A 115,343-nucleotide genomic window follows, 5' to 3' on the forward strand; every position below is an offset into this window, starting at 1 on the left:
GAAAGCACTTGTTTCGACAAAGGTGGGCGTTCATAGAAAATCTGATGCTCGTTCGACACCACGTGAATTTCGCCAAGATAACCTTCCTGACGCAAAGTGCTAACGGCCCAACCCGCCGCCTGACCTGCACCCACCACTACGATTTTTTGCATGACCTGATCTCCTTGCGCTTAAATCACTTAGCCTTGAACCGGCTTAATCTGACGACGAGTACCATGATCTAAACCACCCTCAATCGCCCACTCGGTAAACAACTCCAGACTGTGTTCTTCAACACGTGGCTGCCATGCTTCAGTCAAATAGTCGTCATTGGTGTAATATTCAAATGCACCGCCAAGTGGTGAATGCACGTACCAGAAATAAGCAGAAGAAATTGGATGGCGACCCGGTCCAATAAAGGTTGACCAATCGGAGCGGTTCATATTCAAGCCTCCCCCAATCACCTCATGAATATCACGCACCACAAAGGCGACATGGTTTAAACCAGCAGGCTTATTGGGAACCGACAGCAGGAATAAATCATGATGGAAACCTTCACCACGACAACGCAGGAATGCACCACGATTTAAATAGGCATCTGATAAATGGAAACCTAATTTTTCTTTATAAAAATTTTCCGTGGTCGCTAAATCTGGGGTGAAGAACACCACATGTCCAATCGCAACAGGTTCACCTTTGTCATAGACAGGACTGGCTGCATTAACCCGCTGGATGTTGCCATACTGGTTAATCCCTTCTGTTTTCTGTTCAGGTAAATCTCGTGTAATTGAACGCTGGAAAACAATGGTCATACCATTAGGATCACGACATTGCACTTGTGTGGCACTTTGTTCAAAGCCATCGACATCTTTTAGGTTTTCAGCAAACTGTTTTAAATCCTGATCATTATCCACGCCCCACGTCACTTCACGTAGTGTTGAACCTTGTTCAATCGCTGGTGGTAAACGTGAATCAGCAATATCAAATAGATAAAGTTTGCTGCCATTTTGAGTTTGAAATAGCTCAGTATGTTCAATATCACTTGGATGTTTTGACAAACCAAAGTCAGATAAAAACTTGATGGCTTTAGCTTTGTCTTCAACTCCAAACTTTAAAATTTCGATTCCTGTAATCATTTGATTTGCTCCTAATTAAAGACAAAGCCACCGTTGACGGGGATATTCTGACCTGTGACAAAAGATGCCAAATCAGACAGCAGATACAAGGCTGTACCATTTAAATCTTGTGGATGTTGTTGGCGCTGAATGGCTCGACCCGTGACGTAAAGGTCGTGACGTTCCTGTGGCACATACTCCGTTGCTTCGACTAAAGTGAGCCCTGGAGAAATTGTATTCACACAAATGTTAAACTCACCGAGTTCACGTGCCATGGAACGCGTCATGGAAATAATTGCGCCTTTACTGGCCACATACGCCATGAGTTTGGGTGCACCCCAAAGTGCGGTATCTGAAGCGACATTAATAATTTTTGCAGCATCAGATTGTTTTAAATAAGGAGCACAGGCCTGAACCATCAACCATGTGCCTTTGACATTGACCGTCATCACACGATCCCAAAGATCAGGATCATATTGCATAAGATCTTTACCACCGACGCCAGTTGCCAATGCTGCACAGTTCACTAGACCATCCAGACCACCGAGCGTATCCACGGCAAATTGAACAGCCAATCGAATCGATTCAGGTTGAGATAAATCCAGTCCAACCGCATGAACATTCAAGCCCTGTTGTTGTAACTGCTGTGCTTCTTGCTCAACCAATTCGTTCAGAATATCGGCCATGACTACAGTTGCACCCGCTTCGGCAATCGCCTGAGCAAAACCCAGACCCAAGCCCCGAGCTGCACCCGTCACCATAATTTTTTTGCCTTGCAATAATGTGTGAGTGGTCATTGTCAACATCCTTATGGGGTTTCAGTCAAAGAGGAAGTATCTAGCACTGCAATTTTCTTCAGTTGCTTCTCTGCTTCTTTTTTCATAAGACGACGCAAACGTGATAAACCAACATCATGCTGATACAGAAACTCTTTAGAACGTGCATTCGGTGCTAGATTTTCAAGAATAATTCGATCCTGCTCCAACACATCCCAATGTAATTTTTCTAAATGATTACGGTATAAGAAACGCCAAACATTTCGCTGCCAACCACTGACCTTACGACAACGCCAGAAAAATACACGGGTGTTATCAGCATCAATCGGTGTGGCAAAACCTACGATCCAGAACACACCTCCTGGACCAAATTCTTTACGATAGGGAATCGAAAGACGTAGCCAGCTTGCGCCTGTATTGCCATATTCCACCCAGTCAAAATTGACGCCTGTTTGACCTTCTTTTTCAAAAATGAATCCATGCTCAGTACTGCGATGTTTCATTTCTGCGGTACGCTCACCCTCTGCCATAGAGTGCGAAGTACAATGCAAATAGGTGCCATGCATGGGGTCCATCACATTATCAATGGCATATTGATGATTGACTTTCCAATCTGCCTGACACAAAAATGAACTCCAGTCTTCGCTGGCGAGCTGCTCAGGGAATTCGAGTTCCGCAGGTGCTTCATGTGTATCTAGTCCAAACCAGATAAAAATGGCATCGTGCTTTTCAACGATTGGGTAGCTTTTAACACATTCCGTCCCTTTCATTGGACATTCATGCACGGCTGGTACATCCACCACTACACCATCACCGCCCACTTCAACCCCGTGATACCAGCACGCCACACGATTTCCCAGATTCCAGCCTAAGGATAAACGTGCACCACGATGCGGACAGCGATCTTCAAGGGCATGCAGTTGACCATCTTGATCACGCCACACCACAATATTTTCACCTAGACGGGTAATTCCAACAGGATTGGCATTGACTTCCCAACTGGCGAGTACTGGATACCATTGATCACGTAAACCTAAATCAAGATATTCTTCAGTGCTTGGAGCTTGTTGATAAATTGCATTCATAGTTGTCTTCCCTGAACTTAATAACCCAAACGCTGCATTTCTTCAGTAAAGCTCTGCATGGTCCAGACTTCACCTGACTCACGACGAAAACCCTGCTGGTTTAATGCGCTAACCAAATCATTTAACTCAGTCACACCTGCTGCAAAAGCCTGTATCAGATGCTGGACAAAATCCTGCTCATAAACGGTAGGTTCTTTATAACGGGTCTGCCAGACTAGATGCTCGACCTGACCTGGGATCTGAATGTTATTAATACCCGCATCTTTTGCAGGTGTTGCATTAATCCAATTGGCCAGTTTTTCGTTAAATTGTTTCATGGTGAATTCCTTCTATCCATTACAGTTGAATCTGGATGTCCTGACCTTCCACACGTACGGGGTAGGTACATAAATCACGACATCCCGGCCCACTTTTCAGTTCACCCGTCTGGATATCGAAAATAGCTTCATGCAAAGGACATTCAACGGTCTGATCTTCAATAAACCCTTCTGTCAATAAGGCAAAGGCATGTGGACAGACGTTTTCGATTGCAAAATAATTTTCATCAATGACAAATACACCAATCTTTTTATCATTGACCTCCACTGCTTTTGGTTCATCTTCCGAGACATCATCAATGCCGCAAACTGAAATCCAACTCATTGTTTGAACCCTCGATTGTGTTTTATATGCAAAACTTTATTTGATTTTCAAAACATATACACAGAATAATCCCCATATACTTTTTATGTCAATAAATTAAAATTTATAATTTTCAATGTTTTGATAAATTATTAATATTTTATTACGTTTTATTGTGAAAAATTAGTTTTATATATAAACATTGTTTTATGAATTTAATATCATTACAATAGTTCCAAAATAAAGCAGTTTGCACCAATATTATCCCCTTTCTTTTTTTAGGAATTTTTATCAAATGAGCTTAGTCATTGAAGAAGATGTACAAGAAGTTGAAAGCACAAGAAACGACGACCGTTATTTAGTTCCAGGGCTTGTAAGAGGTTTAGCGATTTTGCAGGCTTTTAATCAGGAAGCGCAAGAAATGACCATTTCTGAAATTGCTGAAATTTTGGATGTGAACCGTTCTAGTGCATTTCGTCTGATTTATACGCTGGAATCTTGTGGTTATTTACGTAAAGCTTCACAAAAAACTTATGCGCTAGATTCAAAAGTGATGGAACTTGGATTTAACAGTTTATCCAAGCTTTCTTTACTGGATTTATCGACCCCTCTCATGAAAGAACTTCGTGATCAAACTAAAATCGCAGTTCATCTTTCAATTTTGGAAGGTACTCACATTGTATTTGTAAATAACATTCAATCGAGCGGACCATTTACCAGTACCATTAATTTAGGAACACGCTGGCCAGCGCATGCAACCGTGATTGGTCAATTGTTGTTATCTAATTTACCTGAAACTGAAATTCGTCAGCGTTATCGCAAATTTAATGAATGGGATACCTTTTCTGATCTCACACCAAAAAATCTCAAGGAATTGCTGCTACGTTTAAATTATGTCAAAACTCAGTCTTCAATGATCAGTTGGGGTCATTACAATAATGACATGGCAGCTTGTGCAGCTCCTATTTATCGTCAATCATCTAAAGATATGGTGGCTGTGTTGTCAGTGAGTTGCCCAATCACCACCTATGATGAACATACATTTAAACATATTATTTCAAATCAAGTTATTGATACTGCAAATAAAATTTCAAAATTTATTTATTAACACAATAGGCAAAGGATTGCCATTTTAATATAAAAACAAAAGATCACTAATTTAAATGCTTGATGATTTTGTCTTGCAAGCCCCTTTCTTTTTAAAAAATCTCAAAAACAAACAAAATAGTTGACTTGTGTTCAAATCAGCATAATGATAGTTCATGTTTTACATATACAACTTTGTTTTATTAATAAAACATATATTTTAAATTATCGTATTTCAATCAAACAAATAGTAGGTTCAGGTATGAGTGCTTTAAAAATTGCAATAATCGGTGGTGGGGTCGGTGGTTTAGCTGCTGCAATTGCGTTAAGAAAATATGGGCACGAGGTCACCGTGTTTGAACAGGCATCTGGTTTCTCCAGAGTAGGTGCCGATATCAACCTCACTCCCAATGTGGTTCGAGCGATTGATGGTTTAGGTGCGGGTGAAGCTATCCGAAAATTGGGAGCCATGCCAACCTATCGGATCAGCCGCGATTGGGATACAAGCTTAGAGACCTCTCGACTTGGCATGAGTCAGGATGCCGAACAGCGTTATGGCGCGCCACAAGTCACCATTCACCGTGCCGATATTATTAATGCCCTTGCTGCCTTGTTTCCAATTGAAAATATTGAGTTTTCCAAAAAATTAAAAACTTTGAAGCAACATGAAAATGGTGTACAACTTCATTTTGAAGATGGTTCAACGCAAGAATTTGACATTGTTGTCGGTGCTGATGGTATACATTCTCGAGTTCGTACCGCACTATTTGGTGAGGAATCTCCTCGTTTTACCGGAATTGTATCATTCCGCTCTGTCGTCCCGACTGAAAAAGTCAAACATGTCCCCGAAATAGAAGCGTTTACTAAATGGTGGGGGCCAGTTCCAGAACAGCAAATTGTAACTTTTCCACTGAATCAGGGTAAAGATACCTTTATTTTTGCGACAACAGGTCAGGAAAGCTGGACAGAAGAGTCATGGACCAGTGCTGGTGATGTCAATGAACTACGTGAATTTTACAAAGACTTCCACCCTGATGCTAAAGCACTTTTGGATGCCTGTGAAAGCACTTTAAAAAGTGCCTTGTATGAACGTGATCCACTTCCTGCGTGGTCAATCGGAACCGTGACCTTATTGGGAGATGCCTGTCATCCCATGCTTCCTTTTATGGCGCAAGGTGCAGGGATGGCAATTGAAGATGCCGTAGTTCTTGGTCGCAGTTTACAAAATGCAAAAAACCAGCAGCAAGCTCAACAAGCGCTTAAAATCTATGAAAAAACTCGTCAGCAACGCACTGCACAAATTCAGTTGGGTTCACGTGGTAATCAATGGATGAAACAACAAGGAAATGCAGATTGGGTCTATCAATATGACGCATGGAATACTCCATTAGAAATGGAATAATCCACAATGAAAAGATAAGATCTAAATGATCTTATCTTTTTAGAGTTAGGCTCAACAGTTTCTTAAATCAATTAAAACTTAAAGCTATAATCGACATTTATGCGTGTTTCATTGGCTGAATGAAAAGTCATATTGGTAGGCATATCATTACGATAGTGAGAAAAACGTGCCCTCAGTCCAAGCCCTTTAAACCTCCCATCTGGAATACGATAACCCAAATCAAACTCTAACGAGTCCTCTTTAAAACGCTGATCTGCATAGTTTAGCAAGTCAATATCTTCGCCTTGAGCATAACGTGTCATAAAACGTAGACCATTCAATGACATATCACCCATTCGAACATCTTTAAAGTCATATTCATAACGGACGGAATACACTTTCTCGTCTTTATTGGAATAATCTGAACTCATAAAATCCAGCACCACGGGGCTTTCTGTTCCAGACAAAAATGGTAAGCCTGTTGAGCCAAATGCCTGCATATAACCCAAAGAAAGCGTATGGTTTTGATAGTTCAATCCAAATAAACCACTTAAATGACGGTTATCGACGTTGCCAACTTTACGCGACCCCGTATCTTCACTATTAAAAAAACGCACATCACTTAAAAAATTGAGCAGATCATTGAGTGGTTGTTTTCCATTGAATCCTAAAAATTGTTGCTGATAAATGTCTTGAAGTTCTGACTGATAAGCACGTACCCGATAGTTTTTAAAATGGTAGGCTCCCCCAATACTATAGAAATAATCTGCGGTTGCGACCTTTTCAAAACGACGATTAATATTGTCAATACCGACATCGGTATAACGGTTTGAATCACGTTGCCTTACTTCATCAACATAAAATCCTTCCAACTGTAAATTTGGAATTTCCGTCGAAAGAAGTCGCACCCCACGATAAGTCTGAGGAAAAAGCCGTGCGGGCGATGAAAAAATGGTCGGCAATAAAGGAACCAAATCTCCCACAAACAGTTCATTCTGGCGATACTTTGCCTTTCCAGTGATACCTATTTTCCCATAATAGTCATCACGTGTATTATCCGAATTGACCTGCAACAAACCACTTCGTGCGTAATCATCCGCATGATCACCCAACAAATTAAAGCCTGCCATGGCCAAGACATCAACACCAAAACCTAGCGCGCCTTCGGTATAACCTGACTGTCCTTTAAAAATAAGACCTTGCGCCCAGTCCCGAGCAGCTGTGTATGGATATGGATCTTTTTTATATTCACGATCAAAATAATAATTTCTTAAGGTTAACTCGGCTTGACTATCCGCAATAAACTCAGCATGTGCTAGTGGGGCAAATAATGGACACAAGCAGATCCCCACCCATATGGATGTCTTTTTCATTTTTTGTCTCTACAATTAAGTTTATATAAGATTAAGGTGTTGTTTTTAATAAATAAGCTTGATCTGACTGTTGACGATAAAAGGCTTTAGCCAAGCTTAGAATCAGAAAAATTGCGAGAATAAAAACAATGCCGTAATACGCATACAACGTTGCAGGTGATATTCCCTGATCCAGAAAAATACCCGCAACCGTTGGAGATAAAATCGCACCGATACGACCGAAACCAATCGCATAGCCCACTCCACGACTACGAATTTCTGCATCGTAAATTGTGGGTGAAATTGAATATAAACCTGCGACACAACCATTAATCAGTGTGCCAAGTAACAGTCCTACAATAAGTGCAATACTGACTTGCGAAGAAACCGCCACAAATAACCAGACACACACGGCAGTTAATCCCAAAAATATACTCAGGGCATAAAAGATTTTAATACGTGATGCCAAAAGACCAATAATTGCAGCACCAAAAATACCGCCGATACTAATTAAAATACCTGTGCTCACACCTTGCTCTGGTGACATTCCCATTGAAATTAAAATCTTAGGTGTCCAGCTCATAACAAAATAGAAACCAAACATCACCATAAAAAAAGCAAACCATAAGCACAAAGTTTGAAATCCAAGTTGACCTTTAAAGAGCTTGGCAATTTCTGATCCTTTATGTTGATGATTTTTTTCATAGTGTGGTAACGCCGACAGCAGATTGAATTGCATCCGTTGCATGACCGCGTTGACTTTTTCTAATGCTTGTTTTGGTTTTTTGGCAAACAAATAATCAAGTGATTCAGGCAATACCCATAGACTAATCAATAACATCAAGATAGTGGTCATACCACCTGCCAAAAATATCGAACGCCACCCCAAGTGTTCAATCAAAACCAGTGATAAAACGCCTCCCAACGTTGCACCAATACCGTAGCCTGTTGACATTAAACTTACCGCAAGACTTCTCCAGCGCGCATTGGCATATTCACTGGCAAGGACATTACTACTTGCCAAAATACCACCCACCCCTACACCTGTAATAAAACGTAGTACTGCCAGCATCTCATGACTATGTACAAAGGCACATGCCATCATGCTCAATCCTGCAATGCTTAGACAAACTAAAATGAGCAATCGTCGACCAATTTTATCGGCAAGTGGTGCTAAAAAAATGGAACCGGCGGCCATACCAAACAAACCTGAACTCAACAGCAATCCAATTTGTGCCCCTGAAAGAGACCATTCGGCTGAAACAGAAGGTGCGGTAAATGCCATAACCATGACATCAAAGCCATCAATAATATTAAGACAAAGACAAATCGTAATGACAAACCATTGATAACGGCTCATTTGATTTTGATTGATTTCACGAAGGACATCTCTTTCCATTTGCATATCTCCCAATCTGGAAAAGAGATACACACGACACTCCATCATGAGATGTTGGGTGATTATGCATATCCGTATCCATAATTGCCTGAAGGAATAATTTAATTGCAAAAAATAGCTGGATCTATTTTTTGGAGCTTCCTGCTCAATAGCAATACCAATACAATACTGGATCCATAAAATCAATTTTTTAGAAAAATTTTTGTGCGATTATCGTATTAGAAATACTTTATCTATAAAAAATCTTACTTAAATAATTGTTAATTATGATAAATAAAAAAAGTAAAAATGACCTCAAGACAAGCAACAAAAATCATAGCTAAGCACTTCTGATTTAATCATAAAGTTTTATAAAAAATAATTTATTTTAAATTACAAGCATATAATTATGATTAGACAAAAATCCTCCTAAATCATGACTTGACGTGAATTTTCAAAACACATAAATTGGATCCAATAAGTGATAAGGAGTCGTCACACATGTTTATAAAAAATGCCTGGTATGTTGCCTGCCGTCCTGAGGAAATTCAGGATAAGCCTCTTGGTCGTACCATTTGTGGAGAAAAAATTGTTTTCTATCGTGGTAAAGAAAATAAAGTCGCAGCAGTTGAAGATTTTTGTCCACATCGCGGTGCGCCATTGTCTTTAGGTTATGTTGAAGATGGCAATCTGGTCTGCGGTTATCATGGTCTAGTCATGGGCTGCGAAGGCAAAACCATCTCTATGCCAGCACAACGTGTCGCAGGTTTCCCTTGTAATAAATCTTACGCTGTCGTAGAAAAAATGGGGTTTATCTGGGTCTGGCCAGGTGAAAAAGCCTTAGCCAACGAAGCCGATTTGCCTGTTTTAGAATGGGCAGATAACCCCGAATGGCGTTATGGAGGCGGTCTGTTTCATATCCAATGTGATTATCGCCTCATGATCGATAACCTTATGGATTTAACTCATGAAACCTATGTGCATTCGAGCAGCATTGGTCAAAAGGAAATTGACGAATCATTACCAACAACTAAAGTAGAAGGTGATCATGTCATTACTGAACGTTATATGGACCATGTATCTGCCCCACCATTTTGGCAAATGGCATTACGTGGCAATCACTTAGCCGATGATGTGGCCGTGGATCGATGGCAGCGGTGTCATTTTTTCGCACCCAGTAACGTCCATATCGAAGTAGGTGTCGCACATGCAGGTCATGGCGGTTATCACGCGCCCAAAGATAAAAAAGTATCTTCGATCGTTGTCGATTTTATTACCCCAGAAACAGAAACATCCCATTGGTATTTTTGGGGCATGGCACGTAATTTCCAGCCAGACAATACTGCACTGACCGATCAAATTCGTGAAGGTCAAGGCAAAATCTTTACCGAAGATTTAGAAATGCTGGAGCAACAACAGCAAAATATTTTACGTAATCCACAACGTCAGTTACTGATGCTGAATATTGATGCAGGTGGCGTACAGTCCCGTAAAGTGATTGAACGCTTACTTGCTCAGGAAAATACTCCCTCTCCTGAAAAACAAAACCGTAAATTTCCCAATATTCGTGTAATTTAAGGAATTCCTCACATGGACGTGATCATCAATAAAATTCATCAACTGACTGCAAATATTCGTGCTTTTGAATTGATATCCGCAACTCCAGTTGCGTTACCCTCGTTTGAGGCAGGTGCGCATATTGATGTTCATCTTAAAAATGGCTTGATACGACAATACTCGCTCTCCAATTGTTGCAGTGAAACGCATCGTTATGTGATTGGAGTTTTGCATGATGACAACTCAAGAGGTGGTTCACGCTGTATCCATACTGAATATCAAGAAGGCGATCGATTGACCATTGGAGAACCACGTAATTTATTTGAGCTTCATCCAAATACCAAACAGGCTGTTTTATTTGCTGGGGGAATTGGCATCACGCCAATTTTAGCGATGGCCTATCGTTTAAAACATCAGCAGATTCCTTTTGAATTGCATTATTTTGTACGCAGTCATGAAATGATCGCATTCTATGGCAATTTGACTGAACATTTTGCCGAGCAAATTCATTTTCATATTCAAGATCAACCCGAAACACAATGTGATATGAAACAAGTGCTAAAAAATATTTCAACACAACGACATTTATATGTCTGCGGTCCAACGGGTTTTATGCAATTTGTTATGGATTCTGCCCAGCAAGCAGGTTGGTCGCCTGAGCAGTTACATCAGGAACATTTTGTCGCGCAACAAATTAATGAAAGTGAAAATAAAGCATTTACCATCGAAGTGCTTGGCTCAGATCTTAAAATCGAAGTTCATCCACATCAAACCGCAACTCAGGCTTTACTGGAAAATGGTTTTGATGTGCCAGTTTCCTGTGAGCAAGGAATTTGCGGAACCTGTATGATACGTGTGGTTGCAGGGATACCTGATCATCGTGATGTATTTATGACCGATGATGAACATGCCTTAAACAATCAATTTACCCCATGTTGCTCACGCGCAAAAACCAAGAATTTAGTCATCGACCTGACTTAACTTTTAAATTTTTACTCCTATACATTTGATCAGAAGCATGTGTAGGAGTTTTTCTAGTTTATAGCGACAAAATATGTTTGACTGTTTCGCCAAGCATGACCACAGAACTATGCTCTCGCATCAAATTTTCTGCACGTCCTGCCTGCCGTTGGACTAAGGCATCATAAATAGAACAATGCTGCAAATGAGCGTAATGTAAACGGCGATATTCTGATAAAGCACGAGATTGATCATAGGTCAGTGCTTGTGCAGAGGCCATTGGCAATTGATTATTTTTCGCTAATGCCTGCATTAAAGCAACATTACCTGCGCCTTGAATAATGATATCGTGAAAAATCACATTGTAATGATGATATTGTTCTAGCTCGTCATCGCCAAATTCAGTTTTACCTTCAAATAACTTTTCAGTTTGCTCAATACAGTGCTTTAAAGTCTTTTTCTGTTCTTCATTGATGCCCTTTTCCGCCAAAGTTTTCGCAGCCAAACCTTCAAGTACACCACGAACTTCGAGTGCATCTTGTATCAAGTCATCCGAAATTTCACGGATAATATAGCCCCGTGTCGGATTCTTAATGAGTAATCCTTCCTGTTCGAGTAGGCGAAAAGCCATCCTTATCGGTTGACGAGATACTCCCAGCATTTCAGCGGTAGGAATTTCTGCTATACGACTGCCTCCCTCAAGCTCACCTGCAATAATCATTTTTCTAAGCTTAATTAGAACTTGTTGTCCCGAAGACATAGCACCCACTTCTATTAAAAACCTCAATTGATGCTAGCAAGTTCAACTTACTTATGACAATGTTTTTCTTTTTGTTTTTCTCGCAAATAAATCATAAAAAAAGCAGCCCTAGAGCCGCTCATTCAGATCGAAAATTAAAGCTAAACTTAATACTTACCAGAGAAATTTGCACTGATGCGCTGTGCCAAATAATCTTTTGCAGTAATGTCTGGATATTTACCTTTTGGACTTTGAATCAATACATCCTCATTGGCTTGACAGAAAAATGCCAAACTATAACGTGCACCTTGGTATTCATGATCTGCTGGATTTTTTACACGATGGAAATTGGATGGTAAAACATCATCGCTCCAACGCATCAACATATCACCAATGTTACACGTGATTAAATCTTCGCGCGGCTCAATTGAAGTCCAGGCACGATTCTCCATTTCTTTGCCTGGACAAACCTGCAAACCGCCCTGTCCTTTTTGCTGGAACAATAAGGTTAAACAATCAAAATCGGTATGTGCACCTGCACGCCATAAACCTAGCTCATCTTTAAGTGCTGGATCGACTGCAAAATAATGCAACATCCGCAAGGTACTTTGATAAGTTTCTTTTGACGGGTCATGTGCCAAGGTAAAGAAATCTTCAGAAAAGCCCATTTTATAAGCAAAACAAGACAGAATTTTCATACCTACAGACCAGCATTGGCTTTCAAAATTCAATACTTGCGCTTTAAAATCAGGCAACTCTTGTTGGGTTGGCCAGAGATTAGTCATACGTGGACGCGTAATCTGATACGATTCTTTTTGATCCGGTGTTTTAGTCGATGGGCGAATTTGTGCTTTGCTTTCCCAACCCGCATTACGATTTAATGGATACTGAGCTTTGACATCACGAGGTAAGGCAAAAAATTGTTCAGCTAAACCAAATGCATGCTGGATTTCTGCTTGGGGAATACCATGATTAGAAACTTGAAAGAAACCGATTTCAACTGCGGCATCCCAAAGTTGATCTGCAATTTCATGTTTGCGCTGTTCAAAATCACTCAGATCAATAATCCGTACTTCGCGTTGGGTTTCGGTTCCCATCACGCCCATTACAGATTCTTTTTTTAATTCTTCTAAGGAAAATTCGGTATTACTGGTATTTAAACTGTTCATGCTTGTTACTCACATTAAAAAATCAACTTTAATGATGTAACTCAATTTCATGAAATGGGTCGAACATTCAATTGAGTCACGCTAAACGTTACTGCCCTGTTTGATAAAAATCTGGTATCTACAGTATCGTCTAGAGCAATGACCCACATAATGAATAGCTCAATATGTTGACAGCTTATACTCTCAATAAATATTAAAGCAATGTTTATGCCATGTTGTCAATTTTTTTAAATTTACACGTCTTTTGATGGACTTAAATTTTTCTAATTTAATTTTTTAACTTTTATAGAGAATAAATTTGTATCAAATGCCCCTCTTTTGAGCACAAGTTGCACTATTTTTGTGAAATAAATTTTTAAATGCTCCATCAATATCAACTGAATAAAAAAACACCAATCCAATGCTTCAATTGTTGAGTAGAGAAATATTCTTAAACTTTCCATTTCAGATTAACCTCAAATCAATCAGCTATAACTCATTGTCAAATTAATATAAATCTGACTTGGCACGTTGCAATGCACGGCGCCACAGCTCAAGATGATGAGAGCGTTCGTCTTCATTCATTTGTGGTTCAAAAGCACGATCAAGCTGCCAAGATTCTGCTATTTCATCCAGATTTGAAAAAACACCAGATTTTAAACCCGCCATTGCCGCCGCGCCCCATGCGGTAGACTCCAGCATCTTGGGACGTAATACAGGAACATTTAAAATATCAGCTTGAAATTGCATCAACATATCATTCTGACTGGCACCACCATCAACTCTTAACTCTTTTAAGGGTTTGGATAAATCCGATTGCATGGCACAAAGCACATCGGATACCTGAAAAGCGATAGATTCAAGCGCTGCTCGTGCAATGTGAGCCTTATTCGTTCCGCGTGACATCCCACAGAGTAGTGCGCGTGCCTCACTGTCCCAATGAGGCGCACCCAAGCCTGTAAAAGCAGGAACCAATACGACACCATCACTACTTTTAACCTGATTGGCTAATTGTTCAACCTGAACACTACTTTGGATAATCCCCAATCCATCACGGAGCCATTGCACAATTGCCCCAGCCATGAATACACTGCCTTCGAGCGCATAACGGGTTTGATCTTGACATTGCCATGCCAGTGTCGTCAGCAGTTGATTTTGGCTAAATTGTAGTTCCTCACCTGTGTTAAACAACATAAAACAACCAGTTCCATAGGTATTTTTTGCTGTTCCTGTTTCAAAACAGGATTGTCCAAACAAGGCTGCTTGCTGATCACCTAAAACCCCAGCAATTGGAATGGTACTTCCGAGCAAGCCTTGCGCGGTGTCTGCAATGTACGCATCAGATGAAATAATGGTGGGAAGTACCGCAGCTGGAATATGAAATAACTCAAGTAATTCTTCATCCCAGCTTTGGCTTTGAAGGTTCATCAGCATCGTTCTTGAAGCATTGCTCACTTCAATTACATGTTCTGCTCCTTGCGTTAAATTCCAGATTAACCAGCTGTCAATTGTTCCAAAAGCAACATGACCTTGCTCTGCCAATACCCTTAAACCTTCGACATGCTCAAGTAACCAGACTAATTTACCTGCACTAAAGTAAGGGTCAATTCTCAGCCCTGTTTTGTGATGAACTTTATCTTGTAGCTCTTGATGGATTAAAGCATTACACCACTCTGTGGCACGGCGGTCTTGCCAGATAATTGCAGGTGCGAGTGCCTTACCTGTACGTTTATCCCATACGACTGTCGTTTCACGCTGGTTGGTCAATCCAATTGCTTTAATATCTTTTGCCAAAATATGTGCAGAAGCAAATGCTTGCTGTACCACTGCTATCTGGCTTGACCAGATTTCGTCAGCATCTTGTTCGACCCAGCCTGAGTATGGGGTTTTTATTTTTGTTTCACGTTGAGCTGTTGCATGAACGCGTCCCTGTTCATCAAAAATAATCGCGCGGCTAGAAGTCGTTCCCTGATCGAGTGCAAGTAAATAGCTCATATTTGTTATAAATGGACTTGAAAAATAAAATATTAGCGCAATTATAAATTTAAATACATTGGTAGAATCTAGTTGCTTATAAATTGAATAGCAATTTTTTATGCCTGTGTTATGATGTACGAACTCGTCTGGGGATGTTATTGGCTTCGACGCTGGTGATGAAGCTCATAGATGCATGCCGAGAGCGCATTTCCTCTCGTAAATAAAATTTGCATTTTAAATAGTCGCAAACGACGAAACTTACGCTCTAGCTGCCTAAGGGCCGCTTGTCCGCTTCCTAGAATACTTGTGGTCTGGGAACCCGACCGAAGCGCACGCACACAAGTCCGTATAGAGTCAAGCCTCGGGGCTTTATACCAAACTTAGAGGATCGCAACTTGTACCCTGTTCGTCGGGTCACTTGGTGTTAAAACAATAGACGATATCTAAGCATGTAGTATTCTCGAGTGTAGTGCTGGCGGACGCGGGTTCAACTCCCGCCATCTCCACCAAATTCTTAAATTTATATACCGACACATGATGGTATATAAGACCAAAAGCCTTAATCTTCAATGATTAGGGCTTTTTTATTATCAATTTAGTGATTATTCTTTATCTGTCTGGATCATTGATAATGAGACTTATCAGGATAAGCCGTTATATATCTGTTATACGGTATAACATTAAGCTTTATGATTCCCCAATTCGGTCTTTAAAGCTCAAAGATTTACGTGATTCACTTGGTGAGGGTTAATACACCCGCTTTACAGAGTAAAAGTGGTTTGTTGGCCAATTGGATTTAACGAAATGGATATCACACGTAATTCAGGTGCGATATAAAAGAGTGGCACGTGTTTTGCCAACGCTGACGGCTATTCCATAAACTAAATCCCATAGTAATTTTATCTTATTTCAGATTAGGCATCCTATAAATGCAAAAAAAGGAAGCCTCGGCTTCCTCTTTTAATTTGTTGTATTTATGTGATTTTATTGCTTTTTACGATATGCTTCCTGACATTCAGTTGCATCACAATAACCATATAAATTTAAGGAATGGCCAGTTAAAGTAAAACCATGCTTTTCAGCCACGACATGTTGTTCATGTTCAATAATTTCATTTGTAAATTCAACCACTTTCCCGCAATTTAAACATACAAGATGATCGTGATGATCTTCTTGCATAATTTCAAACACAGAATGATTATTTTCAAAATGATGACGCTGGATAATACCCGCAGCTTCAAATTGTGTTAATACACGGTAAACAGTCGCGAGACCTACATCTTCACCTTGCTCAAGCAAAGTCTTATAAATATCTTCTGCACTCAGATGATGTTGTTTTGAATTTTCTAATAATTCCAAAATCTTAATTCGTGGCAGGGTGACTTTGAGTCCAGCTTTACGTAAATCTTGATTGGAAATCGGCATAAAAAAAGGTCTCTCAACAAATTTAAAGTTGGAATAGGCAATCTTAGTGAGATGCAGTATGATCTATCCCTAAGTCAAATGCATCATAATTTATCGGGATAGTGTAGCAAAATGCAAAAACTTATGTTGGCGTTATTCGTCACCTCACTACTTGCTGGTTGTTCAACTTTAGGTGTCTACAAAGTTGACATCCCTCAAGGAACGCCATTAACCAAAGCTCAAGCATCCAAAGTTCAAGTGGGTATGAATTTTCAACAAGTCCGCTTTTTGCTCGGTAGCCCAACCGTTACAGATCCTTTAAATCCATTCCGCTGGGACTATATCTACAACTATATTCCAGGAACTTATGCTAAAAAAGCAAAAATTCCAGCTGCACATGGTCAGCATTTAAAAATTTACTTTGATCAATCCGGGATTGTCAAAAGTATCGAAGGCTTAGATACGATTCCAGAAACTCAGCCTGGCTTACCTGCATCTAAAGAAGCAATCTTAACAGCCCCACCACTATAATGATTTTTAAATAAAAAGATACCCCTCGCTTGAGGGGTTCTTTCTATGAGTCAGATTGTTTAAAACGATTACCACGCTGAAAACGACCCACTGGATTTTTCTGGGCACGCTTACGCCGAATATCTTGCGGATGAATCGTGAGGGGACGATAAATTTCAACACGATCGCCTGCTTTTAACACTTTATCTCGATCAATTTTTACACCAAAAATACCCAGTTGCATGGGTTCTTCAATCTTAATCTGTTGTCTAATGTGACTCTGATCAATTGCCTCTGCCGCAGTCATCCCCTCGATAAAGGGGATCGCAATTAAGAACTGTTGATCCGGTGTGGCATAAGCCACCCAGACTTGAGCCTGACTCACGAGAACAACTGCCCAATAATCGACAACATTGCTAAAACAATCGACAATGGTAATACAATACGAACCGCAATCCGCCAAAGATTGTAAAAAAGCTCGTTACTAAAATTCATTGATTTACGTAAATGGCTGATTTTCATAATCCAGCCCGCAAAGACCGAATAAATCAAACAAATCAACAAGCCCCATAACATCAGTAAAATATTAAATTCAAATTGAATGTTAGGAAGAAGCCAGATCAAGAGCGTAATTAGCAATACCGCCCAGTGAATCAGCAATGGCACCTGACGCTGTTGTAATTGCTCTCTTGCCAATTGTAAAAGCAAAGCCGCAGCCATCACACCTGCAACAGCAAGAGTTAAAACTGATAGGTGGTATTGTGTCGAATAGAATCCAAATGCAAGCACTGCAACAAATTGAGCAATCCAGATTGGGAAAGCAGTTTTACTGGCTTGTGCTGTATTTTGAATCTGTAGCAAGCTATTTTGCCAGTACAATCCCATGCCTAAACCAGTCGCCACCAATGCCAGAACAGTCGCATTGCCCCATTCTTTAAACTCGATTGGTGTCCAGTGCCAATGAACTGAAGGAGCTATTGCGAAAGAGCTGAGCAATGAGACAGCAACGCCTAACATCATCAGTATCACTAAAATCTGACGTGGAACAAATGACAGTACCAACGCAATTATGGCCAGCACTACAAAAATCACTTGTGCATTCAGATCAAGCCCTACGCTTGCAGATGCAGCCAGCCCGAGATGAGACAAAATAGCCCCAGCCAGAAAAGGAATAAAAACAACCGCGAGCCACCCGACAATACGCCATTTGGGCGATGCATCGGCATCCCGGGTTAAACTGGATAATGCATTCAGTGCAGTTGTCTTGGCACGTTTAGCTAGTGCAATTTCCATATAACATACAGGTAATGCCAAAATTACCATAGTAACCAACCATAGCAACCAGAAATCCAGTTGACGGTCGATCTGAATCCCCACAGCCGATGCTAAAGCTGCAATAATAATAAAAGTAAAGCAAAACGCCATAAGTGGTGACAACCACCGCGCGAAAGCTGAATCCTGCATCATTCATTCCTAATATGAAGTCTGGGGATATTTTGCCTTTGTCGAGTATGAAAATCAAAGTTTGAAAATAAAAAATGCAAATCATCGTGTGATCGATGATTTGCAGCGCTGAGTCTTGTTATTATTATCTTTTGTCGAGATCTTGCCGAGTCACTCCGCTTTTCAAGAAAGCTTAGGAAAAGAATCGTGCAAACCATCCCTTCCCTTTTTTTTGCTCTTTTTCTTTAATAATTCCCATCATGTTTTCTTTTACCGCTCCAACATAATCTGCATCATCATGTTGAATATGGTTAATCAGCCATTTTGAAAGGACTTCATATAGTTCTTCTTCAACATTATGTCCCATTTCAAATCGTTCACGATAATGTTCAATTTTTTTTATAAATAAATCATGAACTCTTTTATGAGGTACACGGTACTTATAATTTGCCTCTTCCTGTAAGCTTTCTTCAAAAGCGAAGTGAGACTGGGTATAATCAATTAAGTTTAATAAGACATCTTTAGTTTGTGCCCTGTCATGGGTTTTTCTGACTTCTTCAAGTTCATTAATATATTCAAGGATGCGTTTATGTTGATCATCGATGACTTCAATCCCCGTATTATATTCAGGAAGCCACTTCATACCCACCTCAACTTCTAAAACAATGATTAGATATCAACATCATATATGTTATTTTTTGAAATAAAAATAAAGCAAATTAGTCAAGATTATGCCAAAAACTTAATTAGGCCATTAATCACTTGATTTAAAAATAATAATTAAATAATCCAGAGCAAAAAGATAAGTTATTTTTTAACCAATTTTATTATTAATACATAATTTTTATTATTTTCTAAAATTTAAAATATATAAAATTCATCATTTAAAACTATTATTTTAGCATTTTAAACATTAAATGAAAAAATTAGGCTTTGTATTAATATCAATTTAAACATTTAATCTTAAAATAAACTGAAGTTAGTATTGATCAGCACGTGTGATACGTTTCAATTCAGGATTTTTTTGTTCACGTTGTAATCGCTCAACCTGTGTTTGAGCATGTTTAATCGGTTTTCCATCTTGAAATAAGATCATTTCACCTGCTTGGTAAGAGATCCATTGTTCATTTTTTGTCAGAGGTTCGGTGGTAATGACCGCAACGCGATCATGGGGAGTTGTAACCTGACTAAAATCGACTTCAACATCCAAATCAATCAATCTTGCTGCTTTAAAAGGATATTCACGCACTAGCCAGTGTAATTTGGTGGTCGCATAACTAAATAATGCCTGACCATTAGACAAACAATAATTAAACGTCCCAAACTCCGCAACTTTCGGTGAAATCTGCTCTAATACCTCAAAAACTTGCATGACGCTGGGTTCAATATAGCCAAAATGTTCAACCAATTGATCCAGCAAATAGCAAAATGCACGTTCACTATCTGTGTTGCCAATTGGAATAAAACGACCTGTTAAATGCGGATCAAAATCATGTAAATCGCCATTATGTGCAAAAATCCACTGTCTGCCCCACAGTTCACGAATAAACGGATGCGAGTTTTCCAGTGTAATTTTACCTTGTGTGGCTTTACGAATATGTGCAATCACATTGCGAGATTTGATTGGATAGTTACGCACCAACTCTGCAATAGGTGATTCCACCGCAGATTGATTATCGACAAATAAACGACAGGCTTTATCTTCAAAAAATGCGATTCCAAAACCATCTGAATGATCAGAGGTAATCCCTGCCCGCTGCGAAAACCCCTTAAAAGAAAAGGTAATATCGGTAGGTGTTGCACAGTTCATTCCGAGCAATTGGCACATAGCAGACAGAGTTCAAACGCAAAGGGCTGAGTTGTATTGTGCATGACTGTGAAATCGCTTGCAAATCTGATTATAACCAGCCTGATATAAAATTAGTCATCTGCTTTATTTTTGTACACGTTTATTCAGGACAAATGACTTTGCCACCTGATTCACTTCCAGAAAAACCAGATAATCTAGACAGTTAAAATGCACATCATAAAACGCTTGCCGAGACAGTTTTGACTGCATATCCAGATACATTTTAAATAATTTAGGCATACGTTCATCTTGTGGAAAACTAAATTCAGGTCGGGGGATTTCAATCATATTTTTGGATGCAATCTGAATCGTCTGATTTGTATGAAGACCTTGAATCTGTTGATGGGTATGATAAACGCGAGCCAGATTGTCTTGCAGATGGATACTGACACAGCCCATCAAATATTTAGCGCGCATCGACCACAATACTTTAGGTACTAAATTTAGCCACAGCATCGACAACGCTTTGCCAGAGCGAAATCTAGGATGTACACAAGTTCTTCCAATCTCCAGAACATTGGGCAAATGTGAAAAATGCGGCAGAATTTCAAACTCTGTGGCACTATAACTGTGTGCCAGTTCATGTCCCTGAAAGAGTTTAAGGCGCGTATAGGCCACAATCTCACCAGTCCATTTCTCTCTGAGTACTGCATGTTCACAGCCAAAATCATAAATATCTTGATCCAGTCCATCTTCAAAGCTTACACCAAATTGTTGACTAAATTGAACTGCACGAAATCGTTGTACTTCTTGTAATTCTTTGAGGTTATCCACCCAGTCAAAGCGAAACTGAGTTTGGTTGGTTTTTTGACGAGTTAAAGGCAGACTAAAATTTTGGCGATAGTGATTGAGTTTTTCTAGCATAATGTCACCCTGTTTTTATCATTATGCTTACACTAGGATAAGATCATGACAGGAAAATGACGTTTTATACCCAATAAAAAAGTCATCCGAAGATGACTTTATAAAACACAATACAAAAATTTAATACGTAACTTTATGTGCAAGTCGGTTGGTAATCAATGTCCCGACACCATGATCTGTAAAGATTTCCAGTAACGTTGCATGCGGTACACGACCATCGACAATATGCGCACTCCCCACGCCGCCTTTCACCGCATCAAGGGCACAGCCGACCTTAGGAATCATACCGCCATAAATCACACCGGTTTCGATTAAACGATCGACTTCCTGTGTGCTTAAGCCAGTCAGCAGATTTTTATTTTCATCCAGTACACCCGTGATGTTGGTGAGCAAAATCAGTTTTTCAGCGCCTAAGGCTTCAGCGACTTTACCTGCGACCAAATCTGCATTGATATTGTAAGTATTTCCCTCTTCATCGACACCTAAAGGTGCGATCACAGGAATGAAATCACTTTGGGTAAACATTTCCAACACATCGGTTTTTACCCCAACCACTTCACCGACCATGCCCAGATCAATATGCTGCACCTGACCTTGCTCATCTTGTTTTTCCATGAGCAATTTACGTGCACGCAACAAGTTGCCATCCTTACCTGTTAAACCAATGGCACGGCCACCGTGTTTATTGATCAGGTTGACAATGGATTTGTTGACACTCCCACCAAGCACCATTTCCACAACTTCCATGGTCGCTTCATCGGTAACACGCATTCCATCAATACGGTCAGACTCCTGCCCCAAACGTTTGAGGAGCGAATCAACTTGTGGACCACCACCATGTACTACGATTGGATTTAAACCCACAGTTTTTAATAACACAATATCGCGTGCAAATGAGCTTTCCAGTTCAGGATCGGTCATTGCATTGCCACCATATTTCACAACTAGCGTTTTACCCGAAAAACGTTGAATGTACGGCAAAGCTTCGGTCAATATTTTCGCTTTGTCGATGCCAGTATGCTGATGTGGCATTCGCCTCTCCTTAATGGATGTTTGAAATATCTTGCGCTATTTTAGGATATTTATCCTGCAACATGCGAACAAACTGATGTCGAATCTGTGCCAATTGCAATGGACTGGCGGCATCAAATCTGACTGTAAAGTATTCGCCCGTGTTAGATGCTCGAATAATGCCAAAACCATCGTCAAAATCAAGTCGTATGCCATCAATTTTACTCAGTTGGGCTTTAGAATGATGACTTAAGGTTTCAATATCCTGTAACACGGTCTTGGGTTCTGACCGATGCGTACTAATGTAAGTATCCTCAGTCGAATAACGCTCAGGAAAAGCGGACAAGAGTTGCGACAGGGATTGCTCTGGAAATTGGCTTAAATATTCCATGACTCGCAGTGCAGCATATAAGCCATCATCGTAACCAAAACCTCGGCCATCATTAAATACATAATGACCTGCGTATTCTCCACCAAAAACCGCTTTTCCCTGAGATTGGGATAAATAACGTCGCAGAAAACTACTGCCTGTGCGGATCATGGTTGCAATGCCGCCTAAGTCATTAACAGTTTGTGTCACCATACTTGAGCATTTAACATCAAAAACAATTTCAGCTTGCGGATGCTGCTCTAGGCACATTTGTGCGAATAGAGAAATCAAACGATCCGCGGTAATAATATGTGCCTGTTCATCCATAATGACTAAGCGATCACCATCCCCATCTAGCGCAATCCCAATATCCGCTTGATGATTAAGCACTGCGTGTTGTAATTTTTCTAAATGAATGGCTTGAGAGGGATCAGGTGCATGATCTGGAAATTCACTATTGGCTTCACAGCGTAAAGCAACGACTTCACAACCTAATTTTTTCAAGACAATTTCAGCACAATGTCCTGCCGAACCATGCAATCCATCTAAAACGACTTTAAAAGGTCGTTCAAGCAGAATATCATCCAGCAAACCTTGCTGGTAGCGCAGACAATAGTCCGTATTTATCTGGTGAGTGAGTCCTCGAATTCGTGGAAATTCAATCGCACGAACATGCTGATGTGCTGCTACATTGCCAATATGTTCAATCTGCGCAGGTGTGGGCGGTTCACCCTGTAAAATCCATTTAATACCATTGTCCGATTTTGGATTATGACTTGCCGTGACCATCACCCCATTTCCTTGAGTTTCACGCGCCATAAAATACATCATAGGACTCGAGCAACAACCGAGCTGTATTACCTCTAACCCTTGTTTTTCAAATATTGTGGTGAGAATGGCTGCATATTGGGGACTACTGAGCCGTGCATCATAACCGATCACGACTTTGTTTTGACCAGCAGTTTGGTATTGATCTGCCAATGCATACGCAATTGCTGCAACAACTTGTGGCGTAAAGACCGTAAGCTTGCCGCGAATATCATAAGCACGAAAAATATGTAAGGGGAAATTAAGCATTGCATCCATAGGCATCTTCTTTTAATTCAAAGCCTACTTTGAAAAATAAAAATAGCAGTGTTTGGCATAAAATAAATATACCGCATTTTTGTCAATCATTTAGACAAACGAAGAATGATGTTTTAATCTAATTTTTTGAAACATTCAATATAAAAAAAGAAACGCCTGTTTAAACAGGCGCTTAAATTATTGTTTTCCAGTATGACCAAAGCCACCCGCACCACGATCTGTAGCCACAAATTCGTCCACTTGTTCAAATTCAGCCTGCACCACTGGAACCAGAACGTACTGCGCCAAACGCTCACCCGGTTCTAAAGTAAAACTGTGCTGACCACGATTCCAGACTGAAACCATCAGTTCGCCTTGATAATCTGAATCAATTAAGCCCACCAGATTCCCCAATACAATGCCATGCTTATGACCCAAGCCTGAACGTGGCAAAATCAGTCCGGCAAAAGCAGTGTCGTGAATATAAATGGCCATACCCGTTTTAACCAAAACAGTTTGACCCGGTTCAATCTGAATCGCTTCATCGATACAGGCGCGTAAGTCCAAACCTGCCGAACCTGTGGTTGCATAAGATGGTAACGGCCATTCATTGCCTAAACGTTGATCTAAAATTTTAACTTGGACTTTCATGATATTTCCTAATCGTTCAATCAATTATTTTTTCAATAATGCTTTTAAATTCGCCAGATATTGTTGTGCCTGTTCTTTCGGATCTACATTGCCTGCCAACTTTTTCTTGCGTCCGAGCCATTCCAGCTCATCCTGTGGCAACTCATCCAAAAAGCGACTTGGCGTCATCTGTTTCATTTGCCCGCCATTTTTACGTTGTTCAGCGAGCGTTAAAGTTAAGCCCTGACGCGCACGGGTGATTCCCACATACATTAAACGGCGCTCTTCTTCAATGGTTTCAGCCGCAATCGAATTTTTATGAGGCAATAATTCTTCTTCCAATCCCATAATATAAACATAAGGAAATTCAAGACCTTTAGCGGCATGCAAGGTTAGAAGATTGACCTTATCGGTGTCTTCTTCTTCCTGCTGTTGCTCCAACATATCGAGCAAAACCAACTTGCGAATCACACTTTCAATATTCTTCTCATCAACATCTTCGGTACGATTGAGCAAACTTTGAATGCTGCTAAATAAGCTTTCGATATTATCCAGCTTGGTTTTTTCCTGCGCAGGAGTCGCCGCAGTTTCCCGAATATAATCGATATAACCTGCTTCATTCATCATCTGGCGAACCTTGGGCACAGGTTCATCATCATCCATCAACTCACGCGTAAAATTACTAATAAAATCGGCAAACTCATGTAATTGTGTTGCTGCTTTTTTCGGTATTACCATGCTTAAACGCTGATCGGATGCCGCGCCGAGTAATGACAAATGATTTTCCTGAGAAAATAAACCTAACTTTTCTAAAGTTACTGGCCCAATCGCACGTTTCGGCGTATTGATAATGCGTAGAAATGCACTGTCATCTTCTGGATTAATAATCAGACGCAAATAACTCATGACGTCTTTGATTTCAGCACGGGCAAAGAAAGACTGTCCACCTGAAAGCTTGTACGGAATCTGCATTTGGCGCAGTTGGGTTTCTAACACACGTGCCTGAAAGTTACCGCGATACAACACCGCATAATCTTTCCAATTTTTACCATTCATGAGTTTGTGGGTCATCATATCCTTGACCACACGTTCTGCTTCGTCATCATCATTACGACATGTAATAATCCGAATGACTTCACCATGCCCTTTATCACTCCACAATTTTTTATCAAAAATGTGCGGATTATTTTCAATCACGGCATTGGCAGCTTTTAAAATACGGCTGGTTGAACGATAGTTTTGTTCTAGCTTAATCACTTTTAAATTTGGAAAATCTTCTTTAAGCAATGCCATATTTTCAGGTTTTGCACCACGCCAAGCGTAAATGGATTGGTCATCATCACCTACCGCAGTGAACTGTCCCATCACCCCGACCAATAGTTTCACCAAAATATATTGGGCGGTGTTGGTATCCTGATACTCATCGACCAACAGATAGCGTGTACGATTTTGCCATTTATCACGAACTTCAGCATTTTCCTGTAGAAGTCGTGTCGGCAGCACAATCAAATCATCAAAATCAACGGCGTTATAGGCACGTAAATTCCGTTCATAAAGTTGATACAGATGGGCAAATTGAACATCCTCGACCGTTTCACAAGTGGAATGCGCTTGCTCAGGTACAATCAGATCATTTTTCCAGTCTGAGATTTTTTTCATGGCTTTGGCAATCAGTTCTTTGCTTTCAGCACCCGAAAGATTATCACGCTGCATTAAATCCATCAGGATGCGTTTACAGTCATCTGCATCCAAAATCGAAAAATTATTTTTTAGTGGGGTATGTTTCAGTTCCAAACGCAATAAGTTCAGACCAAAGGTATGAAAAGTGGAAACCGAAAGCCCTTTGCCTTCTTCACGTGAAAGGAGTTTTCCTACACGCTCTTTCATTTCACGCGCAGCCTTATTGGTAAAGGTCATTGCGGTAATACGATGCGCAGGAATACGACAATTTTTTACCAGATAAGCAATTTTCTGGGTAATCACCGAGGTTTTACCTGAACCAGCCCCTGCAAGTACTAACAAGGGTCCTTGAGTATATTTCATGGCTTCAAGTTGCTTGTCATTCAAATGACTTGCTGCTGACATAGGCTAACCTCTTTTCAATTCGAGCATGATTATAGACATCTAATTAGCAGATGACTAATCGATTAGGATGGATTTTACCCATAAAAAAACCACCCGAAGGTGGTTTCTAAAAACTGAACGACTAAGATTGACGCTCATAGATGCTAATTTCAACACGACGGTTTTGTTCTTTACCTTCAGCAGTTGCATTTGATGCAATTGGATTAGCCGAACCGTAACCTTGCGCATTAATACGTGCAGATGAAACACCTTGACCGCTCAAATAGTTTGCAACAGATTGCGCACGAGCTTGAGAAAGTGGAATGTTGATTGAGTCATTACCTGTACTGTCGGTATAACCTGTCACCAAAATCGCACTCTTGTTATCTTCAGCAAGCGTTTGCGCTACTTTGTTCAAAGTCGAATAGAAGTTTGGTTTGATGTTTGATTTGTTGGTATCAAAGGTAATGTTACCTGGCATCACCAGACCCACTGAACCATCTGGATTACGGTTGACTTCTACACCAGTACCCGCCATTTGTTGACGTAATTTTTTCTCTTTTTGGTCAAGGTACAAACCACCTGAACCACCAAGTACTGCACCAATCGCTGCTGCACGGTTGTTTTGACGACTAGAGTTGGCGTTTGATTTAGAAACACCATAACCTGCTGCGGCACCAATCAATGTACCTAACGCTGCTTTATCGTATTCAACCCCGCCAAGGTTTTGCCCTGTCGATTGGCAACCTGAAAGTGCTACTGCTGCCCCAACCACTGTCGTAATTAATAGTGCACGCATCGCATGCCTCCTGTTGTGTCTTTGTTGTCTAGGAAAATGATGAAAGAAAAAAATGACTTAGACCATTGATTTTTTGTTAATAATACGCCGTTTTTTTACATTTTGTAATATTTTAGATGCTTTTACTTTCATTCTTTACTACATTTTATCCATTGTTTCATACTATGACTTTTTAATTCATTAAGCACAGTCTATATTGTGCTCAGGATTTTCAATAACGGGATGCGATGAGAAAATAGCCTTTATGTTCTTTTCTCCCCTCAGGATTCATTCTATGTCTAAGCAAAATAATCATCAGTCGATACTGAAAAAAATTAGCAAAGGTGTCACGGTTGGTAGTGTCATTACAGGAAGTACCTTTTTACATGGTCCTCCAGTATTGGCACTCGGTTTAACTAAATTATTTAAACAGTCATCTAAAGTCGATCAAACCAATATTCAGATTACCAATAGCTGGTTAGGTGTCAATAATTGGCTGATTGACCATGTTTTGCCGCATTTAAAATGGGATATCAGTATTGATCCGCAGCTTGAACTGAGTATGCAAGGTCGTTATTTGATGATGTGTAATCACCAAAGCTGGGTGGATACGACCGTCAATCAATATTTTGGTGTCAGTCGCATGCCATTAACACGCTTTTTTACCAAATGGGAGCTAATTTTTATCCCATTTGTCGGGCAAGCCTTTAAAATTTTAGGCTTTCCGATGATGAAGCGACATAGCAAAGAGCAAATTGCCAAAAATCCAGAACTCAAGACCCGCGATATGCTCGAAGCACGTAAATCCTGTGAGCAGCTTTTATCGCAACCGTTTACCTTATTGAATTATCTGGAAGGCACCCGTTTCACCCAAGCCAAACATGATCAACAAAACTCGCCTTATAAGAACTTGCTTAAACCTAAAGCTGGTGGTCTGGCACTGGCTCTGAATATTTTAGGCAATCAAATTGATGCTCTGGTCGATATGACCATTGTCTACCCTGACGGTGCACCTGAATACAGTGATTTCTGGTTAGGTGATGTCTCTCGAATTGCAGTAAATTTGCGTAAAATCGAGATTCCAGATTGGGTGCTTGGTGGAAACTACGAAGAAGATGAAGATTATCGTAAACGCTTTCAGGAATGGGTTGACAAACTCTGGATTGAGAAAGATCAATTGATTGATCAAATGAAAGCTCAGTATGTCAGCACCTCAACCACATCGCCATAAAGATTAGGCAAAAGATATTCGTACCATGCAAAACAAAACGAAAGAAAAGTCCAAATATCATCAAGTGGATCCCACCAGTTTATCCTTCAAGATTTTTCTGGTGTACGACATCTTTATGGTGTTTATCATTATTTTTAATTTGTTTTGCCTGTGTACCAATTTCTTTTTAATGAGCAGTATCGGCACATGGTTTTTCGATCATATTCATTTGCCACAAGTACTGGATTTTTATCGGACACATTTACATCCGTGGGTAATCACCACGGAGGCTTGGTTTATTGGCTTTTTAATTATAGAGTTGCTGGTACGCTGGGCTATTGCAATCATCAATAAACATCACTCCCGCTGGTTCTTTTTTCCATTTATCCACTGGTACGAAATTTTAGCCATTATTCCGCATTTACGTTTTTTGCGTTTGTTCCGTGCCGGTATTATTGCGTATCGGCTATACGAAATGGGTTATCAAATCATTCCTGAAAGCTGGTTAAAACAAGGGACTTTTTATTATCATGTGGTCATGGAAGAACTGTCAGATCGCGTTGTTTTAACTGTCATTCATGGCATTAAGCGTGAACTGGAAACCAGCTCTACGCATAAACGCATTATTCATGATCTGGTCGATCATCATCGACAATTATTTGCGATGACAGTAGCAGAGGTTTTACAGGAAACTCTAGCAACAGAACTCAGATCACAACAAAATTCGATTTCCAAAGGTGTAGGGCAAATTGTGAATCAGGCTATTGAAGATACCCCTGAACTCACTCAATTACTGCGACTCATTCCGATTGTAGGTGGACGTATCGAACAACAAATTCAAAGTATTGGCCAACGTCTAGGGGAAAATATTACACATGGGCTGGTCGAGTCTTTCGCTCATGGCTCAAGTCACAACCTCAACCCAAACTATGAACTGATTGCACAGCGTATGAGTGAAATTAACATTGATAATAAACACTTGGAACAATTGGTCGAGTCAGTTGTGTTTGAAAGTCTGGAAGCTATTCGTCAACAAGTTAAAGTGAAACAATGGCAGCAAATTTTAAAACAACGTGAGACAGTTAAAGATTAAACAGTCTGTCATTTTTTTTAAGTCAATGCCTAGAGAAATCAGTGAATTTGTTCTAGGATTTGGACTATTTACAACATGTCTTCGGCGTACCAGCTCGCCAGAAGTGCTTAAGGAATAATTATGGCTGATATACGGATTGCAGGCAGAATGGTTAACTTTACCCGGTTAACCTTTGATACAAATGATCATGATGCCATCCGCCAGCAATTATCTAACACCCTCAATGAAAGTGCATATCAAGGCACTTTGGTCATTATTGATAGTACAGTTGAGCAAGAACTGATTGCCCTGATTCAGCTTTTAATTGGTCTGGGTTTACAACCGATGGCAGTGATTGATGGAATTTTGGGCGATGAAGCCCGTGCAATTCAGTTTCCTGTACTGCCTGCTGATCAACCTTTACAACGGATTAAGCCTTCACGCGAAGAAGTTGCAGTGGCGGTAATTGAAGACAACAAAACTGTCTCTTCAAACTCTGAAACAAAAAGCACACCAACGAAAACAGCGATTGCGCACAAGACCTCTTACCATGATGAAATTTTGCGAACAGGACAAAGTCTGGTACAGGATCATGGTGACATTATTTTAAATGCCAGTATGAATAGCGGCTCCGAAGTCATTGCATCGGGAAATATTCATATTTATGGCAATGTTCGTGGTAGAGTCATCGCAGGTGCAGGTGGAAATTCCGCAGCACGTATTTTTTGTCATTCATTAGAAGCTGAATTGGTCTCTATTGCAGGAACTTACTGTGTAGCGGATGATATTCCCAAAGATGTGCTCAAAAAAGCGGTACATATTTATTTAAATGACAAGCAAGAACTTGTATTTCAGGCTCTGGAATTTTAAGGTATAAATTAAACACCAATAAAAGCCCTTTTCTAAAGGGCTATGACCATAACAGGAGTGGATTCGGTGGCCAAAATTGTTGTCGTAACATCAGGCAAAGGTGGTGTAGGTAAAACTACAACGAGTGCATCTTTTGCAACAGGTTTAGCCCAACGTGGTCATAAAACTGTTGTGATTGATTTTGACGTGGGCTTACGTAACCTCGATTTGATCATGGGATGTGAACGTCGCGTGGTATATGACTTTGTCAATGTCATTAACAATGAAGCCCGTTTACAACAGGCCCTTATTCGCGATAAAGATATTGAAAATTTGTATATTCTGCCTGCTTCACAAACACGTGATAAAGACGCTTTAAGTGACGAAGGTGTTGCGCGTGTTATTGATGAATTATCACAGGAATTTGATTACATTATTTGTGACTCACCTGCTGGAATTGAACGCGGCGCGATTTTAGCGATGTATCATGCAGATGAGGCTATTATTGTCACCAATCCTGAGATTTCATCTGTTCGTGATTCAGATCGTATTATTGGAATGCTCGATAGTAAAACCAAGAAAGTAGAACAAAACGAAGGACGGATACGTAAACACTTATGTATTACCCGTTTTAATCCAGAACGTGCCGATCGTCAGGAAATGTTGACGATTGACGATATATCCAAAGACATTTTACGAATTCCAACTTTAGGCGTAATTCCAGAATGTCCAATCGTTTTACAAGCTTCAAATGAAGGTAAGCCTGTGATTTTGTATAGCGACTCTAAATCAGGTCAGGCTTACGATGATCTGGTGGCACGTTTTCTAGGAGAAGAACGTCCATATCGTTACATTACAGTACAGCCGAAGAGCTGGTTGGCGCGGTTATTTGGAGCATAAGTATGGCGGGATTTTGGAGTAAAATTTTTAGCGGTGAGGACAAACCATCAAGTGCACAAACAGCCAAAGATCGTTTAAAAGTCATTGTCGCTTCCGAGCAGGGGTTAGGTCGTCGTTTGAGTCAAGATAAAATTGACCAGATGAAAAAGGAAATCATGCAAGTTGTAAATCGTTATGTACGCGGTGTCGATGAAGGCCATATTCAGATGCAGGTACGTTCTGAGGCCAATATTGAAATGCTGGAAATGAATATCAACTTACCCGAAGAGCGATAAGCGGTTTTATTGATATTTAAATTATAAAATTCTTATTAGCGCTTTTCGGCAAATAAGGGCAAAATGTGAGGCTCGCAAGGCGCGAAGCTATGCTTCGAGTCAAAACATTTTGCCCTTAATTATTTTAAGACTGAGGAACGTGTAATGGCATTATCACAGCCAGCAACTTTCAATGAAGAATGGTCAGACGAGCGTGTTTTTGCCTATCTTAATCAACTTCCACCCGAAGGTGTAAACGCTGACTTTCACGTGTTATACCATGCCTTCAAACACATGCGTCCAAACGATTATGAACGTTTATTGACTCAATTTGTTGCAGGTGGTCGTGATGTCAATGCCACTAATCCTCAAGGCCAACGTATTCATGATGTGATTGCTGAATTTCCGCGTCAGCGTGAACCATTCTTAGAAGTTTTGGCAAAATTTGCCTAATTCAAATTAATAATAGATTTCTTTCATTGCAGTTTAGATGCTCTTTTTTTCCAAAAAAGAAGTAGTAAAAAGGACTAATGAAATAAATCTAATAAAAAACCTGCTGATGCAGGTTTTTTTATTTATCCTTATTTTAGCGATGGCTAATCAAATAAATGCCAAACGCCGTAAAGATACCACCAGAAACACCATCGATCCATTTTGCAACATTTTGATAAGCAGATTTAAAACTTGGTAAAGAAAATACAAATACCACAAATAAAAACCAGACCAGAGTTTCTACCGCAATAATAATAAACAGCAATGAATGCACATGATCTAATGCAGGATTTGCCAAGAACAAAGAAAATACACTACCAAAATAAATCACGGCTTTAGGATTGGATAAATTGGTCAACAAGCCTTTTAGGAAAAACTTGGTCTCAGTTTTAGGTAAATCAATTGGCGTATTAGTATTTTGAACTTTCTGTTTGGAAAAAGCAGAACGTAGCATTTGAAAGCCGAGCCAACACAAATAAATCCCACCAATCACCAGTAGAATCTGCTTTAACCATGCCATTTTTTCAAAAATGATATTTAAGCCCATCAAGGCTAAGATTGCCCAAAACATGACCCCGACTGTAATTCCTAGAACGACAAATACGGCCTCACGACGCGAACGGCTAATTGCCGTTTGAGAAACTAGAAAAAAATCTGGACCTGGGGTAATCAGAGCGCAAAACTGAATGAACATCAGTGTGATCAAGGCAATAAACATTCATCCCCCAAATAAAGCGCATCTAGAGTTTAAATTTAACATTTTTTTGCATAATTCCCCAGCCATTTTTATGTCTGAACAGCTAATAAAAGTTTATTATTTTTTGATTGACTCAATGATATTGTTAAATTAGATAAATTAATGATGTCTGATAAAAAGTCAGATCATTGATTTTAGCGTTAATATTTTTTTGTTTCAGTTCATTGTTATAGCGAGAAAAAAATGGATAAAGATCACCAACCTAATCCTAATGAAGACATTGAAGTGATTGATCAAGAGCAACTCAAGAACTTGCCTGTCTTTAAAAAATCGGTGCTTGAATATAAAGGATTGGTGACAGCAGAAGAATCTAGCTCCGCCGCTTTACCGGAAAGTTATCCTTATCGTACACGTATGTCACGCAAGACGTATGAAGCCGAAAAGAAACTCCTTCAAATTGAATTACTCAAAGTTCAATCTTGGGTGAAGGATACGGGACAACGTATTGTGTGTTTATTTGAAGGGCGTGATGCAGCAGGTAAAGGCGGCACGATTAAACGTTTTATGGAGCATTTAAATCCACGTGGCGCGCGTGTAGTCGCTCTTGAAAAACCAAACCCTCAGGAAAGTGGTCAATGGTATTTCCAGCGCTATATTGAGCGTTTACCCACTAAAGGTGAAATGGTATTTTTTGATCGGTCATGGTACAACCGTGCAGGTGTGGAACGGGTCATGGGCTTTTGTGAGCCACAAGAATATTTGCAGTTTATGCGCCAGACACCTGAGCTTGAACGTATGTTGGTGAATAGTGGTATTCATTTATTTAAATTTTGGTTTTCGGTCAGTCGTGAAGAACAATTACGTCGCTTTATCTCGCGCCGTGATGATCCTTTAAAGCATTGGAAGCTCTCACCGATTGATATTCAGTCTCTTGATCGCTGGGATGATTATACTGAAGCCAAGAATCAAATGTTTTTCCACACACATACAGGCGACGCGCCGTGGACGATTATTAAATCTGATGATAAAAAACGTGCACGTTTAAATTGTATTCGCCATTTCTTATCTCAATTAGATTATCCAAATAAGGATCTTAAAGTGACGAATCGTGTGGATGACAAAATTGTTCTGATTCCCAATCCACAATTTAAACAAGTGATGGATACGGATTCTGACTGATCATCACTTAAAATTAATCCGTTAAATTCCAATCAAAAAAACACCATAGTGAAGACTATGGTGTTTTTAAACAAATACTAAACTAAAATTTCACGTTTACCGTTTGCACCCATCGCGCTCACTATTCCGTTTTCTTCCATCTGATCAATGATTCTTGCAGCACGGTTATAACCCAAACTAAATTTGCGCTGCAACGAAGAAGTCGACGCTTTACGGGTTTCCAAAACAAAGGCGACACATTGGTCATATAACATGTCACGATCTGAACCACCTTCTCCGCTGTCTTCAAAACCACGTGAAGTAGGTTCTTCATCATAAGGCGTCAGGATTTCATCAACATAGTCTGGATCACCACGCTCACGCCATGCATCACAGATTCGGTTAACTTCATCATCACTGATAAATGCGCCATGTACACGCTCAGGCTCAATTTTACCCGGCCCAAGAAATAGCATATCACCATGACCCAATAAGTCTTCTGCCCCACCCGCATCTAAAATAGTACGTGAGTCAATTTTTGAGTTCACACGTAAGGCCACACGTGTCGGAATATTGGCTTTGATCAACCCTGTAATCACGTCAACCGAAGGCCGCTGTGTGGCAAGCAATAGATGAATGCCCGCAGCACGTGATTTTTGTGCCAAACGGGTAATCATTTCTTCGGCTTTTTTACCGACCTGCATAATCATATCGGCAAATTCATCTGCCACAATGACAATAGAAGGTAAGGGTTGTAAACGTGGTGCACGCTCCTGCGTTGCCGAATCACTTGGCTTCCACGTCGGGTCAATTAAGTCTTCACCATTCGCAATCGCTTCTTCAACCTTACGATTGTAATCCGCAAGTTTACGAATTTTTAAGAACGACATCAGTTTATAGCGACGCTCCATTTCATTGACACACCAGTTTAAAGCACTGACCGCATCTTTCATGTCAGTCACAACAGGCGTCAGCAAATGCGGAATATCGTTGTAGTTGGCAAGTTCTAGCTGTTTAGGATCGATCAAAATCAGACGTAACTGATCTGGCGTATATTTTAATAACATCGATAAAATCATCGAGTTTACCGCCACAGATTTACCAGAACCTGTGGTTCCTGCGACCAACATGTGGGGTGCTTTACCCAAATCAGTAATGACAGGATTACCTGAAATGTCTTTCCCCATGGCCATGGAGAGTAAACCCTCAGGATCTTTAAAAGAAGGCGTTTCTAGCAGCTCAATCAGACGTACCATTTCACGAGTACTGTTCGGAACTTCAATCCCGATATAAGGTTTCCCCGGAATCACCTCCACTACACGAACCGATGCCATTGACATCGAACGTGCTAAATCTCGTGAAATATTGGTGACTTTAGAAGCTTTAACACCGGGTGCCAAATCCAGCTCAAAACGGGTCACTACAGGTCCAGGTTGCGCTTCGATCACTTTGGCTTTGACATTAAATTCCTGAAGCTTAATTTCCAGTAATTCCGACAAACGTTCCAATTGCTCTGCGGTAAAGTTGACTTTTTTATTTGGATCCACTTTATCGAGCAACTCAAAACCCGGTAAGGTCGGCAAATCACGACGTTTTTGTGCCACTTGCATAGCACGTGACATCGGTCGACCTGAAATATCTGTTAATGGTGCATCAAAGTCAAATTCATCGAGCTCATCATCAGGTTTACCTGCGGTTTCCTGCCAAGCCTCAATAAATTCTTCTTTAGACAACTTGTGTTGTAAGTCAGTTTGAATCGCAGCTTTCACAAACGGTGTTGATTGTGCGTAGCTGCTGGTCTGTGGCTGTTTAGCTTGCTCATCATCAACCAGTAAATCTGTTAAATCATCCAGCTCTTCAGCAGCATGCTGCATATTTTTAGGAGACTGCGGCGTTAGTGAAGATTGTTGAATAGTTTGCTCAACTTGCTCAATTAATCCTTCAGTATCGTACTGGACATGTGCACGTGTGTTTTCACTATCCCGATCGACAAATGGCGTATGAATATGGGTTTCTTGACGATCTGGCACAGCAGCAAGTAATTCATCAAAGATCTCATCATCATTCCAATCCAGCGATGATTTATTTTGTACGCTTTGAGAATAATCTGTGGTTTCAGCTTCAGTTTGTGTTACTTGTTGCAAATGATCATAGGGCGAACGTTGTGCGGCTTGTTCTTCGTCCGCCGCACGCAGCAAGGCATCAATTTCCTGTTTATGACTTAAATCATCAGATTGCAGTGCACGCCAAACTTCACCTGTCGCCACCAGACGCTGACTGTCTTTTTCTAATTGATGTGCTTTTTCAATAGTTTTTTCAAACTCTTCTGTGTCAATCTCATCAATAGGCAACGACTGCGCATGTTGCTCTTTAGCCACCATATCATTAAATAGACGTTCTGCCGCCGCATCGCTCATATAACCATTGCCGTGCAGTGTCGGTGTGGCAATATCTGCTTGAGGTTGAATGTCAGAAGCCAGTACTTGTTGTTGCTCAGATACAACCTGTCGTTTAAGTGGTGTATTTGAAGCTACCACTTTTTTAGGTTGATCTGTTAAATCAAAATCGGATTCATTTGGAGAAACATTTTTATAAAATAAATCCTGTAAATATGCAGGTGTTGCCTTTAAGGTCGCCCATGTTTTGTTCCACTGGATACCAAATGCCAGCGTAATCAGCACACCCCAAAGCAACAATAAGAATAGGGTCGCACCATAAATAGTCAGGAGCTGACTCAGACTTTGCCCAATTTCATAACCAATGATTCCGCCAGAGGCATTGTCCAGCGTATCCGCAGGTAAATTCCAGTGCAGATACAACAGACTAGAACTTGCCAGAATAATAAAAAACTGTGCAGCATAACGAAATGGACGATTTAAAAAGCTTCGAGGCCACCAGACCTGAATCGCTTCAATAAACAAAAATAATGGAATGAGCAAACAAGCCCAGCCCAAAAAACCAAAAAGTAAATCGGCAATCCACGCCCCTGCTACGCCACTTGCATTAGACACTTGTTGAGTATCACTTGAAATATGCATCCAGCCGGGGTCAAAGGGTGTATATGTTACTGTTGCCAAGAACATATAGATCCCAAAAGAAACCAAAAATAATGTAATTAATAAGCGCTGTGCATAAACACTTGACACCGCAGTCATATACTGTCCTGTAACCCAGTTATAGATTGATCTTGTTATGTCGCAGTACTCGAAAGTGACCACGATTAAACCTTATATTATGCACCTGTTCTTACAAAAAAGATGCATGATTATTTACGCTTGTTGTTAAGCTAATGATCAGGGTCGGTTGACACGTGATGATTCCACATTAAAGGATTTTTGGAAATTGTCTATCCATGACATGCTATTTGTATTTTCTATATAGCTCAATTCGATTTAGATGATCAATATTATCGACATCGAATCAGCCCCTTTCTGATCGACTTTCACGTATAATTTTCTCAATTTTAGTATAAATAAGGAAGCTTAGATGAGCGCTCGACACTCGCGGTTAATTATTTTAGGTTCTGGCCCAGCAGGTTATAGTGCGGCCGTCTATGCCGCACGTGCAAATTTAAAACCTGTTTTGATTGCAGGCTTACAATTAGGTGGTCAACTGACCACGACCACCGAAGTTGATAACTGGCCTGGCGATCCTGAAGGTTTAACAGGGCCTGCCCTGATGGAGCGTATGCAGGCGCATGCTGAGCGTTTCGGAACTGAAATTTTATATGATCACATCAATGAAGTTGATTTGCAGACCCGTCCGTTTGTATTAAAAGGCGATATGGGCGAATATACCTGTGATGCTTTAATTGTGGCGACAGGTGCAACTGCACAATATTTGGGACTTGAATCTGAAGCTGCATTTATGGGTCAGGGTGTAAGTGCCTGTGCCACTTGTGACGGTTTTTTCTATAAAAACCAAAAAGTCATGGTCGTCGGTGGTGGTAATACTGCGGTCGAAGAGGCACTTTATCTTTCAAATATCGCTTCTCATGTGACACTGGTACACCGTCGTGACAGTTTGCGATCTGAAAAAATTCTACAAGACCATCTTTTTGCCAAAGAAAAAGAAGGAAAAATCAGTATTGTCTGGAATCATCAGGTCGATGAAGTATTAGGTGACAATACAGGTGTTACCTCTGTACGCCTTAAATCTACTCAAGATGATTCAACTCAAACCATCGATGTACAAGGGCTGTTTGTTGCCATCGGTCATAAGCCCAATACGGGGATGTTTGAAGGACAACTTGAGCTACGTGATGGCTATATTCAGGTTCAAAGTGGAACTAAGGGCAATGCAACGGCAACTTCTGTCGCAGGGGTTTTTGCAGCAGGTGATGTCGCCGATAATATTTACCGCCAAGCCATTACTTCAGCAGGTTCGGGCTGTATGGCTGCGCTGGATGCCGATTTTTATCTGGATAGCGTTTAAACCTTAAATGACTACAAAAAACCACCAATAAAGGTGGTTTTTTTATTTGAAGACACGTTATAACTATCATAGCTTGCTATTTTTTATAAGAATATTTGAAATTACTAGGATGAGCTATGACTATAAACTGGACCAATGGCTACCAAACTGAAGTGAATTATACCTATGGCTATTACCGTGACCTCAGCCCCAACTATCAGCGTTTTTGTCTATTATTAAATGGCGTTGACTGTCCAAGTTCCAGTGAAACCCATCAACATTGTGAATTGGGTTTTGGTCAAGGGGTCAGTATTAATATTCATGCAGCCTCAAATGAAGGTACTTTTTTTGGGACAGATTTCAATCCTGCGCATGCTGCACATGCCAATCAAATGGCAGAACACAGTCAAACTGAACATTATTTTTATGATGATAGCTTTGAAGAATTACTGAATAAACCTGACTTACCGATGTTTGATTCGATCAGCTTACATGGGATCTGGAGCTGGATCAGCTATGAAAATCAGCTGATTATTCTCAAATTTATTCGAAAATATCTAAAACCAAATGGTATTGTCTATATCAGCTATAACTGTGTCACAGGTTGGGCCGCCAACATGCCGATCCGCGAGTTATTTCATAGCCATTTTAAATTTAACAGCAAAAGTACCAACCCCCTTCAAAAAGTCAAAGATGCACTCGATTTTAGTGAATCGTTATTGTCTCAAGATCCGATGTTCGTTAAACGCCATCCACATGCTTTAGCCAAAGTGAACGAACTAAAAGAGCAAAATCCCAATTATCTGATTCATGAATACTTAAATCAGGATTGGCAATGTTTTTCCTTTCAGCAAATCGTGCGCTTACTTGAAGAAATTAAACTCACTTACGCAGGTTCGAGTGATTTAAATACGCATCTGGATAACATCAATTTTTCAGAAGAACATCAAGCCTTTATGAATGCAATTGAGCATCCTATTTTCAAGGAACAATGCCGCGATTATTTTGCCAGCACCCAGTTCCGCCGTGATTTATTTATTCGCGGAAAAAATGCCCTGACAGCGCTACAAACACAAGAACGACTTAGAAATACCGCTTTTGTTCTGCTCAGTTCACCTGAATTTTTACCTAAAGATATTACTGGTTATTTAGGTACATTTAATTTGATTGCAGACATTTATCAACCCATTAGCCAACACTTTGTCAATGCTCAATATCGTCCACAAACCATTCAAGAATTAGAACAGGCGTTACCCGAACTGAATTATGCCCAAATCTTAAATGCATTAGTCATTCTGTGCCATTTAGGCTTCGCTCAGCCCTGCCAAAATATCGCACCAAGCGAAAAAGTGATTCAACAGTGCCAGCAACTGAATCATTATTTACTGGAGCAAGCCAGCTTTCATCAACATTATCAGGCTTTAATCAGTCCACTGACAGGTATTGGTATTCCAACAGAACATTTCCATCAATTGTTCTATCGTGCTCATTTTATAGATGGTTTAAATACGGCTTCTGAATTTGCTCATTATGTCCAGACTGTTCTCAATCGATTAAACTGGTATGTTTTGGATGCCAATAAAAATACCGTCACAGATGCTGCGCAAAGTCTTGCAATTATTGAACAAAAAGCCCGCGATTTTCTGGCAGCAGATAAATTAACTATTGCCAGACAACTCCAGCTATTTGCTTAATTTATCTGATTTATCACACTGGATCGGCTAAAATAAAGTCGATCCGTTTTTATTTTTTATATACGCATGCTGCTTCCTTCAATGTACGTTTTTCCAGATCCAATTGAATCCGACCCTGAAGGTCAGGGCTTAATTTGTATTGGTGCAGATCTGGAGCCATCTACGCTTTATGAAGCATATACACATGGTTTATTTCCGTGGTTCAATGAAGGTGACCCTATTTGCTGGTGGTGCCCAGAACCCCGTTGTGTGATTTACCCAGCACAATACAAACCCAGCAAAACTTTGCTGCGAAGCATGAAAAAATATAACTATCGCATCACCATTAATCAGGCTTTTGAACGTGTGATGCGTTCTTGTGCCCTACCGCGTAATTACACCAACGAGACATGGATTTCAGAGGATATTGTACAGGGTTATGTCGAGCTATTTCGTGAAGGCTATGCCTATAGTATTGAAGTTTGGGATGGTCAGGAACTTATTGGTGGTTTATATGGCGTCTGTATTGGACGTGGCTGTTTTGGAGAATCCATGTTTAGCACACGCACTGATGCCTCAAAAATGGCTTTTTATAGCTTAATGCTATTGGGTCAGGAAAATCAATTGCCGTGGGTCGACTGTCAATTGGTCAATGACCATTTACTGAGCTTAGGAGCCTGTACACTTTCTCGCCAAAGTTATTTAAAATCGTTACAAGATGTAATTATTCAGCCCCCTATCAATTGGAAAAGCTATCAAGAACGTGTATTTTCAAGTAAAACAATTGCAGAATCTGCAAAACTCATCAAATGACAATAACGAGGGACGCATTCATGAAATCATATCATCCCAAGTCCCTATTGAATGATTTACAGTATTATATTACCCCTCCACATGATTGTAGTTATCTGGAAAATAAATCTGCACGAATGGTGTTTTTAGATCCGATTCACCGGATTGATGTCGTAACCTTGTCTGAATTATCACGTGTAGGATTTCGTCGAAGCGGTGACTTTGTTTATCGTCCAGAATGCCATTTATGTCGTCAATGCTTGTCCTGCCGTGTGCCTGCAAAAGATTTTCAAATGAATCATATGCAGAAAAAAGCATGGAAACGTAATCAGGACTTACAGGTTCGAATTACCCCGACTCAATACGCTACTCAGTTACACTACAACCTCTATGAACGCTATATTTCCGAACGCCACGCCGATGGCGATATGTATCCACCGAGTCTGGATCAATTTGAAAAATTTTTGGTACATAGTTGTACCGACAGCTTCTTTTTAGAACTTTGGAAAGAAGATCAGCTCATTAGCGTATCAACTTGCGATAAGATGGATGATGGTTTGTCCGCAGTTTATACTTTTTTCGATCCGAATGAGAGTCGTCGTTCATTAGGCGTTTTTGCCATTTTAAAACAGCTGGAATATGTTCAACAATTGCAACTCGATTATTTATATCTGGGTTATTGGGTACCACATTCTGCAAAAATGAATTACAAGTCACAATACATTCCGCTTGAACTGCTGCTCGATGGACAATGGCGTCGACTCAATCGTCGCTTAACTCAAGAAGAAATACTGCGTTTAGGTCATTCATTGATGACCACGTTACCTTCTGAATGGAATAACCTGATTGTTGAATAATCGTTCATCAAATCAAAGATATCCGATAATCGTTTGACGGTTTAAATCATAATCATGAAAAGAAACTTATTTAAATAGTGCAGCAAAATCATCGCTACAGCTTTTGACCATAATCACGGCATGTTCACGTGATCCGTCGGGTTGAGGATAATAATGACGACGTAAATCAATCTGATGAAAACCTGTTTTTTCATAGAGCTTAATAGCACTAACATTGCTTTCACGCACTTCCAGAAAAATCTGCACAGGATGATTGCTCAGCAATTGTATCGATTGATCCAATAAACGATAGCCAAGTCCCTGCCCCTGAAATTTTGGCTGAATCGCCATCAATAATAAATTCGCTTCATCCAGCACAGGCTGCAAAATACAAAAACCAATCACCTCATCCTTATACTGCATCACTGTGCATTGATACGACTCTACAGATTCACGAAACTGTTGCTCTGACCATGGATGGCTTTGTACTTGTCGTTCAATCTGGGTCACGGCAAGTATATCTTGTTGCTGCATCAAACGAATTAGAGTTTGCATCTCATTAATTTAAAAAATATTTTGACGAAACTCAATATATAGAATCTTTCACTACAAAAAAAGGGCAAATTGATTGCCCTTGGAGTAAAGTGTCAAAAGTCCAAAATCTTTATAATCCCAGTTTGGCTTTCCATGATTTCAGTAACGCCACCGTATCCAAATCATTCGGATGAAAACCTGGTTTAAAATAAACCAGCATTTCCTTGCTCATGCCTGTAATAATTCCTTTCGATGGACTATAGGCATATTTATAAATCATGGCTAATTCTTTGAAATTTAATTTATTGTCTTCTCGCAATAAACGTAGTACAAACGATGACTGCGTCAGAAAAATTAACACCATTGCCACCACTAAAGCAGTATTACGAAGCGCATAGGCTTTTACACCTCGCCCAAAAATGCCTTCATACACGTCATAGGCGACTGCTTTATGTTCATTTTCCTCAATCGCATGCCATAACCACATATATTTCATCGTTTCATCAGTCATAAGTTCCTGAATATGTGGATTACGTAATAATTCAGAGGCAATGGTTGCAGTGAAATGTTCAAGCGCAGTGGTTGCAGTCAAATCCACCATTTCCTGTGTCATCCCAAACGGTCTAACAAATTTGGCAAAAATTTTACGACCTGTCTGAATCACCAGATTGGTTTGCTTTTCTAATCGAGCAACATCATGCCCATATTTTTGAGCAGAAGCATTAAAACCGACATGCTCCTGAGTATGCATAGCTTCCTGACCAATAAAAGCACTAATTTCTTTTTGCAATGCTTCGTCATTTTTAATGGCTGGGTGATAACGAACCGCACGAACCGAATCGATAAAGAGTTTCTCACCATCTGGAAATAATGCTGACAGTGCTGTCATAAAATGTGTAAGCCCAGCTGAACCATTTACCCAATATTCAGGAACTTGGTCAAAATCAAAATTCATGCGACGGACTGGAAAACTTGCGCCCGAACGGTTAGAAATATTTACCTTAGCATTCATGCCCATTACTCCTGATCAGCAATAACAGCAAAGCTATTGCCACATCTTTTTTTGTTTGTCTTGTTGATTGTTATCATACTGAATTGTTGTATAGGCTTAAGTGCAGTTTAGGACACTGAACTATCAGTTAAGGACAGTTTGTTGCGCATTGTTAAACAAACCGACATTTCTCATGGCATAAAAAAACGCCCCATTCGGAGCGTTTTTTCACTATAAAGTGATTATGCAGTTACTTTCGCAACAACACCAGCACCTACAGTACGACCACCTTCACGGATCGCAAAACGTAGACCTGGGTCCATTGCGATTGGGTGGATCAATTCTACTGACATTTCTACATTGTCACCTGGCATTACCATTTCTACGCCTTCTTTCAACTGGATCGCACCAGTTACGTCAGTTGTACGGAAATAGAATTGTGGACGGTAACCATTTAGGAATGGAGTATGACGACCACCTTCTTCTTTAGAAAGTACGTATACTTCTGCGTCAAATTTAGTGTGTGGCTTGATCGCACCTGGTTTAGTCAATACTTGACCACGTTGTACGTCTTCACGCTTTGTACCACGAAGAAGAACACCACAGTTCTCGCCCGCACGACCTTCGTCAAGCAATTTACGGAACATTTCAACGCCAGTTACTGTCGTAGTTTGTGTATCACGGATACCCACGATTTCAACTGATTCACCAACTTTCACAATACCTGATTCTACACGGCCAGTTACTACTGTACCACGACCAGAAATTGAGAATACGTCTTCGATTGGCATCAAGAATGCTTTGTCAATTGCACGCTCTGGCTCTGGGATATAAGAGTCAAGTGCAGCAACTAGATCAAGAACTGATTTCTCGCCGTATTCGCCAGCATCGCCTTCCAACGCTTTAAGCGCAGAACCACGGATCACTGGAGTGTCGTCGCCTGGGAAGTCATAAGTAGATAGAAGTTCACGAACTTCCATTTCAACAAGCTCAAGAAGCTCTTCGTCGTCAACTAGGTCGCATTTGTTTAAGAATACGATGATGTAAGGTACACCAACCTGACGTGAAAGAAGGATGTGTTCACGAGTTTGTGGCATTGGACCATCAGTCGCAGCACATACAAGGATCGCGCCGTCCATCTGAGCAGCACCAGTAATCATGTTTTTAACATAATCGGCGTGACCCGGGCAATCTACGTGTGCGTAGTGACGAATTGGAGAATCGTATTCTACGTGTGAAGTATTAATGGTAATACCACGTGCTTTTTCTTCAGGAGCTGAGTCGATTTGTGAGTAATCTTTCGCTTCACCGCCGTAAGTTTTCGCACAGATTGTTGCGATAGCAGCAGTAAGAGTTGTTTTACCATGGTCAACGTGACCAATTGTGCCCACGTTTACGTGTGGTTTATTACGTTCAAACTTAGCCTTAGCCATGAGTTTTTCCTTTATAAACTGCTCATGAGGGTCGCTCATGAGCGCTTGGTTTTTTAACTAAAAATTAGTTTGGGCTTATAGTAATCGAAAGATTACTCGTCGTCACCTTTTTTACCGCCTGACTGGAATTTAGCGATGATGCCTTCTGCCACGTTACGTGGAGTTTCAGCATATTTAGCAAATTCCATTGAGTATGTTGCACGACCTTGAGACATAGAACGCATTTGAGTCGCGTAACCAAACATCTCAGCCAATGGAACTTCTGCTTTAATTGCTTTTGTTCCACCAGGAAGATCGTCCATACCCTGAACCATACCACGACGACGGTTTAAGTCACCCATGATATCGCCCATGTAGTCTTCTGGAGTTTCTACTTCAACTTTCATGATTGGCTCAAGAAGAACAGGGTCTGCTTTCATGAAACCATCACGGAAGGCATAAGAACCTGCCATTTTGAACGATAATTCGTCAGAGTCGACATCATGGTAAGAACCGTCGAACAATGTCGCTTTGATACCCACAACAGGGTAACCAGCCAAGACACCATTCTTCATACGTTCTTGAATACCTTTATCAACTGCACCAAAGAATTCTTTAGGTACTACACCACCTACAACTTCTTCAGCGAATTCGTATTCTTTACCAGATTCATCAACATCAAGCGGTTCAAGACGGACATAGACGTGACCGAATTTACCTTTACCACCTGTTTGGCGTACGAACTTACCTTCTTGTTCAATCGACTTTTTGATCGTTTCACGGTAAGCAACCATTGGTTTACCAATGTTCGCTTCAACACCGAATTCACGCTTCATACGGTCAACAATAATGTCAAGGTGAAGCTCACCCATACCCGCAATAATCGTTTGACCAGATTCTTCATCTGTACGAACACGGAACGATGGATCTTCTTTCGCCAAACGACCTAAAGCAATTGACATTTTTTCTTGGTCAGCTTTAGTTTTTGGTTCAACAGCCAATGAAATTACTGGCTCTGGGAATTCCATACGCTCAAGGGTAATGATGTTTTTCTCATCACACAATGTATCGCCAGTAGTTACGTCTTTAAGACCTACACACGCTGCGATATCACCTGCACGGATTTCATCAAGATCTTGACGTTCGTTCGCATGCATTTGCACGATACGACCAATACGTTCACGCTTAGACTTCACAGGGTTATATACTGGGTCACCTTGTTTAAGAACACCAGAATAGACACGTACGAAAGTCAAGTTACCTACGAATTTGTCGTTCATGATTTTGAACGCAAGCGCAGAGAACGGTGCTTCGTCAGATGCTTCACGAGATGCTTTAGTTTCAGCTTTGTCGTCAAGAATACCTTCGATTGCTTTTACTTCTGTCGGAGACGGAAGGAATTCAATCACAGCATCCAACATACGTTGAACACCTTTGTTCTTGAACGCAGAACCACAAAGCATCACTTGAATTTCAGATGCCAATGTACGCGCACGAAGACCAGCGATGATGTCTTCTTTAGAAAGATCACCCTCTTCTAGGTATTTGTCCATCAAGTCTTCAGAAGCTTCAGCAGCTGCTTCAACCATGTTGGTACGCCATTCGTTTGCAGTATCAACAAGATCAGCAGGGATTTCGCCGTATTCAAACTTCATACCTTGAGAAGCTTCATCCCAGATGATTGCTTTCATTTCGATCAGGTCAACAACACCTTGGAACGTATCTTCTGCACCAATTGGCACAACGATAGGCACAGGATTACCGCCCAAACGGGTTTTTACTTGTTCAACTGCACGGAAGAAGTTGGCACCAGTACGGTCCATCTTGTTCACAAATGCCAAACGAGGCACTTTATATTTGTTCGCTTGACGCCATACAGTCTCAGACTGAGGTTGTACACCACCAACTGCACAGTAAACCATGCACGCACCATCAAGAACACGCATAGAACGTTCAACTTCGATGGTGAAGTCTACGTGTCCCGGGGTATCAATCACGTTGATACGATGTTGCTCAAATTGGTTACCCATGCCAGACCAGAAACAAGTGGTTGCAGCAGAAGTAATGGTAATACCACGCTCTTGCTCTTGTTCCATCCAGTCCATTGTTGCTGCACCGTCGTGTACTTCACCAATTTTGTGAGATACACCTGTGTAGAACAAAATACGTTCAGTTGTTGTAGTTTTACCTGCATCAATGTGAGCAGAAATACCGATGTTACGGTAACGAGTAATCGGGGTTTGACGAGCCATGATGACTTACATTCCTAAATATGATGTTTAAAACAGGACGCACCAATATGAAATTGATGCGCGCGAATACTCACGGTGGGGCAACTTAAATACCCGCAAATCCCCCGCTAGGGTAAAGTGCGATGTTAAATCGAGATGCAGTACGCATGAATATTCTCCTGATAAGGGACTGTTTTATCCGCTTAGAAACGGTAATGAGAGAAGGCTTTGTTCGCTTCAGCCATACGGTGCACGTCTTCACGTTTTTTAATTGCAGCACCTTTGCCTTCAGCTGCATCAAGCAACTCGCCAGCAAGACGTAAAGCCATAGTTTTTTCAGAACGCTTTGCAGCAGCATCTACTAACCAACGCATTGCTAGGGCAGTACGACGGGATGGGCGTACTTCCATAGGTACTTGATAAGTAGCACCACCAACACGGCGTGCTTTTACTTCGACCATAGGACGAACTTTTTCAAGCGTAGCTTCAAAAAATTCAACTGGATCTACTTTGTTTTTTTCTTGAACACGTTCTAAAGCACCGTAAACGATACCTTCTGCGACAGATTTTTTACCATCTTGCATAACGTGGTTCATGAATTTAGCGATTGTTTGGCTGCTAAATTTTGGATCTGGAAGGATCTCACGAGCAGCGACTACGCGACGTCTTGGCATTTTAAACTACCTATAAATATGACACTTCAGGGTGATCCAGCAGATTGTGCAAGTGTCATGCACGCTACGCTGGCCTTACTATACGTCGCTTGAATTTCAAATCTTTTAAGAATTCAAACAAGCGAAACGCTAAAGGATTGCAGCTTTGAACGGCTAAGAATTATTTCTTAGGACGTTTCGCACCGTATTTAGAACGAGACTGGTTACGATCTTTCACACCAGCACAGTCTAAAGAACCACGAACGGTATGGTAACGTACACCTGGTAAGTCTTTAACACGACCACCACGGATAAGAACAACACTGTGCTCTTGTAGGTTATGACCTTCACCACCGATGTAGCTAGATACTTCAAAACCAGAAGTCAAGCGAACACGGCAAACCTTACGCATTGCTGAGTTAGGTTTTTTAGGGGTAGTGGTATAAACACGTGTACATACACCACGACGTTGTGGACAAGCCTTCAACGCAGGAACTTTGGATTTTTCAACCAAAGTTGTGCGACCCTTACGGATCAACTGATTTGTTGTTGCCATATGGCAATTCTCCCGTTAATAAAAAACCTCAAAAAGAAAACACCTCTTTTTGAGGGCATACAATTGTAAGCCAAGATATAAAAATGGTCAACATTGGCAGTAGGTGCAAATGTTGACCATTTCTTGCATTGCTATGCTTTTTATTCAACAGCACGCTAGCAGATTTTGTTTAAATTTTGATGACAACACTCGTTCAGTTTATTCAGCTTTAGGCTTGGTGGTACGTTTACGCTTTGGTTTTTCAGGTGCAACTTCGGCTTCTTCAGATTGCAAGGCGGGTGCTGGCTCTGATTTTTCAGTCAATGCAGGTTGCTGTTCGGTTTGTTCATGCGGCTCAACGTATTGTTCAGCCAGTGAATGAATGCCCTGCTCTACTTTTTCTGTCGAATCCTGTTGCGTTTTTGCAGTGCGTGGTTTTCTTGGCTTTACGGTCACTTTGGCAATGCCATCAGAACTCACTGGAACGTTGATTTCCTGCTTTAAACTTTGGGTAGGTTCAGTTAGATCAGAACTTTCTGATGTCTTTTCTGCTGCCTTTGAAGCTGCAAGTAAAGTTTTCGGTTGCCCAATTTGTTTTTCCAAAGCCAGATAGGCATTTAAAGGAGATAACTGTTCATCTGGATGCTCAAGCAGATAGTGACGTGCTCCACCAAAAATCGCTTGCGCTTTTTGACCGGCATCTTCAACCAAACGCCAGCTATAAATCGCACTGACTGTTGCACCAGCAATCGGGGTCAATTTACCAATCAAGGACACTTTAGAGAAATGATTTAACCATGGGTATTTAAATTGCCCCTGCTCATCCAACAGCCATTGTTTTAGGACATCTGCATCATTAGAAGAACCTAATAACTGCTGGAACTGCGACAAATTATGTGTTTCAAGCATGTTTTTTAAGGTTTTTATCCCCAAAAGCAAAGTCTGCTTTTCAGCAACTAAACTTAAATCCACTTCTTTAAAGATAAACTCGACAAGATCTTGTTCTTGTTGCTGGTTTAATTCAAACCCGTGTGACCGCCCTGTCTGGTAAATTGTACGTAATGCCAAGGCAATCGAAAAAGGGACATCAACCGCAGCCCCGAATACCCCTGTCGCACCACTTAAAGCACCCTGCGCGATGGCAAATAATTTATTTTGTTCAATCAGTGCCTGACTAATACGCTGCGAACGGTCTGGATTGGCTTTCAGTTCTTCTAAGCTTCTTGCACCCGCTTCATCGAGTACTTTTTCAACCGAACTCAGTTGTTCTGTAAAGTCATTCAGACGTGTAAATAAATAATCAGAAATTTTTTCGTTAATATCTGGAGTTAAAAAACTGGCAACGCTATAAACACGATTATAGTTACGACCTAAAAGCTGCTGTGATACTTTAGGTAAATGTTGACGCATCATTTGTTGTGGGCTATCAAATTTTTCAACTTCCAAAGGATTTTTTACTCGCGCACTGCCCTCAATCGTTTGTGTTGCATCCACGACGGTATTTATTTTGGCCACTGTACCAGGTGCAACGTGACCCAGAGCATTCAAACCACTCGAACTGAGCTTTTTAGCCACTCCAAAGGCAGTCGATAGCAAACTTTGCGATTGATTATTATTAGAATTTGTCATTCATTACCTCTATGTTTTGATTATTGCGTTTAGTTATAAATACTAGGTGTAGTGTGGACTTATCTCAACTTTAATCTGTTTCATTTGGTAAAGCATTGTCTTAAAACACCGTCATTTCATGCCACTTGTGTCTTTATGAAATGCGCATAAGATTTGCCATAAGAATTGAAAATGCTTTCTGGTATGATGATGCTAATGTCAAACAATGAGTGATACGACTTCTTGGCTTTAAACTCTCCTATTATCAAAATGTCAAATTTCGGTCAACTCAAAACCATTACCATATAAGGGATCTGTAGATGAAACGTGTTGTAATCACTGGCATGGGAATCAATTCATGCATCGGTAACTCTCTAGAAGAAGTCACTCATTCACTGCAAAATGGAATCTCTGGAACACGTTTTAATCCAGCCTATGCTGAACTTAATTTTAAAAGCCATGTCAGTGCAGCAGCAGAACAAAATTTTGACCATATTGATCGTAAAATTAAACGTTTCATGGGCGTATGTGCCATGTACGCTTACAATGCAGCAGTTGATGCCGTACAACATGCTGGCTTACAAGTTGAAGACTTGGCGGGTAATCCTCGTTATGGGATTGCAGGCGGTAGCGGCGGCAACTCAACGCATTCTGTAGTTGAAATGGTCGAATTACTCGAAGAAAAAGGTGCACGTAAAATTGGCCCGTTCTTTGTACCACGTAATATGAGTAATACCATTACGGCAAACGTGGGTGTGGCATTCAAATTACAAGGTGTTGCACACTCAATTACCAGCGCATGTGCAACGTCTGCTGATGCAATTGGTTATGCATTTAACCTGATTCAATTGGGCAAGCAGGATTTAATGCTTGCCGGTGGCGGCGAAGAAGATCACTGGTCACAAAGTTTATTGTTTGATGCCATGGGTGCCTTGTGTTCAAAATACAACGACACCCCTGGAACCGCTTCACGTCCTTATTCTGCTGACCGCGATGGTTTTGTAATTGCGGGCGGTGGCGGTTTCGTGGTGCTTGAATCACTTGAACATGCTCAAGCACGTGGTGCAAACATCCTTGCTGAAGTTGTGGCTTACGCTGCAAACTCGGACGGTGCAGATATGGTTGCGCCAAGTGGTGAAGGTGCAACACGTTGTATCTTGATGGCACTAGATGAAGCCAAACAACATGGTGTAGATAAAATCGACTATGTCAACACACATGGTACTTCAACACCAGCAGGTGACGTGACTGAGCTTAAAGCCATGGAACGCGCATTTGGTGAAGGTCAAGTCCCAGCGATCAGCTCAACCAAGTCGATGACAGGTCACAGCTTGGGTGCCGCTGGCGTACAAGAAGCGATTTACTCTGTTCTGATGATGCAAAATGACTTTATTGCGCCTAACATTAATGTGACTGAATTGGATGAAGGTGCTAAAGGTTTTGATATCGTACTTGAAAAACGTGATGCAAAATTGAATACTGTCATGAGTAACAGTTTTGGTTTTGGCGGTGTAAATGCCTGCCTTATTTTCAAAAAGTGGGATGCCTAATATCCCACTGGGGATAATCAATGGATGCACCTTCTGATGCTTTCCTCTGGGTAAAAGCATTACATATTATTGCAGTCGTGTGTTGGTTCGCGGCATTGTTCTATTTGCCACGACTTTATGTCTATCACGCCATGAGCGAAGATGCGATCAGTCATCAACGCTTTGAAGTGATGGAGCGAAAGTTGTATCGCGGAATTATGTGGCCATCTATGATCGCCACATTAATTACTGCCCACTTTTTAGTGGATTGGGGCGATGCGACACAGCACTACCATCAGGCACTGTGGTTTTATCTTAAAGTTGCTTTGGTCGCCCTATTGGTGATTTACCATTTTGTGTGTGGTTATTACCGCAAAAAACTGATTGGCAATGCTCATTATAAATCACACAAATTCTGGCGTTTTTTTAATGAAATGCCAACCTTGATTTTATTTGCTGTGGTGATCTTGGTGGTGGTTAAACCACAGTTTTAACACAGATATTCACCCTCTAAAGCCTCAGTCAATCTGAGGCTTTTTTGTGATCCATTTCTGCCGAATGATATGATTTAACGGCGCAGAATAATATTTTTCAATGAGCCAACTCAGGACAAATGTCCCGAAGAAAAAGATTACCAACAACATCATTTTCTGATCAGCAAAAGTCGTTTTAGGAAAATAGATAACTTTAATTAACCCCAAAACAATGAGATGAAATAAATACATTTCATAACTGCGTCGCCCTACCCAGATCATCATTTTTGAAAGAATAGAAAGATGATGCGCTTGCGATTGTTGAACAAAACAAAATATCAGCCCTGCACTAAATAATGCAAAGAGACTGATACTCCATGTACTCACCTCTTTAATTGGCGCATAGACATACAAACAGATCATCAACAATATCAAAACAGGTACGATCCATTTGGTGTGAGCCAGTTGTATCGAAAATTTCTGAGCGAATAAAGCCGTCAAACAACCGAGCGCAATCCCATCAAAACTAGAAAAATAATGATAAAGATATGCCCCACTTTCTCCACCAAAATGTAGCGAACGAAAATACGGCGCATACGCAATAATTAATAGCAGAAATACCACAAAGGCTTTTCCTCTCGCCAGTGCAAAGCATAGCAATGGAAATGCCAGATAAAACACTTCTTCGACTGAAAGTGACCAAAGTACACCCAAGGCATAATTCACCCAGCCATATTCAATAATCAGGATATTCATCCAGAAGCTAAAAGCAGCAAAAATGGTGAGTCCATAAGACACTTCAATGCCATTCGGAGCTTGATTCAAAAAGGGTTGTAGCCCAAAGCAACCCAATATCGTGACCATTGCAACCAAAAGTATCAAACAAGGCATAATTCTTGCGACACGGCGAATATAGAAATCTTTAAGCTGAATCTGAGCAAGGCTACCATGCCTTCGCAAAGTATGCTGGGTAATTAAAAAGCCTGAAATCACAAAAAACATCGTTACACCATAATTGCCATTTCGAGCAATGAGTGTGCTTAAAGGCTCCCCAAAAACAGAAACACCTAACCATGTATCGTGCAATTTATAAGGAATATTAAAATGATGCAGCAGCACCAGAACAATGGAAACACCTCTTAGGATGTCAATTTTATCATTTCGCATAAGTTTTAAATTTGTTCAGCCAAACGAGTTATCCATTTGGTCTAGCTAAAGATATATTAAGAGATTTGGTTTTATTGCGCTGAATAGATCACAAAGCCAAGTGCTTGTGCCTGAGCCAATTGTTTTTGGTCAATATTAAAAATTGCAATTTTTCCATCTGGCGCACCGCAGACTTGAGGTCGCATCATGCCATCATGCCCCACAGATTCAGTATAAATATGGATGTGTTGAACTTCTAACTGTTGCTTGAGTTCCGAGATATTCAAAGCTTGCTGTTCACATTGTTTGCCTTGTAGTGATTTAGCCACCTGTATTTGCTTAGAAGAATCAGCATGTGGAAATGTATGGCAAGCCACCAAACCTGATATTAGCACAGCACTTAGGGTTAATTGTTTTAGCATCCCAGCTCCATCATAGTCATGACTTATTATTGTATCTCATCATAAAAGAGTGTCTGGTATCATGCTGTTCAGGTTTGGTATCAATTGATGGATCTATTTTTTCATCAATATATCCAGCAGTTGACTAAAACGTTTAATTTTATATTTGGGTGCCGCCAAGTCTAATTCTTGTTCAGAGCCATAACCATACTCGACCGCGACGGTTTCAATGCCATGACGACGTGCACCTAAAATATCATGTTCACGATCCCCGACCATTAAGCACTCAGCAGGGTTTAATTGCTCTTGTTCCAAAATATAAGCAATCAAATCGCCTTTATTGGTACGCTCACCTGTGAGTTCACTTCCATAGGGATGAGTAAAGTATTTGAGTAAATCGAAATGTTCCAAGATACGTATCGCATACACATGCGGTTTTGCAGTGGCCAAATACAGCTGATAACCTTGATTTTTAAGTGTATTCAAAGTATCTACCACATCGGGATACAATTCATTTTCAAATAAACCTGTGACTGAAAAACGTTCACGATATCCTAACAATGCCTGTTCTGCCAGATCATGATTTGCATCAACATTCATCATTTTAGCGAGTGAGGCTTTTAAAGGCGGCCCAATGATCCAGTCAATATTGTCATGATCCGCAATTGGAAAACCCACTTTGTTTAAACCATAACGCGCTGAGGTGGTGATTCCCACTTTGGGATCAGTTAGAGTTCCATCCAGATCAATTAGAATATTTTTTACTACGCTCACAAATTACACTCAAATCACATATGGGTTAAAATGAATCAAAGTACTCCCTGAAATAGGGTCGAGTCTTTGCTCAAACTTGCCTATACTAACGCATATTGAACATTTTAAGGATAATAACTGTGCGCCCAACCGTACTTTGTTTCTCTGGTCTTGATCCGTCTGGCGGTGCTGGGTTACAAGCCGATATTGAAGCCATTGGGCAAAGCGGTGCACATGCTGCTATCGCGTGCACAGCTCTGACCATTCAAAACTCACAACAAGTTTTTGGTTTTGAAGCCACCTCAAAAGAACTATTACTTGCCCAAGCCAATGCGGTTGTTCATGATTTGCCCATTCGTTGTGTTAAATCAGGCATGTTAGGAACCACCGACAATATTGCGGCACTTGCACAGTTTTTACGTGAGCATCCCGACTATCAATATGTGCTTGACCCTGTATTGGTTGCCAATAGCGGAGGCTCTTTAGGTGACCAAGCGACACTGGTTCAAGCATTTGTTGAACTCATTCCACTTGCGACAGTTTTGACACCGAATACAGTTGAATTACGTGCTTTAACAAGCCTTGATGACTTAGACGCAGCAACTCAAAAGTTATTTGAAATGGGTGCAAACGCGGTTTTAGTCAAAGGTGGTCATGAAGCAACCCCTGATTTCATTCGTAATCAACTGTATGTTCAGGGGGAACTGATTGCCGAAAGCACTTGTCCACGCCTTGAAGGTGAATATCATGGTTCAGGCTGTTCGTTAGCGAGTTATATCGCAGGTCGTCTAGCACTTGGAGATGATTTAAAAATTGCAGTTCAGCATGCCGAAGTCTGGCTGTTTGGCGTATTAAAAAATGCAGAAACACCAGTTCCGAATGGGCAAAAAATTCCAAAGCGGTTTTGAGTTTAGATCACCCAAGCAAGAAAATAGTAAATTTCTTGCCTTAGGGTAACTGCCCCACCATCTGATGCGACCAAAGTGAAAGTGCATCTAATACAGGTTTAAAAGAGTTGCCAAAATCTGTTAATGCATAAACCACTTTAATCGGTGGTCTGTCACCATAAACCGTTCTGGAAATAAAGCCATCTTTTTCCAACTGTTTAAGCTGAATACTCAAAGTCATTTCAGTAATCGTCGGCATTAATTGTTTTAGTTCACTAAAACGTTTTTCTTCGTCTTGCAAATAATAAAGAATCACGCCTTTCCATCGACCACCAATCAAATCCATAGCCATACTAATCGGACATGGATAGTTTTTTCCATTAAAAGTGACTTCACAATTATTCGTTGGTTCAAACATAAATGTCTCAGCTATCTATTCTGATAGTTATTGTACTCCTCCAACATACCACTAAAATAATTTTAGTCACTATCATTTTTATAGCTTAAATTAAGGTAACCTATATGTCTCTTGTGATCCTCGCTCATCCCAATTTTCATCAATCCATTGCAAACAAAGTAATTATTCAACAACTTACCCAGCACGACCCTGATATTGAAATTCGAAACATTCATCAGTTGTATCCAGACTACAAAATTGACATTGCAGCGGCGCAAGCTGCATTACTACGTCATGATTTGATCATCCTGCAATATCCTATGTATTGGTTTAATATGCCTGCCATTCTTAAAGTCTGGTTTGATGAGGTTTTTAGTTATCAGTTTGCTTATGGCTCTGAAGGTGACAAACTTAAATATAAACAATTACTTATTAGTATGACCGTTGGTCAAGCTGAACAAAATTATATTCAGCCTAATGGAATACATTTAGTTGATCAATTTTTGCAATCCATTCGGTATTCAGCCGAATATACACAAATGCAATATCAGCAGCCGCATATTTTATATGAGGTTTCTCTTGTCTCAGGCTTCAGTCCCAAAATGATAGAGCACAGAGCTCAAACTCATGGACAGGCACTTATTCAAGTCATTCAAAATATTGTGAGATAAAACAAAAAAAACAGCGCAATATTTTTATATGCGCTGTTTTGTTCAGATCATTGAGTTATTGCGGAATACGCAATACCTGACCTGGATAAATATCATCTGCATTTTTCAAAAGTGGTTTGTTGGCTTCAAAAATTTTATTGTACTGGTTTGGATCACCATAATATTCTTTTGAAATTTTCGATAAGTTATCGCCAGATTTCACCGTATAAAATTTACTTTCAGGTTCTGGTGTTTCAACCGTCATTTGATCATCCACTTTTGCAACATGATCAATATTGCCCACAGCCAATACAATTTTTTCTTTGTCTGCCTGACTTTTTACTTTACCCTGAATCGTCGCTAAATCTGAAGTGCTGTTATAGTTGACCACTAAGCCCTCAACAGGCAGACCTAAGCTTTTAATGTGTGCTAAAAGCTGATTTGCGATTTCTTGAGCGGTGGGTTCAGCAGGGGTTGCGGCTGGTTGTTCTGTTTTTGCCTGATTCTTCTTACCAATACCTTTTACAAAATCAAAAAGACCCATGATTGTCTCCTATAATGATTATTTTGATCATGAAATAAATGTAAAGCCCTTATAGTTATACTGAAAAAATAACTGAGTTAGGGTGTCTGTTCGCTTTAATCAGGTAACAATATGTAACTTATTGGATCATTTTCTTATTTTTGCTTCCTGTTCTCTCGAGGCGTTCTTGTCACAGCTATAAAAAAACCACCTTGCGGTGGCTTTTATCAACACTGATTCATTAACCCAATTTTTTGGTTACATAATCAATAGCTGATTGAACAGTTGTAATTTCGTTAGAATCTTCATCAGGAATCGTGATGTCGAAGTCATTTTCGAAAGACATTACAAGTTCAACTAGATCAAGAGAGTCAGCACCCAAATCATCCATAAAAGATGCTTCGTTTTTGATCTCTTCAACTTTCATACCAAGTTGTTCTGCGACTGCTTGCTTAACACGTTGTTCGATATCGCTCACAGGAATTCTCCTCATTGCTTGTGGCGTTTTTAATTGCCGTTAGTTTAATTGAATATTGAATATTTTAAAAGTTTATCCATCAGCCTTAAGCCATGTATAAACCACCATTTACATGTAATACCGTACCAGTAATGTAACTTGCTTGATCTGAAGCGAGGAAACTTACTGCATTTGCGATATCTTGTGGCTCGCCAAGACGACCTAGCGCAACCTGATCACTCATTTTTTTGCGAAGATCTTCGCTTAAGCTCTCTGTCATTTCAGTTGCAATAAAACCAGGTGCAACACTGTTTACCGTAATCTGGCGACTTCCCATTTCCTTGGCAAGGCTGCGGCTAAATGCCTCGATACCTGCTTTAGCCGCTGAGTAGTTGGCTTGACCCGGATTGGCAAAATGTGCAACCACTGAACTGACATTGATAATACGTCCAAAACGGGCTTTGGTCATGCCTTTTAACACACGTTTTGATAACCGATAAACCGCTTTTAAATGAATATTTAAAATGTCGTCCCAGTCATCTTCAGACATACGTAGTAACAGATTGTCACGAGTGATGCCTGCATTGTTGACCAATACCAACACTGGACCATAATTTTGTTCAATGTTTGAAACAACGGCTTCGATTTGATCCAGATGACGAACATCCAATACTAAACTTACACCCTGCTCACCAAACTGCTCTGATAATTTTTGAGCACCCGATTCGCTCGTTGCTGTCCCAACGACAAAAAAACCGTCTTGAATAAGTTGCTGTGCAATTGCCGCGCCAATACCACGGCTCGCACCTGTCACTAAAGCAACTTTACGTTGTTGTGTCATGCAATTTTTCCTTCCGCCACTAAAACTGCGTTTAGAGCATCTTCCATACGACTTTTGCTATCAATTGCAAATGCCTTTTCTATATTTGGCAAACGTTTCGCAAGGTTGCTCAGTACTGTACCCGGACCGCACTCAACCACATACTGAATCCCTTGATCCTGCAAATATTGCATGGTGCGTGTCCATTGTACTGATTGATACAATTGAGCCGTAAGTGCCTGACGTAATTGCGCAACATCGGTCGCGATTGCCGCGTTGACATTTTGTATTACAGGTATATGCGGTAGCTCAATGGCAGTTTGTTCCAACGCAATCGCAAATTGTTCTGCCGCAGGTTTCATGAGTGAACAATGTGACGGTACTGACACAGGCAGGGCAATCGCTTTACCTGATTGTTCTTTGGCAAGTGCCATGACTTCATTCACCAATGCAGTAGAACCTGCAATCACCACTTGACCTTGCGCATTATAATTTGCGGCTTCAACCGAACCTTGTCCAGATGCAGATACGCTTTGGCATAACTCAACCACTTTTTCATCAGCTAGACCTAAGATTGCAGCCATCGCACCCTGACCTTGTGGAACAGCACTTTGCATCAACTTACCGCGCAAATTGACCAATTTCACCGCATCAGCAAGGCTCAATGCTTGTGCTGCAACCAATGCACTATATTCACCCAATGAATGTCCAGCCAAGTATTTTGGAGCGATCCCACCTAAATCCAGCCAAACACGCCACAAGGCAATACTGGCAGTGAGCAAGACAGGCTGGGTATTTTCAGTCTGATCTAATCCTTCACCACTTTGTGCAATGTGCCATAAGTCAAAACCAAGTGCATCTGACGCTTCAGCAAAGGTCTGTTGCACACCACTAAACTGTTCAGCAAGTTCAGCAAGCATGCCGACTTTTTGTGATCCTTGACCCGGAAACAAAAATGCAGTTTTGGTTGCTTGAGCCACTTGCTCAAGTCGCTTAGCAGACATATAAAAATCCTTTATTTCGTCTTAGCTCGTTTACGAGGCAGAAATTTAACACTTATTCGATCGCTTGATAATTGCGAAAAGCAACAAAAAAAGGGAGCTTTCGCTCCCATTTTTTCTACACTTAAGCATCACGCTTTCATGCAAATTCACTCAATTATTCAGCATCAGCTGCTTTAGCGAACAATTGACGACCACGGTAAAAACCATCTTTAGTCACGTGGTGACGACGATGAGTTTCACCTGTAGTTTGGTCTACAGTTAATGCATTCTCGGTTAAAGCGTCATGTGAACGGCGCATGTCACGGCGAGAGCGACTTTTACGGTTTTGCTGAACGGCCATGATGGCTCCTTACAAAGATCGAAAAAATGGATCAGAACAAATTCAGTTGTCTTAACTCAACATAATAACACAAATTGTGCTATGAATTAAGTTTGCCTTTCAAACTTGCCAAAACATCAAACGGATTATCACGTTTTTCTTCGACAACGTCCTCAACGGCTGGTTGATGCTTATGCTCACAAGACACATGCTTAGGAGACAGCGGCATCAACAATAACAGTTCATCTTCTATGAGTGACAGTAAATCAACAGTCGACGGGGTGGCAAAATCACCCTTTGTTGAAGATTCACTTTCGCCCAAGACGATGAAATCAGCATCCTCATCCAAGCGCTCTATCAGTGACTCATCATCGACCAGTGCTAAATGGAAATCTGAAACAAGAGCAATTTCCACGGGCTCCAGACAACGCTGACATTCCAATGGAACTTTTGTTTCAACATGACCATCAAACCACACAACGCGATGATACGCATCCATTGATAGCTTACAGTCTATAGAGATCAATTGCTTATCAATTGATCCAACAGCTTCACGAGCAATACGAGCAAAGCGAGACAATGGCAGTGTTCCTGACCATGTAAAGCCTTGTTCAGCCCATTTAAACGGCTCAATCTGTGCCGGAAAGGTATTTGCTGACATAAGAGGGTCTGTTGACAGTTCAAATATAGTTGCGACAGTGGATAATTTTTAGAGGATACAAGGCACGAATTGCGTAATTTAGCCTTCTAAATGAGCAATACGTAACGCAGTAGCGTCAAAAAATGTCCCTGTCCCTACGGGTTGCTAGTAAAATTGCCCTAACCATCGTCATGAAACTTGTCAAGGGAATCGCCATTAACTACGTTTCATTCCTCGTCTATGACAATTTTACTTTGCAACGCAAGTTACATTTGAACTGTCAGCAGACCCTGTGGGCGGCAATTCTACAAATTCATCGGTACTCTGTCAAAGATTAAGATACAATTTTGTACTAATTTAGACAGAACTCATGGTAACACAGCAATGCACCTGTTGCAGCCGCAACCTGAAGTAACAACTTCATTACTTGTTAGCACCCATTCAACCCTTCACTCTGCCCTGTTGTCTGATACAGTGCAACTCTCACCATGGCAAAGCCTACAAACAGAACATGATCAGGTTGAGTGGCTTATTTTACACTTTAATCACTGGTTTTCCCACCAAAATGTGACACTAGTCAAAGGTGAGATTGAACCAGAATATTTCCCTGCACAAAATCAAGAACCTGCAAAAATCCAGTTTGCGCATGGTTTTTTCAATAGTGCCTTACATGAAATTAGTCACTGGAGTATTGCTGGTAAAAAACGCCGTTTATTGCCCGATTTAGGCTATTGGTACGCACCTGATGGTCGAACGCTTGAACAACAACGTCTTTTTGAACAAGTCGAAATTAAACCTCAAGCAATAGAATGGCTATTTGCAACTGCATTTGGTCGAAAATTTCGTGTTTCTTTAGATAATTTAACGGGTGACGGGGGAGATGGAGCATTGTTTAAAGATCATGTCTTTATGCAAGTACAACGCTATTTTTCAGGTGAAACCAAGTTACCACAGGATGCCGCGTATTTTATTCAATGTATTTGTTTATGCACTCGTGATGGTAGAGCTTTAGAAATTGATGAATTCAACCGTGCCTTCCTCGATTAAAGCTGTATTTAATTACATAACCGCAACTTCTCATCACCGATTTTAGCGATTCAATGTGATTAAATAGATGATGTAATTGAATAAAAGTGACACTTTACAACAATAACATTTTTCTTAGGAGGATCAAGACATGTTGCATTTGCATATTCACCCAGAAAATCCGCAAGCCCGATTAATTACTCAGGCAGTTGAACGTATTCGAGCAGGCGATGTTGTGATCTATCCAACCGATGCAGCCTATGCAATTGGTTGTCAAATTGGCAATAAAAGTGCGATGGATCGTATTGCACAAATTCGTGGACTCGGTCCTAAGCATCAATATGCAATTATGTGTTGTGATTTATCCGATATTGCAACCTATGCCAAAGTCGACAATGCCATGTACCGTTTACTCAAAGCCAATACCCCTTCTATTACCACTTATATTCTACCTGCCACCAGTGAAGTTCCTAAACGTTTGATGCATCCCAAAAAGAAAACCATTGGGCTACGTATTCCCACCAATCCGATTTGTCAGGCATTATTACAAGAGCTTGGTGAGCCGATTTTGACCAGTACTCTCATTTTACCCGGTCAGGAAGATCCATTAGATGATCCTTATGACATTGAAAATCAATTGGCGAAACGAGTTGATGTATTCATTGATGGTGGATTTGGCACCTTGACCACCACCAGTATCGTCGATTTATCAGGAGACAATCCTGAAGTGGTTCGTCATGGTGCTGGAGATGTCAGTGCGTTTGAATAACGCACTGGACAATAGACGACTATCTATAAGGGTCTAAATTGCATAATTAGATCATTTAAATGCTGCTGTTGCTGACCATTTTGATCAATATTCTCTGGACTTAGCCATGCTTCATAGCCAGCTTTCAGAGGATTCCAATCTTCGTCGATGATGGAAAACCATGTGGTATTTCGATTACGACCTTTGACGATACGATCTTTGCGGAACAATCCTTCAAAAGAAAAACCAAAGCGCAAAGCCGCACGTTTAGAAGGTTCATTAAAATCGTCACATTTCCATTCTATACGTCGGAAATTCTGTGCAAAACATGCTTTTAGTAATAGAAAAACTGCTTCACTTGCTGCGGTACTCCGTCTTAAACGATGCGAAAAATAGACATTCCCGATTTCAATGGCCGCATGTGCCAACCGTGGATTGAGCAATGCAATCCAACCTACCGCTTCATGATTCACCACAATCAAATAGTGAAATGATGGATGAAAACCAAAGTTATTTTGAAGTTGCTGTTTTAGCATTTCTCGAGTTTCAAACCCAGAATAGGGCAAATAGGTCCAACAGCCAGCATTGGGTTCCGTATTCACTGTTTGCCAAAGTTGATCCAGATAAAAATCATCACTGTGATTGGCTTTGATCGGTAGCAATTCAACATACTGACCTGATAATTTTTCAAAAGGATATGCAACGGGTATTGATGGTTCTACCGGTGCACCAACTGCTTGACCGAACGCATTGAATTCTGTTTTTAAGTAGTCGCTCATTATTTTATCCAATACCCATAAAACTGATGGGTTTAATCTAGGTAATTTTTTAATGAAATATCAGTATCACACAAATAGCATGCTATTTAGCGATAAAATAGTGCTTATTTAATTACTATTTTGCCGTTTTAAACAATTTATTAACGCTAAAATTTCTATTAGAATAATAACCATTCTGATCTCTCCTCCCCTTTTGGCATATGTGTTCATTTGCCTAAAGTGATTCTCATGCTTTTGAAAATTCGCGTGGCTAATAACTGTAATGAATCCAGCTTTAAACAACGTTTCGGATGCTTTGCCGCAGATTCGCGTATTGGACGAATGGCAAGAAGGTATCCCCGAAGATTTATATATTCCGCCTGCTGCGTTTGAAATTTTACTTGAACATTTCGAGGGTCCCCTCGACTTTCTAATTTACCTGATTCAAAAAAACGGTTTTGATTTACTTCAACTCGACATTGCACCTATTGCAACACAATATTTGTCTTACATGGATGCCATGAAATCCATGAATATTGAATTGACAGCGGATTATATGGTGATGGCTGCATTATTGGCAGATTTAAAATCACGCTTACTTTTACCGAAACCTGCGGCGATTATTTTAGAGAAAGATCCCAAGCAAGATTTGATTGATCGGCTGGAAACCTACCTACGCATTAAACAGGCTGCCGAACGTTTAGGTCAGCTTTCCATATTAGATCGGGACACCTTTAGTCCCAATGTAGGTTTAGGTCATAGCGCACCCATCTACGAAGGTTATGATGTTGAAAGCTTACGCGATGCGCTATTTTGTGTATTTAACCGTCCTGAACCGGTCACACATCACGTTGAACAGGAAGCTGTTTTGCTTGAAGAACGTATGGCGTTTATTCAGGAGAAAATCGAATCTGGGCAAGTATTGGTATTTAATGAATTATTAAATCCAGTGCAGGGTCGTATGGGGATGGTCGTCACCTTTATGGCGGTTTTAGAATTGACCCGTCAACAGATCATTAAAATTGTGAGTACAGGCATTGAAGCTCCTTTATCCATTCAGGGAGCTTTGACATGAGTCTTGAACAAAATGCAATGTTGTCACCTGAAGATCTTCATCATGACGTTTTGTTGCAGATTGAAGCGATTCTATTCGCCAGTGACTCTCCGGTTTCATTAGCTCGATTTAAACAAGCCTTTCAAGATCAATATAATAAACAACAATTACGCCAGTTTTTACAACAACTCGCTGTATTACAGCATGGCCGTTCGATTGAACTAATTGAAACAGCACAAGGCTTTCGGTTTCAGGTTCGCTCAAAATATCGTAATATAATCACACAGGTCTGGCCCGAACGTCCGACCAAGCTTTCACCATCAATGCTCGAAACCATTGCTGTGATTGCTTATCATCAACCTGTCACACGCGCCGACATTGAACAGATTCGTGGTGTTTCAAATAATAGTCAAATTTTGCGCGCGTTATTTGATTGGAACTGGATTAAAGAATCTGGTTTTAGAGATGTACCCGGAAGACCTGCGTTGTTGATTACAACGCCCCAGTTTTTAAATGCTTTTGGTCTAGCTTCTCTAGGTCAATTGCCTCCCCTACAGGATGCCAAGGAAGCTTTCATGACACTGGATGCCAATGCAGCCAAGTCTTGAATAGGTGAACTGTTGACAATTATTTCTAAGGTTGTGCTGTCATGAGTGAAAAATTGCAAAAAGTATTAGCGCGAATCGGTCTCGGTTCACGTCGATATATGGAAGAGGTTATTGCCGCTGGTCGCGTCAGTGTAAATGGTCAGATTGCGCAGGTAGGCGAACGAATCGAACCAGGCGATGAATTACGTATTGATGGTCGTAAAGTTCAGTTTCAAATCGAAGATGAAATTCGTCGTCGTGTGCTGATTTATTATAAACCTGAGGGTGAAATCTGTTCGCGCAATGATCCTGAGCAACGCCCAACCGTATTTGATCATCTTCCACAAATTGCGAATGACCGTTGGGTGATGGTGGGTCGTCTGGACATTAACAGTACAGGTTTATTGCTTTTCACAAATGACGGTGAACTTGCCAATCGCTTAATGCATCCGTCCAATGAAGTTGAACGTGAATACGCTGTCCGTGTCATGGGAGAAGTGACACCACAAATTCGCCAAACGCTTGTAAAAGGTGTGGTGCTGGATGATGGTCCTGCCAAGTTTGAATCTTTCTCTGAACTGGGTGGTGATGGAATTAATCGCTGGTATCAAGTGGTGGTGAAGGAAGGCCGTAATCGTGAAGTACGTCGTTTATTTGAATCACAGGGTTTAAAAGTGAGTCGCCTACTTCGTACCCGTTATGGTTCTGTGATTTTACCACGTGAACTTCGTACCGGTCGTTGGATGGAGCTGGATAAAGCCGATATCGACAATCTGACCAAGCTGGTTGAGCTTAAACCACGTCAGGGTACAGGGCTTTACGGTATGGCAAAACGTCGTACTGAACGTATGGTCGAAAAACCAATGGCAGCACGTCGCGGTGGTTATTTACGTCAGCAAAAACGTGATACAGATGATCAACAAGCTGAAAATACCTCATCTAAGCCATTTACACAACGCAAGAGCTTTGGACAAAATAAAAGCTTTAAAAAGTTTTAATCATTTTTGATGATCAAAGAAACGCTCAAATTATTGAGCGTTTTTTTGATCAAATAAATGGACTGACTGTTTAAGCAATACCTTTCGGAATCGCAGTCAATAATTTTTTGGTATATTCATGCTGAGGATGCAAATACAGTTCATCTGAATTGGCAATCTCTACCACTTCACCATGATTCATCACCATTACTTGATCAGAAATATATTTTACCACCGATAAATCGTGTGAAATAAAGATATAACTCAAACCAAACTCATCCTGCAAATCTTGTAATAAATTCAATACTTGTGCTTGTACTGAAACATCCAGTGCAGAAACAGACTCATCACAAATTAAGATTTCTGGCTTCAATGTCAAACAGCGTGCAATCGCAATTCGCTGACGCTGTCCCCCTGAAAACTCATGTGGATAACGATCGTAAGCCTGTGCGGGTAAGCTAACACGCTCAAGCAAGCTGAGAGCAATTTGTTTACGCTCAGCATCGTTCGCGCCAATACCATGAATTTGCATTGGTTCAAGTAAAATCTGACCTATCGTAAAACGTGGATTTAAAGAGGCGTACGGATTTTGAAAAATAATCTGAATTTTTCGTTGATAATGAGCAAACTCTTTTTCCGACATGGATAAAATATCTTTGCCATCAATTAAAGCTTGCCCACCTGTTGCTTCGTGTAATCGCATGAGCAATAGGCCAATCGTGGTTTTACCTGAACCCGACTCTCCCACTAACCCTAACGTTTTACCTTTTGCTAATTGAAAAGATACACCTTTAACCGCTTTAAACTCATCTTTAGACCATAGCCCTCTACGACTAAAAAATGATTTTTTTAAGTCTTTGACGTCCAGCACGATTGGCTCATAACCAGAGAGACCTCTTTGACGCTCTTTCAAATGTAAATCAGATAAATTAACCGATTCTATCAATTGACCATTTTCCATCTTCATAAAATCGTTGGTCACAGGTAAACGATAGGGGCGCTTGGAAATTTGCGGACGACACATTAATAACGCACGGGTATAAACGTCTTTAGGCTGCTCTAAAACTTGTTTTACATCGCCATGTTCACGAATTTCACCATGTCGCATCACAATCACTTCATCCGCAATTTCACCAACTAAAGCCAAATCATGCGTAATAAATAACATCGACATCTGTCGACGTTGACGCAATGACTCAAGTAAATCAATAATTTGCTTTTGAATAGTGACATCCAAGGCTGTGGTAGGTTCATCTGCAATCAGTAATTTTGGTTCGCAGGCAATCGCCATCGCAATCATGACGCGTTGTTGCTGTCCACCCGATAACTCGCCTGGAAATGCATTTATTTTCTTCTCAGGTGCAGGAATACCAACTTCTTTTAATAACTCAAGTACTCTAGCTTTCGCTTGCTTACGTCGCATCCCCAAATGTAAACGCAATACTTCTGCAATCTGATCGCCCACGGTAAAAACAGGATTAAGCGAAGACATCGGCTCCTGAAAAATCATGGCAATGTCTTTACCACAAATTTTTCGAAGCTCAGAGGTGGATAAATTGAGTAAATCCTGATCTTCAAAAAAAATTTTCGATTGAGCTGAAATCTGACTTTGACCTTTAGGTAATAAACCCATAACCGCCAAAGAAGTTACAGATTTTCCACTACCAGACTCCCCAACTAAAGCAACCGTTTTATTTTTGGGAATTGCAAATGAAATTCCTTTTACTGTTTCATTCCACTGTTTGTTCTCATCCTTAAAACTGACATGGAGATGATCAACCTTTAATAACAAGTCTTGATTCTGATCATGCATCTTTACTCACTCCCGTACTATTTCAGTTTAGGATCTAATGCATCACGCAATGCATCAGTAAACATTGAAAATGCCGTCACCAATACAGCCATCGCAATTGATGCTGCTGCCAGTTGCCACCATTTCCCCAAAATTAATTCGCTTTGTGCTTCACTGAGCATACTGCCCCAAGATACCACCCCCACAGGAACCCCAAAACCAAGGAAACTTAAAATCACTTCAGATTTGATAAATGCTACAACTAAAATTGACATCTGTACTAAAGCAATATGACTGACATTTGGAAAAATATGCACAAACATACGGCGCATATGTCCAACCCCAATCGCTTTCGCCGCCATGACATATTCACGCGATTTGTGTTTCATATATTCGGCACGAATCAAACGAAATACGCCCGTCCATCCCGTTAACCCCAAAATTAGAATAATCGACACAATCCCTTTTTGTTGCAACACAGCAGCAATTGCCAAAACCAGTAACAAGTACGGAATAGAAGTAAAAATATTGTAGAACCAGTTTAAGATATCGTCTGTCCAGCCACCAAAATAACCCGCCAAAGCTCCCAATACCGTCCCGATTATCACTGCTAATAACGCTGAAAGTAATCCTACCCAAATCGAAGTCTCAGCACCTTTAATGGTTTTTAACAAAACATCTTGTCCCCATTTATCAGCACCTAAAACCAAAGTTGTTTTTAGGACCTTTTTGTCATCCATTAAATGACCACCTAGCTGCTGATCAATGGCTTTCATATCTTCAGCCAATGGGTCTTGCACGCCATAATAGTCCACGCCACCATTCATGCCTTGTTCAGTCTGAATCTCTTGATTTAACTCATGAATCACATCTTTTAAAGGATCAACAGGATTCTCTGGCACAGCCTGAGTTGCAGTTTGCCCTGAAACTTGCATTTCTTGGCTTTGTGTCTTATCGGCTCCCATAAAAGTTGGCGGCGCATAACTTACCGCGACCTCTTGATTCCAGTTAGACGCAATCAAACCCGTCATTGACAATCCTAAAATGATAAAATAGATCAGCACAATCACTAAGGACAACATCGCGATGCGATCAGCTTTGAGCCTTTTCATGGCGAGTTTCCACAAACCTGAAGATGGCTTTGCCGTGATGTCGTTGTTTTTTCTTTTGAGTAAGGTATCTAACATAATCCACCTACTTCAACTGTACACGTGGATCGATCAATTTATACACCAGATCGGCAATCAGGTTAAAAATCATGGTCGCAGCGGCAACATACACCGTAATCGCTTTAATCACAGGAAAATCACTACGTTCGACCGCAATAATGACCTCTCGCCCAATGCCCGGTATACCAAAAAACCGTTCAATTAAAAAAGCCCCAATCAACAATGCAGGCAAACTCGACATGACATCGGTCACAATAGGAATAGCAGCATTACGCAGAACGTGAACTCCTAAAATGCGACTTTCGCCAACCCCTTTGGCACGTGCAGTACGGACATAATCTTGGTTGACTTCATCTAGTACAAAACTGCGGTAGAGTCGTAATGTTGGCGCAATACTCACCACCAACATAATCAAAATGGGTAATAATGAATATTTAAATAAGTTTTGGGAAAAATCATCACTCCACCCCTGAACAGGAAACCAACTGAGCTGATAAGCCAGTACATACTGAAATACAATGATGTACACCAAAATACTAATCGACATGGCAATAGTACAAAGCATCATGATCATGCGATCCGTTAAAGTACCTCGCACAGCGGCCACAGCCAGAGCAAGAATCACTGAAATGACAGTTTGTAAAATGGTCAGTGGAATCAGTAAGGTCAGCGAAGGTCCTAAACGGGTCATAATAATTTGTGATACTGGCTCACCTGTACTCCAACTCAGACCATAGTCAAATGTTAAAATTTGCTTAATAAAGATCCACAATTGAACGTAATAAGGTTGATCAACCCCTAATTGCTGGCGAATATTTTCAATTTGCTCAGGGTTTGACATTTTTCCTGCCAACACATAAGCCGGATCACCACCCACCCAGTTAAATAGAAAGAAAATCAGCAAAACCACACCCAGCATGGTCGGAATCATTTGCCAGAGTCGGCGTATAAGATATGCCAGCATAAACCGCCCCTTATTTCACCCGTTGACCATTAATTTCATCAAAAAAGGCTTTATTATCTGGTTTACGACCCAAGAAGTCTTCCACCATTTTTTCTGCATCTTTTTGACTGCCTTGTGATAAAATTGCCTGACGATAACGCTGCCCAACCTCTGGATTATTCAGATTATCACCAAAGGCAGATAGCATATCCAGCGCAATGACTTCAGACCACATATAGCCATAGTAACCTGCTTGATACCCCCCCATCAGATGTCCAAATTGACCTGGAAATTCTGTCGTTGGCACATATCCCAATGCCGTCTTTCCTTCCATGTTCTTCCAAACCTCTAAAGGTTGAAGTTTAAGTGCATCGTTTGAATGTAATGCCATATCATATTGCGCATATAAAGTTTGACGGGCATAAAACAAGCCACGACCATAGCTATGTACTGCATTGAGTTTTTTGATTAAGGCATCATCTACCTGCGGGCATGCTGGATTACAATAATTTGCAACTTTTGATAAGGTTTCTTGACGACGCGCCCATTCTTCATACATCTGGGATGGCGCTTCTACAAAATCACGCTCAACCGACGTACCTGCCTGCGACGCATAACGAGTATTCGATAAAATGCCATGTAAGGCATGTCCAAATTCATGCACAAAAGTTTCCAATTCATCACTGTTTAAACCTTTACGGTTGAAATTGGTGACCAAAGCTGAAATCGGTTTACGTTGAGTTAGGCTACTGCCATTGTAAATAGACCAAACCGCGGCATGACCATACTTGCCTTGACGCGGAAAACGGTCCATATATAAACCGCCTAACAATTCACCTGTCTTACTATCGACCACATCATAATATTCAACTTCAGCTTGCCAGACATCAACCTTAACTGGTTTAAACTGAATTCCATAAAGATTGGATGAAATCGCAAACAACCAATCTTGTGCAGCTTGCGTTGGGAAATATTCACGCATCTTTTCCTGATCAATCTGATACTTAGCTTGACGTAATTTCTCACTCCAATATGCTTCACTCCAACGTTCGATCTTGGCTTGTTTAAATGGAATCTTTAGCGTTTTTGCTTTAAATTCTTGTAAGGTTTTGACTTCCTGTTTTTCTAGCGGCACAACTTTATCGTGTATGGAATTTAGGAATTGATTGACAGCTTCAGGAGTCTTCGCCATACGATTTTCTAGAACCCATTCGGCATAACTAGATTTACCAAACAACTGTGCCAGCTCATAACGTAAATCCACCGCTTGCTTAAGCAACTGTAAATTTTGCTCCCCGCCACGACGAGTAAATGCAATCTGATAACGCTTTCTTGCACTATCATTATCTGCAAACTGCATAAAAGGCTGATATTCAGGATATTCAAAACCGAGTCGGTAATTGCCTTTGTCGTTTTTCTTTAAACCATCAATATAACTTTGAGGCAGACCTTTCAATTCAGCAGGAGTAAATTCTAATTTTTCGGGGTTATCACGGACATTACGCGCATATTCTTGTTCTATTTTAGTCAATTGAAGCATGATATCTTTCAAACGGACTTGTTTATCCGCACTCAGTTGTACACCTGTATTTTCAAAAGCTTGTAAAATATCTTGCCGATACTTAGTGTCAATGGCATCATTTGGCTGAATTCTTTTTATCTTTTGATAGAGTCTTGCATCCTGAAAAACGCCTGTCTGAAACTCACTCATTTTAACTTCACAATCTTCTGAGGCTTGACGTATTTTTTCATCTGGATCGACATTACTATAAAAACTGACTGGTCCAGAAAAATTTTCAAAGCTAGCAAAAATTGCATCCCACTTGGCTAAAACAGATGCAGCAGCGCTATCTTGTACCAAAGGTTCCGCGGCAAAAGCATCCAATTGTTTTTGCGTCTCGACAATTTTTGCCTCACATAAAGCAGGAATTTCTTTAGCTGTAAATTTTGGCAAAGTCTCACGTTTTACTGCGTCAGTTTTAATCACTTCTGTTTTAGATGCATCTGCCAAAGACAGTGAACTTGCTGCCATAGTCGCGAAACATAAGATAGATAGTTTAAAAATCTTACGGTTGTTTTTTCGGCTTATGATGGTATTCATGCGTTCTCCAGTTTTCCTTAATTTCTATTTCTTCATATCAATATCGATATACATCCATTCTGCTGGCAAAATTGGATGCTTTTTAAAACCAATTACACGAGGCTGTGCCAAGACATTTCGATAGCGCGCACCCATGACTTGCATAGGCATATAAACTTCCAATAATCGTGACATTTTACGATACAGTGCATCACGCTCTGGTCCTGGATGCATTTTTTGAGTTTGTTCATATAAGCGATCATATTCAGGAATTTCGACACAGGCATTATTGGTTACGTTAATATTTTTGCCATAAAACAACTGCATAAAGTTATCAGCATCAGGATAATCCGCAATCCAAGCCGAGGCTTTAAACATGGTTTTACATTGTTTTTCCAGTTTTAAAGCTTCAGAAAAAGGCATTGATTTGCTGGTCATTTTGATTTTGATGCCATCCAATGTCTTTTTAAAAAATTCGGCTTGCTGCTGACTACGAGCACTATTACCTGAAATGGTCATCTCAATCATTAAGGGTTGACCATTCGGCAAAGTCCGCCAGCCATCTGCACCGACTTTATAGTGATAACGATCCAATAATAAATTGGCCGCCTTGACTGAATACGGAATACTGCTTTTATAATTTGGATCATAACCACTGACACTAGGTGGAATCGGTGATTGAAGTTTTTGCATATCACCATTCATCAAAATATTGGCGTAATTCTTCGCTGAAAACGCCATCGCCATAGCACGACGCAATGCAATTTTTTCTTTACCTAAACCACCCACCACAGGATTACGCATATTCCAATAGTAGTAATCTAAAGATGGATCGGAAATACGTGACAGTTGAATGCCTTTTTTTGCCAGTTCTGGTTTCAGTTTACCTTTATCTAAAGCTTGTACCGTAATTTCCCCTTCCAATGCCATTAAATCGGTTTGATCTTTAACAAAGGATAACCAACGTGATTGCCCTTCCTCCATCACCTGTATATCAATCACTCCGATTTGTGGCATATTTTTGCCTTTCATCGCACCAACGATCTTCTGATCTTCAGGCGAAGAGGCTTTAAAATTCCAAATAAAGCTACTAAAATTGGGATTAGCCTTTAAAATAATTCTGGAACCGGGTATCCATTTACTTAGTACATACGGTCCTGTACCCACAGGATGCCCCATGACAAAGCCAGCTTTGTCACGATATTTTTCTATCACTTCACGCGCTACTGCACCTGTAGGATTGTGTGCTAGTAACATCGGAAAATTTTGATCAGGACTGACCAAACGGATCACTAACGTATAACGATCTGGGGTTTGAATACCCTCCACAGGCTGATCATAATTAAACTTACCTGTTGTTTGAGCCTGCTTGAGTAGCGCATCCATTCCTAAAATACGACCATCAAACACCCAACTATTTGGGGAATGTAAATTTGGATCAAGCAGGCGCTTAAATGTGTACGCATAATCGTATGAGGTCAGTTCACGTTTTTTTCCCTTAAAAACAGGGTCATCCGCAAAATAAATTCCTTTTTTTAGATGAATGGTATAAGTCAAACCATCGGCACTAATTTCCGGCATTGCTTCAGCAGTCCGTGGAACCAATTTGGCTGGTGAAGCAAGATAATCATAAGTATAAAGTGGTTCAAAAATAGAGGTATTCACATGTGCTGAATAAAGATCATGGACAGCCGCAGGGTCAAACCCAGTTTCAGCAACAGGAAATACATAACGTAGGACTTTGTTTGGATCAGCAAAACTTTTTGCGAAAACTGAACTTTGACTGGCTAATAACACAGCACTAGTTAAAACTGCCATGCTCCATCGTTTTAGAATCTGATTACAATCATTCATGCTTAATCCAATTTACTTTATTTATTTTTTGACTGGCTGAATATCTAAATATTGCCAGTTGGTTCCCAACATAGGATGTGCTTTAAAACCTTGTACTTGCGGATGCATCACCCAATTACGAATACGTGAACTTTGTACAATCCATGGGTTATCTGCTTCAACTTGCCGGCTAATTTTTTGATAATCACTCAAACGTTGTGCAATAGGCAAAGACATAGCATGTTCATACAGTGCATCGTAGGCTTTAGATTGATAACAACTGATATTTCCTTGCCCAGAATTTGGACCATATAATAATTGCACAAAATTTTCTCCTTCGGGATAATCTGCAATCCAAGAAGAACCCCACATCATATATTTACACTGTATAGCTGCTTTCATATTGTCTGCAAAATTACTCACTACAAAACTAACCCGAATACCAATTGCATCCAGATTCTTCTTCCAGAGTTCAGACTGAACCACAGAGCTTGAACTATTTTCTGTCATCATTTTTATAATTAGGGGCTGGCCATTAGGTAAATTTCGATAACCATCCGCCCTTTTTTTATAACCAAACCGATCTAGCAATTTATTCGCAAGTAACGGGTTATACGCAACACTACTTTTATAATTTGGATCATAGCCCTGAATACCTTCAGGTAAAATCATTTCATTTTTAACCGCCTGACCTTTATAAATTTGCTTAATTGCTTCATCTTGATTATAAGCGAGGCTTATTGCACGCCTTAACGCAATTTTCTCTAAGCTAAAACCTCCTACAATGGGGTCTTGCATATTAAATGTTGTATAAATTAACTCTGGATCTTTGACCTGAAACAGTTGAATGCCTTGTTTAGTCAACTCAGGTTTTAATTTTTTACCATCCAAGGCTTGAGAAACAGCGTTTGCAGTGAGTTTATCAAAATCTAATTGTCCAGTTTTGAACGCCAACCAGCGTGATTGTTCTTCTTCAATAATACTTACATTAACTTTGCCAATTTGGGGCATTTTTTTGCCCGACATGTGCTTAACTAACTGATTATCCCATGCCGTCCCTGTCGATTTAAAATTCCAGACAAAACCACGATAGTTTGGATTGGCAATCAATTCAATTTTACTGCGTGGCATATATTTACTAAGTTGATAAGGCCCTGTACCCACAGGATGCTGTCCAATACGATCTCCATAATAATCAACAACTTCTTTGGCTACCGCCCCTAAAGTGACATAAGCTAAAATATATTGAAAATTATAATCTGGACGCACCAAAGTAATTTGCAAAGTATAACGATCTAATGCTTTTAAACCTTGAATAGGAGCAGCATAATTAAATTTCCCTGTTTTTTTTGCTGCGGCAACGGCTGCATCTGCTCCTACAATTTTTCCATTTAAAAAAGAATAGGTTGTCGATCTATTTTTAGGATCTAAAATACGCTGTATCGAATAAATATAATCTTGTGCTGTCAGCTCTCTCGGTTTTCCCTTGAAAGCAGGATCGTTAGAAAAATAAATACCGCGTTTTATTTCAAAGGTATACACCTTACCATCTTGTTCAATTTTAGGCATCGCCTCAGCCGTATTGGGAATCAACTGAACGGGACGTGCCAGATAGTCATATGTTAATAAGGGCTCAAAAATAACTTCTGCAATTTTACCGCTGTAGTAATTATAAGTTTTGACCATGTCAAAACCATCATCTGGTGCTTCAAAAGCAACATTTAAGACTTTATTGGCTTGTGCATCGGCGTGCAATTGTAAGCTAAGCCCAGATGTTATTGCCAGTAATGCAATCGCTATATTGATTTTTGTTTTATTCAATTTTACCTGATCCCAATGATTATTTTATCTCATGCAAACCAACTTTATCTGCATCACAACGTTATCATCAATTTATTTAAAAAATTAGCGAAAAAAATATGATGAAGAATAATGACCGACTTGCAGGATGTTACATCTAAGCGAAATTCATGCCAGCCTTTTTAAAAATTAAAAAAAAGTGAAATATCTCTGTTTTTACCAAAATTATTTAAGAAAATGGAAACTACTTACTTTTTTCATTTTTTTTACCAAGAATTAAAATGGTGCTAGATTTTTTACAGAACAGAAAAATGCACCAAAAACGAATCAATCATTACAAATAGTAAAAAAATCTTCATAATTAAAAATAAAAAATACTTAACAATTTGAATTTACTTATTTTTTTAAAACAAAAAATAGCATTACTTTTTTTTATTAAATTAATAACTTTTTGATATAACTTGGATTTTCACTTATTCTCCAAATATAAAAAAACAAATTTAAAAAATATCTTCAATATTTCCGATTTCTACTTACACTGTTCTAAAAGTAAGAAAAAAATAGATATAAAAAAATAAAATATTAAAAATCAACAATTAAAAACATAAAAAAAAATTTCATAAAAAAAAATATAAAACTGGCATCTCTATTGCTTTGAACACAATTAGCAATATCGCGGTTACAACAAAAAGGAATACTTTTACCATGATAGCCAACAAAACTGGGGATAAAATGAAGCCATCAATTGGCAGAAACATTCTAAAACTAAGTACACTTAGCCTGAGCATGATGTATTTGACAGCTTATGCTGCTGAGGAAAGTAACACTGCCGAAAAACCAATCAAAGTTGCTAAGGTAACAGTCACGGGTTCATCAATTAAAGGCATCGCAGCACAAAGTGCTTCTCCAATTACCATTATTAAAGGTGAAGATCTAGCTAGCCAAGGTGTTACAACTGTTGAAGAAGCACTCACCCGTGTCAGTGCTAACCAAGCAGGTTTTTCGACAGCTCAAAATGTTGGATCAAGTGCAACTGAAGGGGCTTCCGCTAACTTACGTGGTTTAGGTTCAGATAAAACACTGGTCTTATTAAATGGTCGTCGTTTAGCCAACAACGCTTTTTTAACGGGTTCAACGAATCTCAATATCATTCCAATGGCCATGATTGATCGGATTGAAATCCTACGTGATGGTGCTTCCGCAGTATATGGTGCAGATGCTATCGCCGGGGTCATCAACTTTATTACCAAGAAAAGCTATGAAGGCTTAAGCATTACAGGTGGTTTAAATCAGCCTGAAGAAAAAGGCGGAGATAAGCAAGATGTCTCTATTTTTGGTGGATACGGTAATCTGGATGAACAAGGATTTAATGTTTTTGGAGTGATCGATTATAGACATGCCAATGATATTATGGCAAAAGACCGTAAAATCAGTCGTCGTGGTGGTTTAATACCAGAATTGGGAATTGATGCAAGTTCAGGGAATGCTTTTCCTGCCAATTACTTTGATCCAACAACAAAAGTTAGCGGCAATCCAACTGGCAATGCCAATTGTAACAATACTCCCAATACTGTAGAGGATGGCGGTCTCTGTTATTTAAATACACAAGCATTAATCGGTATTGTCCCTAAAACTGAAACCATATCAGCATTAGGTCGCGGTACTTTAAAACTCAATGATTCATTTAATGCGATTGCTGAATATATCTATTCACGTAATGAAGTCACAACGTCTATTGCCCCCGATGTCTACAGCACACTAAGCACCCCTCAACTGACACTACCATCAACTAGCCCATATTACCCAACGGATAGCGGACTCAGCGGTGACCCATTAGTCCTACGTTTACGTTCGCAGGCAGGTAATCGTATTTCAGAAACTATCAGTGAATCACATCGTATTTTTACAGGAATTGAAGGTGAGGCTTATGGTTGGGATATCAATACCGGTGTAACCTATGCGAAAAGTGAAGCCACAGATAGTTTTGCAGGAGGTTATCTTAATCAGAGTAAAGTTCAATCTGCGTTGAATGATGGGTCATTGAATCCATTTGGTGCGAGTGCAGACTCTGGTATCTGGCAATCTTTTGAAACCAAAGGCGACTCAAATAAAGCAACACTGGATGCAACGACAGTTGATATCACTGTCAGCCGACCAATTTATACATTACCTGCAGGCGATGTCGGATTAGCTATAGGCGCAAGTTTCAGTCAACAAGACTGGAAATCAAAAGTAAACGCTGACATTGTCAGTCAAGTTCCAGGCAGTGGCATAGATCCAACCAAACCAGAAAGTAAAGGTGATCGAGATATTCGTGCAGCATTTACAGAGCTTCATGTGCCTATTACTAAAACACTTGAGGCACAACTTGCTGCTCGTTACGATGATTATAGTGACTTTGGTGATACTTTTAATCCAAAAGTTGCATTCCGTTGGGAACCAATCAAACAATTGATGTTTCGTACTTCGTATAGTACAGGCTTCCGGGCTCCAAGTCTTTATGACATGAATTCACCTCAGAGCAGAACCTATACAGGTGCGCGCTATGACGATCCTGTTCTGTGTCCTAATGGTTTAGCCAACACGCCTAATCAATATAAATCTGAATGTAATACCCAGTTTTATCGTATGCAAGGTGGCTCTAAAGACTTACAACCAGAAGAATCAAAATCTTTGACTGCTGGTTTTGTATTTGAGCCTGTAAAAAATCTGGTTATGACTGTTGATTATTTCAATATCAAAATTGATGATTTAATTGATACCGTTAGCGATGCAATGATCTTTAAAGATCCTGTGAAATATGCTGATCGCTTTGTTCGAAAATCAGATGGAACCATTGATTATGTTAATACCACACTAGTCAACATGGGGGGAGTTAGAACTCAAGGTATTGATTTATCATTAAATTACCTTAGCCCAATGACATCAACTGGTCGTTTTGGCTTTGGAGTTGATGGCACTTATGTCATGAAATATAAAAAACAAGAGGAAAAAGATGGCGAATGGGAAAGTAAGGTTGGTACATATGATGACCCTGCAATTCTACGCTGGAAACATATAGCCAATCTCAATTGGAGCTATCAAAACTGGAAAATGGTGTTTGAACAGGAATTCTACCGTGGTTATGAAGACCAAAATGCTATTGGCGATGACGAATATGATCACCATAAAGTCAGTGACTATGTACTTTACAATGTTTCAGGCACCTATAAAGGCTTTAAAAACTTAGAGCTGACTGGTGGTATTAAGAATTTATTCAATGCAGAGCCAGCAGCGTCAAATGTAATGGATAACTTTCAGTATGGCTATGACCCTCGTTATAGCGACCCAACTGGACGTACTTATTTCCTCAGAGGCACATATAAATTCTAATAGGTGTTTGTTTCGGTGCTTTGTATCGTTTGATACAAAGTGCTTCCACCATAAAATGTATCACTTGATTTAAGCCAAATAAAACATATTGAAATGACCTTAAGTTTCAGCTTCATCATTTCACTATTTGTTATTTGTCTCAAATTTCAGGAGTAACAATGGGCAATAATGTCACAGAATTAGAAAGTAATTCTGCTAAACGCCTGATTGGGATTGGGGCAGTTATTTTTCTGCATCTTGTTATTTTTTACGCACTTTTGAACGGTTTAAATCAAACAGTTGAAAAACCCGTAGAAAAACCTGTAGAACTACAGATTATTCAAGATAAGCCACCAGAACCAGAAAAACCAAAGCCGATAGAGATTCCACCAGAGCCTCCCAAAGTGGTGAAAGAGGTGATGAAAACACCTGAGCCAGAAAAGCCAGTTGAAAAGGTCGAAAAAGTGCAAAAAACAGCACCTGTCGCTCCAAGTCAACCTACTAAAGCGACGACGCCCCCAACACCAACTATGGCAGCATCTCCGAGTCCAGTCGCTGCGCCTATGGCCACACCAGCGCCTGCACCTGCACCAAAACCAGTTGGTGCAACGCGTGGTGTATCAAACGGTGAAGCTGGCTGCAAGCAACCAGACTATCCTCGTGATGCTTTACAAAATGAGGAGCAAGGTAGCGTGACCATTTCCGTATTAGTGGATACCAACGGCAAGGTCAAAGAAGCCAAAGTCAAAAAATCGAGTGGCAGTAAAAGCCTAGACCGTGCTGCATCAAAAGCATTTAGCTTGTGCACATTTAAGCCAGCACTTAAAGATGGTGAAGCACAAGAATCATGGTATGACATTCCTTATGAATTTGTTTTGGACTAATGAATTAAATAAAAATTTGGAGATTATGAATGAATAAAGTTATGAAACCCTTCAAAACTGTTGCATCAGCAAGCCTTTTAATTGCAAGCACGCTGTTACCCTTTAGTAATGTCTATGCCGAAGAAAGTACAGCACCAGTAGCAGCTACGACAACCACAACTGCTGGAGAACATACGCCACCTCCGTTACCTGCAACTTCTGAAAAAGTTCATAACCCCTACGGTTTAGAGGCACTATGGCGCGAGGGCGATATAGTTGCTAAATCAACCCTATTTATTTTAGTCCTGATGTCAATCGGAACGTGGTACATCATGATAACCAAGTTTTTCCAGCAATCTAAAATCAAACGTGATGGTAAACGAGCGGAACATGATTTTTGGGACAGCGTAAGTATTGAAGCAGCACCTAAAAATTTAGAAGAAGGTAGTGTATTTCGCTTTATTTCTGAAAAAGGCGTTAATTCAACCAAAAATCACGATGGTACATTACTAGAACGTATCGACTTTAATACTTGGGTGACGATTTCAATTCAACGTGCCATTGATAAAGTGCAAGGTCACTTAAGTGGCGGTTTAGCCTTCTTGGCGACAGTCGGCTCTACTGCACCGTTTGTCGGGCTATTCGGTACAGTATGGGGGATCTATCATGCACTGACTGCAATCGGAATTTCGGGACAAGCATCAATTGATAAGGTAGCAGGTCCAGTAGGTGAAGCTTTGATTATGACTGCAATTGGTCTCGCTGTCGCTGTACCCGCCGTCCTTGGTTACAATTGGCTCACTCGGCGTAATAAAGCTGTTATGGATAGTGTTCGTAGCTTTAGTTCTGATTTGCATACGGTGTTGTTGAGTGGTGATATTCAATCTACGCCACAAAATAAAAGCAAAATAAAATAAGTGGGGGCTCAACCATGGGCATGATGGTTAATTCAAATGACGATGAAGATGAAGTAATTGGCACCATTAATACAACCCCACTGGTTGATATTATGCTAGTTTTGCTGATTATCTTTCTCATCACTGTTCCTGTTGCAGTACATACTGTTCCTGTTCAGTTGCCTGAGGAGAAAAATACACCTTATGCCAATACACCTGAAAATATTCAGTTGGCTGTCAATAAAAATGGTGATGTATTCTGGAATGAAAAATATGTTGCCAATAAAGAGACATTAGTCAATAAACTTCAAATTGAAGCAAAAAAACGCCCACAGCCTGAGGTCCATATTCGTGGTGATCAATTGACCCACTACGATGCAATTGATGAAGTCATTAGTGCAAGCAAACAAGCAGGGATTGGCAAAATTGCTTTAGTTACCACACCGCCTGCTTCACCACAGTCATAAGAGGGTATTTGCTATGGGGATGAATGTCAGTCCAAATAACGATGATGATGTGATGCTAGATGTCAACATGACACCCTTAATTGATGTCATGTTGGTATTGTTAATTATGTTTATTATCACGATTCCAAAACCAAACAATGCCATTAATATTAATTTGCCAAATGGTACACCTCCACCACAAACAGTCGATAAACCACCTGAAGTGATTAATTTAAGCATAGATAAAGAAGGACATTTATTTTGGAATGATCAACCTATCGCAGATCGACAAGCATTAAAAATCTTGTTTGATCAAGTTGCAAAAAAAACTGATCAAGATGAGATTAAATTTAAACCTGACGCAAAGGCAGAATACAAACACATTGCAATGGTGATGGCTCTTGCTCAACAAAGTGATGTGAAGAAAATTGGAATCGTCAGCAGTAATTAAAAAAAGAAGAATGTAAATCCAAGTTTGATTCCTCAGCTAACAAATTCATTTGTTTGTTAGCTTTTTTTATTCATTTACAAAACAGGTAATTCAATCCACTTCGCTTCTGGAAAATTGTGTTTTAAATAATGTTTTAAATATTGAGCGGTATCTTTTGAAATAATTTCATCCTGAGATTCATCATTTAAATTATAAGCCAAAGCAAATAAAGATAAGCCACGTTGTTTTAAAGCTTCCAGACTCAGCAAAGTATGGTTAATACTGCCCAAACGCCCAGAACTGACTAAAATCACAGGGAACTGTTTTTGAGCAATATAATCGATAGTCAGCAGTTCCGTGGTTAAGGGAACCATTAGCCCACCTGCCCCTTCTAATAACACCACATCAAAGCGTTGTTGTAGGGTTTGAGTCGCCTGTTCAATTTTATCAAAATCAATTTCTCGGCCATCTAACTGTGTCGCTAAATGTGGCGATGCAGGATAACTAAAAATCTCAGGCATAGTGAGCTTTTCATGATCTTCTGCCAACCAGCCTGTTCCCATAATGTCACGATGTTTTTGAATATCTTCAGACACATCTACATTTCCAGTCTGAATCAATTTTTGGGTAATAGTCGATAACCCTTGAGCGTTCCAGAGTTTTGCCAAATAGCCTGTCGCATAGGTTTTACCAATTCCTGTATCAATTCCACTGACAAAATAAACTGAGGCACTCATGATTTTCTCCGCGCGATACAATAGATAGGATGGTAGCTTAAGCGATAACGATTATTTTCTAGTTTAAATTGCTGATAAGCTTCATAAAACTCAGTTAATGATTGTTTTGTCCAGCGTTGTTGCTGTTCCGATGCCCCAGTGACCCCTGTCGCTTTTAAATGTTTTAACACCGCTTTGGGTGTTTCAAATTGCATAGATAAATTTTGCTGACTTAATTCAACAATCTCAAAATTTAGCAGCTCAAGCTGTTGCCGCCAGTCATCTGTCGACCAATAGTGCAAACCCTGCCCCGTAAGTTGTTTAATCTCGATAAAATTATCAGGTCCAAAGGTCGAAAAACATAACCATCCTTGTGTATTTAACGCCTTATGGCAACGCGCCAGTAGTAGAGGTAAATCATTGATCCACTGCACAGCCGAACTGGACACGATAGCATTTAAGTTTTTTGGCAAAGCGAGTTCTTCGATATCACCAATCATCCAGTGAACTGGTAAATTTCCCTGAAAATGCTGCTGTACTTCTGCATACAGATCATTGAGATACCATTGTTCGATTTGAAAATTTTTAGCCAATTGATAGGTTAAATTTCCAGAGCCACAACCAATTTCTAAAACATGTGCTAAATCTTCAGGACAATTATCTTGCATCAATTGGCACAAATGCTGACCGATTTGTTTTTGTATAACCGCTTGTTCGGTATAACTTTGTGTTGCTTTCGCAAAACGCTGAGCGATTAGGGATTTATTTAGATTCACAAACAGGCTACCAGTCGTTGCAGATCATCAGGTTGAATCAGAGATGTTAATGAAATTCTGAGACGCGCGCTATGCTGTGGCACAGTTGGAGGACGAACAGGCATTGCATAAAAACCATGCTGCTGTACACTTTTCGATTTTTCTACCGCATCTTGGCTTGCCCCAATGATGATCGGCACAATCTGACTAGTCGATGGGCTATGATAACCTTTTGCCACAATCGCCGTTTGTAAATCCTGACTGAGTTTATGCAAATGTAAGCGTTCAGCTTTGGCTGCCATGACTTTTTTAAAGATAAAATCAGACCAAGCCATATTGATCGGGGGCAACGCTGTACTAAAAATTAATGGACGCATCGTATTAATTAAATAATTTCGAATGATAGGATCACAGATTAAATATCCTCCCACTGAAGCACAGGCTTTTCCAAAGGTTCCGACCAATAAATCAATATCAGCAATGACATTATATTGTTCAGCACAGCCTAAGCCTTGTTCACCACGAACCCCAATCGCATGAGCTTCGTCGACATAAAGCATCACTTTATCAAAACGGTGCTTAATTTGAACCAAGGCGGTCAGATCCGTTTCATCACCATCCATACTAAAAATACTTTCAGTGACCACAATAATGCGTTCAATATTCACATCATCATGATATTTTTCAAGTAATTGAGCAAGGTGCTGTAAATCATTATGTCGATAACGTACATACTTGGCAGTGGATAAACGAACGCCGTCAATCATGCTGGCATGTATCAGTTTATCAGCTAAAATCAGGGTTTGACTATCAGTTAAAGCAGGCAAAATTCCGATATTCATATGGTAGCCACTATTGAATAACAACGCAGCACGACCTAAAAATGCTTGACTTAAACTTGCTTCAAACTGTTCATATTCGGCAAAGTTACCCGTCAGCAAGCGTGAAGAAGATGAACTGAAATAGCGACGTTGCATCGGCTGCTGATCAAAAAACTCTTCGCGTAGCTGAGCGTTGGCAGCCAAGCCCAAATAATCATTGGAAGAAAGATTCAGCATTTTTCTTCCCGCAATCTCAATGTAGGCACCTTGTTGCTGATTGGCAGTAAACTGGCGCAAATTTCCCGTCTGTTTGAGTTGCTCAAGCTGCTGTTGATAATGATCAAGCAATGCCATGTTGCACCTCAGCTTGCATGTGTTGCACGACCTCAATGAGTTGCTCAAGCAAAAAATCCAGTTCAGCTTGGGAAATAATATACGGCGGCATGACATACACCAATTTGCCAAACGGACGCACCCAGATCCCTCGCTCGACAAAGTGTTGTTGCAAGGTTTTCATGTCGACATTGAACTTAAGTTCGACCACACCAATTGCGCCCAAGATGCGCACATCTGCCACATATTCCAGTGCAGACAAGACTTGGAGTTGTTTTAACTGCTCAGAAATTCGTTGAATATTGGCTTGCCAATCCTGTTCCAATAACAACTGGGTACTTCTCAAAGCAACCGCACAAGCCAACGGATTGGCCATAAAAGTTGGGCCATGCATAAACACACCCGCCTCTCCTCGACTAATGCTTTCCGCAACATCTTTAGTGGTGAGCGTGGCTGATAGTGTCATATAACCACCTGTTAACCCTTTGCCGATACACATAATATCGGGTTCAACCTGTGCATGTTCCCAAGCAAATAACTTTCCAGTACGACCAAAACCGGTGGCAATTTCATCAAAAATTAGGAGTAACTGGTATTTGTCACATAGCGCACGTAATTGCTTTAAATATTCAGGATGATAAAAGCGCATACCACCCGCGCCCTGTACGATGGGCTCGATAATAAAAGCAGCCAACTCATGATGATGCTGTTTTAAGATTTGCTCCACTTCATCCAGTTCATGCGGATTCCATTCGCCATCAAAACAGCTTTGAGGTGCGGAAACAAATATCCTTCGCGCTAAACTATCACCAAAAATCTGATGCATCCCTGTCACAGGATCGCAGACGGACATCGCATTCCAAGTATCGCCATGATAACCCGAACGTGTGGTGATAAAATTAGTCTTTTGCTTCAAGCCTTGCGCTGATTCCGCTTGTGAAGACCCTGCTTGTGAAGACCAATACTGAATCGCCATTTTGAGTGCCACTTCTACCGCAACTGATCCCGAATCGGCATAAAAGATTTTATCCAGACTCGGCGGTGTAATTTGAAGTAATAATTTTCCCAGTTCAATCGCAGGTTCGTGAGTGAAGCCCCCAAACATGATATGTGCCATGTTGTCGAGTTGGCGCGTGACTGCTAAATCCAGTTCAGGATGATGATAACCATGAATCGCACACCACCACGACGACATACCATCGATTAACTGACGACCATCCTCAAGCTCAATAATTGCACCGTAAGCACGTTTCACTTTAAAGGTCGGCAATGGATGAAGCATCGAAGTATAAGGATGCCAGATATGCTCCAAATCAAACTGATCACTCATCCAATTACTCCATAGTCTCGGCTTTTCAACATCGTGTGACATGTTAAACATGCATGCATTGAAAATAAATTGCGATAAACACCATTCCGTTTAAAGCTTAAACGTCTAACTCAATAAATTTTGTAATTTCATGACAGGTTTTTTCGACCTGAATAAAAGGAAAGCTATGTGCCGTATTTTCCAATGTCACAATCTGAATAGATTTAGCGTCTATTTTTTGCATATTCTGCACAATTTTGCAAGGAACTAGCGCATCATGATCCGCAAAGACATGAAGTTGTCTTCCTTTGTAATTTTTTAAGACATCAACCAGATTATATTGTTCCAATATTGCCAATCCTTGTTTTAAAAGTGACATTGGCTGTGCATGTAACATGGTTTGCATGGTATTAAAGTCTGATTTAGATGTGTCAATGCCTTTGGTGACGAGCAAACCAAAACGCTTCAACGTCGTGATCGGATCTTGTTCAAAGGAGTATTTAAATTGATTAAAGTCTTCTACCGACATCGCATGTGGCCAATTTTCATGTGCCACAAAACTTGGGTTGGATGCCATCGTAATCAGCAATTTGGTTTCACCTGTCTTTTGGGCAATTTCATCAACCAACTGCATGGCTAATTCACCACCCAATGACCAACCCGCAATCACATCAAATTGACTTGCACGCTCAACTTGTTGCGATAGTATTTGTTCATCCAGTGCATTAAAGATATTGCTCAGTTCAACAGCATAACCCTGTTGTTCAAGTGCTTGTTTGAGCGGATTTAACAGTTGTTCACCACCGCCCCAACCTGTAATAAGAAGAATACGTTGTTTCAATGTCTTACTCTGTGTCTTTCACTTTAAAAGTATAACCAGTTTTATTCTACAGTTGGATTGCGAGGTTGCTCATTGTTGTTTAGATCAACTAACAGCCTTGCAGGAATCACTTTTTCCCAACAGTCACGCTTGAATTGTTGATGCACTTGATCGATTTCAAAAGAACTAGTTTTAGCGATTTGTTGTGCTTTGTTTAAATCCACTGCTCGCATATAGGCGACTCAATAATCCTGACCTTCGATCTGGACATGAAATCATGATTCAACCAACACACCTTCGGCTTGCAAGGTTTGTATCGCTTCTGCTTTACGTTGCTCAAGTTGCTGTTGCCAATCTTCAACTTTTGGCAAAGTATTGGGTTTTAATTTAATCAGTGCAGCACCGACATCCATTTAAGTGATTTCCCATTCACTATTTTTAATCATTGAATATGCATGGACTGAGTCACAAAAGCAAAATAAATTCTTTGTACATTGCAAAGTTGATTTTGTTAAACTAAAAATGAAGCTTTCTCAAATGGGCTGCTGCATAAAGATGAAAAAGACACTAACAATAAAAATATTAAGAATGACTGTGCTTAGTCTCAGTTTATCAACAGGATGGATGCATTTAGCGCATGCCGAAAATAGTGTATTTTCAACATCCAGTTCGAAGCAAAAACAATGGGTAGGTCAAGCTGCTCCAGATTTTAAATTACAAGACCAAAATGGCAAATGGCGTCAGCTCACAGATTTTCGCGGAAAATGGCTGGTACTGTATTTTTATCCAAAAGATGATTCTCCGGGCTGCACACAGGAAGCCAATCGTTTTAAGGCACTTTATCCAGAATTTATTCGTTCCAATAGCGTCGTTCTGGGCGTAAGTCTGGATGATGTGGCTTCACATCGAAAATTTTCAGACAAATTAGGACTGCCGTTTCCAATTTTGGCAGATGGTGATCATCAACTGGCAGAAAAGCTAGGCATTGTCCGAAATTTAGGAGTGATGAAAATTGCCAAACGTGAAAGCTTTTTAATTGATCCCAAAGGCACTGTGGTCTATCACTATAGCAGTGTGAATGCGCAAACTCATGCCGATGAAGTGCTTAAAGATATTCAGCGTTTCCAACAAGGCAATCAATAAAAAACTCAGCCGAGGCTGAGTTTTTTGAATCCTACATTTGCGATTGAATATAGTTTTGTAAACCCACCAACTCAATTAAACGTAATTGTTTTTCTAACCAATAGGTGTGGTCTTCTTCAGTATCTGACATTTGTGCGCGAAGCATATCACGGCTGACATAATCGCCTTTTTCTTCGCATAATTTCACGCCATCTGCCAGTTTTTGACGCACATGATATTCCAGCGCTAAATCTGCTTTTAAGCAAGACACCACATCTTCACCCGTGACAATATTATCACGATCCATATTTGGCTTGCCTTCAAGAAATAATACACGTCGAATAATTGCATCCGCATGAGAAGCTTCTTCCTGCATTTCATGATCAATGCGTTCGTAAATTTTACTCAAGCCCCAATCTTCATACATACGTGAATGAATCAGGTATTGATCACGAGCTGCCAGTTCGCCACCGATCAACATATTTAAATAGTCTATGACTTCTGGATTGCCGCGCATGTCTAATTCTCCTCTCGAATGCCTTTATTATGGTCAAGTTTAACAATGATTGCAAAATAAAAATTACGTAAGTTTATGATTTTTATAAAATTAAAATGAGAAACATACGCATTTACAGTTTTAATTGGGATAATTTATTCTGAAAAAATAAATGTTTGCATGTTTTCTTTAAAAAATTATTTTGGAAAACTGCACTATTTTTTTGTTTTTTTATTTTGTAACCAAAGACAATGCTTCTTATTTCATCGATTTTCTTGAAAGTTAGCTGCACTAAGAATTGCATATTTTTGAAAATTTCGTTAAATAAAAGAGAGTTAAAATAACAATAGGAAAAATGATGGATCAGAACACCCCAATTTTAGTTACAGGTGCTACAGGTTATGTCGCTGGCTGGATCATTGAGCGATTACTCACACAAGGCTACACCGTCCATGCTACAGTTCGTGATCCTGCTAAAACGGAAAAACTCAAACATTTGACCGATATTGCTGAAAAGTCCTCAGGTCAAATTCATTTTTTTCAGGCAGATCTATTAACCCCTAATGCGTTTGACCAAGCCATGCAAGGTTGTGAAATTGTTATCCATACTGCCTCTCCTTTTGTGATTACCAATTATAAAGATGCCGTCAAAGATATTATTGAGCCTGCGGTCAATGGTACAGCCAATGTGCTTGAGTCAGTCAACCGTACTGCGTCTGTTCAACGCGTGGTAGTGACCTCAAGTATTGCAGCAACTTATGGCGATGCGATTGAAATTGAAAATACGCCCAATAATGAGTTCGATGAAAGTTGTTGGAATACCACCAGTAATGAAAATCATCAGCCCTATTCTTATTCAAAAGTAGCTGCTGAACGTAAAGCTTGGGAAATGGCAGAGCAACAGAATCGCTGGTCATTGGTGTGTATCAATCCTGCTTTGGTCATGGGACCATCGCTTACGCCTTCGAGTCAATCAGGCAGTATTGAGCTATTACAACAGTTTGCCAATGGCGTGACTTTATTGGGGGTACCGCCAATGTGGAATGGCATTGTCGATGTACGTGATGTTGCTGATGCGCACGTGGCGGCCGCTTTATCAAATGATGCTCAGGGTCGTTATATTATTTCTGGCGGTAGTTTAAGTTTACTTGAAATGGGTCAAGCATTGACTAAACGCTTTGGTTATCGTTATCCATTTCCACATTTTACTGTGCCTAAAACGGCATTTTCTTTCATCTCTCCACTACTGGGATATACCCGTGAATTTGTGAAACTCAATATGGGCTATCCAATTTACTTTAATGCGACACGTAGCCAGCAAGAGTTAGGCATCCACTATCGCGATATTCGTGAAAGTGTGTGTGATCATTTCCAACAACTACTGGATGATGGCGTAATCAAAAAACGGGGTTAAACCCATATTCAATAAAAACGGTGACGTTCATCCAAACTCAGATGAACGTCATCAAAAAGAGTTAACTTTCGTATTGTGTCAAAAACTCCAGAAACTCTTGTTCATTCATTACACGAATCTCAAGTTTTTCAGCTTTATCCAGTTTACTTCCTGCTTTTTCGCCAGCAACCACGCATTTGGTTTTGCTAGAGACGCTACCACTGACACGCGCACCCAGTGCTTGTAAACGTTGCGTTGCTTCGTCACGACCCATCGTACTTAATGTGCCTGTCACCACCCAACTTTCACCGTTTAAAGGTTGGCGTGTGGGTGCAGTCGGTGCGTCCCAATGGATACCCGCCGCCAATAAACGATCCAAGACTTCAATATTATGCGGTGCCAGAAAGAAATCAAAAATCCATTCTGCGGTAATTTCACCGACATCTGGGGTTTTTTTAAGGGCCTCAATGTCCGCATTCTTTAGAGCATCAAACGTTTGAAAGGTATTGGCGAGCATTCTTGCCGTCGTTTCTCCCACACCACGGATTCCTAGTGCATAAATAAAACGTGCCAGTGTGGTTTTTTTACTGTTCTCTATCGCATCCATCAAATTCTGGACGGATTTTTCTCCCATTTTTTCAATGCCGAGCAAGGTGTCACGATGCTCATGGAGATGATAAATATCCGCAACATCTTTGAGCAGATTCAGATGCAATAACGACTCAACCCATCGATCCCCCAGACCTTCAATATCCATTGCCTTACGTGATACAAAGTGTCGAATTGCCTCAATACGCTGCGCCGCACAATATAAACCACCCGAACAACGCGCCAGTGCTTCACCTTCCGGCATCACCACAGGCGATGAACAGACTGGACAATGTTCAGGTAATTCCACCACTTGTGCATCGTCAGGGCGAAATTCAGGCCAGACTCGTTCAACTTTAGGAATCACGTCACCGCTACGATAGACACTGACCTGATCGCCCACGCGTACATCAAGACGATGGATTTCACCGATATTATGCAACGTCACATTGGATACCGTTACACCACCCACCAAAACTGGCTGTAGACGCGCGACAGGCGTCAATGTTCCAGTTCGACCCACTTGCCAACTAATATTTTCAACGGTGGTACGTGCAATTTCAGCAGGGAATTTATAGGCAGTTGCCCAGCGGGGTTCACGACTTAAAAAGCCCAGTTGTTGTTGTTGTTTAAGACTGTCGACCTTGATGACCATGCCATCAATTTCAACTGTTAAATGTGGACGTTCCTGTTGAATTTGCTCATAACGCTGTTGTACTTCTTCAATTGATGAGCATAAAAATTGACGTTCTGCGATTTCAAAACCCAACTGCGTGAGCCAGTGTAGACTTTCATGCATACTGCTAAGCCCATGATGTGGCTCACATTGCGCAATCCCGTAAGCATAAAAAGCCAAGGGACGTGATGCCGCAATATTTGGATCAAGTTGTCGTAAGCTACCAGCTGCGGCATTTCGTGGATTGGCAAAAGTTTTTTCACCTTTGGCTTCATTGGCTGCATTTAAACGCTCAAATCCCTGTTTGGGCATGAGAACTTCCCCACGAACTTCCAGTAGTCTTGGAATTTCAACAGAATTTCCATTTAAAAACTTCGGTAGATTACGAATGGTTTTGACATTTTGGCTAATATCTTCGCCTGTTTCACCATCACCACGGGTCACGCCGCGAACCAGTACACCATTTTCATACCACAATGAAATCGCCAAACCATCCAGTTTCAACTCAACATCGTATTGAACCTGTTGATTGGGTAAGCGTTCTTCAATGCGTCGCGCAAAAGCAAATAACTCCTCCTGATTAAAAACATTGCCTAAAGACAACATCGGCACAACATGCGTTACGCTTTCAAATTTACTTAACGCCTGCCCACCGACTTTATTGGTTGGAGTATCTGGTTGTACTAAATCTGGGTGTTGTTGCTCTAATGCTTTTAACTGATGAAATAGCTGATCATATTCATTATCGCTAATGCTCGGTTGATCCATCACATAATAAGCATGATTATGTTTTGCAATCAGTTGAATCAGTTGACGCATTTGCGCAATGACATCGCTATTCTTCACCATAAAAACTCACCATATAAAAGGGCGGAAAATCCGCCCAGCGTTGCGACCACAATGCATCGCAATAAAAGTACAAAAATCCTGTTCGTTAAAAATCGTTACACAGTTTCCTGTGTGCAACGATAGTCAATTACATGATGGCGCCAGTGTTCTTTCAGTTGTGGTGTAAATTCCAGATTGTTTTCATCAAAAACTTTTCCATCCACTTCACGGGCGATCAACCCTGCAATACTGGCCATCATATCGAAACCTTTTAAAGCATCTTGATGAGGTAATGCAAGGAAAAAAGCTAGTCCTTGAACCTGTTCGCTCGATAAAGTCTCAAGATCAAATCCTGCTGGACCATTATCAGTCATGCGTAATACTGAAAACATCAGCGGACTGGGCTCATCGGTTTTTTCATAACGATGGAAACATGCCATTTCGCCAAAACGTAAACCGTATTTAAGCAATACTTTAAGGGTTTTATCGCCTGACAATGCACGGCGCGGATTTGGATAAACATTCAGTGCCACAATTTCTTGCGCTGTCATCAATGCGCTTTCATCATCAAAACGCTGCTGTTCGTGTAAATGCACATCCAATAAACTACTTTCACCGTCGAACTCAGCGATGGTGGCTGCTTCAACTTCTGGATTGAGCTGAAATTCGTCAGATTTTTTAGTCTGCTCTGCCTGAAGCTGATCATTCTCAGGGGATGTTTCCACCTTGGCAGGATCAAGCTCTTGCCCATCTGGAGTTTCAACAACTTCGACAACCGTATTTTGTTGTAAAGCATCTTCAACCACAGATGATGCCTGAACAGTCTCAAGCTCTTGTGATACGACTTCTTTATCCAGTTTGTCTTCAACCAGTTCAGGCGAAGCTAGGCTTTGAACCGACTGATCGTCGAGTGTCTCTGGAATATCCTGTAAAGCAGGTTCTTTGCGTTCTCGCTCATTTGCAGGCGTTTCTACAGCTGATTCAGCAGGCAATTGATCTCGTACATGACGTGGAATAATGGGCTTATTACTCTCAGGATCAATGTGTAACGCACTTTCTAGTGAGGGTTCGGTCGGAGCTGGTTTTCTAAGCACCATTCTTAAACCGATGATCATGGCAATAATGGCAACAATAATGCCGATGATGGTTGAAACTTCCATACTATGACTCCGTGACTAACCCATATTCTTTTGCTTGTTCCAAATTAACAGTGACCAGTTTTGAGGTGCCGGGTTCTGGCATGGTCACCCCTAATAAATCGGTCGCCATTGTCATTGCAAGTTTATTATGTGTAATGTAAATGAATTGCACCTGTTCAGAAAGCTCTTTTACCAAATTACAAAACCGTTGTACATTGGCATCATCTAGCGGCGCATCGACTTCATCCAGTACACAAAATGGCGCAGGATTCAATCGAAAAATCGCAAAGACCAATGCCAGCGCAGTCAGTGCCTTTTCACCACCCGATAAAAGTGCCAATGAACTGTTACGTTTTCCTGGTGGTCGAGCCATTAGTTTTACACCTGATTGCCAGTCATCTTCAAGGCTTAAACTCGCCTCTCCACCTGTAAATACTTTCGGAAATAATTGCTGAAGCTCAGTATTGACCTGATCAAAAGTGGTCATAAACAGTTTTTTTGTTTCCTGATCAATACTTTTCATCGCATCTTTCAGTTGCGATACCGTATTTTCTAAGTCCTGAATTTGATGGCTCAATTCTTCAAAACGTTTGGATACTTCTTCATATTCATGTGACGCCGCCAAATTCACTGCACCCAGTTTTTCAAATTGTCGTTGGGCTTTTTCCAGTGTCTGCTGATGTTCGACAAGATGAAGCGTTAAGCCCACGACCTGCTCGCTGCCCATCTCTTTTAACTGTTCCTGAAAATGTTCCAGATCCGATTTTGCTGCTTGCCAGCTTAAGCGTTTTTGTTCCAATTGTTCACGTAATTGTTCATCACGTTGTTGGGTGTGATGGCGTTGTTCGGTCAAATGCTGTTGTTTTTCTTGTACGCTATTGAGTTCAAGTTGCCATTCATTCCAGCTTTTTTTCAGTTTTTCAGTTCGCTGACATTGCTCCGAAAATTCAGACTCAAGTGACGGTAATTCAAGCTGAATCGGATCGACAAACTTTTTTGCCTGCTCCATTTGCTCAATAATTTGTCGGTATTGGGTTTTTAAAAAGCTCAAATCTTTTTCAAGCAGTTCAATTTGCTGCTGCGTTTGAGTAACAATACGACGTGTGTTTTCACGTTCTTGTTGCTGTTGTTGTAATTGTTGCTGCTGATCATCTAGCTGTTCTGCCAAGCTTTCCAGCTGAAATTGTTGCGTTTTATACTCTGGCAGGTTCGCTTCAAGTTTTAAATTTAACGCGTGTAAATCAATATCCAGATCATCACGCTGCATTGCATCGTCTTCGAGCTGAACGTCCAGTTGTTTTAATTGCTCTTGCAACTGTTGTTTTTGCAATACAAAAGCCTGCGCCGCACTTTGATGTTTAGTGATGTCTAACTCAAGCTGTTGCTGCTGCTTTTGCTGTTGTTTGAATTGATGTTTGAAGTGCTGTAATTGATCTTGCTGAATGTTGATTTGCTGTTGTTGTTCTGAATTTTGTCGCTCTAAATGCTCAAGTTCGGGTTGTAATATTGAAAGAAGTTGTGCAATTTCATCCAGACGAATCCGATGGCTTAACACACCGCTATTTTGACTATCTTCATCATAATCCAGTGCAATAACCCAATCTCGCCCGATATGATAAGCATCTAGCGTGACTATACTTTGCCCAGCTTCAAGTTGTGCTTGCAATGCCAGCGCTTGATTTAGGTCATCTGCCAACCAGATGTTTTGCCATAGCGATAACTGAGGTGTTTCAACCCAGTCAGAAAATGGCGATAGCGAAAAATGTGACTTAGATTGCGGTAAATTTTCCGAATTTTCGGTCGCTTTAATTTGCCGTGCCAATTGTGGCTTAAAATTCGCATTCTGTTCAAGATATTGCGCATTCATCCATTGACTGAGCAATTTCTCAATCAAACTGGCATGCACTTTTCCTGCTTCTGTTAACTGTAAAACTGACATCAATCGCAAAACATCGGATTGTTTTGGACTTTGTTTTGCCACCAGTTGATTTAGATTTTTTTGTTCAGCCTGTAACACCTGTATTTGATTTTTATGCTGCTGAATCTCTGTTTTTAATTGATTGTATTGTTGTTGCTGTAATTGTAAAGATTGTTCCGTTTGTTCAATCTGCTGTTCTAGTGCAACATTGTCTTGTTTCAGTTGTTGTAATTGGTGCTCTAAATTTTGTAATTCGTCATCTTGTACTTGTGCTGCAATTTGCGAGGTTTGGCTATCCAGTGTGTGTTTCTGCTGCGTCAGTCGCTCTATACTTTTTGTCAGCTGTTCAAGTTGCAACGACATCTGGTTTTTCTGTTGTTGTTGCTTTTCAACCTGCTGTTTCGTGTGGTTGAACTGCTCTTGAGCCTGTTGATGTTGAGCTTTTAAATCCTGATAGTTATTTTCACTTTGCTGCGTGTTTGCCTCAAAACCATTTAAATGTTCAGTGTGTTCATCCAGTTGCGTTAATAAATTTTCAAGCTGTAGTTCACTCAGTTGTAAGCGCTCTTTAGTTTGGACTTTTTGCTGCTCAAGCTGAGTCAAAGTGCTACTGTTTTGTTGATACAAACTTTGTTTTTGTTCCAGCGTCATTTTTAGCTCAGCCAGTTTTTTCTCTGCCTGTTGCCACTCGTTTTGCAGTGGGGTGGACTGTTGAATCAACTTTTGAAATAAGGCACTACTGGCTTCAAGATCATGTTCAATGGTATTCAGTTCAGAACGAACCAGCTTAAACTCATCGCCCAAAGCCGTCATTTCAACGGTATATTCCTGCTGAAGCTGACTAGATTGCGCGGATTGAAACGATAAAATCTCGATTTTTAACGTTCTAATTTGCTGTTCAAGCTGTTTGTAGTGAATGGCTGCTTCAGATTGGCGTTTCAGGGTTTTTAGCTGTGATTTGAGTTCCTGCGCAATATCTTCTAAACGCGATAAATTTTGTTCAGTATGTTCCAGATGTTGTAAGGTCTCACGACGACGTGCCTGATAGCGTGACACGCCTGCGGCTTCTTCAATGAACACCCGCATTTCTTCAGGCTTGGCATCGACCAGACGATTGATCATCCCCTGTTCAATAATCGCGTAAGAGCGTGGCCCTAAACCGGTTCCCAGAAAAATATCGGTAATATCACGGCGGCGACAGCGCGTTCCATTTAAAAAATACTCAGATTTGCCATCTCGATTGACCTGACGACGAACTGCCAGCTCATTATAGGCATTATACGCACCGCCCAATTTGCCATAGGTATTGTCAAATCTGAGTTCAACACTCGCAACACTAACAGGTTTACGTTTTGCAGTTCCCGTAAAAATCACGTCTTGCATACTGCCACCACGTAACTGCCGTGCACTGGACTCGCCCATGACCCAGCGAATCGCATCAATCACATTGGATTTTCCACAACCATTCGGGCCAACCACCGCAGTACGATTCGCCTTAAATTGCAAAGTGGATGAGTCAGCAAATGACTTAAAGCCTGCAAGTTTTAAACTGCTTAAACGCATAATGTCCTAATCAATTTTTTATTATTTGCCCAACTGATCTCAATCTTCTGGTTTTTAACCTTCTGCTTTTCAATGTGGTGGACAGAATAGATACCCATAGCAGCTTATTTTAAAGTGAATGTCATGGAATAGGGGCTTTTTTTGACGAGAACTTGACTGATTTTATCGCAAAATATCACGATCAGCTAAAATATCGCCAACATACACGACCACTTATATTTTTGATCTGCTATTTAGCCGTATTAACGACGTGAACGACGCGCCCACGCCAACTCAATTTGTTTCATTCGAGTCAGGGAATCGAGCACAAGATGACGTAAATGTCGGCAAAAATCTTCCATAAATAACGTAGCCTGATGAGATTTTCGAATTAACACCGCATCAGCAACCAATTTAAACAGTGCTAAAGATTCCTGTAGTTCGCGACGTGAGGTATTCAGTGTTAAAAAATAGCTACGGCGCAACGATGGTAATAATTCTTTATAAAATTTCATCAAATACGGATTAGCCACCATATCGTGCTGTAAGGCCAGATATTGAAAAATACCATCATAAAATTTTTCGGTATCACCGACTTTGACCTGTTCAGCCAAATGATCCATAAGTTGCTGTAATTGTTCCGCTTCATGTACACGCCATGTTTCACTAATACGTTGCACAATATGCCCTAATACCAACACACTGGTATCAAACAAAGATTTGACTTGTTGCGAGGACATTTCGGAAACAATCGCACCACGACGTGGATAGATGTGAATCAAATGAGTACGTTCCAAGAGTAACAATGCTTCACGCACAGAACCACGACTGACGTCTAGCTCTTTGGCGATCCGTAGTTCCTGAATACGTTCACCCTCAACCAGTTCACCTGTAATAATCTGATCGCTAATATGTTTTGCAATTTGCTCCGACAGGCTCTCTGTCTCTTCAAGTTTCATGAATCACCTGTTTTGATTTTTACTTTGGCGTTCCGCTGCCCAATTTATTGTGATTGTTTTAACGATTCTACGAATTGATGACTATGTCATTGTCTAACAATTTTATTGCATTTTGAGCCAATCCGATCTACTGATCATCGGAAATTTGAGTTATTTTCTACAATTCAGCTATAAAAAAGGTGAGATTAAACCTCACCTTATCTACTCAACCACTAAAACTGACTTTAATAAATTACTTGATCAGTCCTTGATAAATAAAATACGTTCCGACGACTGTAAGCAAACAGGCAAAACACTTTTTAAGCATGGCTGGAGACAACATATGTGCGACTTTTGCACCAATTTTTGCGGTCATAAAACTCATGACACTAATGCCTAAAAAAGCATAAATATGAATATAACCAATGGCATTGGGTATCTGGACATGTTGTTTAACCCCAAACCACATAAACCCCACTGCCCCTGCAACTGCAATCGGCAACCCGCATGCTGCGGAAGTTGCCACAGCTTTTTGCATCACCACGCCATTGCGATTTAAATAAGGTACGGTCAAGCTACCGCCACCAATGCCAAAGATGGCAGAAGCAATGCCAATACCACCACCTGCCAACATTTGCCTCGGTGCCGAAGGTAACTGTCGAGTTTCATCGACAATGACATTGGCACCTTTAAACATACGATAAGCGACCCAAATCGCGAAGATTCCAATAATAATTTGTAAGTTTTGTCCAGACAAAAGGTCAGCAATGCCAGCGCCTAAAAATGAACCGACCACCAGACCGGGTGCAAGATGACGAAAAACCGGCCAGAGCACTGCGCCACGCTTATGGTGTGCCATGACCGAACTGATCGAGGTCACAATAATGGTTGCCAGAGAAGTTCCCAAAGCCATATGCATAATGACGGCAGGATCATAATGAAGCTGAGTAAATACAATATACAGTATCGGAACAATAATGAGTCCACCGCCCACACCAAATAAGCCCGCAGCAAATCCAGCGATTGCGCCAATGGCTAAATATATGATTAACTCCATAGCTGATTTCCAACTTTATAAAACTGAACATGGATGCAGAAACTCGTCAACTACGACAACGTTTAAGCGATGCTGGACAAGTTCCCGACATCCTGATGCTGAAACAAAGCACAACATCGACCAATGATGATGTACGTGAATTGACCAACCCTCAGGTGAGTTCAATTCTGGTGTGTAGCGAGACGCAAACTCAAGGGCGTGGGCAACACCAGCGTCAGTGGATATCTCCACAAGGGAATATTTATTTAAGCGCACTGGTTAACTCGGATACACCGTTAGATGGACGACTCGCGCTTGAAGTCGCACTCAATATTTTACAGATGCCCAAACTACAAGGTCTGAATCTGCAAGTCAAATGGCCGAATGATTTATATAGCCAACAAGGTAAATGGGGCGGGATTCTGGTTGAACCTTTATCGCAGCACCAAGCGATTGTCGGGGTAGGCCTTAACTTATTTACCCCAGAGTCACACGATCCATTACAACCCATCACTTCACTACAAGATCTTGGTTTAAGTGATCTTGATCGACTTGAAATGATTGCACAGCTATATCTGGCTATTCAACAAGCAGCACAATGGTTTGAGCATGGTTGCTATAACCTTGCGGAACGCTTTAATCATCATGCAGCGTTTATGCAGCAATTGGTTGATTTTGAACATCATCAAGGATTGCTGACAGGTCGTTTTGAAGGGATTAACCAAGAGGGGGCTGTGTTAATTAGCAGCAATGGACAGCAACAGGCATTTTATCAAGGTCGGATGCGCCGCATCGTAGCTCAGGATGACCCAACATGAAACAACTCTGGCTGGATGTTGGCAACACTCGCTTAAAATACTGGATCACTGACGCAGACCAAGTGATTGAACATGCGGCTGAGCTCCATTTACAGTCCCCAGCCGATTTATTACTGGGGCTGATTCAACACTTTAAAACTCAGCAATTAAAACAGGTGGGCATCTCCTCTGTTCAAGATCACCTCAATAATCAACGAATTAAAGCCATTTTAAGCCAACTCAATATTCCAGTGGTGTTTGCACAGGTGCATCAGGAATATGCTGGTTTACGTTGTGGCTATGATCATCCTGAACAATTGGGGATTGACCGTTGGTTACAGGTATTGGCACTGGCTGCACCTGATCAGAATTTTTGTATTATTGGTTGTGGAACCGCTTTAACGATTGATTTGAATGAAGGGTTGCAACATTTAGGCGGTTATATTCTACCCAATCTGTATTTGCAGCGTGATGCCCTGATTCAAAATACCAAGGGCATTAAGATTCCAGATTCTGCTTTTGATAATTTAGAACCCGGCACCAACACGGTAGATGCTGTACACCATGGTATTTTACTCGGTCTATTAAGTAGTATTGAGCATATTTTGCAACAAACATCCCGCCAATTGGTACTTACAGGTGGAGATGCCCAATTGTTTGCCAAATTTTTACAGGCTCATTCTCCTATTGTTGAACAGGACTTATTGCTCAAAGGTCTACAACGTTACGTGGCTTATGAATCAGCCAATAATGGGCGCAATACCTCCCAAAGTTGAGGAAAAGCCGCATAACCATCTTGCTGCATAAAATGCCCTGCCTGTTTAATTTCGAAAATCTGTGCATTTAAGCCATGTGCAAATCGTAAAGTTAAAGGCGGTGGCACAAAAGCATCATTAGTTGATAAAAATACATAACGGCGCGCAATTTGCTGGCGTAAAAGCTTGTCATCCACTTTTTGTGAAGCAATAAAAGCATCTAATTCAGGGAGAGCCTTGAGTTTTTCAGTAAAACCAGAGACAAAAATTCCGGCTGCAATAGATGAATTTTGCAGGGCTTGACTCAGAAAATTTAAACTGGATAAGCAACCTAAACTATGTGCCACAATAATGGTATTTTCATTGAGTATTGTACACTGTGCACTCAGGCACTCTTGCCAGACTTGTGCATCAGGATGGGTTGAATCTGCCAGAAAGACTCGTTCTGCATGCGCCCCAGTATGTTGAATCTGCTGTTCCAGCCATGGGAACCAATGATCTTCTGGTACGGCTTGGTAGCCATGAATAATATAAACATGTTTCATTATTGTGAACTGCCCCAATTCAGGATATTTTTTTAATTGTTGATTGAGTTTAAAACAGAGCAAAATGAAAAAAAGTAGTGATTTTGTTGTAATAAAAAAGGCGCATTTAGCGCCTTTGGTTTCATGGAAACAATCCATTATTTTTTATCGTCATTGCCGCCGAAGAGTGGCCCCATACCACCGCCGCCGCCAAACTGTTTCTGCATGCCGCTCAATGAGCGCATCATTTTGCTCATCCCTGACGGATTAGCAAATTTCTTCATCATTTTGGCCATCTGGCTGTGCTGTTTCAAAAGTTTATTAATCTCTGAAACATCCATACCACATCCTGCCGCAATTCGTTTTTTACGACTTGGATTAATAATGTCTGGATTTTTACGTTCTTTTGGCGTCATCGACTGGATAATGGCTTCCATTTTCTTGACTTGCTTTTCAGGATTGGCTTGCTCAATGGCCTGCTGAATACCTGAATTGCTCATGCCTGGAAGTTTATCCAAGAAGCCCATCATGCCGCCCATTTTTTTCATTTGCTCAAATTGCATCAGCATGTCTTCCAAATTGAAAGTCCCGCCTTTTTGCAATTTTTTCGCCATCTTTTCGGCTTTATCGCGGTCGATTTTACGTTCGACTTCTTCGACCAATGAGAGGACATCTCCCATGCCCAGAATACGTTGGGCAATACGCTCAGGATGGAATGGCTCAAGCGCATCTAGCTTCTCCCCCATCCCTAGGAACTTGATCGGTTTACCCGTAATCGCACGTACCGAAAGTGCAGCACCACCACGCGCATCACCATCGGTCTTGGTCAAAATAACACCAGTTAAAGGCAAAGCATCATTAAACGCTTTTGCTGTATTGGCCGCATCCTGACCTGTCATGGCATCGACCACAAACAGGGTTTCTGTTGGCTTAACCGCAGCATGCAGGTCTTTAATTTCACCCATCATGTCTTCATCGACATGCAAGCGACCGGCGGTATCAATAATTAATACATCGGCAAATTGAATTTTTGCCTGTTCAATGGCGCGATTGGCAATATCAATCGGCTTTTCGTCCGCATTGGATTCAAAGAAAATCGCACCGACTTCATTGGCAACTGTTTGTAGCTGTTTAATGGCCGCTGGACGATAGACATCGGCAGAAACCATTGCCACTTTTTTCTTTTGACGTTCTTGCAAAAAACGCGCAAGTTTTGCCGCAGTTGTGGTTTTACCCGCACCTTGTAAACCGGCAAGCAACACCACTACAGGCGGTTTAGCGGCCAGATCGAGGCTTTCATTGGCCTCACCCATCATTTTGGTGAGTTCGTCATGTACAATTTTGACGAAAGCCTGACCCGGCGAAAGCTGTGTCATCACTTCCTGACCCAATGCCTGTTCCTTAACTTTCGCGATAAATTCACGAGTTACAGGTAACGCAACATCAGCCTCAAGAAGGGCCATACGTACTTCACGTAAGGTGTCTTTAATATTGTCTTCGGTCAGTTGCCCTGAGCCAGTAACATTTCTTAAACTCTGCGTGAGTCGTTCTGTTAAGGTATCAAACATTGCAAAATCCGTTAAAAATGGTCAGTTGCAAAAAAATCTTTCTCAAAATAGAAAATTTATGCATAGTTGCTATAGGATACTGTAGTTCGACACGAATTTATATCTCATGTAGATGAATTATTAGGATCTCATGTTATAGATTGATAACTTGCATTGAATGATCAAATGAAGCTCCAACTCCCAAATAAAGGTTTGAAATGATTAGTCTCCCATTGGTTTATACCATTTTGGCACTCATCGCATATACCACAAGCTTTTGGTATCTGTTTATGAAATTAATGTCAAAACGTAAACCAAACCATTGGTTTTTAGGACTTATATTGGCATTAGGCTTAATTTTACATGCGGCTGTGCTGGCACCAGACATGCTCACCCCGGTGGGCATCAATTATGATGTATTTAATCTGATGTCCTTTACCTCAGGTTTAATGCTGCTACTGAGTCTAATTTTTAGTACATTTCGACCAACACTCGCACTTAATTTAATCGGAATTCCTGTTGCAGCAACGGGGCTCATTTTAGGTTTTGCTTTTAGCCAATCCAATCAATTTATTGAACAGCATTCACTGGGACTAGATTTACATATTATTTTGTCATTGTCCGCCTATGCAGTTCTACTGATGGCAACCATTCACGCAATTCTAATGTGGTTTCAAAATCAGGAACTTAAACGGAAACAAAAAAGCCGTTTTTGGGTCAATTTACTGCCCTCTTTTCAGGCAATGGAATCTTTATTATTTGATTTACTTAAAACTGGTTTCATCCTACTTACTGTCGCTTTGTTGTTTGGCTTCTTCACCATTGATAACTTTTTTGCTCAGCATCTGGCGCATAAAACTGCATTTAGTATTATTTCATGGTTTATTTACGGGGCTTTGTTACTCGGTCATGCCAAATTTGGCTGGCGTGGCGAAAAAGCCATTCGTTTTACCTTAATTGGTTTTATTTTGTTAGCCATTGGCTTCATTGGCAGTAAGTTTGTACTGGAAATGATCTTGCATCGTTAAGTTTCAAATTTATATCATGGACTAGACAGCGTTATACAGATGCCGTATAAACGCTGTTTTTATTTTCAGGTAAAGTTGACGTGAAGTTAATTCTTGCGCCAATGGAAGGCTTAACCGATCCAATTATGCGAGATGTGCTCACGCATACAGGCAGTTTTGACTGGTGTGTGACGGAATTTATTCGGGTCACAGAAAGTATTTTACCTGATCATGTTTATTATAATTATTGCCCTGAACTCCTAACCAATGGCAAAACTGCGGCAGGCACACCTGTACATGTACAGTTTTTAGGAAACAGCCCTGACATGCTGGCAGCCAATGCAGCCAAAGTGGTGGAATTAGGCGCGCCAGCCATTGATCTTAACTTTGGCTGTCCCGCCAAAACCGTGAATCGACATCGTGGTGGTTCAATCCTGCTGGATGAACCTGAGGTGGTTCATCTCCTTGTTAAAGCGGTTCGGGATGCTGTTCCAGCACATATTCCTGTTTCTGCCAAAATGCGTTTAGGTTATCTGGATGAGCATCATACCTTAGACAATGCACATGCCATTGAAGATGCAGGTGCAAATTGGCTCACAGTCCATGCGCGTACCAAAGCAGACGGCTATACGCCACCGGCCTACTGGGAAAAAATTCAGCCGATCCAAGCTGCTTTAAAAATCAATGTGATTGCCAATGGTGAAATCTGGAACAATACCGATGCCAAAGCTTGTCAGCAACAATCAGGCTGTGATGATTTAATGATTGGTCGTGGTGCAGTGACTACACCCGATTTAACTTTATGTATTCGTGAAAATAGAGATGAGGCCTTGCTCTCATGGCAAGCACTGGTCGAATTACAACTGCGTTTTGTCAATGGAGCATTTAAAACAGAAATCGGCATGGTGGGACGTTATAAGCAATGGCTCGGCATGATGACCAAAGCTTATCCTGAAGCCAAACTACTTTGGAATGATATCAAACGGCTGAAAACCCTTGATGAAATTGTCGGGAAATTACAATCTCATCGCGCAGTATAAAAGTGTAGTGAATAAAACCTATTTTTAAACCCCTCTTAATGCAGTTGTGGTTTAGCCTCACGATCGGTCAAATAACACTTTGAAAACATCAGTCGCAGTGCATAAACAATTGCCATCAAGAATACACTCAGACCAATGTTATTAAAAATTGCAGGAATACAAAAAATAATCACCACAGTCATCGGGTATAACCAGCGTCGAATGCCTGATAAATATCTCAACTCATTTAGAACCCATAAACTGGTGGTATAGCAGACTAAGGTTACCGCGACGATATAGCCCATAAATTGGTTAGAAATATGTGCGCGTCCCAAGGCAACATCGACCGAAGCAGCCAGTGCAGACCCAACGGCTGCGACGCTAATAAAAATAAAATAATGACCATAGCCCCATAAAAAGGCCTGTTTACTATTCTTCAATAAATGATGCGCATCCCGATCAAAATATGCCCACCACATGGTAAACATCATCATCAAACCACCCACCATAAGCAAAATAATATTAGGGTGGACAATATGTGTGGCGAGATCGTCCTGAATAGCTTTATAGCAGGCCACCACTGACTCTCCCAAGACGATAATGGTCAGCAATGAATAACGCTCTGCAATATGGTGTGGATGCCAAGTAGTTGGATTGCCCCATTCTGCAAAAATCGGCACTGCCAATTCTAAAATCATGAGCAAAATAAACAACTCAAAGGTAAAGTTAATCGGAGAAAAATGGAAAAATAACCAGCCAATCTGTACAAAAATAATGCCATAAGCGTAACGCAATGCTGTATTACGGTGTTCTGGATCATGTCGCGCAGCGCGAAACCATTGCGTGACCAAAGCTAAACGCATAATGGCATATCCAATAATGATCACGTCCAGATTCTGTCGCTGAAACACATCAGGTATACCCGCTGCCATTACCAAAGAACCGATAATCTGTACAAAAGTCATCAGCCGATAAAACACATCATCATTGTCATAGGCAGAAGCGAACCATGTAAAATTCATCCATGCCCACCAAAGGGCAAAAAACACCATAAAATAATCAGGCAACAAGCTCCACACATGATTTTCGATAATGGCATGGTGCAATTGCTGTCCCGCTTCCGCAATTGCCACGACAAAAATCAGATCAAATAGTAATTCGAGTGGTGTTGCTGCCCGATGATTTTCATGAGGGTCACGTGCCGTTAATGGACGTAAAGTCAAATCTTTCAATAATTGTAATCGTTTCATTTTTTAAAGTTCTTTTATAAATTAGCAGCATCATCAAGCTAATAGATTATGACTACAATACAATTTACCCAATCAATCAGTAGCAATATATATTGTATGTTTTGGTGCAGTTTTGCAGGTATTCAGCGCGTGACTTGATCAGATCAAGGTTCAGCAAAAAGATAAATCGCTTGCTGATGTTCACAGTCAAACGGCATGGACACATGTTCGTGGACCACTTTCCAGCGCGTCCCCTCTTTATAAAACCCGACAGTGGTTCGACACCATGGTACATCTTCAGCAGAGGGTTGCGCGTCTCCTAATATCTTGCTAAAACAATGTAAAAATACCACTGTATCTGCTGCGTAAATCTTGAGTTTACGTCGCTGCACCTGAATATGATCCCCAAAATAAGGAAAACACTGCTGCCAGAGTTTAGCGTAGGCTTGCAGGTCTTCAACTTGTGAAGCGACATCAAATACTTTGACATCCTCCGCATAATCCTGAGTTAACTGCGCTAAGTGATGATGACTCAATGCTTGGCCCCATTGTTCGGTTAGAGCCAATATTTCTGCCGCAGTTTCTGCATTGCCAATAATTTCTATATGCTGCATATCGACTCCATTTTTGTTGTTATAACCTGATTAGCCTGAACAAAAAAAACATTTTTCTCTAGTCAAAATTTGTGCAATTCAAGTAAATAGCACCTTCTTTTAAGCTTTCAGATAACATAAAACCACCCAAGTGGTGGTTTCATCGTATGCGAGCAGAGTTTGATCTACAAAACTTAGTCGACACTACTCAAATCTTTAACTGTGGTTGTCGCACCATTATTTTTTACAGACTCGATGCCTTTATCTCGAGACTGTTCACTCGCATAAAATTGGCTAGTCCCGATAATCTGATGATTCGCTGCCTTTAGATTAAAATAAGGCTTGTCATTTTTTGCGGTCAGTTTTTCGTAACGAGCATCGTCCGTACTGTTCTTTTGAACAGAAGCAATTCCATTTTCAGCAGAAGCTTTGGCTTTATATAGCTCACTGGTCAATATAATTTCACCATTTCCAGCTTTTAATACAAATCGATATTGACCATCATTTGCTTTGCTAATTTCGTACCATCCAGACATCTTTCACCCCATTATTGTGTTTATTTCATCGTATTTTTAGACCTTGTTTATGAAATATAAATGAATTATAGACAAGAATCAGCTGATTTTTTATTCATTTTTTAGCTTTAATTCTGAATATCAATCGCTTAAATCGTAAATAACCCTAAAATACATATGCACTTTAAATTGTTTAAAATTTACTAAATCTGACTTGTCCTTTAAAATCTAAACAATCCTGCACTCGCTGTTTTTGAATGGGGGATAAATCGTCCACTGCAAAAAACTGATAGGCGAGATGTTCATCACTCAATACAATATTGGCATGCTCTGGCAAATAACACCGAAAAATACTGACATGTGCCTGAATATCTGTGTGCAAATAAATACCTGACAAGTAAGCCACTTGTACAGTTACACCTAATTCTTCCTGACACTCTCTTAACAATGCTTGAAGGATGGTTTCATCTGGATCGACACCACCACCCGGCAGTCCCCAGGATTGATTTGCATAACTGGCTTTCAATAATAGAACTTTATTTTCACTATTGGTGATGACCGCATGTGCTCCAACTCGATAAAAATCAGAAAATGCCATGCAATCAAACCCTACGTGAATTAAAAATATAAGACAAAATCAATAGCCAGAATCATCGCCTAGGCTTTTTTTACAAATTCAGATTTAAGCTTCATTTGCCCAAAACCTTCAATTTTACAATCGATGTTATGACCATCAGCAGCATCAGGTACCAGTCGAATACTTTTAACTTTGGTGCCGACTTTCACTACCGACGAAGATCCTTTGACTTTCAAATCTTTGATGACCGTAACACTATCGCCATCGACCAGCACATTGCCATTGGCATCTTTAATGATACTCTCAGCATCAACCTGCGTTAATTCTCCTTCTTTCCATTCATGTGCACATTCAGGACAAATCAGTAGATCGCCATCTTGGTAGGTATATTCTGACTGGCATTTTGGACAAGGTGCTAAAGACATAAAAAACCCCGAAAAGCCATAGTATGACTTGATTTCAGTCAAAGATCAAAAAAACCATAAGCTCTTTATGGTTTTATTCATCAGCAATATCTGGAGTAATCAAGAATGCTAACAACGTTAATGAGTCTTGCCAGCCCAAATAACAACCATCCACAGGAATCACATCAGGAATCCCTGACTGGATAATATGTACTTCAGTTCCAACACTGACTGCCCTCATCTGAATGGTCACTTCCATACTTCCAGCCAGTGCTGGATCATCAAATTGGTCTACATACCGAATCAACTGATTTGGGATAAGTTCGAGATAGGTGCCACCAAACCAATGCGTTGTACCAGTTGAAAAGTTGGTAAATGACATCCGATAGTGACCACCTTGCTTCGCCTCTATTGCATGCATTTTTGCTGTAAAACCATGCGGTGGCAACCATTTGACCAAAGCTTCAGGGTCTAAAAAAGCTCGATATACGCGCTCTGGCGGAGCACTAAATACACGATGAAATTTGACTGTGCCACCCATGTGATTGCTCCCTATCCTGCTTTATTGTTATCTCTTATTTTTTTAAATCATGAAATGATCACGATTTGAAAGATATATTCATTGCTGCAAATCAAGCAATGAATATATCAATTGAGCGACGCCTAACGCTTAACTTTCTAAATGTTCATCATCTTCATATTCATACAAATAGCTCATGCATCCCCAGCCATCGTATTCGCCAGAAAACTCCTGAGCAATACGTGTAAACCATTCCTCTAAATCCTGAATATCATCATATTCAGGAAGCATGGTCACATGAATATTAAGTACCCAAAAATCAGAGCCATCTGTGTGTTGGTCTTCCTGAAATAATGAAACTTTTTGTTCCTGATGCAAAAGATGTAAAGCACATTTTTCGATCTGTTCTTGCGCTTTAAAAACAATAGTAAATTCAAATTCATGGGGTTCAGTTAAATCATTTCCATCTTCAATCATTTGCCATAAGACATTGCCATTATCGTCATCGGGGAAAAGTTCGTAATTACGACTCATTGTACTTATCCTTTATTGTGTTTTGATCATTTATCAATCCTAGCTTAACTCAGTTTTATGTCAGTTTGGAGTTAATTTATCGGAGTGATGATTGAACATGATATTTTCGAAGTATGGCGCGCTTGAAAGATTGCATCAAAATGCAGGTTGAATTTCAAGTACGAGGTCTTGCCCTGTGAAAGGATGGATCAATGCAAGACGAGTCGCATGTAATGCCATTCGTTGTAAATAGAAACTGAAAGGATCAAAATGATAGAGTTTATCACCCATGATGGGGTGACCAATATGCTGCATATGCACGCGTAATTGGTGTGAACGTCCTGTAATCGGTTCGAGTAACACCCGACTGCAATGATGTTGTGAATCATATTGCAACAATTGATAAAGCGTTTGTGCTGATTTTCCCTGTTCAAAATCAACTTTTTGTCTGGGACGATTTGGCCAATCGGTTATCAGAGGAACATCGACTAAACCTTGCGCCTTGAGCTCGCCTTGAACCAAAGCAATATAATGTTTGCGAATTTTACGCATTTGAAAGATTCGACTTAAGGCCACTTCGGCTTGACGATGTTTTGCAAATAATAAGAGACCAGAGGTTGCCATATCCAGACGATGAATGACTTTTGCAGCGGGATGTTGCTTCAAAATCCGTAAATAGGCACTGTCTTGATGTTCAGCCAAACGCCCCATGACCGACAGCAAGCCAGCTGGTTTATCTATCACAATTAAATCGTCATCCTCAAACACCACATCCAAAGGGGCAAGCGGAGGTTGATAAATAAAATTACGAGTCGACATAGCATTTGCAGATGGATTAAATCTCGCGGAAGATAACAATGCCCTAACCGAGTGTCAATAACGACCTGTCCATAATGCCTCGAAAAAAAGAGCGGCTTAATCACGCCGCTCTTTAAAACACTAAATCTGATGTTGAAACCTTATTGAACTTGCTGCAATGGCAACTTTTGTTGACGTGCCGCAAAAGCAGTTTCGATATCACCTATTTTCTTCTGTGCAGCAATTTCACCCGAATAAATGGTACTTTCACGTTCCTTCACATCAAAAATATGCGCTTTTTCATGCAGTTCAGGTTGAATCACAATATCGGCATGTTTAAGTTCTTCAGTCGCCAAACGATTTTGCATAATATTAATGTTCTGATTAAACAGTCCCCAAATGTTAGTTGTAGGGGTGTAAGCAGGCTGCGCCAATATATCCACCGCAATCACAATATCTGCCCCTAACTGACGCGCAACATCAACGGGAACAGGGCTCACTAAACCACCATCGACATATTCTTTTTGATTAATTTCCGTGGGCACAAACATACTTGGAATTGAAATGGATGCACGAACTGCCTGCCCTGTATTGCCATAATTAAAAACGGTTTTTTTACCATTTTTTAGCTCTGTTGCAACCACATACATTGGAATTTTCAGCTTTTCAAGTGGGGTGTCAGCCACTTGCTCATTGACAAAATCTTCCACTTTTTGGCCATCAAAGAAACCTTTACGATCAAAAGTAATCTCGCGCACATCTGCGACTTTCATGTTTAAAGCAATTTGCTTTAATTGCTGTGCATTTTTGCCACTGGCATAAATTGCTCCCACAATACTACCTGCACTGGTTCCCACAATAAAATCCGGTTGAATACCGTGCTGCTCCAATACTTCAAGCACGCCGATATGCGCATAGCCACGTGCCCCACCGCTCCCCAGAACCAAAGCAACTTTAGGATGCTGCTTTTGTTCTTTTTGCATTGGAGGCATATACAAAACCGACTCTTGTGCATTTTGTAAAACAGGCGTAGTTTCGCTCAGTTTTTGAGTGGATGACGGCATCTGTTGACACCCTGTCAATAAAATTCCACCAAATAGTAAGCAAGCCTTTAAATATTTCATGTCTACATTAACCACTTTTTTTTCTGCGTCGATTTTATTCTGGGCAGCTTAAAAATGATGTATTAAATTATTTAAACTGTCATATTGTCAGTTTACTTAATGAAAAAAACCGCGCATCAAATCATTCTTTGATACGCGGTTCTGAATAATACGAACTTACCAGATATCAGAATCGACTTTCTTCTTCATCTGTGGATGTTGATCAATTTTAAACTCAGGCTGTTTAATTCCTTTTTTGAGCTGAAGTGTGTAATCGCGCAACAAGGAACGTACAAATGGAGTTAATAATAGAATCGCGGTCAAGTTGATGGTTGCCATGATCCCCATAAACAAATCGGCCATCGACCAGACCAAAGGCACACTACTAATCGCACCGAAGTAAACCATAACCAGAACAAACACACGGAAAATAAACATGACTTTTGGACTATTGTTAATAAACTGCATATTTCCTTCTGCATAGGCATAATTACCCAACACAGCTGAATAACAGAATAAAAATAGTAAGATGGCAAGAAAGTCTCCCCCCCAACTGCCCAACTCTTTTTCTAGCGCACGTTGAGTCATTTCCACGCCAATCGCGCCACCATCATGATAAACACCTGAAATTAAAATAATCATGGCGGTAGAGGTACATACAATAAAGGTATCAACAAAAACGCCTAGCATCTGCACCAAGCCCTGATCAACAGGATGTTTAACATCTGACGCCGCCGCCGCATTCGGTGCCGAGCCCATACCAGCTTCATTAGAAAATAAACCACGTTTGATGCCTTGCATCATTGCCAAGGAAATCATGCCACCAAAAAAACCACCTGCGGCTGCCTTAAATTGAAATGCTTCAGTAAAAATAAGCTTGAACACTTCAGGTACGACATTGTAATTAATCAAAGCAATATATAAAGCTGCTGCCAAATATAGGCCGGCCTTAATCGGTACAAACATTTCTGCAAATTTTGCAATTCGTTTAATTCCGCCAAAAATAGCAATAGCAACCAAAACCACCAAAGCTAGACCAACCCATGAAATTTCCAGATCAATCCCACCTAAAGGCAGCATAACATTGGCTTTATCCCAACCCCATGAATGTGAAGTGGCATTGGCAATCGCATTAATTTGTACCGAATTAAACACAAATCCATAGGTAAAAATAAGCGAAACGGCAAATAGTAAACCAAATGCCTTACTCTTTAATCCCTGTGTAATGTAATAAGCTGGACCACCTCGGAATTGTTTGGTCTCACTGTCTCTAACTTTAAAAAGTTGCGCCAGAGTAGACTCCGTAAATGCTGAGCTCATCCCTAAGATGGCAGTGACCCACATCCAGAACACCGCACCCGGTCCACCTAAAGCAATGGCAATGGCAACCCCAGCAATATTTCCTACGCCCACTCGGCTGGCTAAGCCTGTCACAAACGCCTGAAAAGGAGTAATACCATGCGTATCTTCCCCTTCTTTACGGCTACCTTTCATGACTTTAATACTTTGCCAAAACATGCGAATCTGCACGGCTTTGGTCGAGATGGTATAAAATGTACCGGCAGCTAGTAAGAAAATAACCAGAAAATCCCACAAAGGATCGTTAAAAAAGCTGACCCAAGACATCAGGGTTGCATTCAATTGTTCATTCATATTCGCAGCACTTATTGTTGTCATATTGCTATGACATCTATCCTAAATAATACTTAATCAATAAAAAAGCCTCTAATTATAGAGACTTTGTTACTTAAAAATTTAAGACATTCATTTGCCCTAAAGCCCTTTGTCCAGCATTACACAAAAAACTTAAGAATAACTTGAATGACTGTCGCATTAATTAAATCTACAAAAAAAGCACCACATAATGGAACAATTAAAAAGGCTTTATGCGAAGGGCCATACATGTTGGTAATGGCCTGCATATTCGCAACTGCTGTCGGTGTTGCTCCCATTCCAAAGCCACAATGCCCCGCTGCAAGCACCGCTGCATCATAGTTTTTACCCATCACCCTAAAGGTCACAAAAGCAGCATACAACGCCATTGTTAAAGTTTGAGCAGCTAAAATAATCACCAGCGGACCAGCGAGATCGACCAATTGCCAAAGTTTTAAAGACAATAACGCCATGGCTAAATAAAGCGAAAGCGAAGCGTTACCAAATACATCAATGGCACGGTCAAAAATATCTACACGAAAAACACTTTCCAGTACGTTTCTTAAAATAACCCCACCACCTAATGCCCAGACAAAAGTCGGTAGTTCAAACCACGTGCCTTTACTATAACCTGTCATAAATTCAGCAAAAGCCAGACACGCGGCGAACATACCTAAAGTCGTAATTGCATTATCCGCTGTAATCAGTCGAACCTGATGTGGGTTTTCAAATGGAGCTAACTCTTCTGGATGCTGATCCAGATGTGTATCTCGATCTTTAATCTGAGCATCTGTTCTGGCATAGGAAAGATGATAGCGATTAATTAACATTTTCGCCAAAGGTCCACCGATAATCCCACCAATGATCAAACCAAAAGTCGCACTCGCCATGCCAAGTGCTAAAGCTCCCTGAATGCCATGCTGTGTTTCTAAAATTTCGCCCCACGCGCCCGCAGTACCATGCCCACCTGTTAAGGTAATTGAACCTGCAATCAGTCCAATCAACGGATCTAAACCTAACAACGTTGCCAAGCTCATGCCCACTAAATTTTGAACCACAATGAACGAAGCTACACAGATCAGGAATACGATTAAACCGATTCCTCCTTCTTTTAATTTTGCAAAATGTGCACTAAGCCCAATCGATGCAAAGAAAATTAACATGAAGCTGGTTTGCAGTTCACTGCTAAAAATGATGCTATATCCCCAAATTGAATGCACAGCAAATGAAACGATTGCTGCGACCAATCCCCCTGCGACAGGTTCAGGAATATTGTAACGTTTTAAAAAATCAATATGATTGACCAAGAAACGCCCAAGTAGTAAAACAATCACGGCGGCAATCAGGGTATAAAATGCGTTAAATGTAAATTCCATATTTTTCCATTGATTTCTCAGAAAATAGAGAAAATTTAAATTTGTTTAACAGTTAAAAGATGATCTCAAAAAGATAAAGCCCAATAAAATTGGACAAAATACATTTATTAAAAAATGCTTAAAATGTTGCCTGAATTTAGAAAAAATCAAAATTTAGAAATTGTAAATATTCGACTAAGCTCACAAAATTACTGCTTAAATCTGTCTGAGATAAAAAGTCTTCAAATCTTTATTTTTGTCTTGTTATAAAATGATAAAAACCACAGACGAATCTGTGGCTTTTTTATTCAAAAACGAATGATCAATAATTCATTTGATTAGAAGTTATAACGCGTCAAGAAGTTGATACGAGAAAGATCACCTTTGTCACCCGTAAATGTTTCACGTTGACCATAGGTGTACTCGGCACCTAAATCTACATTTTTAACAGGTGTATAGATGATATTGGCAATCGCATTATAAAGCGTCTTGTTATAAGACGGATTATTTTCAGCATAGGTATTGTCATCTTTAAACCACATACCCGCTAAAGAAAATGCAGAACGTAGTTTTGGTGACCAATTACGTTGATAGCCGATTTGTGCAGTATCAAACTCATTGTTATGAATATCATAGTCAGTCGTTGTACCATTGCCACTAGTGCCATATGCAGAGTTATTCTGGTTACTATAAAGGATATAACGTGAATCACCTTTTACATGATAATAGTTTGCCATAATGGCATCTTTTGGTGTGAACTGGTATTTACCACCGACACCGACACCCCAGCCCCATTTTTCTTCATCATTCGAATCATTGGTTGATACACGGTTTTCATGAGCTAGACCATGAACTTGTAATAAACCTTTTGAATCACTAGTTTTAATGTCATAACGTGCCGTCAAAGCAGGGAAACGACCACCACCCGCAGTTTTACCATTTTCAACATCACCACCTTCCAGTGCGACTAACAGTTTTTGGTTTGCATCGATCGGTTGAGTATAACGAACTTGTACGTTACGTTGAGTACCACCACCCATTGGGCCCGTAAAGTCGATGAGGTCAGGTGACGTATCTGTATTAACAAAAGGAGAAGTGGTTTGACCCGCTAACCATTTGCCTAAAGACGCATAGGCATGACGAATACGGAATTTTCCATCCGCATTTGAAGTACTATCTCCCCAAAAATCGGCTTCGATTTTACCTGTTAATTCACCCAAATCCGTTTGACGTGCAATATCCAGTCCGATACGTGACGGCGCAGCAGAAACATTCAAGGAATTTTCAGTTGGGTTGTCTTTATTTAATGGAACAACACCTGTTCGGTTATTGATACCGCCCGTTGTGCCTTTAAAATCATAAGCAGCATCAACACGTACGTTCCCATATAACTTCACTTGGGTCTGACCATCTGGCAGTGTTAGCCAGCCTGGCTTGGCATTGGCTGGAGCGGGTGGTGCAGCTTGCGCAACCACAGGAGCTGGAGCAACCACTACTGGCGCTGCTTGTTGCTGTGCAATGATATTTTTCTGAGTCGTGGCTTGTTGCTGAATCAATGCACGAAGTTCTGCGACTTCTGCACGTAATTGCTTGATTTCTTGCTGTTCATTTGTTCCCGCATAAGTAGTAGAAACCATCAGAGTTGCTGTTGCAACTGCAAGACCGTTTTTAATAAATTGTTTTCCGATGAGGGGTAAACTCATATTCGAAATTCCTTCATTGTTATTGGTTAACTTTTAATCCGTTTATCATCCTACGGATTAATCGGGTATTTGAGGTCCCTTTTGCCCACACCGAGTATGTCGTTTTGATTCAAATTAAGAAAGAGGCACTTTATGCAAAAAAAAGATATTTTTTGTTTAATTTTTACTATCTAAAGGTTTTTATTTGATTTTAATTTATTCAAAACATATGAAAATTTATTAAAAAACAAAAATATAGAACTAAAATAGTGACATTGTTAAAATTTAAAAAGACATTAAGGCATTAGACTAATGTATTAATTTATTTTGAGAATACTTATTTTCCAGCTATTTTTTTTATAAATACTATGCTCAAATTTTATCAATCTTAAGAAGGTATGTTTTATAAATTTCTTTATTTCGCAAAAAAAAGAGCTGGAGGCTTATTTGAATAGATTTTGAATTCTATTATCAGAAATAGCTGAATACTGGGTGAGTGATAAACAATTGATCATTCACATTCAAAATAAGTAAAAAATAAAGTACGATCCACTGTGACCATTTTATTTTATTGCTAAAAAGAGAAAGGAACTCCTATGAATCCAGAGCAAGTTCAACTTGTCGATCATGCGATTCGTTCAAGACATTCTGTACGCGCTTTTCTACCCACTGCGATTGATCCCCAGATCATTAAAGATATTTTGGACGTCGCAAGTCGCGCTCCTTCTGGAACCAATACTCAGCCGTGGAAAGTCTATGTAGTCACGGGCAAAAAACGGGATGAAATGATTAATCGCGTCTGTCAGGCACAATTAGAGATTTATGCTCATCCAGAGAAAGCATCGGATTATCCAGAGACTTTTGCGTATTATCCAGAAAAATGGATTTCACCGTTTATTGATCGTCGACGTGAAAATGGCTGGGGATTATACGGTTTATTAAACATCCAAAAAGGTGAAAAGGAAAAAATGGCTGCGCAGCAATTGCGTAATTACAAACTTTTTGATGCGCCAGTTGGCTTGTATTTTACCGTGAATCAGGCCATGGGCGTCGGTTCAAAAATGGATATTTCCATGATGATCCAAAATGTCATGGTCGCTGCCAAAGCTCGCGGTTTGGATACTTGCCCTCAAGCGGCGTGGAATCATTTTCACTCTATTGTGTTAGAAGTATTAGGTGCAAATGACGATGAAGAGCTCGTCTGTACCGTTGCACTTGGCTATGCGGATCCCGATGATATTGTCAATACGTTTATTACGCCACGCGAACCTGTTGAAAATTTCACAGTGTTTCTAAGCGAATAAATCTTTATAAATTTTTTAAAATAGACTTCCTGAACATGAGGTCTATTTTTTGATGATATAAACAGATTTCTTTCATAGATCCTGTTTAGTGCGCTCAAGCAAATATAGTGAGGGTTTAAACAAGCATGAAAGAAATCTCAGAAAGACTTATTTAAGCCTGCTTAAAATATTGAGCGACTTTGGCAATGGCAAACAGTCCTCCCGTCGTTAACATCAACATCATGATGCCCATATTCAACAATGAGTTCCATACCAAGAAATTCAGTAATACCCCTACCAATAAACCAACAGCAAATTGCCCACTGCCCATAATGGCACTGGCCGTTCCAGCACGTGCGCCTTGACCAGACATTGCAAGGGCCATTGCATTGGGTCCTGTAAACCCTAAACCAGACACCGTTAAAAACAACCCGATCATGACAATTTCAATTGCGGGATGACCAAACAAACCTGCAATAAAAACAGTTAACGCGCCTGAAAATTGAATCACGCCACCAAGTTTTAAACGATTAATGGTACTGACACGTGACACCAGACGTTTATTTATGGATGAAAGCACAATAATTCCCATGGCATTTAGACCAAAAGCATAGGCAAATTGTTGCTGATTCAGTCCGTACATATCCATCATGACGGGTGAAGCAGAACTAATATAACTAAACAGCGCGCCGCCAGTTAAACAGCCTGCCAGCATTGGAAAACGGAAACTCTGATCCTTTAAAATAGAGGCATATAAAGTTAAGACTTGTTGAAAACTTAATTTTAAACGACGGGAAGGTTGTAAAGTTTCTTTAAAAAAGAAATGTACACAGAA

The 115,343-nt window shown here is 40.4% G+C and carries 111 protein-coding genes, 1 other RNA gene and 1 pseudogene (2 of these 113 running past the window's edge); 38 read left to right on the top strand and 75 right to left on the bottom strand.

Annotated elements, in window-relative coordinates; translation table 11 throughout:
• The 6 genes in view from E0D95_RS01555 to E0D95_RS01580 are tightly spaced (at most 27 nt apart) and all read right to left on the bottom strand, a layout consistent with a single transcriptional unit that may run on beyond the window.
• A protein-coding gene (locus E0D95_RS01555; RefSeq protein ID WP_130802228.1) for an NAD(P)/FAD-dependent oxidoreductase crosses the window boundary here: on the bottom strand, nt 1-152 show its 5' end (the start). The gene continues 1,060 nt to the left of window position 1, outside the view; 152 of the gene's 1,212 nt are visible here — the first part of the coding sequence; the start codon lies at nt 150-152; its stop codon lies beyond the left edge, outside the window.
• A gap of 27 nt (nt 153-179) precedes the next feature.
• On the bottom strand, nt 180-1,115 hold the full coding sequence (locus E0D95_RS01560; RefSeq protein ID WP_130802229.1) for a VOC family protein: 936 nt from the start codon (nt 1,113-1,115) through the stop codon (nt 180-182).
• 11 nt (nt 1,116-1,126) lie between these two features.
• Nucleotides 1,127-1,891 carry an SDR family oxidoreductase gene (locus E0D95_RS01565; RefSeq protein ID WP_130802230.1) on the bottom strand — a complete coding sequence of 255 codons (765 nt, stop codon included), beginning with the start codon at nt 1,889-1,891 and terminating at the stop codon, nt 1,127-1,129.
• Between the two features lie 11 nt (nt 1,892-1,902).
• Nucleotides 1,903-2,955, bottom strand: coding sequence for an aromatic ring-hydroxylating oxygenase subunit alpha (locus E0D95_RS01570; RefSeq protein ID WP_130802231.1), 1,053 nt, complete (start codon nt 2,953-2,955; stop codon nt 1,903-1,905).
• A gap of 17 nt (nt 2,956-2,972) precedes the next feature.
• Nucleotides 2,973-3,272, bottom strand: a complete 300-nt coding sequence (locus tag E0D95_RS01575) for a recombinase-like helix-turn-helix domain-containing protein (RefSeq protein ID WP_130802232.1) — start codon at nt 3,270-3,272, stop codon at nt 2,973-2,975.
• A gap of 19 nt (nt 3,273-3,291) precedes the next feature.
• Nucleotides 3,292-3,597: a non-heme iron oxygenase ferredoxin subunit gene (locus E0D95_RS01580; protein ID WP_130802233.1), complete on the bottom strand. Its 306-nt coding sequence runs from the start codon at nt 3,595-3,597 to the stop codon at nt 3,292-3,294.
• Between the two features lie 274 nt (nt 3,598-3,871).
• On the opposite strand from E0D95_RS01580, the gene E0D95_RS01585 reads away from it, so the two are divergent.
• Both E0D95_RS01585 and E0D95_RS01590 read left to right on the top strand, forming a co-directional pair.
• Nucleotides 3,872-4,684, top strand: a complete 813-nt coding sequence (locus E0D95_RS01585) for an IclR family transcriptional regulator (protein ID WP_130802234.1) — start codon at nt 3,872-3,874, stop codon at nt 4,682-4,684.
• Nucleotides 4,685-4,924: 240 nt separating this feature from the next.
• Nucleotides 4,925-6,064 (top strand): FAD-dependent monooxygenase, encoded by a 1,140-nt coding sequence (locus tag E0D95_RS01590; RefSeq protein ID WP_130802235.1) that lies wholly within the window; start codon nt 4,925-4,927, stop codon nt 6,062-6,064.
• 71 nt (nt 6,065-6,135) lie between these two features.
• On the opposite strand, the gene E0D95_RS01595 is transcribed toward E0D95_RS01590, so the two are convergent.
• Together E0D95_RS01595 and E0D95_RS01600 are read right to left on the bottom strand one after the other, a co-directional pair.
• Nucleotides 6,136-7,416 carry an OprD family outer membrane porin gene (locus tag E0D95_RS01595; RefSeq protein ID WP_130802236.1) on the bottom strand — a complete coding sequence of 427 codons (1,281 nt, stop codon included), beginning with the start codon at nt 7,414-7,416 and terminating at the stop codon, nt 6,136-6,138.
• Nucleotides 7,417-7,447: 31 nt separating this feature from the next.
• On the bottom strand, nt 7,448-8,794 hold the full coding sequence (locus E0D95_RS01600; protein WP_130802237.1) for an MFS transporter: 1,347 nt from the start codon (nt 8,792-8,794) through the stop codon (nt 7,448-7,450).
• 480 nt (nt 8,795-9,274) lie between these two features.
• Between E0D95_RS01600 and E0D95_RS01605 the strand changes: the two genes are divergently transcribed.
• Complete coding sequence (locus E0D95_RS01605; RefSeq protein ID WP_130802238.1) at nt 9,275-10,351, top strand: aromatic ring-hydroxylating dioxygenase subunit alpha; 1,077 nt, start codon at nt 9,275-9,277, stop codon at nt 10,349-10,351.
• 12 nt (nt 10,352-10,363) lie between these two features.
• Entirely contained in the window at nt 10,364-11,311 is a 948-nt protein-coding gene (locus E0D95_RS01610; RefSeq protein ID WP_130802239.1) for a PDR/VanB family oxidoreductase, read from the top strand.
• Nucleotides 11,312-11,369: 58 nt separating this feature from the next.
• On the opposite strand, the gene E0D95_RS01615 is transcribed toward E0D95_RS01610, so the two are convergent.
• The 3 genes from E0D95_RS01615 to glpK form a co-directional block, all read right to left on the bottom strand.
• On the bottom strand, nt 11,370-12,050 hold the full coding sequence (locus E0D95_RS01615) for a GntR family transcriptional regulator (protein ID WP_130802240.1): 681 nt from the start codon (nt 12,048-12,050) through the stop codon (nt 11,370-11,372).
• Nucleotides 12,051-12,196: 146 nt separating this feature from the next.
• Nucleotides 12,197-13,198 (bottom strand): isopenicillin N synthase family dioxygenase, encoded by a 1,002-nt coding sequence (locus E0D95_RS01620; protein ID WP_130802241.1) that lies wholly within the window; start codon nt 13,196-13,198, stop codon nt 12,197-12,199.
• 486 nt (nt 13,199-13,684) lie between these two features.
• Nucleotides 13,685-15,172: a glycerol kinase GlpK gene (gene glpK, locus E0D95_RS01625; RefSeq protein ID WP_130802242.1), complete on the bottom strand. Its 1,488-nt coding sequence runs from the start codon at nt 15,170-15,172 to the stop codon at nt 13,685-13,687.
• A 130-nt stretch (nt 15,173-15,302) separates the two neighbouring features.
• Here glpK and ssrA point away from each other — a divergent pair.
• Nucleotides 15,303-15,663: a transfer-messenger RNA gene (ssrA, locus tag E0D95_RS01630) on the top strand.
• A gap of 475 nt (nt 15,664-16,138) precedes the next feature.
• Here ssrA and fur read toward each other — a convergent pair.
• Nucleotides 16,139-16,579 carry a ferric iron uptake transcriptional regulator gene (gene fur / locus E0D95_RS01635; RefSeq protein ID WP_130802243.1) on the bottom strand — a complete coding sequence of 147 codons (441 nt, stop codon included), beginning with the start codon at nt 16,577-16,579 and terminating at the stop codon, nt 16,139-16,141.
• A 111-nt stretch (nt 16,580-16,690) separates the two neighbouring features.
• Between fur and E0D95_RS01640 the strand changes: the two genes are divergently transcribed.
• Nucleotides 16,691-17,089 carry an outer membrane protein assembly factor BamE gene (locus E0D95_RS01640; RefSeq protein ID WP_130802244.1) on the top strand — a complete coding sequence of 133 codons (399 nt, stop codon included), beginning with the start codon at nt 16,691-16,693 and terminating at the stop codon, nt 17,087-17,089.
• A 43-nt stretch (nt 17,090-17,132) separates the two neighbouring features.
• Here E0D95_RS01640 and E0D95_RS01645 read toward each other — a convergent pair whose 3' ends face one another.
• The 10 genes from E0D95_RS01645 to E0D95_RS01695 form a co-directional block, all read right to left on the bottom strand.
• Complete coding sequence (locus tag E0D95_RS01645) at nt 17,133-17,453, bottom strand: RnfH family protein (protein ID WP_130802245.1); 321 nt, start codon at nt 17,451-17,453, stop codon at nt 17,133-17,135.
• A complete protein-coding gene (locus tag E0D95_RS01650) occupies nt 17,450-18,532 on the bottom strand; it encodes an SLC5/6 family protein (protein ID WP_130802246.1) in 1,083 nt (360 codons plus the stop codon). The genes E0D95_RS01645 and E0D95_RS01650 overlap by 4 nt, the downstream gene beginning before the upstream one ends.
• Nucleotides 18,533-18,704: 172 nt before the next feature.
• Nucleotides 18,705-19,160 carry a bacteriohemerythrin gene (locus E0D95_RS01660; RefSeq protein WP_130802247.1) on the bottom strand — a complete coding sequence of 152 codons (456 nt, stop codon included), beginning with the start codon at nt 19,158-19,160 and terminating at the stop codon, nt 18,705-18,707.
• 330 nt (nt 19,161-19,490) lie between these two features.
• Entirely contained in the window at nt 19,491-20,339 is an 849-nt protein-coding gene (locus E0D95_RS01665) for a class II glutamine amidotransferase (protein ID WP_130802248.1), read from the bottom strand.
• Nucleotides 20,340-20,444: 105 nt separating this feature from the next.
• Nucleotides 20,445-21,224 (bottom strand): GNAT family N-acetyltransferase, encoded by a 780-nt coding sequence (locus E0D95_RS01670; RefSeq protein WP_130802249.1) that lies wholly within the window; start codon nt 21,222-21,224, stop codon nt 20,445-20,447.
• Between the two features lie 120 nt (nt 21,225-21,344).
• Nucleotides 21,345-22,256 carry an acetylglutamate kinase gene (gene argB, locus E0D95_RS01675; RefSeq protein WP_130802250.1) on the bottom strand — a complete coding sequence of 304 codons (912 nt, stop codon included), beginning with the start codon at nt 22,254-22,256 and terminating at the stop codon, nt 21,345-21,347.
• A gap of 10 nt (nt 22,257-22,266) precedes the next feature.
• Nucleotides 22,267-23,691 carry a phosphomannomutase/phosphoglucomutase gene (locus E0D95_RS01680; RefSeq protein ID WP_130802251.1) on the bottom strand — a complete coding sequence of 475 codons (1,425 nt, stop codon included), beginning with the start codon at nt 23,689-23,691 and terminating at the stop codon, nt 22,267-22,269.
• Between the two features lie 177 nt (nt 23,692-23,868).
• Nucleotides 23,869-24,321, bottom strand: a complete 453-nt coding sequence (dut, locus tag E0D95_RS01685; RefSeq protein ID WP_130802252.1) for a dUTP diphosphatase — start codon at nt 24,319-24,321, stop codon at nt 23,869-23,871.
• A 24-nt stretch (nt 24,322-24,345) separates the two neighbouring features.
• Nucleotides 24,346-26,385 (bottom strand): UvrD-helicase domain-containing protein, encoded by a 2,040-nt coding sequence (locus E0D95_RS01690; protein ID WP_130802253.1) that lies wholly within the window; start codon nt 26,383-26,385, stop codon nt 24,346-24,348.
• Nucleotides 26,386-26,506: 121 nt separating this feature from the next.
• Nucleotides 26,507-27,163, bottom strand: coding sequence for a YiaD family glycine zipper/OmpA-like lipoprotein (locus E0D95_RS01695; protein ID WP_130802254.1), 657 nt, complete (start codon nt 27,161-27,163; stop codon nt 26,507-26,509).
• 274 nt (nt 27,164-27,437) lie between these two features.
• Here E0D95_RS01695 and E0D95_RS01700 point away from each other — a divergent pair, with 274 nt between their 5' ends.
• From E0D95_RS01700 to E0D95_RS01725, 6 genes are all read left to right on the top strand, one after another.
• Nucleotides 27,438-28,373 carry a 1-acylglycerol-3-phosphate O-acyltransferase, YihG family gene (locus E0D95_RS01700; RefSeq protein ID WP_130802255.1) on the top strand — a complete coding sequence of 312 codons (936 nt, stop codon included), beginning with the start codon at nt 27,438-27,440 and terminating at the stop codon, nt 28,371-28,373.
• Nucleotides 28,374-28,398: 25 nt separating this feature from the next.
• Entirely contained in the window at nt 28,399-29,445 is a 1,047-nt protein-coding gene (locus E0D95_RS01705) for a preprotein translocase subunit SecA (protein WP_130802256.1), read from the top strand.
• Between the two features lie 120 nt (nt 29,446-29,565).
• Complete coding sequence (gene minC / locus E0D95_RS01710) at nt 29,566-30,294, top strand: septum site-determining protein MinC (protein WP_130802257.1); 729 nt, start codon at nt 29,566-29,568, stop codon at nt 30,292-30,294.
• 66 nt (nt 30,295-30,360) lie between these two features.
• Nucleotides 30,361-31,173 (top strand): septum site-determining protein MinD, encoded by an 813-nt coding sequence (gene minD, locus E0D95_RS01715; RefSeq protein ID WP_004991021.1) that lies wholly within the window; start codon nt 30,361-30,363, stop codon nt 31,171-31,173.
• A 2-nt stretch (nt 31,174-31,175) separates the two neighbouring features.
• Nucleotides 31,176-31,448: a cell division topological specificity factor MinE gene (gene minE, locus E0D95_RS01720; protein WP_004991022.1), complete on the top strand. Its 273-nt coding sequence runs from the start codon at nt 31,176-31,178 to the stop codon at nt 31,446-31,448.
• Between the two features lie 144 nt (nt 31,449-31,592).
• Nucleotides 31,593-31,880: a PA4642 family protein gene (locus E0D95_RS01725; protein WP_004991023.1), complete on the top strand. Its 288-nt coding sequence runs from the start codon at nt 31,593-31,595 to the stop codon at nt 31,878-31,880.
• Between the two features lie 133 nt (nt 31,881-32,013).
• Here the strand turns inward: E0D95_RS01725 and rhtC are convergent, their stop codons facing one another.
• The gene (gene rhtC / locus E0D95_RS01730; protein ID WP_004991026.1) at nt 32,014-32,637 is read right to left on the bottom strand and encodes a threonine export protein RhtC; all 624 of its coding nucleotides are present in this window, start codon (nt 32,635-32,637) and stop codon (nt 32,014-32,016) included.
• Between the two features lie 222 nt (nt 32,638-32,859).
• On the opposite strand from rhtC, the gene ppk2 reads away from it, so the two are divergent.
• Nucleotides 32,860-33,795, top strand: a complete 936-nt coding sequence (gene ppk2, locus E0D95_RS01735) for a polyphosphate kinase 2 (RefSeq protein WP_004991028.1) — start codon at nt 32,860-32,862, stop codon at nt 33,793-33,795.
• A 77-nt stretch (nt 33,796-33,872) separates the two neighbouring features.
• Here ppk2 and E0D95_RS01740 read toward each other — a convergent pair whose 3' ends face one another.
• Nucleotides 33,873-36,929 (bottom strand): DNA translocase FtsK, encoded by a 3,057-nt coding sequence (locus E0D95_RS01740; protein ID WP_130802258.1) that lies wholly within the window; start codon nt 36,927-36,929, stop codon nt 33,873-33,875.
• Nucleotides 36,930-37,260: 331 nt separating this feature from the next.
• Here E0D95_RS01740 and trxB point away from each other — a divergent pair, with 331 nt between their 5' ends.
• The 4 genes from trxB (at nt 37,261) to E0D95_RS01760 (ending at nt 41,509) form a co-directional block, all read left to right on the top strand.
• A complete protein-coding gene (trxB, locus tag E0D95_RS01745) occupies nt 37,261-38,208 on the top strand; it encodes a thioredoxin-disulfide reductase (protein ID WP_130802259.1) in 948 nt (315 codons plus the stop codon).
• A 116-nt stretch (nt 38,209-38,324) separates the two neighbouring features.
• Complete coding sequence (locus E0D95_RS01750; protein WP_130802260.1) at nt 38,325-39,881, top strand: methyltransferase regulatory domain-containing protein; 1,557 nt, start codon at nt 38,325-38,327, stop codon at nt 39,879-39,881.
• 66 nt (nt 39,882-39,947) lie between these two features.
• On the top strand, nt 39,948-40,673 hold the full coding sequence (gene aat, locus E0D95_RS01755) for a leucyl/phenylalanyl-tRNA--protein transferase (RefSeq protein ID WP_130802261.1): 726 nt from the start codon (nt 39,948-39,950) through the stop codon (nt 40,671-40,673).
• Nucleotides 40,674-40,693: 20 nt separating this feature from the next.
• Nucleotides 40,694-41,509 carry an arginyltransferase gene (locus tag E0D95_RS01760; RefSeq protein ID WP_130802262.1) on the top strand — a complete coding sequence of 272 codons (816 nt, stop codon included), beginning with the start codon at nt 40,694-40,696 and terminating at the stop codon, nt 41,507-41,509.
• A gap of 66 nt (nt 41,510-41,575) precedes the next feature.
• Here the strand turns inward: E0D95_RS01760 and rimI are convergent, their stop codons facing one another.
• The 7 genes from rimI to E0D95_RS01795 form a co-directional block, all read right to left on the bottom strand.
• Complete coding sequence (gene rimI / locus E0D95_RS01765) at nt 41,576-42,043, bottom strand: ribosomal protein S18-alanine N-acetyltransferase (RefSeq protein ID WP_130802263.1); 468 nt, start codon at nt 42,041-42,043, stop codon at nt 41,576-41,578.
• Nucleotides 42,044-42,152: 109 nt separating this feature from the next.
• On the bottom strand, nt 42,153-43,034 hold the full coding sequence (locus tag E0D95_RS01770) for a metal-dependent hydrolase (RefSeq protein ID WP_130802264.1): 882 nt from the start codon (nt 43,032-43,034) through the stop codon (nt 42,153-42,155).
• A gap of 221 nt (nt 43,035-43,255) precedes the next feature.
• Entirely contained in the window at nt 43,256-44,446 is a 1,191-nt protein-coding gene (gene tuf, locus E0D95_RS01775) for an elongation factor Tu (RefSeq protein WP_004991043.1), read from the bottom strand.
• Nucleotides 44,447-44,538: 92 nt separating this feature from the next.
• Nucleotides 44,539-46,677 (bottom strand): elongation factor G, encoded by a 2,139-nt coding sequence (gene fusA / locus E0D95_RS01780; protein WP_130802265.1) that lies wholly within the window; start codon nt 46,675-46,677, stop codon nt 44,539-44,541.
• A 182-nt stretch (nt 46,678-46,859) separates the two neighbouring features.
• Complete coding sequence (gene rpsG / locus E0D95_RS01785) at nt 46,860-47,330, bottom strand: 30S ribosomal protein S7 (RefSeq protein ID WP_004750610.1); 471 nt, start codon at nt 47,328-47,330, stop codon at nt 46,860-46,862.
• Nucleotides 47,331-47,490: 160 nt separating this feature from the next.
• Nucleotides 47,491-47,865, bottom strand: coding sequence for a 30S ribosomal protein S12 (gene rpsL, locus E0D95_RS01790; protein WP_000246374.1), 375 nt, complete (start codon nt 47,863-47,865; stop codon nt 47,491-47,493).
• A gap of 198 nt (nt 47,866-48,063) precedes the next feature.
• A complete protein-coding gene (locus tag E0D95_RS01795) occupies nt 48,064-49,473 on the bottom strand; it encodes an EcsC family protein (RefSeq protein WP_130802266.1) in 1,410 nt (469 codons plus the stop codon).
• A gap of 299 nt (nt 49,474-49,772) precedes the next feature.
• On the opposite strand from E0D95_RS01795, the gene E0D95_RS01800 reads away from it, so the two are divergent.
• Together E0D95_RS01800 and hemJ are read left to right on the top strand one after the other, a co-directional pair.
• Complete coding sequence (locus E0D95_RS01800) at nt 49,773-51,002, top strand: beta-ketoacyl synthase N-terminal-like domain-containing protein (protein WP_130802267.1); 1,230 nt, start codon at nt 49,773-49,775, stop codon at nt 51,000-51,002.
• Between the two features lie 20 nt (nt 51,003-51,022).
• Nucleotides 51,023-51,475 carry a protoporphyrinogen oxidase HemJ gene (gene hemJ, locus E0D95_RS01805; protein WP_130802268.1) on the top strand — a complete coding sequence of 151 codons (453 nt, stop codon included), beginning with the start codon at nt 51,023-51,025 and terminating at the stop codon, nt 51,473-51,475.
• 24 nt (nt 51,476-51,499) lie between these two features.
• Here hemJ and E0D95_RS01810 read toward each other — a convergent pair whose 3' ends face one another.
• The 3 genes from E0D95_RS01810 to E0D95_RS01820 form a co-directional block, all read right to left on the bottom strand.
• Nucleotides 51,500-52,621, bottom strand: a complete 1,122-nt coding sequence (locus E0D95_RS01810) for an acyltransferase family protein (protein WP_130802269.1) — start codon at nt 52,619-52,621, stop codon at nt 51,500-51,502.
• 71 nt (nt 52,622-52,692) lie between these two features.
• Complete coding sequence (locus tag E0D95_RS01815; RefSeq protein ID WP_130802270.1) at nt 52,693-53,022, bottom strand: hypothetical protein; 330 nt, start codon at nt 53,020-53,022, stop codon at nt 52,693-52,695.
• A 93-nt stretch (nt 53,023-53,115) separates the two neighbouring features.
• Nucleotides 53,116-53,775, bottom strand: coding sequence for an HAD-IA family hydrolase (locus E0D95_RS01820; RefSeq protein ID WP_130802271.1), 660 nt, complete (start codon nt 53,773-53,775; stop codon nt 53,116-53,118).
• A 119-nt stretch (nt 53,776-53,894) separates the two neighbouring features.
• Between E0D95_RS01820 and E0D95_RS01825 the strand changes: the two genes are divergently transcribed.
• Entirely contained in the window at nt 53,895-54,662 is a 768-nt protein-coding gene (locus tag E0D95_RS01825) for a hydroxymethylpyrimidine/phosphomethylpyrimidine kinase (protein ID WP_130802272.1), read from the top strand.
• Nucleotides 54,663-54,702: 40 nt separating this feature from the next.
• Here the strand turns inward: E0D95_RS01825 and E0D95_RS01830 are convergent, their stop codons facing one another.
• Nucleotides 54,703-55,059, bottom strand: a complete 357-nt coding sequence (locus E0D95_RS01830) for a winged helix-turn-helix transcriptional regulator (protein WP_130802273.1) — start codon at nt 55,057-55,059, stop codon at nt 54,703-54,705.
• A gap of 104 nt (nt 55,060-55,163) precedes the next feature.
• On the opposite strand from E0D95_RS01830, the gene E0D95_RS01835 reads away from it, so the two are divergent.
• A complete protein-coding gene (locus E0D95_RS01835; RefSeq protein WP_130802274.1) occupies nt 55,164-55,709 on the top strand; it encodes an NAD(P)H-dependent oxidoreductase in 546 nt (181 codons plus the stop codon).
• 55 nt (nt 55,710-55,764) lie between these two features.
• On the opposite strand, the gene lysM is transcribed toward E0D95_RS01835, so the two are convergent.
• The 6 genes from lysM to E0D95_RS01865 all read right to left on the bottom strand — a co-directional run bounded on the left by lysM (nt 55,765) and on the right by E0D95_RS01865 (nt 59,472).
• Nucleotides 55,765-56,232, bottom strand: a complete 468-nt coding sequence (gene lysM, locus E0D95_RS01840; protein WP_130802275.1) for a peptidoglycan-binding protein LysM — start codon at nt 56,230-56,232, stop codon at nt 55,765-55,767.
• Between the two features lie 220 nt (nt 56,233-56,452).
• On the bottom strand, nt 56,453-56,689 hold the full coding sequence (acpP, locus tag E0D95_RS01845; RefSeq protein ID WP_004991077.1) for an acyl carrier protein: 237 nt from the start codon (nt 56,687-56,689) through the stop codon (nt 56,453-56,455).
• 85 nt (nt 56,690-56,774) lie between these two features.
• Nucleotides 56,775-57,509 carry a 3-oxoacyl-ACP reductase FabG gene (fabG, locus tag E0D95_RS01850; RefSeq protein ID WP_130802276.1) on the bottom strand — a complete coding sequence of 245 codons (735 nt, stop codon included), beginning with the start codon at nt 57,507-57,509 and terminating at the stop codon, nt 56,775-56,777.
• Nucleotides 57,506-58,492 carry an ACP S-malonyltransferase gene (fabD, locus tag E0D95_RS01855; RefSeq protein ID WP_130802277.1) on the bottom strand — a complete coding sequence of 329 codons (987 nt, stop codon included), beginning with the start codon at nt 58,490-58,492 and terminating at the stop codon, nt 57,506-57,508. Before fabD ends, fabG begins: the two co-directional genes overlap by 4 nt.
• Nucleotides 58,493-58,646: 154 nt before the next feature.
• Nucleotides 58,647-58,832: a 50S ribosomal protein L32 gene (rpmF, locus tag E0D95_RS01860; protein ID WP_004723964.1), complete on the bottom strand. Its 186-nt coding sequence runs from the start codon at nt 58,830-58,832 to the stop codon at nt 58,647-58,649.
• Nucleotides 58,833-58,911: 79 nt separating this feature from the next.
• A complete protein-coding gene (locus E0D95_RS01865) occupies nt 58,912-59,472 on the bottom strand; it encodes a YceD family protein (protein ID WP_130802278.1) in 561 nt (186 codons plus the stop codon).
• A gap of 363 nt (nt 59,473-59,835) precedes the next feature.
• On the opposite strand from E0D95_RS01865, the gene E0D95_RS01870 reads away from it, so the two are divergent.
• Both E0D95_RS01870 and E0D95_RS01875 read left to right on the top strand, forming a co-directional pair.
• On the top strand, nt 59,836-60,498 hold the full coding sequence (locus tag E0D95_RS01870; RefSeq protein WP_130802279.1) for an elongation factor P hydroxylase: 663 nt from the start codon (nt 59,836-59,838) through the stop codon (nt 60,496-60,498).
• A 130-nt stretch (nt 60,499-60,628) separates the two neighbouring features.
• Nucleotides 60,629-61,246 carry an L-threonylcarbamoyladenylate synthase gene (locus E0D95_RS01875; protein WP_130802280.1) on the top strand — a complete coding sequence of 206 codons (618 nt, stop codon included), beginning with the start codon at nt 60,629-60,631 and terminating at the stop codon, nt 61,244-61,246.
• A gap of 23 nt (nt 61,247-61,269) precedes the next feature.
• Here E0D95_RS01875 and E0D95_RS01880 read toward each other — a convergent pair whose 3' ends face one another.
• Nucleotides 61,270-62,004, bottom strand: coding sequence for a GNAT family N-acetyltransferase (locus E0D95_RS01880; RefSeq protein WP_130802281.1), 735 nt, complete (start codon nt 62,002-62,004; stop codon nt 61,270-61,272).
• Between the two features lie 262 nt (nt 62,005-62,266).
• On the opposite strand from E0D95_RS01880, the gene E0D95_RS01885 reads away from it, so the two are divergent.
• From E0D95_RS01885 to rluB, 3 genes are read left to right on the top strand one after another with little or no spacing between them, the layout of a single operon-like run.
• Nucleotides 62,267-63,058, top strand: a complete 792-nt coding sequence (locus E0D95_RS01885) for a segregation and condensation protein A (RefSeq protein WP_130802282.1) — start codon at nt 62,267-62,269, stop codon at nt 63,056-63,058.
• The gene (scpB, locus tag E0D95_RS01890) at nt 63,055-63,645 is read left to right on the top strand and encodes an SMC-Scp complex subunit ScpB (RefSeq protein WP_130802283.1); all 591 of its coding nucleotides are present in this window, start codon (nt 63,055-63,057) and stop codon (nt 63,643-63,645) included. The genes E0D95_RS01885 and scpB overlap by 4 nt, the downstream gene beginning before the upstream one ends.
• 41 nt (nt 63,646-63,686) lie before the next feature.
• Nucleotides 63,687-64,622, top strand: a complete 936-nt coding sequence (rluB, locus tag E0D95_RS01895) for a 23S rRNA pseudouridine(2605) synthase RluB (protein ID WP_130802284.1) — start codon at nt 63,687-63,689, stop codon at nt 64,620-64,622.
• Between the two features lie 70 nt (nt 64,623-64,692).
• Here rluB and E0D95_RS01900 read toward each other — a convergent pair whose 3' ends face one another.
• The 6 genes from E0D95_RS01900 to E0D95_RS01925 are packed head-to-tail and all read right to left on the bottom strand — an operon-like array spanning nt 64,693 to nt 74,218.
• A complete protein-coding gene (locus tag E0D95_RS01900; RefSeq protein ID WP_130802285.1) occupies nt 64,693-66,414 on the bottom strand; it encodes an ABC transporter ATP-binding protein in 1,722 nt (573 codons plus the stop codon).
• 17 nt (nt 66,415-66,431) lie between these two features.
• Nucleotides 66,432-67,580, bottom strand: coding sequence for an ABC transporter permease (locus E0D95_RS01905; RefSeq protein ID WP_130802286.1), 1,149 nt, complete (start codon nt 67,578-67,580; stop codon nt 66,432-66,434).
• Nucleotides 67,581-67,587: 7 nt separating this feature from the next.
• A complete protein-coding gene (locus E0D95_RS01910) occupies nt 67,588-68,526 on the bottom strand; it encodes an ABC transporter permease (RefSeq protein WP_130802287.1) in 939 nt (312 codons plus the stop codon).
• 10 nt (nt 68,527-68,536) lie between these two features.
• A complete protein-coding gene (locus E0D95_RS01915; RefSeq protein ID WP_431830731.1) occupies nt 68,537-70,606 on the bottom strand; it encodes a M3 family metallopeptidase in 2,070 nt (689 codons plus the stop codon).
• Nucleotides 70,607-70,630: 24 nt separating this feature from the next.
• A complete protein-coding gene (locus E0D95_RS01920; RefSeq protein ID WP_228258820.1) occupies nt 70,631-72,403 on the bottom strand; it encodes an ABC transporter substrate-binding protein in 1,773 nt (590 codons plus the stop codon).
• A 57-nt stretch (nt 72,404-72,460) separates the two neighbouring features.
• Nucleotides 72,461-74,218 carry an ABC transporter substrate-binding protein gene (locus E0D95_RS01925; RefSeq protein WP_228258882.1) on the bottom strand — a complete coding sequence of 586 codons (1,758 nt, stop codon included), beginning with the start codon at nt 74,216-74,218 and terminating at the stop codon, nt 72,461-72,463.
• 705 nt (nt 74,219-74,923) lie between these two features.
• Here E0D95_RS01925 and E0D95_RS01930 point away from each other — a divergent pair.
• The 5 genes from E0D95_RS01930 (at nt 74,924) to E0D95_RS01950 (ending at nt 80,225) form a co-directional block, all read left to right on the top strand.
• Nucleotides 74,924-77,590, top strand: coding sequence for a TonB-dependent receptor (locus E0D95_RS01930; RefSeq protein ID WP_213073690.1), 2,667 nt, complete (start codon nt 74,924-74,926; stop codon nt 77,588-77,590).
• A gap of 158 nt (nt 77,591-77,748) precedes the next feature.
• The gene (locus E0D95_RS01935; protein WP_130802289.1) at nt 77,749-78,453 is read left to right on the top strand and encodes an energy transducer TonB; all 705 of its coding nucleotides are present in this window, start codon (nt 77,749-77,751) and stop codon (nt 78,451-78,453) included.
• 29 nt (nt 78,454-78,482) lie between these two features.
• Nucleotides 78,483-79,349, top strand: a complete 867-nt coding sequence (locus E0D95_RS01940) for a MotA/TolQ/ExbB proton channel family protein (protein WP_130802290.1) — start codon at nt 78,483-78,485, stop codon at nt 79,347-79,349.
• A 14-nt stretch (nt 79,350-79,363) separates the two neighbouring features.
• Entirely contained in the window at nt 79,364-79,795 is a 432-nt protein-coding gene (locus tag E0D95_RS01945) for an ExbD/TolR family protein (RefSeq protein WP_130802291.1), read from the top strand.
• A gap of 13 nt (nt 79,796-79,808) precedes the next feature.
• Nucleotides 79,809-80,225: an ExbD/TolR family protein gene (locus E0D95_RS01950; RefSeq protein ID WP_130802292.1), complete on the top strand. Its 417-nt coding sequence runs from the start codon at nt 79,809-79,811 to the stop codon at nt 80,223-80,225.
• 74 nt (nt 80,226-80,299) lie between these two features.
• Here the strand turns inward: E0D95_RS01950 and bioD are convergent, their stop codons facing one another.
• From bioD to E0D95_RS01980, 6 genes and pseudogenes are all read right to left on the bottom strand, one after another.
• Entirely contained in the window at nt 80,300-80,941 is a 642-nt protein-coding gene (bioD, locus tag E0D95_RS01955; protein ID WP_130802293.1) for a dethiobiotin synthase, read from the bottom strand.
• Nucleotides 80,938-81,696, bottom strand: a complete 759-nt coding sequence (gene bioC / locus E0D95_RS01960) for a malonyl-ACP O-methyltransferase BioC (protein WP_130802294.1) — start codon at nt 81,694-81,696, stop codon at nt 80,938-80,940. The genes bioD and bioC overlap by 4 nt, the downstream gene beginning before the upstream one ends.
• On the bottom strand, nt 81,693-82,850 hold the full coding sequence (locus tag E0D95_RS01965) for an 8-amino-7-oxononanoate synthase (protein WP_130802295.1): 1,158 nt from the start codon (nt 82,848-82,850) through the stop codon (nt 81,693-81,695). Before E0D95_RS01965 ends, bioC begins: the two co-directional genes overlap by 4 nt.
• Nucleotides 82,837-84,159 (bottom strand): adenosylmethionine--8-amino-7-oxononanoate transaminase, encoded by a 1,323-nt coding sequence (gene bioA, locus E0D95_RS01970; protein ID WP_130802296.1) that lies wholly within the window; start codon nt 84,157-84,159, stop codon nt 82,837-82,839. The genes E0D95_RS01965 and bioA overlap by 14 nt, the downstream gene beginning before the upstream one ends.
• 97 nt (nt 84,160-84,256) lie before the next feature.
• Nucleotides 84,257-84,979, bottom strand: coding sequence for an alpha/beta hydrolase family protein (locus E0D95_RS01975; RefSeq protein WP_130802297.1), 723 nt, complete (start codon nt 84,977-84,979; stop codon nt 84,257-84,259).
• Nucleotides 84,980-85,020: 41 nt separating this feature from the next.
• A pseudogene (locus tag E0D95_RS01980) lies at nt 85,021-85,371 on the bottom strand (DUF6176 family protein).
• 175 nt (nt 85,372-85,546) lie between these two features.
• Here E0D95_RS01980 and E0D95_RS01985 point away from each other — a divergent pair.
• The gene (locus E0D95_RS01985; protein ID WP_431830732.1) at nt 85,547-86,101 is read left to right on the top strand and encodes a peroxiredoxin; all 555 of its coding nucleotides are present in this window, start codon (nt 85,547-85,549) and stop codon (nt 86,099-86,101) included.
• A gap of 31 nt (nt 86,102-86,132) precedes the next feature.
• Here E0D95_RS01985 and ftn read toward each other — a convergent pair whose 3' ends face one another.
• Complete coding sequence (gene ftn, locus E0D95_RS01990) at nt 86,133-86,597, bottom strand: heteropolymeric bacterioferritin subunit Ftn (protein WP_130802299.1); 465 nt, start codon at nt 86,595-86,597, stop codon at nt 86,133-86,135.
• A 337-nt stretch (nt 86,598-86,934) separates the two neighbouring features.
• Here ftn and E0D95_RS01995 point away from each other — a divergent pair, with 337 nt between their 5' ends.
• Entirely contained in the window at nt 86,935-87,990 is a 1,056-nt protein-coding gene (locus tag E0D95_RS01995; protein WP_130802300.1) for an SDR family oxidoreductase, read from the top strand.
• Nucleotides 87,991-88,051: 61 nt separating this feature from the next.
• On the opposite strand, the gene ligA is transcribed toward E0D95_RS01995, so the two are convergent.
• The 5 genes from ligA to E0D95_RS02020 all read right to left on the bottom strand — a co-directional run bounded on the left by ligA (nt 88,052) and on the right by E0D95_RS02020 (nt 96,655).
• A complete protein-coding gene (gene ligA, locus E0D95_RS02000) occupies nt 88,052-90,082 on the bottom strand; it encodes an NAD-dependent DNA ligase LigA (protein WP_130802301.1) in 2,031 nt (676 codons plus the stop codon).
• Nucleotides 90,083-90,177: 95 nt separating this feature from the next.
• A complete protein-coding gene (locus tag E0D95_RS02005) occupies nt 90,178-91,221 on the bottom strand; it encodes a cell division protein ZipA C-terminal FtsZ-binding domain-containing protein (protein ID WP_130802302.1) in 1,044 nt (347 codons plus the stop codon).
• A 1-nt stretch (nt 91,222) separates the two neighbouring features.
• Nucleotides 91,223-94,681 (bottom strand): chromosome segregation protein SMC, encoded by a 3,459-nt coding sequence (smc, locus tag E0D95_RS02010; RefSeq protein WP_130802303.1) that lies wholly within the window; start codon nt 94,679-94,681, stop codon nt 91,223-91,225.
• 242 nt (nt 94,682-94,923) lie between these two features.
• Nucleotides 94,924-95,619 (bottom strand): GntR family transcriptional regulator, encoded by a 696-nt coding sequence (locus tag E0D95_RS02015; protein ID WP_130802304.1) that lies wholly within the window; start codon nt 95,617-95,619, stop codon nt 94,924-94,926.
• 232 nt (nt 95,620-95,851) lie between these two features.
• The gene (locus tag E0D95_RS02020) at nt 95,852-96,655 is read right to left on the bottom strand and encodes a sulfite exporter TauE/SafE family protein (RefSeq protein ID WP_130802305.1); all 804 of its coding nucleotides are present in this window, start codon (nt 96,653-96,655) and stop codon (nt 95,852-95,854) included.
• A 29-nt stretch (nt 96,656-96,684) separates the two neighbouring features.
• On the opposite strand from E0D95_RS02020, the gene E0D95_RS02025 reads away from it, so the two are divergent.
• Together E0D95_RS02025 and E0D95_RS02030 are read left to right on the top strand one after the other, a co-directional pair.
• A complete protein-coding gene (locus E0D95_RS02025; protein WP_130802306.1) occupies nt 96,685-97,452 on the top strand; it encodes a biotin--[acetyl-CoA-carboxylase] ligase in 768 nt (255 codons plus the stop codon).
• Nucleotides 97,449-98,207, top strand: a complete 759-nt coding sequence (locus tag E0D95_RS02030) for a pantothenate kinase (protein WP_130802307.1) — start codon at nt 97,449-97,451, stop codon at nt 98,205-98,207. The genes E0D95_RS02025 and E0D95_RS02030 overlap by 4 nt, the downstream gene beginning before the upstream one ends.
• On the opposite strand, the gene E0D95_RS02035 is transcribed toward E0D95_RS02030, so the two are convergent.
• Together E0D95_RS02035 and ffh are read right to left on the bottom strand one after the other, a co-directional pair.
• Nucleotides 98,165-98,731 carry an RBBP9/YdeN family alpha/beta hydrolase gene (locus E0D95_RS02035; RefSeq protein WP_130802308.1) on the bottom strand — a complete coding sequence of 189 codons (567 nt, stop codon included), beginning with the start codon at nt 98,729-98,731 and terminating at the stop codon, nt 98,165-98,167. The two genes, E0D95_RS02030 and E0D95_RS02035, sit on opposite strands and share 43 nt — an antisense overlap.
• A 137-nt stretch (nt 98,732-98,868) precedes the next feature.
• Nucleotides 98,869-100,278, bottom strand: coding sequence for a signal recognition particle protein (ffh, locus tag E0D95_RS02040; protein ID WP_130802309.1), 1,410 nt, complete (start codon nt 100,276-100,278; stop codon nt 98,869-98,871).
• A gap of 197 nt (nt 100,279-100,475) precedes the next feature.
• Here ffh and E0D95_RS02045 point away from each other — a divergent pair, with 197 nt between their 5' ends.
• Both E0D95_RS02045 and E0D95_RS02050 read left to right on the top strand, forming a co-directional pair.
• Nucleotides 100,476-101,285: a cytochrome C assembly family protein gene (locus tag E0D95_RS02045; RefSeq protein WP_130802310.1), complete on the top strand. Its 810-nt coding sequence runs from the start codon at nt 100,476-100,478 to the stop codon at nt 101,283-101,285.
• An 80-nt stretch (nt 101,286-101,365) separates the two neighbouring features.
• Nucleotides 101,366-102,304, top strand: coding sequence for a tRNA dihydrouridine synthase (locus tag E0D95_RS02050; protein ID WP_130802311.1), 939 nt, complete (start codon nt 101,366-101,368; stop codon nt 102,302-102,304).
• Between the two features lie 35 nt (nt 102,305-102,339).
• Here the strand turns inward: E0D95_RS02050 and E0D95_RS02055 are convergent, their stop codons facing one another.
• From E0D95_RS02055 to E0D95_RS02110, 12 genes are all read right to left on the bottom strand, one after another.
• Nucleotides 102,340-103,533: a low temperature requirement protein A gene (locus E0D95_RS02055; protein WP_130802312.1), complete on the bottom strand. Its 1,194-nt coding sequence runs from the start codon at nt 103,531-103,533 to the stop codon at nt 102,340-102,342.
• Nucleotides 103,534-103,676: 143 nt separating this feature from the next.
• The gene (locus E0D95_RS02060; protein WP_130802313.1) at nt 103,677-104,126 is read right to left on the bottom strand and encodes a YybH family protein; all 450 of its coding nucleotides are present in this window, start codon (nt 104,124-104,126) and stop codon (nt 103,677-103,679) included.
• A 173-nt stretch (nt 104,127-104,299) separates the two neighbouring features.
• Complete coding sequence (locus tag E0D95_RS02065; RefSeq protein WP_130802314.1) at nt 104,300-104,641, bottom strand: YegP family protein; 342 nt, start codon at nt 104,639-104,641, stop codon at nt 104,300-104,302.
• Between the two features lie 172 nt (nt 104,642-104,813).
• A complete protein-coding gene (locus tag E0D95_RS02070) occupies nt 104,814-105,218 on the bottom strand; it encodes an NUDIX hydrolase (RefSeq protein WP_130802315.1) in 405 nt (134 codons plus the stop codon).
• Between the two features lie 59 nt (nt 105,219-105,277).
• Nucleotides 105,278-105,622, bottom strand: a complete 345-nt coding sequence (locus E0D95_RS02075) for a zinc ribbon domain-containing protein YjdM (protein ID WP_130802316.1) — start codon at nt 105,620-105,622, stop codon at nt 105,278-105,280.
• A 73-nt stretch (nt 105,623-105,695) separates the two neighbouring features.
• Nucleotides 105,696-106,142 carry an SRPBCC family protein gene (locus E0D95_RS02080; protein WP_130802317.1) on the bottom strand — a complete coding sequence of 149 codons (447 nt, stop codon included), beginning with the start codon at nt 106,140-106,142 and terminating at the stop codon, nt 105,696-105,698.
• 129 nt (nt 106,143-106,271) lie between these two features.
• Complete coding sequence (locus E0D95_RS02085; RefSeq protein ID WP_130802318.1) at nt 106,272-106,655, bottom strand: ribonuclease E inhibitor RraB; 384 nt, start codon at nt 106,653-106,655, stop codon at nt 106,272-106,274.
• Nucleotides 106,656-106,790: 135 nt separating this feature from the next.
• Complete coding sequence (locus E0D95_RS02090) at nt 106,791-107,453, bottom strand: pseudouridine synthase (RefSeq protein WP_130802319.1); 663 nt, start codon at nt 107,451-107,453, stop codon at nt 106,791-106,793.
• Between the two features lie 140 nt (nt 107,454-107,593).
• Complete coding sequence (locus tag E0D95_RS02095) at nt 107,594-108,556, bottom strand: patatin-like phospholipase family protein (protein WP_130802320.1); 963 nt, start codon at nt 108,554-108,556, stop codon at nt 107,594-107,596.
• A gap of 156 nt (nt 108,557-108,712) precedes the next feature.
• Nucleotides 108,713-110,188, bottom strand: coding sequence for an alanine/glycine:cation symporter family protein (locus E0D95_RS02100; protein WP_130804820.1), 1,476 nt, complete (start codon nt 110,186-110,188; stop codon nt 108,713-108,715).
• A 140-nt stretch (nt 110,189-110,328) separates the two neighbouring features.
• The gene (gene gltS, locus E0D95_RS02105; RefSeq protein WP_130802321.1) at nt 110,329-111,564 is read right to left on the bottom strand and encodes a sodium/glutamate symporter; all 1,236 of its coding nucleotides are present in this window, start codon (nt 111,562-111,564) and stop codon (nt 110,329-110,331) included.
• Between the two features lie 317 nt (nt 111,565-111,881).
• On the bottom strand, nt 111,882-113,246 hold the full coding sequence (locus E0D95_RS02110) for a DcaP family trimeric outer membrane transporter (protein ID WP_130802322.1): 1,365 nt from the start codon (nt 113,244-113,246) through the stop codon (nt 111,882-111,884).
• Nucleotides 113,247-113,821: 575 nt separating this feature from the next.
• Between E0D95_RS02110 and E0D95_RS02115 the strand changes: the two genes are divergently transcribed.
• Nucleotides 113,822-114,529 (top strand): nitroreductase, encoded by a 708-nt coding sequence (locus E0D95_RS02115; protein WP_130802323.1) that lies wholly within the window; start codon nt 113,822-113,824, stop codon nt 114,527-114,529.
• 151 nt (nt 114,530-114,680) lie between these two features.
• Here E0D95_RS02115 and E0D95_RS02120 read toward each other — a convergent pair whose 3' ends face one another.
• On the bottom strand, nt 114,681-115,343 hold the 3' portion of the coding sequence (locus tag E0D95_RS02120) for a multidrug effflux MFS transporter (RefSeq protein ID WP_130802324.1). Its footprint extends 543 nt past the window's final position; the window shows 663 of its 1,206 coding nt (coding positions 544-1,206); its start codon lies beyond the right edge, outside the window — the gene reads right to left on this strand; its stop codon occupies nt 114,681-114,683.

This window comes from Acinetobacter ihumii, assembly GCF_900625095.1.
In the GTDB taxonomy this organism is placed as follows: Bacteria; Pseudomonadota; Gammaproteobacteria; order Pseudomonadales; family Moraxellaceae; genus Acinetobacter; species Acinetobacter ihumii.

Coding starts and splice junctions, on each gene's coding strand:
- E0D95_RS01560 (WP_130802229.1), bottom strand. CDS start 1,115: ATGATTACAGGAATCGAAATTTTAAAGTTTGGAGTTGAAGACAAAGCT.
- E0D95_RS01565 (WP_130802230.1), bottom strand. CDS start 1,891: ATGACCACTCACACATTATTGCAAGGCAAAAAAATTATGGTGACGGGT.
- E0D95_RS01570 (WP_130802231.1), bottom strand. CDS start 2,955: ATGAATGCAATTTATCAACAAGCTCCAAGCACTGAAGAATATCTTGAT.
- E0D95_RS01575 (WP_130802232.1), bottom strand. CDS start 3,272: ATGAAACAATTTAACGAAAAACTGGCCAATTGGATTAATGCAACACCT.
- E0D95_RS01580 (WP_130802233.1), bottom strand. CDS start 3,597: ATGAGTTGGATTTCAGTTTGCGGCATTGATGATGTCTCGGAAGATGAA.
- E0D95_RS01585 (WP_130802234.1), top strand. CDS start 3,872: ATGAGCTTAGTCATTGAAGAAGATGTACAAGAAGTTGAAAGCACAAGA.
- E0D95_RS01590 (WP_130802235.1), top strand. CDS start 4,925: ATGAGTGCTTTAAAAATTGCAATAATCGGTGGTGGGGTCGGTGGTTTA.
- E0D95_RS01595 (WP_130802236.1), bottom strand. CDS start 7,416: ATGAAAAAGACATCCATATGGGTGGGGATCTGCTTGTGTCCATTATTT.
- E0D95_RS01600 (WP_130802237.1), bottom strand. CDS start 8,794: ATGGAAAGAGATGTCCTTCGTGAAATCAATCAAAATCAAATGAGCCGT.
- E0D95_RS01605 (WP_130802238.1), top strand. CDS start 9,275: ATGTTTATAAAAAATGCCTGGTATGTTGCCTGCCGTCCTGAGGAAATT.
- E0D95_RS01610 (WP_130802239.1), top strand. CDS start 10,364: ATGGACGTGATCATCAATAAAATTCATCAACTGACTGCAAATATTCGT.
- E0D95_RS01615 (WP_130802240.1), bottom strand. CDS start 12,050: ATGTCTTCGGGACAACAAGTTCTAATTAAGCTTAGAAAAATGATTATT.
- E0D95_RS01620 (WP_130802241.1), bottom strand. CDS start 13,198: ATGAACAGTTTAAATACCAGTAATACCGAATTTTCCTTAGAAGAATTA.
- glpK (WP_130802242.1), bottom strand. CDS start 15,172: ATGAGCTATTTACTTGCACTCGATCAGGGAACGACTTCTAGCCGCGCG.
- fur (WP_130802243.1), bottom strand. CDS start 16,579: ATGCCGATTTCCAATCAAGATTTACGTAAAGCTGGACTCAAAGTCACC.
- E0D95_RS01640 (WP_130802244.1), top strand. CDS start 16,691: ATGCAAAAACTTATGTTGGCGTTATTCGTCACCTCACTACTTGCTGGT.
- E0D95_RS01650 (WP_130802246.1), bottom strand. CDS start 18,532: ATGCAGGATTCAGCTTTCGCGCGGTGGTTGTCACCACTTATGGCGTTT.
- E0D95_RS01665 (WP_130802248.1), bottom strand. CDS start 20,339: ATGTGCCAATTGCTCGGAATGAACTGTGCAACACCTACCGATATTACC.
- E0D95_RS01670 (WP_130802249.1), bottom strand. CDS start 21,224: ATGCTAGAAAAACTCAATCACTATCGCCAAAATTTTAGTCTGCCTTTA.
- argB (WP_130802250.1), bottom strand. CDS start 22,256: ATGCCACATCAGCATACTGGCATCGACAAAGCGAAAATATTGACCGAA.
- E0D95_RS01680 (WP_130802251.1), bottom strand. CDS start 23,691: ATGGATGCAATGCTTAATTTCCCCTTACATATTTTTCGTGCTTATGAT.
- dut (WP_130802252.1), bottom strand. CDS start 24,321: ATGAAAGTCCAAGTTAAAATTTTAGATCAACGTTTAGGCAATGAATGG.
- E0D95_RS01690 (WP_130802253.1), bottom strand. CDS start 26,385: ATGTCAGCAGCAAGTCATTTGAATGACAAGCAACTTGAAGCCATGAAA.
- E0D95_RS01695 (WP_130802254.1), bottom strand. CDS start 27,163: ATGCGTGCACTATTAATTACGACAGTGGTTGGGGCAGCAGTAGCACTT.
- E0D95_RS01700 (WP_130802255.1), top strand. CDS start 27,438: ATGTCTAAGCAAAATAATCATCAGTCGATACTGAAAAAAATTAGCAAA.
- E0D95_RS01705 (WP_130802256.1), top strand. CDS start 28,399: ATGCAAAACAAAACGAAAGAAAAGTCCAAATATCATCAAGTGGATCCC.
- minC (WP_130802257.1), top strand. CDS start 29,566: ATGGCTGATATACGGATTGCAGGCAGAATGGTTAACTTTACCCGGTTA.
- minE (WP_004991022.1), top strand. CDS start 31,176: ATGGCGGGATTTTGGAGTAAAATTTTTAGCGGTGAGGACAAACCATCA.
- E0D95_RS01725 (WP_004991023.1), top strand. CDS start 31,593: ATGGCATTATCACAGCCAGCAACTTTCAATGAAGAATGGTCAGACGAG.
- rhtC (WP_004991026.1), bottom strand. CDS start 32,637: ATGTTTATTGCCTTGATCACACTGATGTTCATTCAGTTTTGCGCTCTG.
- ppk2 (WP_004991028.1), top strand. CDS start 32,860: ATGGATAAAGATCACCAACCTAATCCTAATGAAGACATTGAAGTGATT.
- E0D95_RS01740 (WP_130802258.1), bottom strand. CDS start 36,929: ATGACTGCGGTGTCAAGTGTTTATGCACAGCGCTTATTAATTACATTA.
- trxB (WP_130802259.1), top strand. CDS start 37,261: ATGAGCGCTCGACACTCGCGGTTAATTATTTTAGGTTCTGGCCCAGCA.
- E0D95_RS01750 (WP_130802260.1), top strand. CDS start 38,325: ATGACTATAAACTGGACCAATGGCTACCAAACTGAAGTGAATTATACC.
- aat (WP_130802261.1), top strand. CDS start 39,948: ATGCTGCTTCCTTCAATGTACGTTTTTCCAGATCCAATTGAATCCGAC.
- E0D95_RS01760 (WP_130802262.1), top strand. CDS start 40,694: ATGAAATCATATCATCCCAAGTCCCTATTGAATGATTTACAGTATTAT.
- rimI (WP_130802263.1), bottom strand. CDS start 42,043: ATGCAAACTCTAATTCGTTTGATGCAGCAACAAGATATACTTGCCGTG.
- E0D95_RS01770 (WP_130802264.1), bottom strand. CDS start 43,034: ATGAATGCTAAGGTAAATATTTCTAACCGTTCGGGCGCAAGTTTTCCA.
- tuf (WP_004991043.1), bottom strand. CDS start 44,446: ATGGCTAAGGCTAAGTTTGAACGTAATAAACCACACGTAAACGTGGGC.
- fusA (WP_130802265.1), bottom strand. CDS start 46,677: ATGGCTCGTCAAACCCCGATTACTCGTTACCGTAACATCGGTATTTCT.
- rpsG (WP_004750610.1), bottom strand. CDS start 47,330: ATGCCAAGACGTCGCGTAGTCGCTGCTCGTGAGATCCTTCCAGATCCA.
- rpsL (WP_000246374.1), bottom strand. CDS start 47,865: ATGGCAACAACAAATCAGTTGATCCGTAAGGGTCGCACAACTTTGGTT.
- E0D95_RS01795 (WP_130802266.1), bottom strand. CDS start 49,473: ATGACAAATTCTAATAATAATCAATCGCAAAGTTTGCTATCGACTGCC.
- E0D95_RS01800 (WP_130802267.1), top strand. CDS start 49,773: ATGAAACGTGTTGTAATCACTGGCATGGGAATCAATTCATGCATCGGT.
- hemJ (WP_130802268.1), top strand. CDS start 51,023: ATGGATGCACCTTCTGATGCTTTCCTCTGGGTAAAAGCATTACATATT.
- E0D95_RS01810 (WP_130802269.1), bottom strand. CDS start 52,621: ATGCGAAATGATAAAATTGACATCCTAAGAGGTGTTTCCATTGTTCTG.
- E0D95_RS01815 (WP_130802270.1), bottom strand. CDS start 53,022: ATGCTAAAACAATTAACCCTAAGTGCTGTGCTAATATCAGGTTTGGTG.
- E0D95_RS01830 (WP_130802273.1), bottom strand. CDS start 55,059: ATGTTTGAACCAACGAATAATTGTGAAGTCACTTTTAATGGAAAAAAC.
- E0D95_RS01835 (WP_130802274.1), top strand. CDS start 55,164: ATGTCTCTTGTGATCCTCGCTCATCCCAATTTTCATCAATCCATTGCA.
- lysM (WP_130802275.1), bottom strand. CDS start 56,232: ATGGGTCTTTTTGATTTTGTAAAAGGTATTGGTAAGAAGAATCAGGCA.
- fabG (WP_130802276.1), bottom strand. CDS start 57,509: ATGACACAACAACGTAAAGTTGCTTTAGTGACAGGTGCGAGCCGTGGT.
- fabD (WP_130802277.1), bottom strand. CDS start 58,492: ATGTCTGCTAAGCGACTTGAGCAAGTGGCTCAAGCAACCAAAACTGCA.
- rpmF (WP_004723964.1), bottom strand. CDS start 58,832: ATGGCCGTTCAGCAAAACCGTAAAAGTCGCTCTCGCCGTGACATGCGC.
- E0D95_RS01865 (WP_130802278.1), bottom strand. CDS start 59,472: ATGTCAGCAAATACCTTTCCGGCACAGATTGAGCCGTTTAAATGGGCT.
- E0D95_RS01870 (WP_130802279.1), top strand. CDS start 59,836: ATGCACCTGTTGCAGCCGCAACCTGAAGTAACAACTTCATTACTTGTT.
- E0D95_RS01875 (WP_130802280.1), top strand. CDS start 60,629: ATGTTGCATTTGCATATTCACCCAGAAAATCCGCAAGCCCGATTAATT.
- E0D95_RS01880 (WP_130802281.1), bottom strand. CDS start 62,004: ATGAGCGACTACTTAAAAACAGAATTCAATGCGTTCGGTCAAGCAGTT.
- E0D95_RS01885 (WP_130802282.1), top strand. CDS start 62,267: ATGAATCCAGCTTTAAACAACGTTTCGGATGCTTTGCCGCAGATTCGC.
- scpB (WP_130802283.1), top strand. CDS start 63,055: ATGAGTCTTGAACAAAATGCAATGTTGTCACCTGAAGATCTTCATCAT.
- rluB (WP_130802284.1), top strand. CDS start 63,687: ATGAGTGAAAAATTGCAAAAAGTATTAGCGCGAATCGGTCTCGGTTCA.
- E0D95_RS01900 (WP_130802285.1), bottom strand. CDS start 66,414: ATGCATGATCAGAATCAAGACTTGTTATTAAAGGTTGATCATCTCCAT.
- E0D95_RS01905 (WP_130802286.1), bottom strand. CDS start 67,580: ATGTTAGATACCTTACTCAAAAGAAAAAACAACGACATCACGGCAAAG.
- E0D95_RS01910 (WP_130802287.1), bottom strand. CDS start 68,526: ATGCTGGCATATCTTATACGCCGACTCTGGCAAATGATTCCGACCATG.
- E0D95_RS01915 (WP_431830731.1), bottom strand. CDS start 70,606: ATGAATACCATCATAAGCCGAAAAAACAACCGTAAGATTTTTAAACTA.
- E0D95_RS01920 (WP_228258820.1), bottom strand. CDS start 72,403: ATGGCAGTTTTAACTAGTGCTGTGTTATTAGCCAGTCAAAGTTCAGTT.
- E0D95_RS01930 (WP_213073690.1), top strand. CDS start 74,924: ATGATAGCCAACAAAACTGGGGATAAAATGAAGCCATCAATTGGCAGA.
- E0D95_RS01935 (WP_130802289.1), top strand. CDS start 77,749: ATGGGCAATAATGTCACAGAATTAGAAAGTAATTCTGCTAAACGCCTG.
- E0D95_RS01940 (WP_130802290.1), top strand. CDS start 78,483: ATGAATAAAGTTATGAAACCCTTCAAAACTGTTGCATCAGCAAGCCTT.
- E0D95_RS01945 (WP_130802291.1), top strand. CDS start 79,364: ATGGGCATGATGGTTAATTCAAATGACGATGAAGATGAAGTAATTGGC.
- E0D95_RS01950 (WP_130802292.1), top strand. CDS start 79,809: ATGGGGATGAATGTCAGTCCAAATAACGATGATGATGTGATGCTAGAT.
- bioD (WP_130802293.1), bottom strand. CDS start 80,941: ATGAGTGCCTCAGTTTATTTTGTCAGTGGAATTGATACAGGAATTGGT.
- E0D95_RS01965 (WP_130802295.1), bottom strand. CDS start 82,850: ATGGCATTGCTTGATCATTATCAACAGCAGCTTGAGCAACTCAAACAG.
- bioA (WP_130802296.1), bottom strand. CDS start 84,159: ATGAGTGATCAGTTTGATTTGGAGCATATCTGGCATCCTTATACTTCG.
- E0D95_RS01985 (WP_431830732.1), top strand. CDS start 85,547: ATGACTGTGCTTAGTCTCAGTTTATCAACAGGATGGATGCATTTAGCG.
- ftn (WP_130802299.1), bottom strand. CDS start 86,597: ATGCGCGGCAATCCAGAAGTCATAGACTATTTAAATATGTTGATCGGT.
- E0D95_RS01995 (WP_130802300.1), top strand. CDS start 86,935: ATGGATCAGAACACCCCAATTTTAGTTACAGGTGCTACAGGTTATGTC.
- ligA (WP_130802301.1), bottom strand. CDS start 90,082: ATGGTGAAGAATAGCGATGTCATTGCGCAAATGCGTCAACTGATTCAA.
- E0D95_RS02005 (WP_130802302.1), bottom strand. CDS start 91,221: ATGGAAGTTTCAACCATCATCGGCATTATTGTTGCCATTATTGCCATG.
- smc (WP_130802303.1), bottom strand. CDS start 94,681: ATGCGTTTAAGCAGTTTAAAACTTGCAGGCTTTAAGTCATTTGCTGAC.
- E0D95_RS02015 (WP_130802304.1), bottom strand. CDS start 95,619: ATGAAACTTGAAGAGACAGAGAGCCTGTCGGAGCAAATTGCAAAACAT.
- E0D95_RS02020 (WP_130802305.1), bottom strand. CDS start 96,655: ATGGAGTTAATCATATATTTAGCCATTGGCGCAATCGCTGGATTTGCT.
- E0D95_RS02025 (WP_130802306.1), top strand. CDS start 96,685: ATGGATGCAGAAACTCGTCAACTACGACAACGTTTAAGCGATGCTGGA.
- E0D95_RS02030 (WP_130802307.1), top strand. CDS start 97,449: ATGAAACAACTCTGGCTGGATGTTGGCAACACTCGCTTAAAATACTGG.
- E0D95_RS02035 (WP_130802308.1), bottom strand. CDS start 98,731: ATGAAACATGTTTATATTATTCATGGCTACCAAGCCGTACCAGAAGAT.
- ffh (WP_130802309.1), bottom strand. CDS start 100,278: ATGTTTGATACCTTAACAGAACGACTCACGCAGAGTTTAAGAAATGTT.
- E0D95_RS02045 (WP_130802310.1), top strand. CDS start 100,476: ATGATTAGTCTCCCATTGGTTTATACCATTTTGGCACTCATCGCATAT.
- E0D95_RS02055 (WP_130802312.1), bottom strand. CDS start 103,533: ATGAAACGATTACAATTATTGAAAGATTTGACTTTACGTCCATTAACG.
- E0D95_RS02060 (WP_130802313.1), bottom strand. CDS start 104,126: ATGCAGCATATAGAAATTATTGGCAATGCAGAAACTGCGGCAGAAATA.
- E0D95_RS02065 (WP_130802314.1), bottom strand. CDS start 104,641: ATGTCTGGATGGTACGAAATTAGCAAAGCAAATGATGGTCAATATCGA.
- E0D95_RS02070 (WP_130802315.1), bottom strand. CDS start 105,218: ATGGCATTTTCTGATTTTTATCGAGTTGGAGCACATGCGGTCATCACC.
- E0D95_RS02075 (WP_130802316.1), bottom strand. CDS start 105,622: ATGTCTTTAGCACCTTGTCCAAAATGCCAGTCAGAATATACCTACCAA.
- E0D95_RS02080 (WP_130802317.1), bottom strand. CDS start 106,142: ATGGGTGGCACAGTCAAATTTCATCGTGTATTTAGTGCTCCGCCAGAG.
- E0D95_RS02085 (WP_130802318.1), bottom strand. CDS start 106,655: ATGAGTCGTAATTACGAACTTTTCCCCGATGACGATAATGGCAATGTC.
- E0D95_RS02090 (WP_130802319.1), bottom strand. CDS start 107,453: ATGTCGACTCGTAATTTTATTTATCAACCTCCGCTTGCCCCTTTGGAT.
- E0D95_RS02095 (WP_130802320.1), bottom strand. CDS start 108,556: ATGAAATATTTAAAGGCTTGCTTACTATTTGGTGGAATTTTATTGACA.
- E0D95_RS02100 (WP_130804820.1), bottom strand. CDS start 110,188: ATGAATGAACAATTGAATGCAACCCTGATGTCTTGGGTCAGCTTTTTT.
- gltS (WP_130802321.1), bottom strand. CDS start 111,564: ATGGAATTTACATTTAACGCATTTTATACCCTGATTGCCGCCGTGATT.
- E0D95_RS02110 (WP_130802322.1), bottom strand. CDS start 113,246: ATGAGTTTACCCCTCATCGGAAAACAATTTATTAAAAACGGTCTTGCA.
- E0D95_RS02115 (WP_130802323.1), top strand. CDS start 113,822: ATGAATCCAGAGCAAGTTCAACTTGTCGATCATGCGATTCGTTCAAGA.